At 70.2% G+C, this 110,897-nt stretch carries 111 protein-coding genes and 2 pseudogenes (1 of these 113 running past the window's edge); 69 read left to right on the forward strand and 44 right to left on the reverse strand.

Translation table 11 applies throughout. The features are described from left to right. Positions 1 to 308: 308 nt before the first annotated feature. Positions 309 to 740 carry a VOC family protein gene (locus ACYVD1_RS05390; RefSeq protein ID WP_460746707.1) on the reverse strand — a complete coding sequence of 144 codons (432 nt, stop codon included), beginning with the start codon at positions 738 to 740 and terminating at the stop codon, positions 309 to 311. A 74-nt stretch (positions 741 to 814) separates the two neighbouring features. Between ACYVD1_RS05390 and ACYVD1_RS05395 the strand changes: the two genes are divergently transcribed. From ACYVD1_RS05395 to ACYVD1_RS05420, 6 genes are all read left to right on the forward strand, one after another. Then, entirely contained in the window at positions 815 to 1,507 is a 693-nt protein-coding gene (locus tag ACYVD1_RS05395; RefSeq protein ID WP_460768596.1) for a GntR family transcriptional regulator, read from the forward strand. Between the two features lie 43 nt (positions 1,508 to 1,550). Then, on the forward strand, positions 1,551 to 2,090 hold the full coding sequence (locus ACYVD1_RS05400; RefSeq protein WP_460768598.1) for a hypothetical protein: 540 nt from the start codon (positions 1,551 to 1,553) through the stop codon (positions 2,088 to 2,090). Positions 2,091 to 2,245: 155 nt separating this feature from the next. Continuing rightward, complete coding sequence (locus tag ACYVD1_RS05405) at positions 2,246 to 2,824, forward strand: hypothetical protein (protein WP_460768600.1); 579 nt, start codon at positions 2,246 to 2,248, stop codon at positions 2,822 to 2,824. After that, complete coding sequence (cbiM, locus tag ACYVD1_RS05410; protein ID WP_460768604.1) at positions 2,824 to 3,513, forward strand: cobalt transporter CbiM; 690 nt, start codon at positions 2,824 to 2,826, stop codon at positions 3,511 to 3,513. Before ACYVD1_RS05405 ends, cbiM begins: the two co-directional genes overlap by 1 nt. Beyond that, complete coding sequence (gene cbiQ, locus ACYVD1_RS05415) at positions 3,510 to 4,268, forward strand: cobalt ECF transporter T component CbiQ (RefSeq protein ID WP_460768608.1); 759 nt, start codon at positions 3,510 to 3,512, stop codon at positions 4,266 to 4,268. Before cbiM ends, cbiQ begins: the two co-directional genes overlap by 4 nt. Next, complete coding sequence (locus ACYVD1_RS05420; protein WP_460768611.1) at positions 4,265 to 5,059, forward strand: energy-coupling factor ABC transporter ATP-binding protein; 795 nt, start codon at positions 4,265 to 4,267, stop codon at positions 5,057 to 5,059. Before cbiQ ends, ACYVD1_RS05420 begins: the two co-directional genes overlap by 4 nt. Here the strand turns inward: ACYVD1_RS05420 and ACYVD1_RS05425 are convergent. Continuing rightward, a complete protein-coding gene (locus tag ACYVD1_RS05425) occupies positions 5,019 to 5,375 on the reverse strand; it encodes an ArsR/SmtB family transcription factor (RefSeq protein WP_460768614.1) in 357 nt (118 codons plus the stop codon). The genes ACYVD1_RS05420 and ACYVD1_RS05425 overlap by 41 nt on opposite strands. 281 nt (positions 5,376 to 5,656) lie before the next feature. On the opposite strand from ACYVD1_RS05425, the gene ACYVD1_RS05430 reads away from it, so the two are divergent. The 15 genes from ACYVD1_RS05430 (at position 5,657) to hypB (ending at position 18,350) form a co-directional block, all read left to right on the forward strand. Next, positions 5,657 to 5,953 carry a HypC/HybG/HupF family hydrogenase formation chaperone gene (locus tag ACYVD1_RS05430; RefSeq protein WP_460768618.1) on the forward strand — a complete coding sequence of 99 codons (297 nt, stop codon included), beginning with the start codon at positions 5,657 to 5,659 and terminating at the stop codon, positions 5,951 to 5,953. Further along, the gene (gene hypD / locus ACYVD1_RS05435; protein WP_460768621.1) at positions 5,950 to 7,062 is read left to right on the forward strand and encodes a hydrogenase formation protein HypD; all 1,113 of its coding nucleotides are present in this window, start codon (positions 5,950 to 5,952) and stop codon (positions 7,060 to 7,062) included. Before ACYVD1_RS05430 ends, hypD begins: the two co-directional genes overlap by 4 nt. Beyond that, positions 7,059 to 8,189 carry a hydrogenase expression/formation protein HypE gene (hypE, locus tag ACYVD1_RS05440; protein WP_460768625.1) on the forward strand — a complete coding sequence of 377 codons (1,131 nt, stop codon included), beginning with the start codon at positions 7,059 to 7,061 and terminating at the stop codon, positions 8,187 to 8,189. The genes hypD and hypE overlap by 4 nt, the downstream gene beginning before the upstream one ends. Before the next feature lie 30 nt (positions 8,190 to 8,219). Continuing rightward, entirely contained in the window at positions 8,220 to 9,035 is an 816-nt protein-coding gene (locus ACYVD1_RS05445) for a DUF6390 family protein (protein WP_460768627.1), read from the forward strand. Positions 9,036 to 9,169: 134 nt separating this feature from the next. Continuing rightward, entirely contained in the window at positions 9,170 to 10,249 is a 1,080-nt protein-coding gene (locus tag ACYVD1_RS05450; RefSeq protein ID WP_460768630.1) for an NADH-quinone oxidoreductase subunit B family protein, read from the forward strand. 86 nt (positions 10,250 to 10,335) lie between these two features. Next, positions 10,336 to 12,132: a nickel-dependent hydrogenase large subunit gene (locus ACYVD1_RS05455; protein ID WP_460768632.1), complete on the forward strand. Its 1,797-nt coding sequence runs from the start codon at positions 10,336 to 10,338 to the stop codon at positions 12,130 to 12,132. Next, positions 12,129 to 13,145: a NifU family protein gene (locus ACYVD1_RS05460; RefSeq protein ID WP_460768635.1), complete on the forward strand. Its 1,017-nt coding sequence runs from the start codon at positions 12,129 to 12,131 to the stop codon at positions 13,143 to 13,145. The genes ACYVD1_RS05455 and ACYVD1_RS05460 overlap by 4 nt, the downstream gene beginning before the upstream one ends. Next, positions 13,142 to 13,939, forward strand: coding sequence for a DUF5947 family protein (locus tag ACYVD1_RS05465; RefSeq protein ID WP_460768638.1), 798 nt, complete (start codon positions 13,142 to 13,144; stop codon positions 13,937 to 13,939). Before ACYVD1_RS05460 ends, ACYVD1_RS05465 begins: the two co-directional genes overlap by 4 nt. Continuing rightward, complete coding sequence (locus ACYVD1_RS05470; RefSeq protein ID WP_460768640.1) at positions 13,936 to 14,622, forward strand: DUF6084 family protein; 687 nt, start codon at positions 13,936 to 13,938, stop codon at positions 14,620 to 14,622. Before ACYVD1_RS05465 ends, ACYVD1_RS05470 begins: the two co-directional genes overlap by 4 nt. After that, on the forward strand, positions 14,619 to 16,169 hold the full coding sequence (locus tag ACYVD1_RS05475) for a hypothetical protein (protein WP_460768642.1): 1,551 nt from the start codon (positions 14,619 to 14,621) through the stop codon (positions 16,167 to 16,169). Before ACYVD1_RS05470 ends, ACYVD1_RS05475 begins: the two co-directional genes overlap by 4 nt. Next, positions 16,166 to 16,666 carry a hydrogenase maturation protease gene (locus ACYVD1_RS05480; RefSeq protein WP_460768644.1) on the forward strand — a complete coding sequence of 167 codons (501 nt, stop codon included), beginning with the start codon at positions 16,166 to 16,168 and terminating at the stop codon, positions 16,664 to 16,666. The genes ACYVD1_RS05475 and ACYVD1_RS05480 overlap by 4 nt, the downstream gene beginning before the upstream one ends. After that, positions 16,667 to 16,786 carry a DUF6893 family small protein gene (locus ACYVD1_RS05485; RefSeq protein ID WP_460768646.1) on the forward strand — a complete coding sequence of 40 codons (120 nt, stop codon included), beginning with the start codon at positions 16,667 to 16,669 and terminating at the stop codon, positions 16,784 to 16,786. It abuts the gene before it with no gap. A gap of 39 nt (positions 16,787 to 16,825) precedes the next feature. After that, positions 16,826 to 17,149: a HypC/HybG/HupF family hydrogenase formation chaperone gene (locus ACYVD1_RS05490; protein WP_460768649.1), complete on the forward strand. Its 324-nt coding sequence runs from the start codon at positions 16,826 to 16,828 to the stop codon at positions 17,147 to 17,149. A 3-nt stretch (positions 17,150 to 17,152) separates the two neighbouring features. Then, positions 17,153 to 17,482: a hydrogenase maturation nickel metallochaperone HypA/HybF gene (locus tag ACYVD1_RS05495; RefSeq protein WP_460768651.1), complete on the forward strand. Its 330-nt coding sequence runs from the start codon at positions 17,153 to 17,155 to the stop codon at positions 17,480 to 17,482. A gap of 1 nt (position 17,483) precedes the next feature. Next, positions 17,484 to 18,350, forward strand: a complete 867-nt coding sequence (hypB, locus tag ACYVD1_RS05500; protein WP_460768653.1) for a hydrogenase nickel incorporation protein HypB — start codon at positions 17,484 to 17,486, stop codon at positions 18,348 to 18,350. 6 nt (positions 18,351 to 18,356) lie between these two features. Here the strand turns inward: hypB and hypF are convergent, their stop codons facing one another. Then, complete coding sequence (gene hypF, locus ACYVD1_RS05505; RefSeq protein WP_460768655.1) at positions 18,357 to 20,636, reverse strand: carbamoyltransferase HypF; 2,280 nt, start codon at positions 20,634 to 20,636, stop codon at positions 18,357 to 18,359. Between the two features lie 59 nt (positions 20,637 to 20,695). Between hypF and ACYVD1_RS05510 the strand changes: the two genes are divergently transcribed. Further along, positions 20,696 to 21,112, forward strand: a complete 417-nt coding sequence (locus ACYVD1_RS05510; protein WP_460768657.1) for a haloacid dehalogenase-like hydrolase — start codon at positions 20,696 to 20,698, stop codon at positions 21,110 to 21,112. 40 nt (positions 21,113 to 21,152) lie between these two features. Further along, positions 21,153 to 21,980: an NAD(P)-binding domain-containing protein gene (locus ACYVD1_RS05515; RefSeq protein ID WP_460768660.1), complete on the forward strand. Its 828-nt coding sequence runs from the start codon at positions 21,153 to 21,155 to the stop codon at positions 21,978 to 21,980. A gap of 37 nt (positions 21,981 to 22,017) precedes the next feature. Here the strand turns inward: ACYVD1_RS05515 and ACYVD1_RS05520 are convergent, their stop codons facing one another. Together ACYVD1_RS05520 and ACYVD1_RS05525 are read right to left on the reverse strand one after the other, a co-directional pair. Beyond that, positions 22,018 to 23,565: an alpha/beta fold hydrolase gene (locus ACYVD1_RS05520; RefSeq protein WP_460768662.1), complete on the reverse strand. Its 1,548-nt coding sequence runs from the start codon at positions 23,563 to 23,565 to the stop codon at positions 22,018 to 22,020. Positions 23,566 to 23,662: 97 nt separating this feature from the next. After that, complete coding sequence (locus ACYVD1_RS05525) at positions 23,663 to 24,568, reverse strand: LysR family transcriptional regulator (protein ID WP_460768664.1); 906 nt, start codon at positions 24,566 to 24,568, stop codon at positions 23,663 to 23,665. Positions 24,569 to 24,639: 71 nt separating this feature from the next. On the opposite strand from ACYVD1_RS05525, the gene hisD (ACYVD1_RS05530) reads away from it, so the two are divergent. The 3 genes from hisD (ACYVD1_RS05530) (at position 24,640) to ACYVD1_RS05540 (ending at position 28,100) form a co-directional block, all read left to right on the forward strand. Further along, complete coding sequence (hisD, locus tag ACYVD1_RS05530) at positions 24,640 to 25,959, forward strand: histidinol dehydrogenase (RefSeq protein WP_460768667.1); 1,320 nt, start codon at positions 24,640 to 24,642, stop codon at positions 25,957 to 25,959. A 69-nt stretch (positions 25,960 to 26,028) separates the two neighbouring features. Next, complete coding sequence (locus tag ACYVD1_RS05535; RefSeq protein ID WP_460768670.1) at positions 26,029 to 27,246, forward strand: ester cyclase; 1,218 nt, start codon at positions 26,029 to 26,031, stop codon at positions 27,244 to 27,246. Between the two features lie 26 nt (positions 27,247 to 27,272). After that, positions 27,273 to 28,100, forward strand: a complete 828-nt coding sequence (locus ACYVD1_RS05540) for a nitrilase-related carbon-nitrogen hydrolase (protein ID WP_460768671.1) — start codon at positions 27,273 to 27,275, stop codon at positions 28,098 to 28,100. A 41-nt stretch (positions 28,101 to 28,141) separates the two neighbouring features. Here ACYVD1_RS05540 and ACYVD1_RS05545 read toward each other — a convergent pair whose 3' ends face one another. From ACYVD1_RS05545 to ACYVD1_RS05565, 5 genes are read right to left on the reverse strand one after another with little or no spacing between them, the layout of a single operon-like run. After that, positions 28,142 to 28,912 carry an HpcH/HpaI aldolase family protein gene (locus ACYVD1_RS05545; protein WP_460768672.1) on the reverse strand — a complete coding sequence of 257 codons (771 nt, stop codon included), beginning with the start codon at positions 28,910 to 28,912 and terminating at the stop codon, positions 28,142 to 28,144. After that, positions 28,909 to 29,676, reverse strand: coding sequence for an SDR family NAD(P)-dependent oxidoreductase (locus ACYVD1_RS05550; RefSeq protein WP_460768673.1), 768 nt, complete (start codon positions 29,674 to 29,676; stop codon positions 28,909 to 28,911). The genes ACYVD1_RS05545 and ACYVD1_RS05550 overlap by 4 nt, the downstream gene beginning before the upstream one ends. Beyond that, positions 29,673 to 31,016: a histidinol dehydrogenase gene (hisD, locus tag ACYVD1_RS05555; protein WP_460768676.1), complete on the reverse strand. Its 1,344-nt coding sequence runs from the start codon at positions 31,014 to 31,016 to the stop codon at positions 29,673 to 29,675. Before hisD (ACYVD1_RS05555) ends, ACYVD1_RS05550 begins: the two co-directional genes overlap by 4 nt. Then, positions 31,013 to 31,774: an alpha/beta fold hydrolase gene (locus ACYVD1_RS05560; protein ID WP_460768681.1), complete on the reverse strand. Its 762-nt coding sequence runs from the start codon at positions 31,772 to 31,774 to the stop codon at positions 31,013 to 31,015. Before ACYVD1_RS05560 ends, hisD (ACYVD1_RS05555) begins: the two co-directional genes overlap by 4 nt. Continuing rightward, the gene (locus ACYVD1_RS05565; protein WP_460768683.1) at positions 31,771 to 32,907 is read right to left on the reverse strand and encodes a cupin domain-containing protein; all 1,137 of its coding nucleotides are present in this window, start codon (positions 32,905 to 32,907) and stop codon (positions 31,771 to 31,773) included. Before ACYVD1_RS05565 ends, ACYVD1_RS05560 begins: the two co-directional genes overlap by 4 nt. 237 nt (positions 32,908 to 33,144) lie before the next feature. On the opposite strand from ACYVD1_RS05565, the gene ACYVD1_RS05570 reads away from it, so the two are divergent. From ACYVD1_RS05570 to ACYVD1_RS05590, 5 genes are all read left to right on the forward strand, one after another. Next, positions 33,145 to 34,173 (forward strand): LacI family DNA-binding transcriptional regulator, encoded by a 1,029-nt coding sequence (locus ACYVD1_RS05570; RefSeq protein ID WP_460768687.1) that lies wholly within the window; start codon positions 33,145 to 33,147, stop codon positions 34,171 to 34,173. Positions 34,174 to 34,562: 389 nt separating this feature from the next. Then, positions 34,563 to 35,480 carry a carbohydrate ABC transporter permease gene (locus ACYVD1_RS05575; protein WP_460768689.1) on the forward strand — a complete coding sequence of 306 codons (918 nt, stop codon included), beginning with the start codon at positions 34,563 to 34,565 and terminating at the stop codon, positions 35,478 to 35,480. Next, positions 35,477 to 36,370 carry a carbohydrate ABC transporter permease gene (locus tag ACYVD1_RS05580; RefSeq protein WP_460768691.1) on the forward strand — a complete coding sequence of 298 codons (894 nt, stop codon included), beginning with the start codon at positions 35,477 to 35,479 and terminating at the stop codon, positions 36,368 to 36,370. Before ACYVD1_RS05575 ends, ACYVD1_RS05580 begins: the two co-directional genes overlap by 4 nt. Continuing rightward, positions 36,367 to 37,731 (forward strand): ABC transporter substrate-binding protein, encoded by a 1,365-nt coding sequence (locus tag ACYVD1_RS05585; protein WP_460768693.1) that lies wholly within the window; start codon positions 36,367 to 36,369, stop codon positions 37,729 to 37,731. Before ACYVD1_RS05580 ends, ACYVD1_RS05585 begins: the two co-directional genes overlap by 4 nt. Before the next feature lie 42 nt (positions 37,732 to 37,773). Further along, positions 37,774 to 38,775, forward strand: a complete 1,002-nt coding sequence (locus tag ACYVD1_RS05590; protein WP_460768696.1) for a nuclear transport factor 2 family protein — start codon at positions 37,774 to 37,776, stop codon at positions 38,773 to 38,775. An 82-nt stretch (positions 38,776 to 38,857) separates the two neighbouring features. On the opposite strand, the gene ACYVD1_RS05595 is transcribed toward ACYVD1_RS05590, so the two are convergent. Then, positions 38,858 to 39,325, reverse strand: coding sequence for a DUF6069 family protein (locus ACYVD1_RS05595; RefSeq protein WP_460768699.1), 468 nt, complete (start codon positions 39,323 to 39,325; stop codon positions 38,858 to 38,860). Between the two features lie 181 nt (positions 39,326 to 39,506). Between ACYVD1_RS05595 and ACYVD1_RS05600 the strand changes: the two genes are divergently transcribed. After that, positions 39,507 to 41,438, forward strand: a complete 1,932-nt coding sequence (locus ACYVD1_RS05600) for an FAD-binding monooxygenase (RefSeq protein WP_460768701.1) — start codon at positions 39,507 to 39,509, stop codon at positions 41,436 to 41,438. Between the two features lie 23 nt (positions 41,439 to 41,461). Here ACYVD1_RS05600 and ACYVD1_RS05605 read toward each other — a convergent pair whose 3' ends face one another. After that, complete coding sequence (locus ACYVD1_RS05605) at positions 41,462 to 42,046, reverse strand: IclR family transcriptional regulator (RefSeq protein WP_460768704.1); 585 nt, start codon at positions 42,044 to 42,046, stop codon at positions 41,462 to 41,464. Positions 42,047 to 42,120: 74 nt separating this feature from the next. Then, complete coding sequence (locus ACYVD1_RS05610; protein ID WP_460768706.1) at positions 42,121 to 43,443, reverse strand: RNA-guided endonuclease InsQ/TnpB family protein; 1,323 nt, start codon at positions 43,441 to 43,443, stop codon at positions 42,121 to 42,123. Between the two features lie 23 nt (positions 43,444 to 43,466). Between ACYVD1_RS05610 and tnpA the strand changes: the two genes are divergently transcribed. After that, a complete protein-coding gene (tnpA, locus tag ACYVD1_RS05615) occupies positions 43,467 to 43,895 on the forward strand; it encodes an IS200/IS605 family transposase (protein ID WP_460768708.1) in 429 nt (142 codons plus the stop codon). Between the two features lie 26 nt (positions 43,896 to 43,921). Here tnpA and ACYVD1_RS05620 read toward each other — a convergent pair whose 3' ends face one another. From ACYVD1_RS05620 to uidA, 3 genes are all read right to left on the reverse strand, one after another. Then, positions 43,922 to 44,140 carry a helix-turn-helix domain-containing protein gene (locus ACYVD1_RS05620; RefSeq protein ID WP_460768711.1) on the reverse strand — a complete coding sequence of 73 codons (219 nt, stop codon included), beginning with the start codon at positions 44,138 to 44,140 and terminating at the stop codon, positions 43,922 to 43,924. A 128-nt stretch (positions 44,141 to 44,268) separates the two neighbouring features. Then, complete coding sequence (locus tag ACYVD1_RS05625) at positions 44,269 to 45,624, reverse strand: glycoside-pentoside-hexuronide (GPH):cation symporter (RefSeq protein WP_460768714.1); 1,356 nt, start codon at positions 45,622 to 45,624, stop codon at positions 44,269 to 44,271. Between the two features lie 98 nt (positions 45,625 to 45,722). After that, positions 45,723 to 47,504: a beta-glucuronidase gene (uidA, locus tag ACYVD1_RS05630; RefSeq protein ID WP_460768716.1), complete on the reverse strand. Its 1,782-nt coding sequence runs from the start codon at positions 47,502 to 47,504 to the stop codon at positions 45,723 to 45,725. A gap of 256 nt (positions 47,505 to 47,760) precedes the next feature. Here uidA and ACYVD1_RS05635 point away from each other — a divergent pair, with 256 nt between their 5' ends. From ACYVD1_RS05635 to ACYVD1_RS05660, 6 genes are read left to right on the forward strand one after another with little or no spacing between them, the layout of a single operon-like run. After that, the gene (locus ACYVD1_RS05635) at positions 47,761 to 48,849 is read left to right on the forward strand and encodes a LacI family DNA-binding transcriptional regulator (RefSeq protein WP_460768720.1); all 1,089 of its coding nucleotides are present in this window, start codon (positions 47,761 to 47,763) and stop codon (positions 48,847 to 48,849) included. 53 nt (positions 48,850 to 48,902) lie between these two features. Then, complete coding sequence (uxaC, locus tag ACYVD1_RS05640; RefSeq protein WP_460768722.1) at positions 48,903 to 50,324, forward strand: glucuronate isomerase; 1,422 nt, start codon at positions 48,903 to 48,905, stop codon at positions 50,322 to 50,324. Then, positions 50,321 to 51,733, forward strand: a complete 1,413-nt coding sequence (locus tag ACYVD1_RS05645; protein ID WP_460768727.1) for a mannitol dehydrogenase family protein — start codon at positions 50,321 to 50,323, stop codon at positions 51,731 to 51,733. Before uxaC ends, ACYVD1_RS05645 begins: the two co-directional genes overlap by 4 nt. A 56-nt stretch (positions 51,734 to 51,789) precedes the next feature. Then, positions 51,790 to 53,004: a D-mannonate dehydratase ManD gene (manD, locus tag ACYVD1_RS05650; protein ID WP_460768729.1), complete on the forward strand. Its 1,215-nt coding sequence runs from the start codon at positions 51,790 to 51,792 to the stop codon at positions 53,002 to 53,004. 11 nt (positions 53,005 to 53,015) lie between these two features. Beyond that, positions 53,016 to 53,681 carry a bifunctional 4-hydroxy-2-oxoglutarate aldolase/2-dehydro-3-deoxy-phosphogluconate aldolase gene (locus tag ACYVD1_RS05655; protein WP_460768731.1) on the forward strand — a complete coding sequence of 222 codons (666 nt, stop codon included), beginning with the start codon at positions 53,016 to 53,018 and terminating at the stop codon, positions 53,679 to 53,681. Beyond that, positions 53,678 to 54,610: a sugar kinase gene (locus ACYVD1_RS05660; RefSeq protein WP_460768733.1), complete on the forward strand. Its 933-nt coding sequence runs from the start codon at positions 53,678 to 53,680 to the stop codon at positions 54,608 to 54,610. Before ACYVD1_RS05655 ends, ACYVD1_RS05660 begins: the two co-directional genes overlap by 4 nt. Positions 54,611 to 54,650: 40 nt before the next feature. Here the strand turns inward: ACYVD1_RS05660 and ACYVD1_RS05665 are convergent, their stop codons facing one another. The 5 genes from ACYVD1_RS05665 to ACYVD1_RS05685 all read right to left on the reverse strand — a co-directional run bounded on the left by ACYVD1_RS05665 (position 54,651) and on the right by ACYVD1_RS05685 (position 58,310). After that, positions 54,651 to 54,848, reverse strand: a complete 198-nt coding sequence (locus ACYVD1_RS05665; RefSeq protein ID WP_460768736.1) for a ferredoxin — start codon at positions 54,846 to 54,848, stop codon at positions 54,651 to 54,653. 146 nt (positions 54,849 to 54,994) lie between these two features. Continuing rightward, positions 54,995 to 55,138, reverse strand: a complete 144-nt coding sequence (locus tag ACYVD1_RS05670; RefSeq protein WP_460768739.1) for a hypothetical protein — start codon at positions 55,136 to 55,138, stop codon at positions 54,995 to 54,997. 97 nt (positions 55,139 to 55,235) lie between these two features. Then, a complete protein-coding gene (locus ACYVD1_RS05675) occupies positions 55,236 to 56,060 on the reverse strand; it encodes a carbohydrate ABC transporter permease (RefSeq protein WP_460768744.1) in 825 nt (274 codons plus the stop codon). Next, positions 56,057 to 56,986: a carbohydrate ABC transporter permease gene (locus tag ACYVD1_RS05680; RefSeq protein ID WP_460768747.1), complete on the reverse strand. Its 930-nt coding sequence runs from the start codon at positions 56,984 to 56,986 to the stop codon at positions 56,057 to 56,059. Before ACYVD1_RS05680 ends, ACYVD1_RS05675 begins: the two co-directional genes overlap by 4 nt. Next, complete coding sequence (locus ACYVD1_RS05685; protein WP_460768749.1) at positions 56,979 to 58,310, reverse strand: ABC transporter substrate-binding protein; 1,332 nt, start codon at positions 58,308 to 58,310, stop codon at positions 56,979 to 56,981. Before ACYVD1_RS05685 ends, ACYVD1_RS05680 begins: the two co-directional genes overlap by 8 nt. Before the next feature lie 248 nt (positions 58,311 to 58,558). On the opposite strand from ACYVD1_RS05685, the gene ACYVD1_RS05690 reads away from it, so the two are divergent. The 3 genes from ACYVD1_RS05690 to ACYVD1_RS05700 all read left to right on the forward strand — a co-directional run bounded on the left by ACYVD1_RS05690 (position 58,559) and on the right by ACYVD1_RS05700 (position 61,317). Next, positions 58,559 to 59,455 (forward strand): N-acetylmuramic acid 6-phosphate etherase, encoded by an 897-nt coding sequence (locus tag ACYVD1_RS05690; RefSeq protein WP_460768753.1) that lies wholly within the window; start codon positions 58,559 to 58,561, stop codon positions 59,453 to 59,455. Continuing rightward, positions 59,452 to 60,402 (forward strand): N-acetylglucosamine kinase, encoded by a 951-nt coding sequence (locus tag ACYVD1_RS05695; protein ID WP_460768755.1) that lies wholly within the window; start codon positions 59,452 to 59,454, stop codon positions 60,400 to 60,402. The genes ACYVD1_RS05690 and ACYVD1_RS05695 overlap by 4 nt, the downstream gene beginning before the upstream one ends. A gap of 93 nt (positions 60,403 to 60,495) precedes the next feature. Then, positions 60,496 to 61,317, forward strand: a complete 822-nt coding sequence (locus ACYVD1_RS05700; protein ID WP_460768758.1) for a phytanoyl-CoA dioxygenase family protein — start codon at positions 60,496 to 60,498, stop codon at positions 61,315 to 61,317. A gap of 52 nt (positions 61,318 to 61,369) precedes the next feature. Here the strand turns inward: ACYVD1_RS05700 and ACYVD1_RS05705 are convergent, their stop codons facing one another. The 4 genes from ACYVD1_RS05705 to ACYVD1_RS05720 all read right to left on the reverse strand — a co-directional run bounded on the left by ACYVD1_RS05705 (position 61,370) and on the right by ACYVD1_RS05720 (position 65,684). Next, positions 61,370 to 63,334, reverse strand: coding sequence for a TRAP transporter permease (locus ACYVD1_RS05705; protein WP_460768761.1), 1,965 nt, complete (start codon positions 63,332 to 63,334; stop codon positions 61,370 to 61,372). A 115-nt stretch (positions 63,335 to 63,449) separates the two neighbouring features. Then, a complete protein-coding gene (locus ACYVD1_RS05710; protein WP_460768764.1) occupies positions 63,450 to 64,571 on the reverse strand; it encodes a TAXI family TRAP transporter solute-binding subunit in 1,122 nt (373 codons plus the stop codon). A gap of 193 nt (positions 64,572 to 64,764) precedes the next feature. Further along, positions 64,765 to 65,235 carry a LysR family substrate-binding domain-containing protein gene (locus ACYVD1_RS05715; protein WP_460768767.1) on the reverse strand — a complete coding sequence of 157 codons (471 nt, stop codon included), beginning with the start codon at positions 65,233 to 65,235 and terminating at the stop codon, positions 64,765 to 64,767. Next, on the reverse strand, positions 65,220 to 65,684 hold the full coding sequence (locus ACYVD1_RS05720) for a LysR family transcriptional regulator (RefSeq protein WP_460768769.1): 465 nt from the start codon (positions 65,682 to 65,684) through the stop codon (positions 65,220 to 65,222). Before ACYVD1_RS05720 ends, ACYVD1_RS05715 begins: the two co-directional genes overlap by 16 nt. A 161-nt stretch (positions 65,685 to 65,845) precedes the next feature. Between ACYVD1_RS05720 and ACYVD1_RS05725 the strand changes: the two genes are divergently transcribed. The 3 genes and pseudogenes from ACYVD1_RS05725 to ACYVD1_RS05735 all read left to right on the forward strand — a co-directional run. Then, the gene (locus ACYVD1_RS05725; protein WP_460768772.1) at positions 65,846 to 66,781 is read left to right on the forward strand and encodes a CoA transferase subunit A; all 936 of its coding nucleotides are present in this window, start codon (positions 65,846 to 65,848) and stop codon (positions 66,779 to 66,781) included. Further along, positions 66,778 to 67,566, forward strand: a complete 789-nt coding sequence (locus ACYVD1_RS05730) for a CoA-transferase subunit beta (RefSeq protein WP_460768774.1) — start codon at positions 66,778 to 66,780, stop codon at positions 67,564 to 67,566. Before ACYVD1_RS05725 ends, ACYVD1_RS05730 begins: the two co-directional genes overlap by 4 nt. A 55-nt stretch (positions 67,567 to 67,621) precedes the next feature. Then, positions 67,622 to 68,041: pseudogene (locus tag ACYVD1_RS05735) on the forward strand (urea carboxylase-associated family protein); the annotation flags it as partial. A 66-nt stretch (positions 68,042 to 68,107) separates the two neighbouring features. Here ACYVD1_RS05735 and ACYVD1_RS05740 read toward each other — a convergent pair. Continuing rightward, a complete protein-coding gene (locus ACYVD1_RS05740; RefSeq protein WP_460768777.1) occupies positions 68,108 to 69,181 on the reverse strand; it encodes an RNA-guided endonuclease TnpB family protein in 1,074 nt (357 codons plus the stop codon). 225 nt (positions 69,182 to 69,406) lie between these two features. Here ACYVD1_RS05740 and ACYVD1_RS05745 point away from each other — a divergent pair. After that, a pseudogene (locus tag ACYVD1_RS05745) lies at positions 69,407 to 69,825 on the forward strand (DUF1989 domain-containing protein); the annotation flags it as partial. Here ACYVD1_RS05745 and ACYVD1_RS05750 read toward each other — a convergent pair. Next, positions 69,795 to 70,469, reverse strand: coding sequence for a response regulator (locus ACYVD1_RS05750; RefSeq protein ID WP_460768780.1), 675 nt, complete (start codon positions 70,467 to 70,469; stop codon positions 69,795 to 69,797). The pseudogene ACYVD1_RS05745 and the gene ACYVD1_RS05750 overlap by 31 nt on opposite strands. Continuing rightward, positions 70,466 to 71,329 (reverse strand): sensor histidine kinase, encoded by an 864-nt coding sequence (locus tag ACYVD1_RS05755; RefSeq protein ID WP_460768783.1) that lies wholly within the window; start codon positions 71,327 to 71,329, stop codon positions 70,466 to 70,468. Before ACYVD1_RS05755 ends, ACYVD1_RS05750 begins: the two co-directional genes overlap by 4 nt. Before the next feature lie 133 nt (positions 71,330 to 71,462). Between ACYVD1_RS05755 and ACYVD1_RS05760 the strand changes: the two genes are divergently transcribed. From ACYVD1_RS05760 to ACYVD1_RS05800, 9 genes are all read left to right on the forward strand, one after another. Then, a complete protein-coding gene (locus ACYVD1_RS05760; protein ID WP_460768953.1) occupies positions 71,463 to 72,167 on the forward strand; it encodes an ABC transporter ATP-binding protein in 705 nt (234 codons plus the stop codon). Beyond that, positions 72,164 to 72,967: an ABC transporter permease gene (locus ACYVD1_RS05765; protein WP_460768785.1), complete on the forward strand. Its 804-nt coding sequence runs from the start codon at positions 72,164 to 72,166 to the stop codon at positions 72,965 to 72,967. Before ACYVD1_RS05760 ends, ACYVD1_RS05765 begins: the two co-directional genes overlap by 4 nt. Beyond that, entirely contained in the window at positions 72,964 to 73,680 is a 717-nt protein-coding gene (locus ACYVD1_RS05770) for an ABC transporter permease (protein ID WP_460768789.1), read from the forward strand. The genes ACYVD1_RS05765 and ACYVD1_RS05770 overlap by 4 nt, the downstream gene beginning before the upstream one ends. A 67-nt stretch (positions 73,681 to 73,747) precedes the next feature. Further along, positions 73,748 to 74,542, forward strand: coding sequence for a class I SAM-dependent methyltransferase (locus ACYVD1_RS05775; protein WP_460768792.1), 795 nt, complete (start codon positions 73,748 to 73,750; stop codon positions 74,540 to 74,542). 43 nt (positions 74,543 to 74,585) lie between these two features. Continuing rightward, complete coding sequence (locus tag ACYVD1_RS05780; protein ID WP_460768797.1) at positions 74,586 to 75,653, forward strand: Rv2578c family radical SAM protein; 1,068 nt, start codon at positions 74,586 to 74,588, stop codon at positions 75,651 to 75,653. 177 nt (positions 75,654 to 75,830) lie between these two features. Continuing rightward, complete coding sequence (locus tag ACYVD1_RS05785) at positions 75,831 to 76,325, forward strand: universal stress protein (protein ID WP_460768799.1); 495 nt, start codon at positions 75,831 to 75,833, stop codon at positions 76,323 to 76,325. 9 nt (positions 76,326 to 76,334) lie between these two features. Next, a complete protein-coding gene (locus ACYVD1_RS05790) occupies positions 76,335 to 77,924 on the forward strand; it encodes a sodium:solute symporter family transporter (RefSeq protein ID WP_460768802.1) in 1,590 nt (529 codons plus the stop codon). A gap of 37 nt (positions 77,925 to 77,961) precedes the next feature. After that, entirely contained in the window at positions 77,962 to 80,952 is a 2,991-nt protein-coding gene (locus ACYVD1_RS05795; RefSeq protein WP_460768804.1) for an AfsR/SARP family transcriptional regulator, read from the forward strand. Between the two features lie 87 nt (positions 80,953 to 81,039). Further along, positions 81,040 to 81,834: a class I SAM-dependent methyltransferase gene (locus tag ACYVD1_RS05800; protein ID WP_460768807.1), complete on the forward strand. Its 795-nt coding sequence runs from the start codon at positions 81,040 to 81,042 to the stop codon at positions 81,832 to 81,834. Positions 81,835 to 81,874: 40 nt separating this feature from the next. Here ACYVD1_RS05800 and ACYVD1_RS05805 read toward each other — a convergent pair whose 3' ends face one another. After that, positions 81,875 to 83,227 (reverse strand): carboxylesterase family protein, encoded by a 1,353-nt coding sequence (locus tag ACYVD1_RS05805; RefSeq protein ID WP_460768811.1) that lies wholly within the window; start codon positions 83,225 to 83,227, stop codon positions 81,875 to 81,877. Positions 83,228 to 83,604: 377 nt separating this feature from the next. Here ACYVD1_RS05805 and ACYVD1_RS05810 point away from each other — a divergent pair, with 377 nt between their 5' ends. After that, a complete protein-coding gene (locus ACYVD1_RS05810; RefSeq protein ID WP_460768813.1) occupies positions 83,605 to 85,236 on the forward strand; it encodes a BCCT family transporter in 1,632 nt (543 codons plus the stop codon). Positions 85,237 to 85,356: 120 nt separating this feature from the next. Here the strand turns inward: ACYVD1_RS05810 and ACYVD1_RS05815 are convergent, their stop codons facing one another. Beyond that, on the reverse strand, positions 85,357 to 85,923 hold the full coding sequence (locus tag ACYVD1_RS05815; protein WP_460768819.1) for a TIGR03086 family metal-binding protein: 567 nt from the start codon (positions 85,921 to 85,923) through the stop codon (positions 85,357 to 85,359). A gap of 131 nt (positions 85,924 to 86,054) precedes the next feature. Between ACYVD1_RS05815 and ACYVD1_RS05820 the strand changes: the two genes are divergently transcribed. Genes ACYVD1_RS05820 through ACYVD1_RS05835 form a run of 4 tightly spaced genes read left to right on the forward strand, consistent with a single transcriptional unit; the run spans position 86,055 to position 89,693 of the window. Beyond that, a complete protein-coding gene (locus ACYVD1_RS05820; protein WP_460768823.1) occupies positions 86,055 to 87,233 on the forward strand; it encodes a saccharopine dehydrogenase family protein in 1,179 nt (392 codons plus the stop codon). Between the two features lie 24 nt (positions 87,234 to 87,257). Then, a complete protein-coding gene (locus ACYVD1_RS05825) occupies positions 87,258 to 88,127 on the forward strand; it encodes a patatin-like phospholipase family protein (RefSeq protein WP_460768825.1) in 870 nt (289 codons plus the stop codon). After that, positions 88,124 to 89,173: a 1-acyl-sn-glycerol-3-phosphate acyltransferase gene (locus ACYVD1_RS05830; protein WP_460768828.1), complete on the forward strand. Its 1,050-nt coding sequence runs from the start codon at positions 88,124 to 88,126 to the stop codon at positions 89,171 to 89,173. Before ACYVD1_RS05825 ends, ACYVD1_RS05830 begins: the two co-directional genes overlap by 4 nt. 16 nt (positions 89,174 to 89,189) lie before the next feature. Beyond that, positions 89,190 to 89,693, forward strand: a complete 504-nt coding sequence (locus tag ACYVD1_RS05835) for an HXXEE domain-containing protein (protein ID WP_460768831.1) — start codon at positions 89,190 to 89,192, stop codon at positions 89,691 to 89,693. Position 89,694: 1 nt separating this feature from the next. Here the strand turns inward: ACYVD1_RS05835 and ACYVD1_RS05840 are convergent, their stop codons facing one another. Continuing rightward, positions 89,695 to 90,696, reverse strand: coding sequence for a hypothetical protein (locus ACYVD1_RS05840; protein ID WP_460768834.1), 1,002 nt, complete (start codon positions 90,694 to 90,696; stop codon positions 89,695 to 89,697). Between the two features lie 279 nt (positions 90,697 to 90,975). Between ACYVD1_RS05840 and ACYVD1_RS05845 the strand changes: the two genes are divergently transcribed. After that, positions 90,976 to 91,401, forward strand: a complete 426-nt coding sequence (locus tag ACYVD1_RS05845) for a GNAT family N-acetyltransferase (RefSeq protein ID WP_460768839.1) — start codon at positions 90,976 to 90,978, stop codon at positions 91,399 to 91,401. A gap of 12 nt (positions 91,402 to 91,413) precedes the next feature. Here the strand turns inward: ACYVD1_RS05845 and ACYVD1_RS05850 are convergent, their stop codons facing one another. The 4 genes from ACYVD1_RS05850 to ACYVD1_RS05865 all read right to left on the reverse strand — a co-directional run bounded on the left by ACYVD1_RS05850 (position 91,414) and on the right by ACYVD1_RS05865 (position 95,376). After that, the gene (locus tag ACYVD1_RS05850) at positions 91,414 to 92,652 is read right to left on the reverse strand and encodes an RNA polymerase sigma factor (protein WP_460768841.1); all 1,239 of its coding nucleotides are present in this window, start codon (positions 92,650 to 92,652) and stop codon (positions 91,414 to 91,416) included. Then, on the reverse strand, positions 92,643 to 93,011 hold the full coding sequence (locus ACYVD1_RS05855; protein ID WP_460768844.1) for a YciI family protein: 369 nt from the start codon (positions 93,009 to 93,011) through the stop codon (positions 92,643 to 92,645). Before ACYVD1_RS05855 ends, ACYVD1_RS05850 begins: the two co-directional genes overlap by 10 nt. Positions 93,012 to 93,193: 182 nt before the next feature. Then, positions 93,194 to 94,684: an aminopeptidase P family protein gene (locus tag ACYVD1_RS05860; protein ID WP_460768846.1), complete on the reverse strand. Its 1,491-nt coding sequence runs from the start codon at positions 94,682 to 94,684 to the stop codon at positions 93,194 to 93,196. A 155-nt stretch (positions 94,685 to 94,839) separates the two neighbouring features. Continuing rightward, positions 94,840 to 95,376, reverse strand: a complete 537-nt coding sequence (locus ACYVD1_RS05865; RefSeq protein ID WP_460768848.1) for a GNAT family N-acetyltransferase — start codon at positions 95,374 to 95,376, stop codon at positions 94,840 to 94,842. Between the two features lie 121 nt (positions 95,377 to 95,497). Here ACYVD1_RS05865 and ACYVD1_RS05870 point away from each other — a divergent pair, with 121 nt between their 5' ends. Further along, complete coding sequence (locus ACYVD1_RS05870; protein ID WP_460768851.1) at positions 95,498 to 96,595, forward strand: pyridoxal-phosphate-dependent aminotransferase family protein; 1,098 nt, start codon at positions 95,498 to 95,500, stop codon at positions 96,593 to 96,595. A 145-nt stretch (positions 96,596 to 96,740) separates the two neighbouring features. Here ACYVD1_RS05870 and ACYVD1_RS05875 read toward each other — a convergent pair whose 3' ends face one another. Further along, positions 96,741 to 97,964 (reverse strand): oxygenase MpaB family protein, encoded by a 1,224-nt coding sequence (locus tag ACYVD1_RS05875; RefSeq protein ID WP_460768854.1) that lies wholly within the window; start codon positions 97,962 to 97,964, stop codon positions 96,741 to 96,743. 98 nt (positions 97,965 to 98,062) lie between these two features. On the opposite strand from ACYVD1_RS05875, the gene ACYVD1_RS05880 reads away from it, so the two are divergent. Beyond that, positions 98,063 to 98,740 (forward strand): TetR/AcrR family transcriptional regulator, encoded by a 678-nt coding sequence (locus tag ACYVD1_RS05880; protein ID WP_460768858.1) that lies wholly within the window; start codon positions 98,063 to 98,065, stop codon positions 98,738 to 98,740. Between the two features lie 13 nt (positions 98,741 to 98,753). Here ACYVD1_RS05880 and ACYVD1_RS05885 read toward each other — a convergent pair whose 3' ends face one another. Together ACYVD1_RS05885 and ACYVD1_RS05890 are read right to left on the reverse strand one after the other, a co-directional pair. Then, positions 98,754 to 98,972 (reverse strand): hypothetical protein, encoded by a 219-nt coding sequence (locus ACYVD1_RS05885; RefSeq protein WP_460768861.1) that lies wholly within the window; start codon positions 98,970 to 98,972, stop codon positions 98,754 to 98,756. 81 nt (positions 98,973 to 99,053) lie between these two features. Next, positions 99,054 to 99,983 (reverse strand): oxygenase MpaB family protein, encoded by a 930-nt coding sequence (locus ACYVD1_RS05890; protein ID WP_460768864.1) that lies wholly within the window; start codon positions 99,981 to 99,983, stop codon positions 99,054 to 99,056. Between the two features lie 256 nt (positions 99,984 to 100,239). On the opposite strand from ACYVD1_RS05890, the gene ACYVD1_RS05895 reads away from it, so the two are divergent. Next, positions 100,240 to 100,947, forward strand: coding sequence for a nuclear transport factor 2 family protein (locus ACYVD1_RS05895; RefSeq protein WP_460768868.1), 708 nt, complete (start codon positions 100,240 to 100,242; stop codon positions 100,945 to 100,947). 88 nt (positions 100,948 to 101,035) lie between these two features. Here ACYVD1_RS05895 and ACYVD1_RS05900 read toward each other — a convergent pair whose 3' ends face one another. Continuing rightward, positions 101,036 to 101,725 (reverse strand): response regulator, encoded by a 690-nt coding sequence (locus ACYVD1_RS05900; protein WP_460768872.1) that lies wholly within the window; start codon positions 101,723 to 101,725, stop codon positions 101,036 to 101,038. Further along, on the reverse strand, positions 101,692 to 103,068 hold the full coding sequence (locus tag ACYVD1_RS05905) for a sensor histidine kinase (RefSeq protein WP_460768874.1): 1,377 nt from the start codon (positions 103,066 to 103,068) through the stop codon (positions 101,692 to 101,694). Before ACYVD1_RS05905 ends, ACYVD1_RS05900 begins: the two co-directional genes overlap by 34 nt. Positions 103,069 to 103,251: 183 nt before the next feature. On the opposite strand from ACYVD1_RS05905, the gene purB reads away from it, so the two are divergent. Both purB and ACYVD1_RS05915 read left to right on the forward strand, forming a co-directional pair. Beyond that, complete coding sequence (gene purB / locus ACYVD1_RS05910) at positions 103,252 to 104,682, forward strand: adenylosuccinate lyase (protein WP_460768877.1); 1,431 nt, start codon at positions 103,252 to 103,254, stop codon at positions 104,680 to 104,682. Between the two features lie 199 nt (positions 104,683 to 104,881). Beyond that, on the forward strand, positions 104,882 to 105,178 hold the full coding sequence (locus tag ACYVD1_RS05915; RefSeq protein WP_460768881.1) for a hypothetical protein: 297 nt from the start codon (positions 104,882 to 104,884) through the stop codon (positions 105,176 to 105,178). 98 nt (positions 105,179 to 105,276) lie between these two features. On the opposite strand, the gene ACYVD1_RS05920 is transcribed toward ACYVD1_RS05915, so the two are convergent. Next, positions 105,277 to 105,903: an FMN-dependent NADH-azoreductase gene (locus tag ACYVD1_RS05920; protein WP_460768883.1), complete on the reverse strand. Its 627-nt coding sequence runs from the start codon at positions 105,901 to 105,903 to the stop codon at positions 105,277 to 105,279. A 57-nt stretch (positions 105,904 to 105,960) separates the two neighbouring features. Here ACYVD1_RS05920 and ACYVD1_RS05925 point away from each other — a divergent pair, with 57 nt between their 5' ends. Then, a complete protein-coding gene (locus ACYVD1_RS05925; RefSeq protein ID WP_460768886.1) occupies positions 105,961 to 106,611 on the forward strand; it encodes a TetR/AcrR family transcriptional regulator in 651 nt (216 codons plus the stop codon). Between the two features lie 132 nt (positions 106,612 to 106,743). Further along, positions 106,744 to 107,625, forward strand: coding sequence for a serine/threonine kinase (locus ACYVD1_RS05930; protein ID WP_460768888.1), 882 nt, complete (start codon positions 106,744 to 106,746; stop codon positions 107,623 to 107,625). 7 nt (positions 107,626 to 107,632) lie between these two features. On the opposite strand, the gene ACYVD1_RS05935 is transcribed toward ACYVD1_RS05930, so the two are convergent. Genes ACYVD1_RS05935 through ACYVD1_RS05945 form a run of 3 tightly spaced genes read right to left on the reverse strand, consistent with a single transcriptional unit; the run spans position 107,633 to position 110,309 of the window. Continuing rightward, on the reverse strand, positions 107,633 to 108,142 hold the full coding sequence (locus ACYVD1_RS05935; RefSeq protein ID WP_460768892.1) for a flavin reductase family protein: 510 nt from the start codon (positions 108,140 to 108,142) through the stop codon (positions 107,633 to 107,635). Then, positions 108,139 to 109,320, reverse strand: coding sequence for an acyl-CoA dehydrogenase family protein (locus ACYVD1_RS05940; RefSeq protein ID WP_460768895.1), 1,182 nt, complete (start codon positions 109,318 to 109,320; stop codon positions 108,139 to 108,141). Before ACYVD1_RS05940 ends, ACYVD1_RS05935 begins: the two co-directional genes overlap by 4 nt. 2 nt (positions 109,321 to 109,322) lie before the next feature. Beyond that, positions 109,323 to 110,309 carry an alpha/beta fold hydrolase gene (locus ACYVD1_RS05945; RefSeq protein ID WP_460768898.1) on the reverse strand — a complete coding sequence of 329 codons (987 nt, stop codon included), beginning with the start codon at positions 110,307 to 110,309 and terminating at the stop codon, positions 109,323 to 109,325. 376 nt (positions 110,310 to 110,685) lie between these two features. Here ACYVD1_RS05945 and ACYVD1_RS05950 point away from each other — a divergent pair, with 376 nt between their 5' ends. Beyond that, on the forward strand, positions 110,686 to 110,897 hold the 5' portion of the coding sequence (locus ACYVD1_RS05950) for an AraC-like ligand-binding domain-containing protein (protein WP_460768901.1). 778 nt of this gene lie beyond the right edge of the window; the window shows 212 of its 990 coding nt (coding positions 1-212); its start codon is at positions 110,686 to 110,688; the stop codon falls past the right edge of the window.

Below are 110,897 nucleotides of genomic sequence, written 5' to 3' on the forward strand. Positions count from 1 at the left end.
ACTCAAGGTGACGGCCTTCGTTGTGTTCACGTGTGTTCGTGGTTGAAGCACATGATCACGCGAAGGCCGTTGTGCTGTCCGGGAAACGATGAAGCCCGTGACCAGGACGGTATCCGGTCACGGGCTCAAGGTTAAACGACAAGCTAGGGCATGTTCGGCGGACACATACCCTGCTGCGCGTCGCCCCAGCGGCACTGTCACGGCGTTCTCATCAGTCGACAGCCAAACCCGGGCTGACTCCTTCTTCGGCCTTGTGCCAGCACCACTGGATGCGCCGCTCGCGAAGGGCAGCATCCACCGAACACGCCCTAGGTGGCGAAGACCTGGGAGTCGTCGGCGAAGGCCTTGAACTCCAGGGCGTTGCCCGCCGGGTCGAGCAGGAACATGGTCCACTGCTCCCCGGGCTCACCCTCGAAGCGCACGTAGGGCTCGATGACGAACTCGGTGCCGGCCGTGCGCAGGCGCTCGGCCAGCTTCTGGAACCGCTCCACCGTGAGGATGAGGCCGAAGTGCGGGACCGGCACGTCGTGGCCGTCGACGGGGTTGTGCACGCGGCGCTGGCGCTCGGGGGCCAGGTGGGTCACGAACTGGTGCCCCTCGAGGTTCCAGTCGATCCAGCTGTCGGAGCTGCGCCCTTGGGACAGGCCGAGCACGTCGCCGTAGAAGCCGCGGGCTGCCGCCAGGTCGTCGACCGGGACGGCCAGGTGGAAGCGCGGGATGGGAGAGTCCAGAACGGTCATCGCGCACCCTTTCAGAGAGGAGGTCGGACACTTGTCGTAATGTTAACATTAGGACGTTCAAAGGAGAGGTGTCCATGAGCCGCGATCATCCCAAGGTCGCCCCCGCCCGCCGCCGCGGTCTGGCCGACGAGGTGGCCGACCGCATCCGCGAGGCGGTCTTCGACGGGACCTACCCGCCCGGAGGCCAGCTGCGCGAGTCCGAGCTCTCACGGGCGCTGGAGGTGAGCCGCGGACCGGTTCGCGAAGCGCTCCTGCGACTGGAGGTCGAAGGCCTGGTCAGCAGCGCCTGGCACCGCGGCGCCACCGTCACCGAACTGACCGCCGACGACATCGCCGAACTCGACAGCCTGCGCGGCGCCCTGGAACAGCTGGCGGTACGGGAGGCCGTCGCCACGGCCGACGAAACGGTGCTCGCGGAGATCGAGCGGACCGCCGAGAACATGGAGCGAGCCGCGGACGCCCACACGCTGGTCTCCCTGGACATCGCCTTCCACGACGCCGTGTACGCCGCCAGCGGCCACCGGCGCCTCTTGGAGGCCTGGCAGGCGATCCGCTGCCAAGTGTGGCTCTTCCTGGTCAACCGGGTCCGGGTCAGTTCCCAGGACTACGTAGCCCATATCCCCGGCGAGCACCGTGAACTCGCGCGGGCTCTGCGCTCCGGCGACACCGATTCAGCGCTGTCCCTGTTCGCCGCCCACCGCCAGCACGCCCTGGACATCCTCACCGGGGACGGGAACGGGAGCAGTATGGAGCCCGGAGATGAGTAGCCGCACTCACGCGTGACCGGTCTCGGGCCGCCAGCATGGAGGCATGGACACATTGACCGCACGGGCTCCCCGTTCCCCGAAACCCTCCTCGGGCTCGTCCTCGGGCCTCTCGTACGGTACCCCCCCGGGTCTCCGCTCCGGCCTCGTCTCCGCGGTGCAGGCGGGCGCTCTCCTGGCCGCTTCGGCGATCGCGACCTGGTGGGTGACCCGTACCCCGCCGGAGGAGGAGGCCGCCGCCGAGGGCTTCCGCCTCAGCGAGGCCGAGTATGCGATCGAGCCGGTCGCCCTGCCTCACTGGGGCGAGGCCGTGATGGGCGTCGGCGCGCTCGTCCTGGTCCCGTTGCTGGCGGTGCTGCTGATCCGCGGCGTGGCCGCCGGACACATCCCGCCGCGCTGGGGCGGCGTGGTCCTGATTCTGGTGCCGGTCGCGGTGATGGCGGGCCTGTGGTGGATGATCGGTACCGCGCCGGTCATCGGCGCCAATATCCTCCTCGACCTGGCCCGACCCGTGTTCGGCCCCGCGAGCCTGCTCCTGCTCGTCTTCGCCGCGGCCACCGCGGTCTCCGCCCTGCGCCGGAGATGATGCTCCCCGTCCCCTGACGCCCCGCGCTCCGGAATCGCACCTGTACTCCGCGGCCCGATCGATTTAGTCTTGTCTGATCAGATCATGAGGTGAGAGGCGTCCGCCCCCGCCCCCGCGTTCTCTCCATCGCGCCGACGCGCACCGGAGGTTGCGACATGAGACGGGACAGGACGCGGCGGACACACGCGGCCCTCGCCGGAGGCGCGGCCCTCCTCCTGCTCGGCTGGCCCGCGCAGGCCCTCGCACACGGGGTGGTGCTCGACGAGGAGCAGACCGACGCAGTGCGGATCGACGCCCACTACGACACCGGTGAACCGATGACGGACGCCCAGGTGAGCGTGTACTCCCCCGAGGATGACTCGGATCCGTGGATGACCGGGAGCGTCGACGCCGAGGGGGTCTTCCTGTTCGAGCCCGACGAGACGGGTATCTGGGAGGTGGAGGTCCGCCAGGCCGGGCACGGTGACACCGTGCGCGTCGAAGTGGCGGAGGACGCCCCGCCCGAGGAGGTGGAGCTCGCCGAGCCCGACGAGCTGCCGACGCCCGGGCCCGATGAACAACCGGCACCTGTGCCCGAGCCCGAAGCCGCTCCGGGCGACCCGGGCGGTGGTGACACCGCCTCCGGGGCCGGTCCCCTCGAAGCCAGCCCCTTGCAGATGGCCGTCATGGGTGCGCTGGCCGTCTGGGCCCTGGTGATGACGGCGCTGTACTTCGCCCGCCGGAAGCGTGCCTGATGCACATCCCGGACGGGATCCTGCCGCCGAGCGTACTCATCGGCGGTTTCGGGATCACCGCAGCCGCCACCTGGTACTCGCTGCGCCGGATCCGGCGGCGCGGCGATCCGACCGCCTACCTGCCCAAGGCGGCGATGTTCACCGCGGCCTTCCTCGTCCTGGGCTGGATCCACGTGCCGGTACCACCGGTCAGCGTGCACCTGATCCTCAACGGGCTCCTGGGGGTCGTGCTGGGCTGGTTCGCCTTCCCCGCGATCCTGGTCGGACTGTTCTTCCAGGCGGTCCTGTTCGGGCACGGAGGGCTGACCAGCCTGGGCGTCAACGCGGCGATGATGGGTCTGCCCGCGCTGCTGGCCTTCGGCCTCTTCCGCCTGCGCGACCGGCTCCCCGGCGCACGGCGACCGCTGTGGACGGGATTGTTCGGGTTCCTGGGCGGGTTCACGGGGCTGGTGGCCGCGGCCGCGGTCCTCTTCGCCCTGCTCGTCACCACGGTGCCGACCAGCATCGACGCCGCCACCGAGCGTGCGGCCATCGTGGGGCTGGTCCTCGCGCACGTCCCGCTCGGGGCAGTCGAGGGCGCCGTCACCGCGGTGGTGGTGCTCTTCCTGCTGCGGGTGCGGCCGTCGCTGCTCGAACCGGAGCCGCGGGTCCAGCCTTCCGGACCCCGCCCCTCGGGGTGGTCGGGATGAACCACGCCATCGACCGCTACGCGGACCTCGACTCGCCGGTGCACCGCTGGGACCCGCGGCTAAAGCTGGTGGGGCTCGGTTCCCTGGTCCTCGCGTGCGCCTTCGTCACCGATCCCCGGCTCGTTCCCGTCCTTGTAGCGGTCGCCGCCGGGCTGGTGGTCCTGGCCCGGTTGCCGCTGGGTTTCGTGGTCCGGCGCCTGCGCTACCCGGGGCTGCTGATCCTCGTGGTGGTGCTCGTCCTGCCGTTCGTCTCCGGAGAGACGGTCCTGGCACGGTGGGGCCCGTTCGCCGTGCGTACGGAGGGGGTCCTCGACGCCCTGCTGGTCGCGGGCCGGTTCACCGCCATAGTCATGGTCGGGCTGGTGGTGTTCGCGACGGCGCCGATGCTCCGGACCGTCACCGCGCTGCGCGCCCTGCGCCTGTCCAGCGTCCTCACCGACATGATGCTGTTGACCTACCGGTACCTGTACGAGCTGGGCGGTGATCTGGGCCGGATGCGCACGGCGACCCGGCTGCGCGGATTCCGGCCGATCCGCCCCGACCGGCACACCCTGGCCACGGTCGGTTCGCTCACCGGGAGCCTGCTGGTGCGCGGCCACGACCAGTCGGCCCGGGTCCACAGGGCCATGATCCTGCGCGGCCACGGCGCGGCCCCGCGCCACCGGCACGGTTTCCGCGCCGGGCCGTGGGACGTCGCCGCCCTGGCGGTGGCGCTGCTCCTCGCCGCCGTACTGATCCTCTGGGAGGTGCTTTGAACACGACCGGCCCGCACCGGAACAGCGGAGTCCCTGAAACCCCCGCGGCGCTCGACGCGTGCGGGCTGCGGTTCACCTACCCGGACGGCCCCGAGGTGCTGCGGGGCACGGACCTGCGCGTGGCACCGGGAGAGCGGGTCGGACTGATCGGACCCAACGGTGCCGGGAAGACGACCTTCTTCCTCGCCTCGTGCGGTCTTCTGGCGCCGGACGCCGGGACCGTGCGGGTCTTCGGCGCTCCGGTGCTCCCCGGCGGCTTCCACCCCGACATCGGCGTGGTCTTCCAGAACCCGGACGACCAGCTCTTCTCCCCGTCCGTGTGGCACGATGTCGCCTTCGGCCCGCGCAACCAGGGCCTGTCGGCTGAGGAGGTGCGCGCCCGGGTCACCGAAGTGCTCACGCTCACCGGGACCCTGGAGCTCGCCGACCGTGCCCCGCACCACCTGTCCGGCGGGGAGAAGCGGATGGTCTCCATCGCGGGGGTGCTGGCGCTGCGCCCGCGCGTGGTCGTCTACGACGAACCCACCGCGAGCCTGGACCTGCGTTCGCGCAGGCGGCTGATCCGGTTCCTCGGCACCGCCGAGCAGGCGCTGCTGATCGCGTCACACGACCTGCACTTCCTCCTCGAGGTGTGCGACCGGGTGGCGGTCGTCTACGACGGCCGCGTCACGGCGAGCGGGGCTCCGCACGAGGTCATGGGTGACGGGGAGCTGATGGCCGCCCACGGTCTCGAGACCCCCCACGGTCTGGCTACTCCGGCACCTCCGAGTGCGGCCGCACCAGATGGATGAGGTCGTGCACCGTCTCGTCGGCCAGCCGGTAGCGCACGAGCTTGCCCGCGCGCCTGGTCTCCACCAGGCCGTGCGCGCGCAGGTGGCGCAGCGCCTGGGAGGTGGCCGTATCGCTCATTCCCACCGCCACCGCAAGGTCGGAGACGCAGATCTCCCGCGCGTAGTGGACGGCCACGAGCAGGGCGAGGCGGGAGGGGTCGGCCAGCACCGCGTAGCGCTGTGCCCACTCCCGGACGGCCGCGTGGTCGCCCAGGCCGCCCAAGGCGGACCGGACGCGCTCGGGTTCGATCACGGATCGTTCGCGCTCGACGGTCATACGGCCGATCATCCCATGCGGGGGAAGCCCGCGCGCGCGGGCTTTCCCAAGAATTGACCCTGCCCGGCCGGGTCGCGCACGAGGCGGTATCGGGCCCTACGCGAAGCCCGTGTGCGCGGCGATACGGACCGTTTCAGGCGGGCCCCGCCGACCGCCCGCACCGGATTCGTGCGGCTCTGACCTGCGCTTGGGGCGGACGCCCGCCGATTGACGCCCAAGGCGCGGGGAAGGAGACTCGGAAGAGGTTGTTGTGACCCAGAACACAACCCGAGGAGGCGCTCATGTGCCTCGCCGTACCCGGCAAGGTCATCCGACTCCGCGAAGAGGACGGCACACCCATGGCCGAGGTCGACTTCGGAGGAGCGCTGAAGGACGTCTGCCTTCAGTACATCCCCGATGTGTCCCTCGGCGAATACGTCATCGTGCACGTCGGATTCGCGATCCAACGACTCGACGAAGCCTCCGCACTGGAGACCATGGCGAACTTCGAAGGACTCGGACTGCTCGAGGAGGAGTTCGGGGACCAGCTCGCCCAGGCCGCCCGCCAGGCCGGAGTCGAGGTTCCGAGGCAACGATGAAGTACCTGGACGAGTTCTCCGACCCGGACCTGGCGCACAAGCTCTTCGCCGAGATCCGAGGCGTCACCACCCGTCCGTGGGCGATGATGGAGGTGTGCGGGGGGCAGACGCACTCCATCATCCGCCACGGGATCGACCAGCTCCTCCCGGACGAGATCGAGATGATCCACGGCCCCGGCTGCCCCGTGTGCGTCACCCCGCTGGAGATCATCGACAAGGCGTTGGAGATCGCGGCACGGGAGGACGTGATCTTCTGTTCCTTCGGTGACATGCTGCGCGTGCCCGGCAGCGAACGCGACCTCTTCCGCATCAAGAGCGAGGGCGGCGACGTCCGCCTCGTCTACTCGCCGCTGGACGCACTGAAGATCGCCAAGCAGAACCCCGACCGCCAGGTCGTCTTCTTCGGCATCGGCTTCGAGACCACGGCGCCCGCCAACGCGATGACGGTCTACCAGGCCCACCGGCTGGGCATCCCGAACTTCTCCCTGCTGGTCTCGCACGTGCTCGTACCGCCCGCCGTCGCGGCGATCATGGAGTCGCCCACCTGCCGGGTCCAGGGATTCCTGGCCGCCGGGCACGTGTGCAGCGTGATGGGCACCAGGGAGTACCCGCCGCTGGCGGAGCGGTACCGGGTGCCGATCGTGGTCACCGGGTTCGAGCCGCTGGACATCCTGGACGGGATCCGCAAGACCGTCATCCAACTGGAGTCCGGCAGGTACGAGGTGGAGAACGCCTACCAGCGCGCCGTGCACGAGGACGGCAACCCGGCGGCGCGGGAGATGCTGGAGGACGTCTTCGAGGTCACCGACCGCACCTGGCGCGGTATCGGGATGATCCCCCGGAGCGGCTGGCGCCTGGCGGAGAAGTACCGCCCCTTCGACGCCGAGTACCGCTTCGAGGTCGAGGGGATGCACACCGAGGAGTCCACCGTCTGCCGCTCCGGCGAGGTCCTCCAGGGGCTCATCAAACCGCACGAGTGCGAGGCCTTCGGCAAGGAGTGCACGCCCCGCAACCCGCTGGGCGCGACCATGGTCTCCTCGGAGGGCGCCTGCGCCGCGTACTACCAGTACCGCAGGCTCGACGTCATGGAAGCGGGGGCGGCGCGATGAGCGAGGACGTGTTGGCGGGTCTCGACGGATCCGCCCGGCAGAACTCCGCGCTCGGCGCCGAGCGCGACGAGGAGCGGGCCGCGACGATCGACGGCTGGGTGTGCCCGGCACCGCTGCGCGACGCTCCGCACATCACCATGGGGCACGGCGCGGGCGGCGCGCTCTCCGGGGAGCTCGTGCGCCACCTGTTCCTGCCCGGTTACGGCGAGGCCGCCGCGGACGGCCTCGGCGACTCGGCGGTCCTGCCCGTCGCCGACCAGCGGGTGGCGTTCTCGACCGACTCGTTCGTGGTCAGGCCGATGTTCTTCCCCGGGGGCAACATCGGGGACCTGGCCGTCAACGGCACCGTGAACGACCTGGCCATGTCCGGGGCGCGCCCGCTGTTCCTGTCCACGGCGTTCATCCTCGAGGAGGGCACGCCCCTGGAGGACCTGCACCGGGTCGCCAGCACGATGGGCGAGGCCGCCCGCCGGGCCGGGGTCCAGCTGGTCACCGGTGACACCAAGGTCGTCGAGTCCGGGCACGGTGACGGGATCTTCGTGAACACGGCGGGGGTCGGGGTCGTCGACCCCGGGGTGGACATCCGTCCGGACCGGGCCGGGCCCGGGGACGTCGTCCTGCTCAGCGGGGAGATCGGGGTGCACGGCATCGCGGTCATGAGCGTGCGCGAGGGCATCGAGTTCGGCACCGCACTGGAGAGCGACACCGCCGCGCTGAACGGCATGGTCGCCGACATGATCGCGACCGGCGCGGACATCAGGGTGATGCGCGACCCGACCCGGGGAGGCCTGGCCGCGTCCGTCAACGAGATCGCGGTCTCCTCCGAGGTCGGTATCGAGATCACCGAGGACGCGCTGCCGATCCCGGACGCGGTGGCCAACGCCTGCGGGCTGCTGGGGCTGGACCCGATGTTCGTGGCCAACGAGGGCAAGCTGATGGCGATCGTGTCGGCCGAGGACGCCGACCAGGTGCTGGAATCCATGCGCCGACACGAGTTGGGGCGCCGGGCGGCGGTGATCGGCACGTGTGTGGCCGAGCACCCCGGCGTGATGGTGAGCCGTACCGGCCTGGGCGCCACGAGGGTGGTGGACCTGCCGGTGGGGGAGCAACTCCCCCGAATCTGCTGACAGCCGCCGGCCGCGGAGGAAGGGGGCCCGGTGCACGCGAAGGAGAGCGGCGCGGCGATGTTCGCGCGCTACGCCTACCCGCCGAACGAGCTGGGCTACTGCGGCCCAGCCGACCCCGACCCCCTGTTGGCGGCGACCCGGCACGCCGCCGAGGACAGCACCGCGGACGGCCTGAGGAGTCTGGCCGAACGGTTCGACGGCGCCTGGTGCTACCTGGAGACGCTCGCCCGGGGAACGGGGGTCGCGGACCCGTTGGACCACCGCGTGGTGGAGGCCTACTGGCTGGGCAACCCGCTGCTGGAACGGTTGGGCGGTGCGGAGTTCGCGCGGGCGGTGACCGAGCGGTTCGGCGACCAGTACGGTGCCCGCCTCTCCGGCCTCACCCCGGAGTACCCGTCCGCGGGCTCCGGCGGCCCCTCCGGGTCGGACGCAGCAGCGGGGGCGGCCCGCGCCCACCACGGCTACCACGTGTTCGAGGTCTACCCGTGGACCGGGCTGCTCGGGGCCGGTGACGGCCAGCCCGCCCTGTCCGTCCTCGACCGGTGCCGGATCCGGTGGGGCACCGTCGTGGCCGTGGACGGTGACCACGCACTCGTGCGGTCGCGACCGCTCACCTGGGACGGCACCCGGCTGGGCCTGGGCCCGTCGCGCACCGAAGTCCCCCGCTGGGCCAGCGGAGGCCGATCCCTGCTCCCCCGCGTCCGCGTAGGCGACCGGGTCGCCCTGCACTGGGACTGGATCTGCGACGCGCTCTCCCCCCGACAACTCATCCAGCTGCGGCGGCGGACCGCCCGGCAGCTGGAACTGACCAACGGCGGCCTCGCGGTCGCCCACGCCCAGGCCTGATGGGCCGCAGCCGCTGGAGGTTTTGCCATCGCGACGACACCCACTGACCGGCCCCACGCGGCCGGCACAGCCAGAACAGTGAGTCGCCCCGTCCGGGCCCGCCCCGGGCGGCAACCCACGGAGGTGGTGGCGCCATGCCAGCGGACACCAAGGCCGCGGCCGCGCGCGAGACCAGGAAGAAGGCCGAGGACACCACGATCCACGTGCTGTGGATCAATGCGGGACTGAGCTGCGACGGCGACTCCGTCGCGCTGACCGCCGCGACCCAGCCCAGTGTCGAGGAGATCGCGCTCGGCGCCCTGCCGGGGCTGCCCAACGTCGCGATGCACTGGCCGCTGATCGACTTCGAGTGCGGCCCCGAGGGCGGCGCCGACGACTTCCTCGAGTGGTTCCGCAAGGCGGACCGCGGCGAGCTCGAACCGTTCGTGCTCGTGGTGGAGGGCTCGATCCCGAACGAGGCGGTCAGCGGTGACGGCTACTGGTCCGGGTTCGGCAACGACCCGGCCACCGGGCAGCCCATCACCACCAACGAGTGGATCGACCGACTGTCGCCCAAGGCGCTCGGCATCGTCGCGGTCGGCACCTGCGCCACCTACGGCGGGATCCACGCCATGGAGGGGAACCCGACCGGCGCCATGGGCGTGCCCGACTACCTCGGCTGGGACTGGAAGTCCAAGGCGGGGCTGCCGATCGTCTGCGTCCCTGGGTGCCCGATCCAGCCCGACAACCTCTCCGAGACGCTCACCTACCTGCTGTACCAGGCCACCGGTCAGGCGCCGATGATCCCGCTGGACGACGCGCTGCGGCCGACGTGGCTGTTCGGCCGGACCGTGCACGAGGGGTGCGACCGCGCGGGCTACTACGAGGAGGGTGACTTCGCCGAGGAGTACGGATCGGAGAAGTGCATCGTCAAGCTCGGCTGCTGGGGGCCGGTCGTCAAGTGCAACGTGCCCAAGCGCGGCTGGATGAACGGTATCGGCGGCTGCCCCAACGTCGGCGGCATCTGCATCGGCTGCACTATGCCGGGCTTCCCGGACAAGTTCATGCCGTTCATGGACGAGCCGCCCGGCGGCAAGCTGTCCACCACAGTGGTCAAGGGGTACGGCGCGACGATGCGCTCTCTGCGCCGTCTGACGAGCAGCACCCTCGACAAGGAACCGAAGTGGCGCAGGCGCGGCAGCCAGCTCACCACCGGTTACAGGGGGTCTCGCTGACAGCGGTGGCGGGCACGCCCTGAGCGACTTCGGGGCCGGGCCCGCCGAGGACCCCGCACCGACCCGACACATCGGAGGGCCGCCCCATGGCCACCAGACAACGTCAGAAGGCAGAGACCGAGAGCCGAGAGCAGCCGAACCTGGTCGACATGAACTGGGATCCGATCACCCGGATCGTCGGCAGCCTGGGGATCTACACCAAGGTGGACTTCGCCAACCGGACCGTCGCCGAGTGCAAGAGCACGTCTTCGATCTTCCGCGGCTACAGCATCTTCATGAAGGGCAAGGACCCGCGGGACGCGCACTTCATCACAAGCCGGATCTGCGGCATCTGCGGCGACAACCACGCCACCTGTTCCTGTTACGCGCAGAACATGACCTACGGGGTGAAGCCGCCGCACCTGGGCGAGTGGATCGTCAACCTGGGCGAGGCCGCCGAGTACATGTTCGACCACAACATCTTCCAGGAGAACCTGGTCGGCGTCGACTACTGCGAGAAGATGGTCTCCGAGACCAACCCGGGTGTGCTCGCCCAGGCGGAGAACACCCCGGCACCGAACGCCGCCGCGCACGGCTACCGCTCCATCGCGGACATCATGCGCGCGCTGAACCCGTTCTCCGGCGACTTCTACCGGGAGGCGCTGCAGGTCAGCAGGTCCACCCGCGAGATGTTCTGCCTGATGGAGGGGCGCCACGTCCACCCGTCGACGCTGTACCCCGGGGGTGTGGGCACAGTCGCCACCATCCAGCTGATGACCGACTACATGACCCGCCTGATGCGCTACATCGAGTTCATGAAGAAGTCGGTGCCGCTGCACGACGACCTGTTCGACTTCTTCTACGAGGCACTGCCCGGGTACGAGCAGGTCGGCAACCGCAGGATCCTGCTCGGTTGCTGGGGCTCCTTCCAGGACCCCGAGATCTGCAACTTCTCCTACGGCGACATGACCGACTGGGGCCGCAGGATGTTCGTGACCCCGGGCGTGGTCGTGGACGGCGAGCTCGTGACCACGGACCTGGTGGACATCAACCTGGGCATCCGGATCCTGCTCGGCAGCTCCTACTACGACGATTGGAAGGGACAGGAGAAGTTCGTCGAGCGCGACCCGCTCGGCAACCCGGTCGACTCCCGGCACCCGTGGAACCAGCACACGAACCCGCACCCGCAGCGCCGCGACCTGGAGGACAAGTACAGCTGGGTGATGTCGCCGCGCTGGTTCGACGGCAAGGACCACCTGCCGCTGGACACCGGCGGCGGCGCTCTGGCCCGGCTGTGGGCGACCGCGCTGGCCGGGCTGGTGGAGACCGAGCACCTCAAGGCCACCGGGAACAGCGTGCGGATGCAGCTGCCGAGGACCGGGCTGAAGCCACCCGTGGAGTTGGAGTGGAAGGTGCCCCAGTGGAGCAACACCCTGGAGCGCAACCGGGCACGGACCTACTTCCAGGCCTACGCGGCGGTGTGCGCGCTGCACTTCGCCGAGAAGGCCACCGCGGAGATCCAGGCGGGGCGGACCAAGACCTGGGAGCCCTTCGAAGTGCCCGACGAGGGCATCGGCTGCGGGTTCACCGAGGCGGTGCGCGGGGTGCTGTCCCACCACATGGTGGTGCGGGACGGCAAGATCGCGAACTACCACCCGTACCCGCCCACCCCGTGGAACGCGAGTCCGCGTGACAGCTTCGGCACGCCGGGTCCGTACGAGGACGCGGTGCAGGAACAGCCCCTGTTCGAGGAGAACGACCGGGAGGACTTCAAGGGCATCGACATCATGCGCACGGTGCGCAGCTTCGATCCCTGCCTGCCCTGCGGTGTGCACATGTACCTCGGGAAGGGCAAGTCCCTGGACCGCCTCCACTCGCCGAGCGGGGGTCGACCGGAGGAATGAGCACCGCACACACTGACGCACGGCAGGGCGGGCCGGTCGACCAGCGCGGCGGGCCACACGACGAACAGGGCGCTGACCAGCCCGGTGACCAGTCCGGCGAACCGGGCGGTGAGCGCATCGAGCAGCTCATGGCCTCGTTCGCCGCCAGCGGCCCCCTGGCACAGCAGCGGGCCGAGGAACTAGTGCGGCTGGTGGTCGAGTGGCACGGCTCCGGCCTGAACCGCGTCCTGGAGATCGCCGACGACGCCGGGGCCCTCACCGACCAGCTGCTCGACCGGCTCGCCGACGACGACCTGGTGTCGGGGCTGTTGCTGCTGCACGGCATCCACCCGTACGACGTGCACACCCGGATCGAGCGCGCACTGGACCGGGTGCGCCCCTACATGGGCTCGCACGGCGGTGACGTCCGACTGCTGGAAGTAACCGACGACGGGGTGGCCCGCCTCCGGATGCTCGGCAACTGCCAGGGGTGCCCGTCGTCCGCGGTGACCCTGAAGCTGGCCGTGGAGGGCGCCGTCGAGGCGGCGGCACCGGAGGTCGAGCGCATCGAGTGCGACGACTCCCCGGAGGACGCCGACGCGCCGTCGCTCATCCCGCTGGGCTCGCTGTTCCAACGGGTCCACGCGCAGGACGGCCCGCCCGGGTCCGGCCACGAGGGCGCCCAAGGGGCGGTGTGGGAGACCGTCGCCCTGCCCGACCTGGCCTCCGGCCAGACCCGTGCGATCACCGTGGCCGACACGGACGTGGTGCTGTGCCGGGTCGGCCCGGACCACTACGCCTACCGGGACCGGTGCGCATCCTGCGGCGGCGGCCTGGGCGGCGCGAGCCTGCAGCGCGTCGCCGGTTCCGCGGCGGGGTCGGCCGCCCTGGTCTGCCCGCGCTGCCGGGCGCACTTCGACGTGCGCGAGGCCGGGGTGGAGCTGCGGGACGCGAACCTGCACCTGGAACCGCTGCCCCTGCTGGTCAGTGAGGGCTCGGTCGAGATCGCGCTGCCGAAGGGGGTGCCCGCGTGACGGAGCGGCGGTGGACCTCGAACGGCCGCGCGGTCCGGACCCTGCGCCGGGCGGTGCTCGGCGCCGACCGGGACCCCGGCCTGCCGGAGGAGCGCTGCGAGATGTGCGCGCGACCGGTGCCCGGCGACCACTCCCACGTGGTCGACCTGGACTCGCGCGAACTGCTGTGCGCCTGCCGCCCGTGCGCGCTCCTGTTCATGCCCGAGGGGGCGGCCGCGGGCCGGTACCAGACCGTCCCGGAGCGCTACCTGTCCTTCGACGGGTTCACGCTCGACCAGGCGCGCTGGGACGCGCTGAGCATCCCGGTGGGCATGGCGTTCTTCTTCCGGAACTCCCGGCTGGAGCGCACGGCCGCGTTCTATCCCAGCCCGGCGGGGGCCACCGAGTCCGAACTGCCCATCGAGGCGTGGGACGACATCCTGGACGCCAACCCGGAGCTGCGCCAGGCCGTCCCGAACGTGGAGGCGATCCTGGTCGCGGGGCCCGACGCCGAGCGGCTCACCCCGCCCGGCGCTGGCGAAGACGGCCGGTTCGAGTGCTTTCTGGTGCCCGTCGACGCCTGCTACGAGCTGGTGGGGCACCTGCGCGTGTCCTGGCGGGGGTTCGACGGCGGCCAGGAGGTCCGGGAGCGTCTGGCGGCGTTCTTCGCCGACCTGCGCCGGCGCTGCCGCCCCGCCGGGGGTCCGCGGCCGACCGCCGACGCCTGGGGTGCGGTCGGCGCTTCGGGTACCGCGGATGCCTGGGGAGGCGCCGACGGTGCCGGACCCGTCCCGAGACCGAGGGGGTCGGCATGAGCGAACTCGACTTCGAGGTGCTGGACATTCGGCCTGAACCGTACGCGGCCGCCCCGGCCCTGGAGGTGCGTCTGGGCATCGGCGAGTCCACGGGTGAGCGGGTGCACGCCATCGCGCTGCGCGCCCAGGTGCGCATCGACGCACAGCGCAGGCGGTACGACGACGCCGAGCGCGCCGGGCTCGCCGACCTCTTCGGCGACCCGTCGCGGTGGGGCCGCACGCTCAAACCGTTCCTGTGGACCCAGTGCGCCACGATGGTGCAGGGCTTCCGGGAGCACACGGAGGCGGACCTGCCCATGCCGGTCAGCTACGACTTCGAGGTGGCCGCCTCCAAGTACCTGCACGCCCTGGGTTCGGGCGAGGTCCCGCTGTCGCTGAGCTTCACCGGGACCGTGTTCACCCGCGGCGGCACCGGGTTCGCCGTGGAACGGGTCCCCTGGCACCACGACATCGACTACCGGATGCCCGTAGGCGTCTGGCACGAGCTGGTGCAACAGCACTTCCCCGGCCTCGGATGGGTGCGGCTGGACCACGGGACCATCGCCGCGCTCCAGCGGTTCAAGAACGAGCGGGGGCTGCACGGTCTCGACCAGGCCTGCGCCCGGTTGCTCCACGAGGCGGGGGCCGAGGCGGCGGGGACCGAGCAGGCGGAGGCAGGTCGGGCGGGGGTGCGTGCGCCATGAGCGCGGATCATGCCAGAGGGTCGGCGGACGGGCTCCTGGGAGAGGCCCGGGCGGTGGCCGACGCCGTGCTGTACGAGGGTTACCTCCTGTACCCGTACCGGGCCTCGTCGGCTAAGAACCGGGTCCGGTGGCAGTTCGGGGTCCTCGGCCCCGAGGGCGCCGACAGCTCGGGCGCGGGCGAGGGATCGGCGATGGCCACCGACTGTCTGCTTCAGGGCGCCGACGACGCCGAAGTGGGGGTGCGGGCGCGGTTCCTCCAACTGCAGGCGCGCACCGTCGAGCGGTACCTCGGCGACGGCCGGTACTCCCCCGTGTCCGTGTTGGACGGTGCCGGCGGTCCTTGGCTGAGCTGGGACGAGGCGGTCGACCGCGAGGTCGACCTGGGCCGGATCGGGGTCGGCGCGCTGCGTGCGGGCGCCGCGGAACTCGAGGTCGGCGTGCCCGGCGGGGTGGACGTACAGGAGCTGTACGACGGCGAGGGAGCACTGGTGGGGCGGGTGGTGCGCCGCCGCTGGCCGCTGAGCGCATCGCTCCGGTTGAGCGGGGTGCGGCACGAGCGTTCGGGGAACGAGGGTTCGCTGCACACGGTGCGGCTGGAGCTGACCAACACCCGCACTTGGCCGCTCCAGGAAGACCCCGCCGAGGCGGACCGCCAGCACGCCGACGAACGCTCCCGCGCGCTCCGGTACTCGCTCATCAGCGCCCACCTCACCCTCCAGGCGTTCGGGGGGAGGTTCGTGTCCGTGATCGACCCGCCCGAGGCGGCCCAGGCCGCCGCGCGGGAGTGCCGGAGCCACCGGCTCTGGCCGGTGCTCATCGGCGGCGAGGAGGACAACGACGTCGTCCTGGCCGCGCCGATCATCCTCTACGACCGGCCGCGAATCGCGGCGAACAGCACCGGGGACCTGTTCGACTCCACCGAGATCGACGAACTGCTGTCGCTGCGCGTCATGACGCTGACCGACGGGGAGAAGCGGGAGGCCCGCGCGACCGACCCCCGCGCGGCGGAGATCGTGGACCGCTGCGACGGCATGTCCGCCGCGGACCTGGAGGGGATGCACGCCTCCGCGGCGGAGCGGCTCCCCCGGCAGTCCCCCTCCCCCGAGGCGGGGCCCGGAGACGCGATCCCCGTGTGGGCCACCCCCGGGGCCCCGGCGGAGCCGGAAGGGCCGGATACCGGGGGGACGGACTCCGGTGGAGGCAAGCCGTGGTGGGACCCCGGCGTAGACGCCAGCGTGGACCCGGCGACCGACACCGTGGAGGTGGGCGGTGTGCCGGTCGCCCGTGACAGTACCGTGCGCCTGCGCCCGGGCTCCGGGGCGGACGCCCAGGACCTGTTCTTCGCCGGTCAGGTCGCCACCGTGACCGGTGTCCACCACGACGTGGACGGCCAGACCCACATCGCCGTCGTGCTGCGCGACGACCCCGCCAGCGACCTGCACCAGTGGTACGGGCGCTACCTCTACTTCCGGCCCGACGAGGTCGAACCGCTCGGCACTCAGGACAGCGGACCGCACGGCACCGGACGCCCGGAGGCTGCGCCATGAGCACGGGCATCCTGGTCGCGGGCATCGGCAACATCTTCCTCGGTGATGACGGGTTCGGCTGCGAGGCGGCCCGGGCCCTGGCGCGTGAGCCCCTGCCCGGCCACGTCCGAGTGGTGGACTACGGCGTCCGCGGCCTGCACCTCGCCTACGACCTGCTGGACGGCTACGAAGCGCTCGTCCTCATCGACGCGCTCCCCGGCCGCCAAGGGCCGGGGGCCGTCCGGGTGGTCGAGGTGGGCGGGGAAGACCTGGAACCGGTGGACGGCGCAGGGGTGGACGCGCACGCCATGCACCCCGCCACGGTGCTGGCGACCGTGGAGGCTCTGGGCGGGAGCCTGCCGCGCACCTTCGTGGTCGGCTGCGAACCGGAGAGCACTGAGGAGTCCATCGGCCTGTCCGATGCGGTCGGCCGCGCACTGGGCCCGGCCACGGCCGCGGTGCGTTCACTGCTGGAACACGAGTTACGCGAGTTACTGGAGCACGAGAAGGAGAGTTAGATGCGCAAGTTGGGAGTACTCACCACGATCCTCCTCATCGTCGCCACCTGCGGGCTGGTGGCGCTGATCATCCACTCCGTGCCGGACATCAAGCGGTACATGCGGATCCGGAACATGTGACCGGCGGGGACACAGCGGACACGAAGGGGTTGGTGCCTGATGTGCCTGGGGATCCCGGGACAGGTGGTGGAGCTGGTGGCCGACAACGACCAGCTCGCGATCGTCGACGTCGCCGGCACGCACCGCCGGGTGAACCTGGGCCTGCTGGACCCCGGAACGGTGGGCCCGAACGACTGGGTGCTGATCCACATGGGGTTCGCCATGGAGAAGGTCGACCAGCGCAAGGCCGAACGGGCGATGGCCGGGCTGGAGACGATGGGCCGCCCCGATGAGGGGATCAGCAGCCGCGTCACCGGTGGGCCCTCGGGGGAGGCCGCGTCCTCGGACGGGCCCGCAGCCCCGGCCCGGGAAGGGGGTCCGTGAGCGGTGCACGAACTGGCGATCACCGAGAACATCGTGGGCGGCGTCGTCGAACGGATGGGCGAGACGCGTATCCGCAGCTTGCAGCTCGAGGTGGGGACCCTCTCCGGGGTCGTCCCGGAGGCAGTCCGGTTCTGCTTCGACCTGGTGGCCAAGGGCACCACGCTGGAGGGCGCCCGGCTGGACATCGACGAACCGGAGGGGCGGGCGCTCTGCGCGTCGTGCGGCGCGGAGTTCACGCCGGAGGGCTGGACGGTCCTCTGCGCTTGCGGCAGCTCGGACGTGGAACTCCTGAGCGGAACGCGGTTACGGATCAGATCAGTGGAGGTGGCGTGACATGTGCGCGACATGCGGCTGTTCGGACGAGGCCGGAACGAGGATCGACGGGGTCGCTGTGCCCCGACAAGCAGACCATGAACACGGGCACGACCAGGAACATGCCCACGAGCACGGGCACCACCACGGGCACGACCACCACGATCACGGCCACGGGCATGGTGACGGGCACGGCCACGGGGTGAGCCGGACGGTCCAGCTCGAACAGGACGTGCTCGCCAAGAACGACGCCCTCGCGGCACGCAACCGGGCCCGGCTGGATGCCCGAGGGATCACCGCGGTCAACCTGATGAGCTCACCGGGTTCGGGCAAGACGACTCTGCTGGAACGCACGATCGGCGCCGTCGGGGAGCTCTCCGTCTCCGTGATCGAGGGTGACCAGGAGACGCTGTTCGACGCCGAACGCGTCCGCGCCACCGGTTGCCGCGTCGTCCAGATCAACACCGGGGCCGGATGCCACCTGGACGCCGAGATGCTCGCGGGCGGGCTCGAACGGCTCGACCCGCCGGAGCGGTCGATCGTGCTGATCGAGAACGTCGGCAACCTGGTGTGCCCCGCCCTCTTCGACCTCGGCGAACACACCCGGGTGGTGATCATGTCCGCGCCCGAGGGCGAGGACAAACCGCTGAAGTACCCGCACATGTTCCGGGGCGCGGACCTGGTCCTGCTGAACAAGACGGACCTGCTACCGCACCTCGCCTTCGACACCGAACGCTTCACCGAGCACCTGCACGCCGTCAACCCGGGCGTCGACGTTCTCCCGGTGTCGGCAACGCGCGGCGACGGGATGGCCGACTGGTACGGATGGCTGCGCACGCACGGGGTCCGGGACCAGCTCGAACAGGCGGCTCCGACCGGCACGGCCTGAGCAGCCCTACCCGACCAGCCCGGCGCGGTCGCGGGCACCCGCGACCGCCGCCTGCCCCAGGCTGATCCCGCCGTCGTTGCAGGGCACCCGGGCGTGGGTCAGGACCCGGAAGCCCTGTTCCCGCAAGCCTTCGACCGTGCGCGCCTGCAGGAGCAGGTTGGCGAACACCCCGCCCGACAGCGCGACCGCCGTGCGCCCGCTCCGTTCCCTCAGCAGCACGCAGGCGCGCACGGTCGCGTCGGCCAGTCCGTTGTGGAACCTGGCGGAGACCAGGGCGGAATCGACCCCGGCCCGCAGGTCCCCGACGACCGCGCGCACCAGCTCCCCGGTTTCCACTCCCAGCGGTTCCCCGTCGCGCACGGTCACCGGGTAGGCGCGCCGTTCCCCGGGGTCCGCGGCCTGCTCCAGCTCGATCGCGGCCTGGCCCTCGTAGTTGGCCGAGTCCCGCACGCCCGCGATCGCGGCGACGGCGTCGAACAGGCGACCGGCGCTGGAGGTGGTCGGGGCGTGGAGGCCCTTCCTGGCGATGGTGACCACGGTGTCCCACTCGCGCTCGTTGCGCCGCCGCACGTCCACGTCCTCCGGCGGGGCACCGCCGAACGCATGATCCAAGTGGGCGGCGGCCATCCGCCAGGGGTACCTGATCGCCGCGGCACCGCCCGGCATGGGAACCGGGTCGAGGAACCCCGCACGCTCGGAGTCCACGAGGTCCGCGAGCAGGAACTCCCCGCCCCAGATCGTGCCGTCGGTTCCGAAACCGGTGCCGTCGAAGGCGACCCCGATCACCGGCTCACCGGTCCGGTTGTCAGCCAGGCAGGCGGCGATATGCGCGTGGTGGTGCTGGACCCCGACCCGGGGGCCGTCCAACGAGCGCGCGTGTTTGGTGGACAGGTAGTCCGGGTGCAGGTCGTGCGCGACCACCGCCGGGGCGATCTCGAACAGCGCCTTGAAGTGGTCGATCCCCTCGGTGTAGGAGCGCAGAGTTTCCAGGTTCTCCAGGTCACCGATGTGGTGCGACAGGAACGCGCGCTCGCCCTTGGCCAGGCAGAAGGTGTTCTTCTGTTCCGCGCCGCAGGCCAGGACCGCCCGAGGCCACGTCCACGGCACGGCGACGGGTTCGGGGACGTACCCCCGCGATCGCCGGATCAGCTCCTCCGTTCCCGCCCCCGGCCGCACCACCGAGTCGTCCGTGCGAACGTGAATCGGCCGGTCGTGCGTGAGAACCGCGTCCACGATCGGGGCCAGCCGCTCGAAGGCGTCCCCGTCTTCGAAAGCGATGGGCTCATCGGAAACGTTCCCGCTGGTCAACACCAATGGACGGCCCACCGCGCGCAGCAGGAGTTCGTGCACGGGGGTGTAGGGCAGCATGAGCCCGAGTTCCCGGTTCCCCGGCGCGACCGCCTCCGCGACCCGCGCCCCGTGGCGTCGCGGCACCAACACGATCGGGCGACGCCTACCCGTCAGAACCCGCTCCGCCGCCCCGTCGACCTCACACAACCGCCGGGCGGCGCCCAAGTCCGGGACCATCACCGCGAAGGGTTTGTCCTCCCGGTGCTTACGCGTCCGGAGTTCCGCGCAGGCCCGCCCGTCGGTGGCGTCCGCGGCCAGGTGGTAGCCGCCCAGCCCCTTGACCGCCAGGATCCGCCCCTCCCCCAACAACTGGGCGCCCTGAACGATCGGATCACCCGGAATCCCGCCGCCGCTCTTGCCCACCAGCCTCAGCTGGGGCCCGCACTCGGGGCAGCACACCGGCTGCGCGTGGAACCGCCGGTCAGCCGGGTCCTCGTACTCTTCAGCGCACCGCTCACACATCACGAACCCGGCCATCGTGGTGAACGGCCGGTCGTAGGGGATCCCCGTGACGATGGTGAACCGAGGCCCGCAGTTGGTGCAGTTCACAAAGGCGTAGCCGTGCCGCCGGTCACCCGGGTCGCTGAGTTCCAGCAAACAGTCCCCGCAGGTGGCGCTGTCAGCGGCGATCAACGTGCTCCGCGAACCGCCCGCTGCGCTCTCCCGAATGACGAAGCCGGACTCACCGGTCGCCGGGATTTCGTCACTCGTGACACTCTCCACCGCGGCCAACGGAGGGGCCTCGCCCCGCAACGCCAGCAAAAAGACGTCGACCCGCGCCTCAACGCCCTCCACCTCGATGAAGACCCCTTCAGCGTCGTTCCCGACGAAACCAGCCAATCCGAGCCGCTCCGCCAGTGAGTGCACGAACGGCCGGAACCCGACCCCCTGCACCACACCGGTCACCCGTACCCGCACCCGCATCGGTTCGACCATCGTCCCAGGATGGCACCTGGCCCGGGCCCCTTCCGTTCTTGACGCGGCCGGGCCCCTAATTGCACCGCCTCAACGTCAACGACCGGATCAGGCCGGGCGGTGCGGACGCCTTGGCGCGGCACTTCCGAGCGCACGACAACGTCGCGGTCGCGACCGCCTGTGCGGACGTGTTTGCGCAACCACTGTGCCGGGAGATCGATCCCCGGGTCCATGTGGTCGCCTCCACCCTCAGAAGGCGTGTGGGAGGCCTGTTCGCGGACCGGCACTGTCACGGTGACCGGAAGGTCGAGATGCTCATTGAGTCGGGTGTGGAGGGCGAGATCGCCGCCGGTTACGGTAACAGCGCCGCCGATGGCCCCATGCTCGACCTGGCACGCACGGCCTTCCTGGTCAACCTTTCGGAACGCACCGCGAACGAGCTGCGCAGACAGCTCACGGGGCCGGACCGCGTACACTCCGCCCACTGGCCGCCCTGACTCGTGCACCCCGCTGGCGCATACCCATCGGAGGAGATCCGTGCCGGAACAGACCACCCCGAGCTCAGCCGAACCGCAGCCGTTCCCAGCGAACGCAGCCCTGCCCTACGGGTTCATCGGCGCCGGGGAGATCACCGCCGCCATCGTCGAGGGCCTCAGCTCCGAGGCGGCCGAACCACCGCCCGTCTTCCTGTCGCCTCGCGGCCGTGAAGTGGGACGTGACCTGGCGATCCGGTTCCCCAACGTGCGGGTCTGTGGGAGCAACCAGGAGGTGCTCGAGAACGCGGCCACCATCCTGATCGCGGTCCGGCCCCAACTGGCCCACGACGCCCTGGCGGAGCTGTCGTTCCGGGACGAGCACGTGGTGTTGAGCGCGGTGGCCGGGATCCCCCTGCGTCAGCTCTCCGCGTGGGCGGCGCCTGCCCGCGCGGTCGTCAGGACGATCCCGCTCCCCCAGGCCTCCCACCGGCAGAGCCTGACCGTGGTGTATCCGGACCACGATGCGGCCCGAGCGCTGTTCACCCCCGTGGGCGGGGTCCTGGTCCCGGGTGACGAATCGGCATTGGAGGTGTTCAGCGCCGCGACGGCGACCTTCGCCGCGCACCTCGACTACCTGGCGACCACCGCGGCCTGGATGGCTGACCAGGGCGTGGACGCCGACGACGCGGCCGCCTACACCGCGCACGTCTTCGGTCAGGTCGGACGGTCCCTGACCCGCTCGGACGACGCGATCGCGGAGCTGTCCGAGCGGCACGGGACCCCCGGCGGGATCAACGAACAGCTCAGGGACGAACTCCGCGGACAGGGTGTTCCCGACGCCGTTCGGCAGGCCCTCGACGGGATCCTGGTCCGCGTGCGCGGAACCTGACCCCCGGACGTTCACCGGCGCCGGGAACACCGGGCCACTAGTCGAGCTCGCAGTAGCTGCCCTCACCAGGCAGGGTGCCGTCCACGAAGTACCGGTTGACGTGCTCGATCAGGCAGCTGTTGGGGGCGTGGAAGTACAGGCCGTGGCCCGTTCCCTCGACCTTCACCGTCGCCGAACCGGGGACGTCCGCCACGGCCGGTGCGCTGTTGGCGTACTCCAGCTCGGAGGCTGCGAGTAGGAACGGCGGTAGTTCCTCGGCGTCGATCGGGCCGGGCGGGTTGACGCCCTCGTGCGGCCACGACGCGCAGTTCAGTTGCTTGATGCCCTGACCGTGGCCGAAGTTGTCGGAGAGACCGACCGCGCTCTCGGTGGCCTCCTGGTAACCCTCGAAGTCGTCGTACGGCACCCAGTCCCCGCAGCGGTCCGCGTGGACCAGGCTGGGGGTCAGCGGCAGGCTCCCGCCGGCGAGGTCAAGGAACGGGGTCGCGTCCCCGTCCTCCAACGTGGTGCCGATCGCCTCCGCGAAAGCCTCCCACATCTCTTCGGCCTTGAGGACGGACGCACCGGTCAGGGACAGCTGGGCCCGGTCGAGACTCACCTCTCCAGCGGGGACCGGCTCCTCGTGGGCCTCGGCCAGCAGCGTCTGCCACCGCTCCTCGACGTCCTCGCCTCGCAGTGCACACTCCTCGAACTCGGCGCACCACTGACCGAAGTCCTCGAACCGGGATTCCAATTCGTCGGCCAGGGTCGATTCCGTGTGCTCGCGGTCGGAGACCCAGTTGACGATGCTGTCGAGGAACACCGACGACAGTCGTTCGGGGTGCAGTTCCGCGTAGGCGGTGGCGCGCACCCCGCCGTGCGAGTGGGCGTACAGGTTCAGCTGTTCCTCTCCGAGTCCCGCCCGGATGGCCTCCATGTCCCCCACGTGCTGCAGGGTGTTCATGGCGTCGAACAGCTCTGGGTCGTGGCCACGGCACTCGTCCGCAACCGCCTCGTGCTCGGCGACCACCTCGTCGAACTCCTCTTCGGTCTGGGCGCTGACGAACTCCGGCCCGAGATCGCCGCACACCTCGTGGGGCAGGAACTCGGCGGTCTCACCCATAGTGCCGCGAGCGTTCCACGTCACCACATCGAAGTCCTCCCTCAGTTCGGCGGCGACCTCGCTGTTCACTGCAAGGGTGGGGATTCCGGGGGAGCCTGGTCCTCCGTCCACGTACAGGACCGCGCCCCTGCTCTCGCCATCCCCGGTGTGCGGCAGCTTGGCCACCTGGAGTGCGGTGGTGCGCCCGCCGGGGTGGTTGTGGTCCACGGCCACCCCGACCTCTACGCACCGCAGGTCCTCGGGGATCTCAACGTCGGGCGGGTCCTCGGCCCCGTCCGGGGCCGCCGGGGAGAGTTCCTCCTCGGTGCACTCGCGCCAGTCGAGTTCGGGCGCCATGTCGGCCTCACCGTGGGCGACCGGGTCGGCATTGTTCCCGTCCGCCCCGCCAAGGGCACCGGCACAGCCGACCACCAACACAGCCCCGAGCGTCATCGACACGAGGGAGGTCAGTCGTCTCTTTCGGTTGGTCACAGCATGCAGCACGGCGGCACCTCCGGGTCGGCGATCGAGGAACCGCCAACCTAGGACGCCGTCACCCGCCCACACGTCTGCCGAAACGCATATTTCAGCCCCCAACCGCTCAGGGTGCGTCCACACGCGTTCGCAGCTTCTCCCGAGCCAGACGCGCGAGTTCGTCGGCCGCGGGAGAGAGCAGAGCACCCCGGCGTTTCACCAAAGCGATCGTGTCGTAGAGGGGGTCGGCGAAACCGACACTGCCTAGCACGTCGGGGAACCAGTGGCTCCGGGCCACGGCGGAGGAGACGATGGTGTCACCGACGCCGTCGGCGACCAGGGTCAGGGCGGCCTCCACATGCTCGACCTCGATCCACGGCCCGATCTTCACGCCCGCGAGTTGCGCCCGCTCCGAGATCTGACGCCGTGTCGGATCACGCCATCCGAAGTGCGCGTCGTAGAGCACAAGGCGCCGCTGGGACAGGACCTCGACTTCCGTCGGTTCCCTGAGGTGCGAGGGTTCGGCGCTGACATAGCGCACCTCGTCGCGCAACAGCGGGGTGATGCCGAGGCCCTCGTCGTCGATCGGCAATACCGCGAGGCCAGCCTCCATTTCTCCGGCTCTGACCGCGTCGACCACCTCAGCGGAGTTCAGCCCCACCAGCCTGAGCCGCACACCGGGGTATCTGCGGTGGAAGTCCCGCGCCAGATCCGAGAGCAGGTAGTACGGGGCGTTGCGCAGTAGACCGAAGGTCACCACTCCGCTCTCCAGGGAGCGGAAGGAGCGCAGGGCCTCCGCGCCCGCCTCAGCCGCGTTCGTTGACTGCTCCGCGTAGGGCATGAGCTCCTCGCCCGCCCCCGTGAGCGTCAACCTCCGGGATCCGCGCGTGAACAGCGGCACCCCGTGCTCGGTCTCCAGATTGCGGATGAGTTCGGAGACCGAAGCCTGCGCCATGCCCAACCGATCGGCCGCGGCCGTGAAGGAGCCGGTCCGTGCGGCGAGAACAAACACTCTCAACTGCTTCAGCGTCATAGGGAAACCCTATACTTCTCACAAGAAATGTGACCCTTGTCCTATACCGTGTCGACTTTTACCGTGGCTGCATGCACTTCACACCGAAGCTCCTCGCCTCGTGCGAGGGAGCGTTCCGTCTGGTCAAGACCCCCGCGGCCGGTCCCGCTCCGGCGCAGCGCGACCCCCGGGTCGCTGAACGCGTCTCCGAGATGCTCTCCAGAATCGAGAAGGAGGGCATGGACGCGGTTCTGGCCTACGCGGAGGAGCTCGACGGTTTCCGGGGCACCAGGGTTGAACTCGACCCGTCCGAGCTCCGCCGTAGCGGCGACGCCCTCAGCCCGGAACTACGCGACGCGCTTCAACTGGGACGGGAGAGGACCGACGCCTTCGCCCGGTCCCAGCGTTCGCACCTGACCGATTTCGAGGTGGAACTCGCCCCCGGTCTGTTCGCCGGACAGCGCCACGTGCCGATCTCACGGGTGGGCGCCTATCTGCCGGCTGGACGCTTCCCCCTGCTGGCGGGGGCCTTCATGACGGTGGGTGTGGCCAAGGCGGCCGGTGTTCCGTCCGTGACCGCTTGCACTCCCCCGCGCCCCGACGGCACCCCCGACCCGGCCGTCCTCTACTCGGTACACATCTCCGGCGCGGACCGAGTCTGCGTCCTGGGCGGCGTCCAAGCTCTCGCCGCCATGGCTTTCGGACTTATCGACGAGGCCCCGGTGGACCTGCTGGCGGGCCCGGGCAACGCCTACGTCACCGAGGCCAAGCGCCAGCTCTTCGGGAGGACCGCTATCGACCTCCTCGCGGGCCCCTCCGAAGTCGCCGTCCTCGCCGACGACACGGCCGACTCCGCCACGGTCGCCGCAGACCTGCTGGGACAGGCCGAGCACGGCACCAACTCGCCCGCGGCCTTGGTCACGACCTCCGAGCGGCTGGCGTCGGAGGTCCAGGACGAGGTCGACTCCCAGCTGGCGAGGCTGGCCACCTCAGACATCGCCGGACCCGCCTGGCGCGACCACGGGTCCGTGACCTGGGCCCGCGACCCGGAGACGGCGGCACGGCTGATGGACGACCTCGCACCCGAACACCTCGAGGTGCACACCGCCGACGACGCCTGGTACCACGACCGGCTGCTCAACTACGGTTCGCTCTTCCTCGGCGCTTGGAGCACGGTGGCCTACTCCGACAAGGGCATGGCCGGAACCAACCACGTCCTGCCGACGGCCGGCGGCGCCCGGCACAGCGCGGGCCTGTCCGTCTCTCGCTACCTGAAGCCGCTGACCTTTCAGCGGGTCGATCAGGCAGCGACCCCCTCACTGGCGCGAGCGGTCGAGACCATCTCCGCCTATGAGGGCATGGACGCGCACAAGGAGACCGCCACACGGCGGCTCAAAGCCTTTCACGGCTGACTGGGCCGCAACCGAGTCGGAGACAGCCCCACACTCACGGGCACCAACAGCTACAGGGAGACGAGAGCGATGAACACCGGCGACGGCTCAGCCATCGAAGTGAGACAGGCGACGAACGGCCAGGCCGCCGGGGACGGGACCCCAGCCCTGGGAAACACCGGGATCCAGGCCATGAGCGGCCTGCACGGACAGCGCACGATGCCCGAGGACTTCCGCATCGCGCTGCGCCCCGGCAACGGTGCCGACACCCACGCCCCCTCACACGGCGAGCGCAGGCACTCCATGCGGGGCTTCGAGGCGGAGTACGTCGACATCGTCGACTACATCGTCCGGATCACGCACCGCATCTGGGAGGACCAGGACGTCGGCTACATCTACGACACCTATGCTCCGGGGTGCCGTCTGCACGATGACAGCGGTCTCAAGGTGGGCGTCGAATCCCTGGTCACGGGCACCATGCAGAACATCCACTCCTTCCCGGACACCCGGCACTACGCTGACGAGGTCATCTGGGCGGGCGATGACGAGCAGGGGTTCGTCACCTCCCACAGGGCGGTCAACATCGGGCACCACACGGGGCCTTGGCGGTGGGGACCGCCCACGGGGGCGCCCTTTCAGACCTGGGTCATGGCCAACTGCGTGGTCCGGGAGAACGAGATCCACGAGGAGTGGGTGCTGTACAACACCGGAGCCAAACTGGCCCAACTGGGCATCGATGTCCGTGAGGCCGCGCGCACCGCTGGCAACGAGGGCCTGGCCGGGGTGCCTGAACAGCACCAGCCCATCGAGGTCGACCGCCTCCAGGGCGGCCGCAAGCCGCTGCCCTACCCGGAGCGGACCGGGTCCGGCTTCGACGTCGATCACTTCGTCCGGGCCTTCTACCACGACACGTACAACCGCCGGGACCTGAGGGCGGTCGAGCGCGCCTATGCGCCCCAGGTCCGTTGGCAGGGTACGGGCAACCGCACCGGCTACGGCAGGGCCGACGTGCGCAACGCGGCCCGTGCGCTCATCGTCACCTTCCCCGACCTCGGTGTTCAGGTGGACGAGGTGTACTGGATGGGCAACGACCGGGACGGCTACCGCGTCTCCGTGCGCTGGAGCGGGGTGGGAACCCACCGCGGCCACGGCCTCTACGGCAGACCGACCGGTCGCAGGGCACACTTGTGGGGAATGGCCCAGCTGTACATTCAGGGTGGCCGGATCGTCGCCGAGTGGAACCTGTTCAACGAATTCGACGTCCTCGCGCAACTGCTGCGGGACGACCCGCCGGCCTCGCTCGGCTGACCCGCGCGGAGAACGGAAGCACGACCTTGGCCGTCATCCACTGCCGACCGGTTGCCCCCAGGATCGAGGACCCTGGGAGCAACCGGACTCTCTGTACCAGATCCGTCCGCGAGGCGGTGGACGACGGCGCCGATGTCGTCGTACTCCCCGAACTGGCCACCTCCGGCTACGTCTTCGCCTCTTTCGAGGAAGCCGCAGCGGCGGCCGTAACGCCGGACCACGCGGTCTTCCGCGACTGGGCCGCCGAGGCCGCCCGAGGCCGAGCCACCGTCATCGGCGGCTTCTGCGAACTCGGAACGGACGGGCTTCTGTACAACGCCGCCGCCGTCGTGGACGGCAGCGGCGTGCGCGCCGTCTACCGCAAGACCCACCTGTGGGACACAGAGAAGCGGATCTTCACCCCCGGATCGGCGCCTCCACCGGTACTCGACACTCCGGTGGGCCGACTCGGGGTACTGATCTGCTACGACCTCGAGTTCCCTGAGATGACCAGACTGCTCGCGCTCGCCGGGGCCCAACTCGTCGCGGTCCCCACCAACTGGCCCTCGGGACCGCGCATCGACGGCCGTCCACCGGAAACGATCGTGGCCATGGCCGCGGCACGGGTGAACCGGATGGCCGTCGCCTGCTGCGACCGCTTCGGCGCGGAACGGGGGGTGGAGTGGATGGAGGGCACAGCCGTCATAGCCGAAACGGGCCATGTGCTCGCCGAGCGCCGCAGCGGGGCTGTGCGTGTCGAGCGGGACTTGGACCTGGCACTCGGCAAGCGGCTGGCGCCCCAAGCGGACGCCTTCGGCGACCGTCGCCCGGACCTCTACGGTTCATCGGACCGGGTGACGTTTGACGGCCCCTGACGCGAGCGCGAGTTTCTCGTGTCAGGGGCCGCCTGGCCGTGTCAGACCTTCCGCGAACCTGAACGCATCCGGCCGAACAACTCCATCAGTGCGTGCGTGAGGTTGATGACGACGAGGTCCGCCCCGGAACCGTAGGCGGCCTCGGCCGCCTTCCCGCTTCCGACGATGTCCATCCTCATCCGATCCGATCCCGACGCCGCACGGTGGACACGCTCAATGACCGGACGCACCAGGTCTCCGCCCTGCTCACCCGGCAACCCCATCGACACGGCCAGGTCGGCCGGACCGACCAGGGCTCCGTCCACTCCTGGCACGGCGAGAATCTCCTCCGAACGGTCACACCCCGTCTCGGACTCCAGCATCACGATGAGCAGGGTGTCGGCCTCACTCCGGCGGAGGTGTTCGGCCGCCGGCACCGTGCCGTAACCACCGGCCCTGCCGTAGGTGGCGAACCCCCGCTCGCCCAGGGGCGGATAGTGAACGCCCCGCACAGCCCGGACGGCGTCGTCGGGCCCGTCCACGTGGGGCACGATGATCCCGCACGCGCCGTGGTCCAACGCGCGCAGCACGAGTGCGGGCTCGCCCTCACCCACCCGGACCAGGACCGCCATACCGTGCACCTGCGCGGCCGCGATGTGCCTGCGCAGATCCGCGACATCAGCGGGACCGTGTTCGCAGTCGATGACGACGAAGTCGAAACCGGCGGTACCGAGCATCTCGACGAGCTCCTCACCGGGCATCCGCAGCAGCGCACCCAGCGGCCGAGCCCCCGAAGCGATACGTGATCTCAGCGAAGTCGCGGCGGCGCTCATCGTGCCACCATCCCCGCCGACAGATCGACGTCGGCGGCGCACAGGCCCGGCATCCTGAGCATCGCCGCGGCCGCGGCGCCCACCTCCTCCTCGGTGACCATCCTGCCCAGAGCCGACCGGGAGACGAAGGCCTCTTCCGCCTCCGCCGGTTCGACACCGGTGCGCTCGGCTTCCAGCTGGAAGTTGCGACGCATCCGCTCGCCCCGGACCGGACCGGGTGACAGGGTGTTGACGGACACACCCATCGGTCCGACCTCCGACGCCAGGGTGGTGCTCAACCCGATGACCGCCATTTTGGAGGCACAGTAGGGGGTGCGGCCGACCAGCGGACGCTTGCCGCTGACCGAGGCCACGTTCACGACATCGCCGTGACCCGCAGCGGCCATGGCGGGCACGAAGGCGCGGCACATCAGGTACACGCCCCGCACGTTGGCCGCGAACACGTCCTCCCACTCGTGCGGAACCACGTCGACGAGCGGAGCCACCGGCCCGGCCACACCGGCGTTGTTGACGAGGACCGACACGTTCTCGTCGGCGAGTTCGTCCCTGAGCCGGGCCACCGATTTCGGGTCGGTCACATCGCACACGGCCGCCCTTCCGCGGCCCGGAGGGAGCTCGTCGACCACGGTGTCCAGGGGTTCCTTCGCACGGCCGGTCACCACCACGCGCGCTCCCTCACCGGCGAGGGCACGGGCGATCGCTCGCCCCAGGCCCCTGCCGCCCCCCGTGACCAGAGCGGTCCTACCGACGATCCGGTCGCTCATGATCCCGCACCTTCACGACGCGCGTAAGCATCGCCCTGTTCCCGGGCCCAAGGCAGCGGATCGCCCTCGTACTTGCCCGCACGCACGTCCCCGGAACGGGCGTGGCCCTCGAAGAGCTCCACCCGGGCGGCCCGTCCGCACAGCCGCCCGAGTTCCGCGCTCGCGGCGGGGTCCCGCACTTCCTGGTACGTCACCGTCTTCAGGTACTTGCCCACCCAGAGTCCGCCGGTGTAGCGAGCGGCGCCTCGGGTGGGAAGCACGTGGTTGGTGCCGATTACCTTGTCCCCGTAGGAGACGCAGGTCCCCTCGCCGAGGAACAGTGCGCCGTAGTCGTTCATGGCATTCAGTGCCCGCCGGGGCTCCTCGGTGAGGATCTGGACGTGTTCGGAGGCGAAGGAGTCCGCCACCCGGTAGGCCTCTTCCACGTCGTCCACGACGATGACCTGGCCGTGGTCGCGCCACGCGGGCTCGGCGAAGTCGCGCGTGGGCATGTCCGGCAGCAACCGGTCGATGTGTTCCACAGCGGCACGGGCAACGCCTTCGTCCGCGCTGATCAGTACCGCCGGCGAGTCCGGTCCGTGCTCCGCCTGACTGAGGAGGTCCACGGCGACCACGAACGGGTCGGCCGTCGCGTCGGCGACCACAAGCGTCTCGGTGGGACCGGCGAACAGGTCGATGCCCACCTCGCCGAAGAGCTGGCGCTTGGCCTCGGCCACGTAGGCGTTGCCCGGCCCGGCGATCATGTCGACGCGCTCCATGGTGTCCGTTCCCAGGGCCATCGCCGCGATGGCCTGGACCCCGCCCAGGACGTGGATCTCGTCGGCGCCCGCCAAGTGCGCGGCGGCCACCGTCGCGGCCGGGATCTCACCCCGGATCGGCGGGGTGCACACCACGACGCGTTGCACACCGGCCGCCTTGGCCGTCACGACGGTCATGTGGGCGGACGCGGTGAGCGGATAGCGGCCCCCTGGCACGTAAGCGCCGACGGCCCGTACGGGGATGTGCCGCTGGCCGAGGAAGACCCCGGGCAGTGTCTCCTCCTCAATGCCGCGGAGCGAGGTCCGCTGGAGTTCAGCGAACCGGCGTACATTGTCCTGTACTGCCTTGATGTCGTCGACGATGTCCGAGGCAACGCTGCCGACGATCTCTTCGATTCGGGCGCCGGAGAGCCGGAACGACTCCGGGGCCCAGTCATCGAAATGCCCGGAGTGGTCCCGGACCGCAGCGTCGCCCCGAACCCGTACGTCGTCGATGATCCGGGCCGCCGCGTCCGCGGCAGCGCTGGAGTCCGCTGCCGTCGCCCGGCGTCCATGAGCGGGACTCTTCAGGATTGTGGTCATGGGGTGCCCCTTTGCTGGTGGAGTCGTGTAAGGCGAGAGGTCCGGGGTGGAGGCGCGTCCTCGGTGCGGTCGACAATCGACGTGAGGTCGTTGAGCAGGTCCGCCACCTGGCGACCCTGCTCAAGGGTGCACAGGTGGCCGGCGCCCGCGAGGATGCGGAAGACCGACCCCGGCACGGAGTCAGCGACGGCGCGGTTGACGCGCGGTGGGCAGAGGGCGTCCTCGGAGCCGCAGACGACCAAGGTGGGACAGCGCACCCTGCCCAGCACGGTGTGTGCGTCGGTGCGGGTGGCCTGTGCCGCCAGCTGCCGGAGGAACGATTCGGGGCCGACCTCGTGCGCCATGGCGGTGAACGTCCGCGCCAGTTCAGGCCCGGGCTCGGTGTCGGCGAACATGGCGGGCAGGAGATCGTCCCGAACGACCCCGTCGAAACCCCCTGCCTCGGTCCGCTCGGACATGGTCCGCCATAAGGAGTGCTGGTCCGGGCGCGGGGCGGAGGCGTTGGTCGAAATGGCGCAGAAACCGGCCACTCGGTCGGGGGCGCGCCGCAGCACCTCAAAACCGACGATTGCTCCGAGGCTCAGCCCGCCGAGCACGAACCGGTCCGGAGCGGAGGCGAGCACCCCCTCCGCCATCCGCGCGATGTCAGGGGCGTCGATGGCCACATCGACCGTGGGTGCGTGCAGCCGATCGCGCACGTCCGTCCACAGGGTTGGGCCGCACAGCATTCCCGGAACGAGAACGACGGGGGTGCTCATCGTGTCGGCGCCCCGGGAACCAGGTCCGAGGGGGCGAGGTAACCGTTGTGGTCGAGGGCGAGACCGGAATCCGCCGCGGCCTTCGCCACCTCCGCGTCCCATTCGAGCGTGACACGGCCGTCGCCGCCGTTGATCATGACCAGATGTGCGACCTCGCCGGAGACCGCACGCACCGAACGCCAGGAACCGGGCGGAACAGACAGCATGTCCCACGGCTCCAGACGGACACTGAGCGATTCGTCCCGGTTGAGCGTCACCTCCCATTCGCCGCCCTCGACCATCAGCACCTGTGTCGCGCTGTGCCTGTGGGTGAGCACGCCGGCACCGGCCCGGGCACGCAGCCGGGTGATGGAGAAGCCGTGCGGATCGTGGACGACGGGTTCCTGGGTCCGGTCCTCGGTGATCCCGTAGCCGATGACAGAAGCGATTTCGGCCCCTCCACCTGGCAGTCGGCTGTCCAGGAGCGCGCGGTCCGACCAGTTCAGGTCAGCGGCCGTCGCGACCCGCTGACGCATCTCCTCGACACTGTGGCCGCGCAGTGCGGCGATCTGCTCCCGGCTCATCGGTTCCACGAGACGGATCCCCTCAGTGGAGTCTCCGGCGAGAGTGTCGATCAATGTGCCGTCCGCGGACAGGTACAGACCGTGTCGGGACGCTTCTTCCAGGACCGAAGGCCCCCAGATGATGCCGCCGGTGTCGTCCCGGCCGAGCGCGGTGAAGAGGATCCCGTCATCCGGACCGATGTTGGTGAATCCGCGGAACACCCACGTGGGGATCGAGGCGATCTCCCCTTCCCTGAGTACGAGCTCGCCCTCGTCCCCGTCGGCGCCCCAGCGCAGAAGGTACTCACCGCGGAAACAGAGGAAGACCTCGGCGGTGAAGTGCAGGTGCAGGTTGTTCGTGACTCCGCGCGGCATCGCCGCGGCGCCTATGTTGAATCCGTGCGGCTCTTGGAGGTTGATGAACTGGTCAGAGCTCTGCGAGACGCCCCTCCCGATCATCGAGTAGTTCTCCTTCTGGTCGGAACCCGGGGTTCGGCAGTCGATGAACGCCTGGTTGCACGAGACGAAATCACCGCGGCGGATCGTGCGCCGATCGAGCTCCTGACGAGTCACCGGGGCAGAGTCGGACATGTGCACTCCTTGATCTGAATCCTGAAAAGAATACGTATGCAAAAGTAAAGAAGGGCCTCGCGGCTGTCAATAGCGCCCGTGCCGCGGCACAGCTGAGCAACCGTCACGCACGGAGCCCCGGCGCGCAGGAATCTCCACCACACACGGGTATCCGCGGCCGCGCCCCCGTGCGAGCAGCACCGGAGATCGCGTATACATGATTCGTATTCAGATCCAGTTCGGAGAGGGGGAGGCATCGTGGCCATCACCAGCCACGACGTGGCCAGGCTGGCCGGTGTGTCGCAGGCGACGGTGTCCCGGGCGCTCCGCGGAGACACACTCGTCGCCGCTGCGACCAAGGCCAAGGTGTTGAACGCCGCCGAAGCGCTCGGTTACGTGCCCAGCGCGGCCGGCCGCAACCTCGCCACACGCCGGACCGGCCGAATCGGCGTAGTCATCACCGATCTGGCCAACCCCTTCTATCCGCACCTCGTGAGCCCGCTCCACGAGGAGATGGACCAGCGCGGCTACCGCATGGTGGTCTTCGCCGAGCACTCCGAGGGCGATATCGCCGCCGAGCAGCTCCTGGACGGTTCGATCGACGGGGTCGTGCTGATCACCGCCAAGGTCGACTCAGTACTTCCGAGCGACCTCACCCGCCGCGGACTTCCCTTCGTCTTCCTCAACCGGGAAAGCCTGCTCGACCTCGGCGACGCGTCTGTGGTCGACAACGCCGAAGGCGGACGCTCCGCGGCGGAGCTCCTCGTGGGACTGGGCCATCGGCAGATCGCCGCCGTCTTCGGTCCGGAGAACACCTCGACCGGGCGCGACCGAGAGGCGGGGTTCCGGCGCGCGCTCTCGGAAGCCGGAGTGGGGCTGGGCTCCTCCTCAGTACGGCACGGACCGTTCGAGTTCGACACCGGATACCGGGGCCTGCTCGAGATCCTCGAAGGCGACACACGGCCAACCGCCTTGTTCTGCGGCAACGACGTCATCGCCATAGGCGCCCTCAACGCCGCGATGCGTGCGGGGGTGTCGGTACCTGAAGATCTGAGCGTCGTCGGTTTCGACGACATACCGATGGCTTCGTGGGAGGCGTTCCGGCTCACCACGATCGGCCACAACGTGGCGGAGATGGCGGCGACCGCCGCCCGGCTGGTGATCGAACGGATCGAGGCGAGCCCGAAGCCGCTCGCGCCGCGCCGCCTGGTCGTACCGACCCGGGTCGTGAACCGTGACACGCACGCCGGTCCGCGCACGGCTCCCAACGGTGACGGATCAAATTAAGAATACGTATGCGTCCGTGATCCCCGCGTAGGACCGAGGACCGCACCGCCAACCCGGGTCCGATATACGCCGCCAGCACACCACCGCCAGATCTTGGCATAAACCCAGCTCACAGGCGTTCTCACGATGCGCCTATCCGGCCCGAGGCCCGCCGGCAGCGGGATCCCAGAACCGGCATCCCCCTCGTGGCTTCAGGGACACCGCAGCACCCTCCACCCCACCTCCCCACGCCTTTCTCCTCACAGGGGGCTTGTGAGAGGAAATGCATACGAATACACTGACCGCACTTTCCAGCCCTCCATGACTCCCCGGGAGGTTCCCGTGCGACCAACCACTGGACCACCGTCCGCCCTCAGCCGTTTCACGAGGCGGATCACGGGCCGGACCCCATGAGCGGCTCGGTGGAGACCGTCGCGAGCCGCGCCGCGCGGCGACGGAGGACGCGCCGCGCCTACACGCACATCGCACCCGCGCTGTTCGTCGTCGCACTGACGACCTTTTACCCCCTCGCGTCCGCGCTCGGGACGAGCTTTCGCGAGTGGAGGATCAACGAGACCCGGTCCCCTCAGGGGTTCGTCGGTGCCGACCAGTACACGAAAGCCCTCACAGACGAGACCTTGCACAACAGTGCCTGGGTGACCGCCCAGTTCACCGTGCTCTCCGTGGTCCTGTCCGTGGTCCTGGGCCTGGTGATGGCCCTCATCCTCAATCATCCAACGAAGCTGAACACCCTCGCCAAGACGCTGCTGATCCTCCCCTTCGCCGTCGCTCCGGCCCTCAAGGGCTACTCGTGGCGCTTCATGCTCGACCCCGACTACGGCGTGTACGACGCGATGATCGGGACGGTCCTCCCCTTCATGGACGGATACGACTGGCTCGGCTCACCCTTCGGCGCACTCATGGTCATCGTTCTCACCGAGGTGTGGGGGTGGGCACCGCTCATCGCGCTGATGCTGCTGGGCGGACTCGCGTCGATCCCGCCGGAGATCCGCTCAGCTGCCCAGATGGACGGCGCCAACGCCTGGCAGGAGTTCTGGCGGGTGACGTTCCCGCTGCTGCGCCCCCTGTTGGTGATCATCATCTTCCTCAAGGCCGTCTTCTCGGTGAAGATGTTCGACCAGGTCGTCACCGTGACTGACGGCGGCCCGGGGCGTGCCACCGAGACCCTCAACTACTTCGTCTACTCCCAGGGCTTCAACTTCCTGGACATCGGCTACGCGTCGGCGGTCTCGTGGATCCTCGTGGTCGTGCTCGGCGCACTCGCCGCGGCCTACCTCGTCGCCATGGCGCGGATGGAGGCACGATGAGCGCAACCACCACACGCCCCGAGCGCACCGCGCGCGCCGGAACGGTTCCGCCGGTCAGGGCACGCCGGAGGTCGACCCGGGTCCTGATCGGACCGGTCCTTCGGACACTGGGCACCCTCGCGATCCTGTTCTTCGTGCTCTTCCCGATTCTGTGGCTCGCGATCACGGCGTTCAAACCAACAGACGACGTCTTCTCCACGACAGTGGTCTTCAGCCCTTCCCTCGAGAACTTCGAGACGGTGCTGACCGGGGAGCACTCGATGGTGCGCGCCCTGGTGAACAGCGTGGTCATCGCGGTGGCCACAACGCTCGTCTCGGTACCCCTGGCGCTTCTCGCGGCCTACGGCTTCTCGCGCTACCGGTTCCGCGGTTCCGCTTCTCTGATGCTGACGATGATCCTCACGCAGTTCATCCCCGGTGTGGCCATCGCGATCCCGTTTCTGACCGTCTTTCGCGACCTCGGTTTGTTGGACACGCACGCGGCACTGGTGGTCGTCAACCTCAGCATGACCGTTCCCTACAACATCTGGCTGTTGAAGGGATTCGTCGACGGCCTGCCGGTTGCCGTCGAGGAGGCGGCGCACCTCGACGGGTGCGGCCAGGCGGCGTTGCTGTGGCGGATCATCACCCCGCTGGCAGCCCCCGGGATCTTCGTGGCGGCCGTGTTCTCCTTCCTCCTCTCGTGGAACGAGTTCCTGTTCCCCACATTTCTGGCCAGGGAGGAGGCCACGACGCTTCCGGTCGCCCTGATGACTCTGGACCGGCCTGAGGGCGTCGATTGGGGTCCCATGGCCGCGACAGGCCTGCTGGTGATGGTTCCGATGCTGATCATGGCCACGTTCGTGCGCCGCCACTTCGCTCAGGGAATGACGATGGGAGCAGTGAAATGACCTCGTCCTCGCGCTGCCGCCGCTGGGCCGCGCTCCTCGCGGCCGGAATCTGCCTCGCACCCGCGGCCTGCACCACCCCGCCCGAGCCCATCGACTTGATGTCCTCGATCGATGACGGCCCCGTCGACGAGCTCGGCCTGCTCGAGGGCAAGCCCTACGACGGCGCCCACATCCGTTTCCTGAACTGCTGCGACACCACGCCGCAGTTCGCCGCCCTGCGTGAGCGCACTGACGCGGAGTTCACCGAACGCACGGGAATTACCGTCGAGTGGGCGAATATCCCCTACAACGCCTACTTGCAGAAGATCGTCGCGGAAAGCGCCATCGGCGGAGGGACCTACGACGTCATCGCCTGGCCCGATGCCTTCGGCCCGATGCTCCGCATCGGGGTCCAACCGCTGGATGAGGCCATGGCCGATACCGACGTCACCATGGACGCCTTCCCCGAAGCGTTCCAGCAGGCGTCGCGCCTGGGTACCGACGAAACCTACGGCATCCCCTTCCGCGGGTTCTCCTACAACCTCTTCTACCGAACCGACACGTACCGGGAATTCGGTTTCGAACCGCCCGAGACGTGGCCGGAGTACGTCGAACAGCTGGAGTCCCTACAGGAAGAGGGCGACCGGTACCCCATGGCCGGGCAATACGGCCGCGGCGGCGGACAGAACCTGTACACGTGGTTGTCGATGCTCTGGAGCAACGGGGCCGACGTCTTCGACGAGAACGGAGACCCGGCCTTCACCAGTCCGGCGGGCCTCGAGGCCACGGAACAGTACATCGACCTGCTCCGTACCGGTCTCACCCCTCAGCAGTCATCGTCCTGGGGTGAGTTGGAGTCCTCCAACGCCATGCTCCACAACAACGCCGACACAACTCTCACGTGGTCCTGGCACCAGGAAGACTTCGACAACCCCGACAAGGCCGACCCCGAGGCCCTCGGTGACATCGGTGTCGCCTCCGTACCCGGGTTCGAAGGACAGGAGAGCACCACCTACGCCTACACCTGGTTGGTCGGCGTCCTCAACAGCTCTGAGCAGCAGGGTCCGGCCTGGGAGTACGTCAAGTGGATGACGAACGAGCAGACCGAACAGGAGATCGCGCTCGACAAGTCCGACCCCGCGACCTCGACGGGGATCACGGTTCACCTGGCGAACATGCGCGACGAAAGGGTGAATGAGGTCAACGGCGGCCTCCCCGAGATCCAGGAGCAGAGCCTGGAGAACGCCCGCACCGTCCCGCAGACAGACCAGTGGCCCCGCGTGATGGACATCCTCGAGGTTGCCGTGAACGAGATGGCCCACGGCGCACCGGTGGGCCCCCGCCTGGAAGAGGCTGCCGACGAGGTCCGTGCACTCGACTGACCCTCCCCGGAACCACAGCAAACACGACAGGATCAAGGAACCATGGCACTGGAAGAAAAGGCATACGCACCCTACAGCGACCCGGAGGAGTTCATCCGGGAGTGGACCGACCGGATCTGGGTGCAGCGCGGTATCGGACTCATCCGGGACAACTACGCCCCCGACTCGATCGTCCACGGCGCCTACGGGACGAGCGTCGGGGTAGAGCCGGTCATCCAAGGCACGCTCCAAAAGATCAGTGCCTTCCCCGACCGGGTGGGTCAGGCGGAGGACGTGGTGTGGGAGGCCAGGGGTGACGACGCCTTCATCAGTTCCCACCTGGTTCTCAGCAAGGCGTCGCACAGCCGTACCTCCGACTACGGGCCGGCCACCGCCAACCCCTTCACCTCACGCGCGATCGCCACCTGCCTCTACCGGGAAGGCGTCATGGAGGAGGAGTGGGTCATCCGTGACGAGTACGCGATCCTGCGGGACCTCGGTTTCGACCCCGAGCCCGTCGCGAGAGCGAAAACCGTGGAGGAGGGGCTGGGCCTCGGTGCGGTTCCCCGGGACCCCCTCTCGGAAGGTGTCTCCGGGCCCCGCCCCGACCACTATCGGACGGAGTGCGAGCAGGTCCTCGGCCTGGTCGAGGAGGTATGGAACGGACGCAGGCTTGACCTGGTCAGCCGTTACATCGACCGCGACGTCATCTGCCGGACCACCCGGCACAGCGAGCTCACCCGGCCGGAGGGCTACCAGACGGCCCTCCTCGATCTGCTCGCACCGTTCCCCGACTGCCGCGTCGAGGTGCTCGATATCGCCGCCAACCACGCCGAACGACACGGTGGTCTACGCATCGGGGTGGTGTGGCTACTCAAGGGCACCTATCAGGGCGTGCCCCGGTACGGCCGTCCCACCGGTACGCCCGTGGAGATCCTGGGAGCTTCACAGTTCCGTTTCCACCAGGGCAGGATCGTTGAGGAAACCAGGATCTACGACGAGCTCGCGGTACTCGCCCAGATCGTTCGGGGCGCCCCCGCGGACGCCCACGGCGGTGACACGTGACGGGTCCGCGGTTCAGCACCGGATCACGGCAGTGATCGGGCGCCGTCCCCACAGGGTGACGGCGCCCGACTACCGCAGCCACCTAGCGCGCCCGACGGCTGTCCAGGACACGTCGCCGCAGGCCTTCCAGTGCGAGCACGACCACCGCGCCCGACACCAGGTGCATCGCGGTGAGTGCGACGGTGGTCCCGACGTCGATGCTGTAGGCGAACACACCCCCCAGGGTGCCCACCGCGAGCAGGGCACCGGCGACCTGGGCAAGACGGATCACCCCGGTCCACCAATGGGCGATCACCGCTGCCAGGACGATGCCCAACACCATGGGCACGGCCGAGGAGAACACCACGGACCCGACCTCGATGGGGTAGTTCCCACCGTCGTCCCACAGGGCGAGTGCCGCGCCCCCGAGCGCCGCGACCCCCCATACCGCGAGGTTGATGACGGTGGCGGTGACAGCGCCGAAAAGGCTGGCCTGCCACCAGTTCAGCCCTGGGCGGCGGATGCTCCCGGAAACGGACTGGTCGACGCGGGAGGAATCGATGGCGGACATGAGGTTCTCCTGACTGTGTCTCTCAACCGGACACGACCAGAATCAGACCTCAAGCTTTGTTCATGTCAAGTCCGTTCGCGCAGATTGTTCGTTGTTCTGCCCAACAGAAGGGCCGGGTGTCCTGGGCCACAGATCCGTATCGTGAGCACATCCCGTTACGCGATCCACACAGGAGCACACCGTGCAGTTCTACCTCGACGGCTACCGGCCGGGGGACCCGGAGAACCGCCCCGCCGCACCGGGCCGTCCCCATCCCGGTTCCGTGCCGACCGAGGTCGACGTCCTCGTGGTGGGAACCGGTCCGGCCGGTGTGGTGCTGTCGGCACAGCTGGCCGAGTTCCCGGACATCTCCACCCTCGTCGTCGAGCGCCGCGACGGCCCGCTGGAGCTGGGGCAGGCCGACGGTGTCGCCTGCCGCACCGTGGAGATGTTCAACGCGTTCGGTCTGGCGGAGCGCCTGGTGCGCGAGGCCTACTGGGTCAACGAGACCGTGTTCTGGAAACCGGATGAGAAGGACCCCGGCACCATCGTGCGCAGCGGCCGCGTCCAGGACGTCGCGGACGGCCTGTCCGAGTACCCCCACGTGATCGTCAACCAGGCCCGCATGCAGGAGTACCTGCTCGAGTACATGCGCCAATCCCCCAGCAGGCTAGAGCCGGCCTACGGTCTGGAACTGGTGGACCTGGACGTCGCCGAGGACGGGGACCACCCGGTGACGGCGACGCTGCGCCGCACCTCGGACGACGGGGCCGGGGCGGAGTTCACCGTCCGGGCCAGGTACGCGGTCGGCTGCGACGGCGCGCGCTCGTCCGTGCGCGGCGCCATCGGCGTGGACCTGCGGGGCGATGCCCGCAACCACGCCTGGGGCGTCATGGACGTCCTCGCCGTCACGGACTTCCCCGACGTGCGCTTCAAGGCGGCCGTGCAGTCCACGGCCGGCAGCCTGCTCGTCATCCCCCGCGAGGGCGGCTACCTGGTCCGCTACTACGTGGACCTGGGCGAACTGGATCCGCAGGAGGGCGGCACGCGGAAGCGGTTCACGCTGGAGAACATCATCGAGACCGCCCAGTCCGTCCTGCGCCCCTACGCACTGGACGTCAAGGACGTCGCCTGGTGGAGCGTGTACGAGGTGGGCCAGCGCATCGCGGACCGGTTCGACGACCTGCCCTCGGCCGCGCGCGGCACCTGCTCCCCGCGCGTGTTCATTGCCGGGGACGCCTGCCACACGCACAGCGCCAAGGCCGGCCAGGGGATGAACGTGTCCATGCAGGACGGGTTCAACCTGGGCTGGAAGCTCGCGAACGTGCTGCGCGGACACAGTCCCGCCTCCCTGTTGGACACCTACTCGTCCGAACGCCGGGCGGTCGCACAGGAACTCATCGACTTCGACCTGCTGTGGTCCTCCGCGATGGGTGCCAAACCCAAGAGCGACGACAACCCCGACGGCATGGACCCCGCCGAGATGCAGCGGATCTTCACCGAAGGCGGCCGATTCACCGCCGGGTTCGGCACCAAGTACACGCCGTCGATGATCACCGGCGCGGACACGCACCAGGGCCTGGCCACCGGTTTCCCGATCGGCGAGCGCTTCCACTCCGCACCGGTGGTTCGGCTGGCCGACGCGAAACCCCTGGGCCTTGGGCACGTGGCCCGTGCCGACGGGCGCTGGCGGCTCTACGCCTTCGCCGACGCCGCGCACCCGGGCGACCCGGACTCCCGACTCGCGGAGCTGTGCCGGTTCCTGGCCGGGTCCGCCCGGTCCCCGCTCCTGCGGTTCACACCGTCCGGGGCCGACCCGGACGCGGTGTTCGACGTCCGCGCCGTCATCCAGCGGGGGCACCGGGAGGTGTCCGTGGAGTCGGTGCCCGGTTTGCTCCTTCCACGCAAGGGTCCCTTCGGCCTGGTGGACTACGAGAAGGTCTTCACGCCGGACCTGAAGGACGGCCCGCACATCTACGACGAGCGCGGGATCGATCGCCGGCACGGGTGCGTCGTCGTGGTCCGCCCGGACCAGTACATCGCGCACGTGCTGCCGTTGGACGCCCACGGGGAACTGGCCGCGTTCTTCGACGGAGTCATGGTGCCTCAGGCGGCCGAGCCCGTCCTGGGGTGAAGACCCGTGGCCTCACTGCGGCCTTAACGGGCACCCGCCTCGAAGCCGACCAGGTCGGCTTCGAGGCGGTCCTTCGCCCGCAGGACACGACGCACCAACCCCTCCTCGAACACCTGGCGGAAGCGCGCCGGAGGAACCGCGACAGTCAGGCCGCAGTCCACGTCACCGGCCCCGTCGCGCACCGCGACCCCGAGGGCACTGATGCCCTTTTCCGTGTCCTCGAAGTTGGCCGCGAACCCGCGCCGCCGGATCGTGGCGAGCTCCGCCAGCAGGGAGCGGAGCCACCGCTCGTCGACCTCGGTGCCGTCGAGGTCCGCCTGGCGCCGGTAGAGCTGCTCCACCCGGGCATCGGCCATCGAGGCGAGGATCGCCTTGCCTGCCGACGCCCGGCTGGCCGGCATGACCACGCCCGTCCGGTCGCCTACGACCAGCGGGCGCGTCCCTTGGACCGTCGCCAGGAAGCGGACCCCGGTTCCGGCTCTGACCATGAGGTTCACCGACTCGTCGATCTCTTCGGCGAGCTCGTCCAGGTGCGGCTGGGCGCGGCGGCGCAGCTCGGCCGTCCACGGGACGCCGACCGGCGGGATGCCCAGGGCGGGGCCCGGCACGTAGCGCCGGTCCGAGTCCTGTTCCGCGTATCCCCGTTGAAGTGCTCTCCTGGCTGTAGCCGGGAGATTCCTACCTACCTCGCGGTGGCGGGCTTGACGCGTCCAGCGCGCCTGCCGACTGCCCTCCCGGCAGCCGGGTCGAGCGCGTGGCCCGACCTGAACAGGTGAAGAACGGTGCGCGCAGCATTGTGGTCGGCATTGCCCGACCAGCCGCACGCGGGGTTCTTGCACACGAACACGGCCTGGCACTCCCGGCTGCCCGCAGTGGTGAACCTGCACATCGAACACCGTTGCGAGGTCCCCTGTGCCGGGACCTTGTGCAAGGCGCCGCCGCGATGATCGAGCTTGTAGCCCAGGAGGGTGACGGTGCGTCCCCACGCTTCCTGACCGATGGCCCGGTTCAACCCCGCCTTCCGAGCGACGTTCTTGCCAGGCTGTTCGATGGTTCCGCGCGCGGAGCGGACCATGTTGGTGACATCCAACGCCTCCACCACGACGGTGCCGTAGCGGGTGGCGATGTCGGTGGTGGTTTTGTGCTGCCAGTCCAGGTGCCTGCGCGTGGCTTTTGCGCGCAGCGCCCGGATCTGGTCGTAGGTGCGCGCCAGGCGCCGGGAGGTCCTCTCCCCGCGTGCGCGCAAGCTCTGGCGATGGGCCGCCCGTCGTTCCAGGCGCGCCAGCTTCTGTTTCTCGACGGGGTTGAGCCACTTGTCCCGGTCCGCACCACCATCGTCGACGGTACGCGGGCGACGGTGATCGTAGGTGGTGCCGTTGGACAGGGCGAGGGGGACGACGATCCCGGCGTCGATACCGACCTCATCACCGGGGTGGGGTTCGGGGCACTGTTCCAGGGTTTGGACACGGAAGCTGATGTGCCACCCGAGGGCGTCCTTGACCAGTCGCGCCCCGGTGATCCGGTTCTGCGCGTCGGCGCGTTTGCCGACGGGCAGGTCCTTGGTCCAGCGGAAGCGGACCCGCCCCAGTTTGGGGATGTTCACCATTCCCCACCGGCGGTGCACCCGCTGGATGTGCAGGTCCCGGCCCTGGGGGATGTCCACCGACATCTGCGACCGGCTGCGGGCCTTGAAGGTGGGTTCTGCAGCCTGGCCGTCCCAGCAGTTGCGCCACGCCTGGAAGTAGGTCTTGAGTACGGCCTGAGCTGCTTGGGCGGGAAGAGCCTTGAGGAAGTCGATCTCGGTACGGGCCTGCTTGATGGCGGCGTCGGCGTCCTTGAGCGAGACCCGCTGGTTCTCGCTCACCATGGTCCACCACGCGTGCAGCAGATTCCACACGGTGCGGGCGGCGTGCGCCTGGTTGTCGAGCACCGATACCTGCTCACGCGAGAGCGCGAGTCGAGCACGGTGCCCGGCGTGCCGCGTGAGGGTGGTGTCTGTGCTCATGCCCATCATCGTAGCATTGGTTTATGTCACCACGCTGGGAACCAAACCCCGATGTGCGCGCTGGAAGGCGCGTCGTATACAACCTTCATGTCCATTTGGTGTTCGTCACGAAGTATCGGCGTGGCGTCCTCACTGGTGCCGTGCTCAACCGGTGCGAGGAGATCATGCGCCAGGTGTGCAGCGACTTCGCGGCTGAGCTGCGCGAGTTCAACGGCGAGGACGACCACGTTCACCTGCTCGTGCACTACCCGCCCAAGGTGCAGCTGTCCAAGCTGGTCAACAGTCTCAAGGGGGTGTCCTCCCGGCTGCTGCGCAAGGAGTACGGGGCGCACGTGAACAAGTACCTGTGGGGCGGCCGGTTGTGGTCGGGGTCCTACTTCGCCGGATCTGTCGGGGGCGAGCCGGTCAGCGTGCTGTGCGCTTATATCGAGGACCAGAAACGCCCGTCCTAACGGGCGAGCGCAGGTTCGAATCCGATTCACCTCTGGCGTGAACGCCGGAGCACTCTCGGACCAGACAGGTAGACCAGCATCGCCATGAGCCGGTGGACCGTCGACGGCGAGACGCCCAGGTCCCGCGCGGCGGAACTCAGCTGGACCGAGCCGAAGTCCCGCAGCATCTCCAGCAGCGCGAGGACGTTGTCCACGGCCTCGATGGGGTAGGCCGGGGCCTTCCGGTAGACACGTCGGTTCGACACAACAGAATCCTACGATCCTTCCCGGAAGTCCCCCGGCGACGGTCCGGCCCCACAAACCCGCTAGTTCAAGAGCCCCAGGAAGGTGGGCAGCCACAGGGAGAGCTGCGGTACGAACACCGGGCACGGGGTCAGCGTGCCCGAATGTCGTCGACCATGTCCCGGAATTCGGCTTCCGTCAGCGTGTACCGGCTCATGACCGCGATCCCGATGCCGAGGAAGATCATGGGTACCAGTCCGGCGGCGGCGCGAATACTCCACTGGACGGCCTCTGACTGGACGGCCTCGCCTGCGGCGTACCCGGCCAGCCCGAGGGTGTAGGCCGCCGCGGCGCCGCCCAGGGCCTGGCCCAACTTGCGCACGAACGAGAACACCGCGTAGTTGACTCCCTCAGTGCGCACGCCGCTCTTCCACTCGCCGTACTCGACGGTGTCTGACTCCAACGCCCACATCAAGGTGTTGACCGCCCCGAGGCCCAACCCCATGACACCGAAGGCGACGAAGGCGAACAGCGGCTGCGAGGCGGGAGCGAGCATCACACCGGCGGCTCCGACCATTCCCAGGGCGCCGCCGAGGATGTACGCACGCTTCTTGCCGATGGCCGACACGATCCTGGGCACGAGCGGCGCGATGATGAAGGTCGTCCCCATGGTCAGCAACGTGAGAACGATGAAGTAGTTGGCGTTACCCAGCACGTCCCGCGCGTAGTAGATGTTGATCGTCTGCAGGGAGAAGAGCGCAACGAGCACGGAGAGCGCGCTCAAGCACAGCACGATGAGCGGCCTGTTGCCCTTCAGCGCCACCAGGCTCTCCCTGAGCCCTACCCGGGTGACGTCGCGTTCGACATTCTCCCGAGTACTCAGGAAGGTCCACACGTACAGTGCGAAACCGACCGCGACGAAAACCAGGGTGGTCGCCGTGAGAGAGCTCTGGAGATCGTCCGAGTTCTCGATCTGGGGCGAGACCGCGAAAGAGAGCAGAAGAATGATGCTCACCGATCCCAGGGTGCGCGCCGTGGCGAGCTTGGCGCGCTCCTGCGGATCCTGGGTGATAGCCGGCGCCAGCGAACCGTAGGGGATGTTGACCAGGCTGTACACCATGGCGAGCGCCCCGTAGGAGAGGTAGGCGTAGGCGAGTGTCCATCCCGGGCTCAGGTCCGGGACCGTGAAGACGGCGACGCTGAGCAGCAACAGCGGGAGGGAGGCGAACACCAGCCAGGGACGGAACTTGCCCCAGCGCGAGCTTCCGCGGTCGATCAGCCGACCGGCGATGAGGTCGCCAATCGCGTCCCAGACCCTGATAACCAGGAAGATCGTTCCCGCCGCCGCGGCGGAGATGCCGACCACGTCCGTGTAGTAGAGCAGCAGGAACATCGACGCCATCGAGAACGCGAGGTTGTTGGCCGCGTCGCCCGCGCCGTAGCCCAGGTAGTGATGGAACCGGAGGCTGCCCTTCACTGGGGCACTGGTCCGGACGGTTTGAGACATGACGCTCCTCGGAGAGGGCTTTACGGGGGGTGCAGAAGGGGGCCGTGGAGCCACGGCGCGCGGCGGCCGGGTCAACCCGGCCGCCGGGCGAATGAGCGTCAGCGGTCACCACCGCGCCAGCGGCGGCGCAGGGCGAAAGCAGCGGACTTGGGCTGGCGGTCCCGGGTGAAGACACCCTTCTTGTTGCCTCCCACTCGCATGATCCCCGAGGTGGTCTGGAAGTCGGCGAAGTTCCAGACGTGCTCGCCGATGACGGCGTCGATCCGGTCGAAAACCCGGTGGTTCATGTCCAGGTACTCGACCTGGTACTCCTCGGTCCACGGACCCGGGTTGACCGCGTGGAGTCCGCTGATGGTGTCAGCGCCGTACTCGGTGATGATGATGGGTTTTCCCTCGCTGGCCCACGCACGCAGCTCCTCTTCCAGGCCGATCTCCGCGGAGGCGAGGTCGCCGGTATTGACGTACCAGCCGTAGTAGCGGTTGAGCATGAGGACGTCTCCCAGTTCGGCGAGCTGGCAGGCGCCGTGCGGGGAGAGCATCACGTTGACGAAACCGACGGGCCGGGTGCTGTCGAGTTCACGTGTGAGATCAAACAAGGGTTTGAAGTAGGCGAACGCGCTGTCGGTGTCCGACTCGGGCTCGTTGGCGATGCTCCAGAGCACGACGCTGGGATGGTTTCGGTCGCGGTGCACCAGCTCGCGGATGGCCTGGGCGTGTGTCTCACGGCTAGCGTCGTTGAGCGTGTCCTCGGAGAACGTCGTGTAGTTCTGCGCGCCGAAGATGCCGCCGGCGATCCCCATGTTCTGGCCCACCGCGGCGACCTCGTCGATCACCACGATCCCGTGCCGGTCGGCAAAGTCGTAGACCTCCTCCGCGTAGGGGTAGTGGGAGGTACGGAACGAGTTGGCTCCGACCCAGTCGAGCAGCTCGAAGTCGTGCACGAGGACCGTGTCGTCGTGCCCCTTGCCCCGGAACGGACTGTCCTCGTGCTTGCCGAAACCGGTGAAGTGGAACGGTTCGCCGTTGATCAGGAACTGGTTGCCGCGCACCTCGACGGTACGGATTCCGACGGGCATGACGTAGGTGTCCAGGGCGCGGCCGTCAGCCACCAGTTCCGTCTCGAGTTCGTACAGATAGCCTTCTCCGGGCTTCCACAGGTGGGCTCCGGGCACGCGCAGCGTGCCGACGGCTCCGGCGGTAGTGGCGACCTCAACGCCCTCCACGTCCCGGAGCGTGGCGCGTACCCCCACATCAGCGCCTCCTTCGACCTCGGCCCCGTAGGCGACGACCCCGGTCGGCCCCTCGATGGTAGTCTCCACGGCCAGGTCACCGACGAAGGTCCGCGGGGTGCTGTACAGCCAGACCGAGCGGTGGATGCCGGCGTAGTTGAAGAAGTCGTGGAAGTATCGCTGGCGCTTGCCAGCGGGGCTGTCCTCGATCACGCCGGGCGGGATGGACTGCCAGGTCAGGACGTTGTTCACCACCACGGTGATCCGGACGGCGTCTCCGGCGCGGACGTAGTCGGTCAGGTCGGCTTCGAACGGCGTGTATCCGCCCTCGTGCTGGGCCACCTGATCGTCGCCGACCCAGACGACCGCTCGGTGGGTGGCCGAGTCGAACCGCAGGACGATCCGTTCACCCGCCCACCCCCGGGGGATCCGGGCTGTGGTCTGGTACCAGACGTCTCCGATGTGGTCGCGGAGCGCCGGGTCCGTGGTGATGTCGTTGTAGCTGGCCGGGACCGGCATTTCCCTGGTGTTCTCGAGATCTCCCCGCCACCACTGCTGGTTCCTACCGACACCGTCGGGATCCGCGACGAAATCCCACAGACCGTTCAAGGATTTGCGTTCGCGGCTGGGGTTGTCCTGGGGACGAAGCATGGTGGTTCTCCTGTCGCGCCGGTTAAGCGGAAGTGAAATCGAGCTCACAGGCTCGAATGATGTGAACTGTCGCATAGGGGTCCCGGCGCGTTCCAAGGAGTTGCCACGAGTTGTCGTGGGCCCGATCCTGCTCGAGCACTCCCGGCGGCTACTTCGCTCCGGTCCTGCTCAACGCGATACCGGAGACGCACCGAGCGAATTGCCACCTACATCGGCGGGCCCTACGGTTTGAACACTGAGTGGGAGGTTGGTGCACATGGCCGGGGGCGGCTCCGAAGAGGGTGACCCGGGTGAGCCGCGCCCGCCCACGATCTACGACGTCGCGAAGGCCGCGGGCGTCGCACCCTCGACGGTCTCCCGGGCCTTCTCCCGGCCGGGCCGGGTCAACGCCGAGACCGCGGAACGCATCCGGCACATCGCGCACGAGCTCGGCTACCGGGTCAACCCGCTGGCGAAGGCGGTGCCGGTGGGGCGCACGTCCATGCTGGCCCTGGTGGTCGCCGACGCGACCAACCCGTTCCACTTCGACATCATCCGCGGCGCCCAGGACGCCGCGGCCAAGGCCGGGTACACCGTGCTGCTCACCGACACACGGGAATCGGACCTCCTGGAACGCCAAGCCCTCGAACGCACCCTGCCCGTAGTCGAGGGGATGGTCCTCGCGAGCTCGCGCATGTCCGACTCGACCATCCGGGTGACCGCCAAACAACGGCCGATGGTCGTGCTCAACCGGGTGGTGACCGGGGTACCGAGCGTGGTCACCGACATCAGCCGCGGGGCCAGGCGGGCCATCGACCACCTGCGCGAGCTCGGGCACGAGCGATTCACCTACGTCGCGGGCCCGGAGGCGTCCTGGACCGACGGGATGCGGTGGCGGGAACTACGCGAGGCCACGCGGGGCCAGGGACCCAGGATCCGCCGGATCGGTCCGTTTCCCCCGACCCTCGAGGGCGGAGCCGAGGCGGGCCAGACGCTCCTGACCGAACCGGCCGGTGCCGTGGTCGCCTATAACGACCTCATCGCCATCGGGTTGATGGGTGAGCTGGTCAAGCACGGCCAACGTGTACCGGACGACCTGAGCGTCATCGGTTTCGACGACATCTTCGGCGCGCAGCTGGTCACCCCGGGGCTGACCACCGTCGCCGCTCCGCTGTACCAGGTGGGTTCCACAGCGGTGGGCCACCTGCTCGCGGTGCTCAACGGTGCACGCCCCCAGACGGAGGCTCCCCTCGTGGTTCCCACGTCCCTGGTCCGCCGCCGGTCCACGGGCCGCCCCCACCGGCCGGACCACGCTGAGCGGCGCCGTCCGGAACACGCAGAGGCGCACCGGCCGCCGGGTCCGTGACAACTCGCGGCAACCCGTTGCCCGCCGTGTGACCGGGACCCGAGCATGTTGCCATGACAGGTTCTACCGCGGCCCTCGCACCGCACCCGGATCGCCTCCTGCCCGTTGAACCGTCGGTCCGGGCGATCGCACGGCGCCTCTACGAGCACGTGCGCGGACTGCCGGTCCTCTCCCCGCACGGGCACGTCGATCCCCAGCTGTTCGTCGACGACGCGCCCTTCCCCGACCCGTCCACACTGCTGGTCGCCAAGGACCACTACGTGACCCGGCTGCTGCACGCCGACGGGCTCTCCCTCGACGAACTCGGCGTCGGACAGGGCAACCTCTCTGAGGCGAGGTCACGGTCGGTCTGGCGCGCCCTGTGCTCGCGTTGGGACGTCTTCAGGGGCACTCCCTCCCGGTACTGGCTGGAGTCCGAGCTGGCGGAGATCTTCGGCGTCACGCAGCGGCCCTCCGAGCACACGGCCGACGCGATCTACGACAGGATCGCCTCCTGCCTGGAACAGGACGCGTTCCGGCCGAGGGCCCTCTTCGAGAGCTTTGGCTTGGAAGTTCTCGCCACGACCGACGATCCGGCGGACGACCTGGACGCACACCGGTCACTGCACGCCGACCCCGCATGGAACGGGCGCGTCATCCCCACCTTCCGTCCGGACCGCTACCTGGAGCCGGGCGCGGCCGGGTGGGCCGAGGCCGTGGACCGCCTGGGCGCGGTCGCGGGAATCGACACGGGTGACTACAAGGGCTACGTGTACGCCCTCGAGGATCGGCGCCGCCACTTCGTCGAGCACGGGGCGACCTCCGCGGACCACAGCCATGCCGACGTGCGCACCGACCCGCTCAGCCAGGACGAGGCCGGACGCATCTACCGGGCCGCCCGTGCGGGCACCGCCACTCCGCGGGAGACCAGGGCGTTCCGGCGCCACATGCTGTTCGAGATGGCCCGGATGTCCACCGAGGACGGCCTGGTGATGACCCTCCACCCGGGGGTCCTGCGCAACCACCACGCTCCCACCTTCCAGGCCTTCGGCGGCGACACCGGACACGACATCCCGATGCGCGCGGAGTTCACCGAGGCGCTCCGGCCGATGCTGGCCCGGTTCGGAACCCACCCGAACTTCCATCTGGTCCTGTTCACACTGGACGAGACCACGTTCTCCCGAGAGATCGCCCCTCTCGTCGGCTTCTACCCATCCGTGTACGCCGGTGCCCCCTGGTGGTTCCTGGACGCGCCGGAAGCCGTGCGCCGCTTCCGCAGCGCCGTGACCGAGACGGCGGGCTTCACCCGAACGTCCGGTTTCATCGACGACACCAGGGCATTCTGCTCGATCCCGGCCCGGCACGACATGTCCCGCCGCCTGGACAGCGGATACCTCGCCGGGCTCGTCGCCGAACACCGCCTGGACGAGGACGAGGCCGCCGACGTCGCGGTCGACCTGTGCACGACCAATCCCCGGGAGGTGTTCAAGCTGTGAGCGCCCGTCCGGCAGACGAAGCGAACACCCTCACTCGTGCGGGCTCCCCAGAGCTGGAACCCTCGCCGGTCCGGATCGTGCACCTGGGCCTCGGCAACTTCTTCCGTGCCCACGCGGCCTGGTACACCCACCACGCCCCGGGCCGCTGGGGCATCGCGGCCTTCACCGGACGCAGTGACGGCGCGGCACGGGCACTGCGCCCGCAGGAAGGGTTGTACACGCTCATCACCAGGCACGGTGACCGAGACCGGTGCGAGGTCGTCGGCAGCGTCACGGCGGTGCACCCTGCCGCCGACCACGCCTCATGGCTGGACTACTTCCGCTCACCCGACCTGGCCGTGGTCACCCTGACAGTGACCGAGGCCGGCTACCGCCACCTCTCCGGCGGAGGGCTCGACACCGGCGACCACCAGGTGCGTGCCGACGCCGAACGGCTGCGCCGCGACCCGGTGGCGCCGGCGGCCTCGGTACCGGCCCGGCTCCTGACCGGACTGGTGGCCCGCGAGCGTGCCGGGCTGGGGCCGGTCACGGTCGTGCCGTGCGACAACCTGCCCCACAACGGTTCGACCGTGCGCGCGGTCGTGCGCGACATGGCGGCGCTCGTCGACCCAGAACTGGTCCCCGTGGTGGACCGTGCCGCCCGTTACGCCACGACCATGGTCGACCGGATCACCCCCGACGCCACCGTGGAGGAGCGGGAGAGGGTCCTGGCCCGTACCGGGGTGTTGGACGCCTCCCCCGTGGTGACCGAACCGTTCACCCAGTGGGTGATCAGCGGCGACTTCCCGGCGGGCCGGCCTGAGTGGGAATCCGTCGGAGCGGTCGTCACGGACGACGTAGCCCCCTACGAGCAGTGCAAGCTCAGCTTGCTCAACGGCGGTCACTCCCTGCTCGCCTATGCCGGGAGCACGCGCGGGCACACCACGGTCGCGGACGCGGTGGGCGACGAGACCTGTCTCGGTTGGCTGCGGGAGTGGTGGGGCGAAGCCCGTAGCCACCTGGTCCTGCCCGAACACGAGGTCGACTCCTACCTCACGGCGCTGTTGGAGCGCTGGTCCAACCCGAGGATGCGGCACCGGCTCGAGCAGATCGCGGCGGACGGTTCCCTGAAGCTGCCGGTGCGGATCCTGCCGACGCTGCGCCCGGAGCGGGCGCTCGGGCGCCTGCCGCAGGGTGCGGCGCGGACTCTGGCCTCGTGGGTGTGCCACCTGCGCGGCCTGGGCGCACCCGTCTCGGACCCCCGTTCCCAGGAAGCACGGGAGGCGGCGTCCGGCCCGCTAGCCGAGGCCGTCCCCCGGGTCCTGGCCCTCCTGGACACTCCCTTGGCGCACGATGCCGCTCTGGTCGACGCGGTCGCCCACCACGTCCACGAGCTCTCCGCGTCCCCGCACGCGAACTCCCCCGTCTAACGGGCCCTCGCGTCCCCGTCCCGCACCGCCCCACAGAACCGAACGAGGAACCGACCATGAAGATCACCTCCGCGGACGTCATCGTGACGAGCCCGGGCCGCAACTACGTCACCCTGAAGATCACAACCGAGGACGGGGTCGCCGGCATCGGTGACGCGACCCTGAACGGTCGAGAGCTCTCGGTGGTCTCCTACCTGCGCGACCACGTGTGCCCGCTGCTCATCGGCCGTGAGGCGGGCAGGATCAACGACATCTGGCAGTACCTGTACCGAGGCGCCTACTGGCGGCGCGGCCCGGTGACCATGACCGCCATCGCCGCAGTGGACTGCGCCCTGTGGGACATCCTCGGCAAGGTGACGGGGCAGCCCGTCCACCAGCTGCTCGGCGGCGCGGCGCGCGAAGGCGTGATGATCTACGGGCATGCCAGCGGCCAGGACACCGACGAACTCCTCGACGACGTGGCCCGGTACCTCGACCGCGGTTACCGGGCCGTGCGGGTCCAAGCCGCCGTCCCAGGCCTGGACAGCACCTACGGCCTGCACCACCCCGGCACCGGCAACACCTACGAACCGGCGGACTCGTCGATACCGACCGACAACGTCTGGCACACACCCGCCTACCTGGACTTCGCCCCAAAGATGATGAAGGCGGTCCGGGACCGGTTCGGGTACGGCTTCCACCTGCTGCACGACGTGCACCACCGGCTCTCTCCGCTGGAAGCGGCCCAGCTGGGCAAGACCCTGGAGCCCTACCGGATGTTCTGGATCGAGGACGCGACACCCGCCGAGGACCAGGAGGCCTTCCGCACCATCCGCCAGCACACCACCACACCGCTGGCCGTGGGTGAGGTCTTCAACTCCATCTGGGACTGCCAGTACCTAATCTCCCAGCGGCTCATCGACTACATCAGGACGTCGGTGTCGCACACGGGCGGTATCACGCACCTGCGCAAGATCTTCGACCTGGCGGACCTGCACGGCGTGCGTACCGGGTCGCACGGCGCGGGGGACCTGTCCCCCGTGTCGTTCGCCGCCGCACTCCACCTCGACCTGACCGTTCCCAACTTCGGCATCCAGGAGTACATGGGGCACCTGGAGCCAGCGAGCGAGGTATTCAAGACCTCCTACACGTTCAAGGACGGTTACATGCACCCGGGCAACGCACCCGGCCTCGGGGTGGAAATCGACGAGGAAGCCGCCGCACGGTACCCCTACGAGCCCAGGTACCTGCCGGTGAACCGCCGCCTGGACGGCTCGATGCACGACTGGTGAGGGGGCCGGAGATGACGAGCTCACATACGAGTCCACACACGAGCCCGCACATCAGTTCGCGCACACGCGGACCCGACGAGGTACTCAGCGCGTTGGGTGCGGCCGGGATCCTCCCCGTACTCCGCACCCCCGACGCGTCGGCGGTCAGGGACCAGGTCCACCGACTGCGGGAGTCCGGTGCGCGGGTGGTGGAACTGACGACGTCCATCCCCGTTTGGGACGGCCTGCTGGCGGGGCTCACCGCCGACCTGCCGGACATGGTGACCGGGATGGGCACGGTCACAGAGTCGACGGTGGCCGACCGCGCGCTGGACAGCGGTGCGTCCTTCCTGGTCAGCCCCTACCCGGTACCCGATGTCAGGCGCACGGCGGAGCGCTCCGCGGCGCTGCTCGTCGAAGGCGGCATGACCCCGGGCGAGTTGGCCGCCGCGAGCGCCTCGGGGATCGCCAAAGTGTTCCCCGCGCACGTGGGCGGTACCCGCTACCTCCGGTCGCTCGCCCCCGTGCTGCCGGGCTGCCGACTCGTGCCCTCCGGCGGGATCGCGCTGAGCGAGGTACCGGACTGGCTCGCGGCGGGCGCGTTCGCGGTCTCCGTGGGATCCGAACTCTTCGCCGCCGACGACCTCGCCGGGCACTTCGCCGCCGCACGGGAGCGCCGGTCGGGGGTCCCCCGGTGATCCGCTTCCTGGCCATCGGCGAATGCATGGTGGAGCTCACCCACCGGACCGAGCGCGACCTGAGCCTGAACGTCGCCGGCGACACCTATAACACGGCCCTGTACCTGGCCCGCAGTACGAAGCCGGAAAAGGTGGGTGTCGACTACCTGACCCTGCTGGGCGACGACCACTACAGCGATCTGGTGCTGGACGCCATGCGCGGAGAGGGGATGGGAACCCGGCTCGTGGGCCGCGTTCCGGACGCACAGCCGGGGTTGTACCTGGTGCGCACCGACGGGGCGGGAGAGCGTTCCTTCACCTACTACCGGTCGCAATCCCCGGCACGGCGGCTCTTCGGTGAGGAGCACACCGCCACCGACGAGGACCTGTCCCCATACGACGTGCTCTACCTGTCCGCAGTGACCCTGCAGCTCCTGACGACGGAGGCGCGGGAACACCTGTGGGGGCTCCTCCGCGGTGCCCGCGCTTCGGGCGCGCGGGTCGTGTTCGACAGCAACTACCGGCCCAGCGGGTGGCCGAGCCGAGAGGCGGCGCGCGACGCCGTGCGCACGGCCTACGGTCTGGCGAGCACAGCGCTGTCGACCTTCGACGACGAGCACGCACTGTTCGGCGACGGCTCCCCCGCCGCCGCGGCCCGGCGCCTGCGGGACCAAGGGCCGGAGGAGATCGTCGTCAAGGACGGGGCGCACGGGTGCCACGTCTGGCACGAAGGCGGACCGGTGCGCGTACCGGCTGAAAGGGTGGGGCGGGTCGTCGACTCGACCGCGGCGGGTGACTCGTTCAACGCCGGGTTCCTCGCGGCGCGTCTGGGCGGAGCGGACGCCGTCGAAGCGGCACGCCGCGCCAACGCCCTGGCCGCCAAGGTGATCACCGTCCCCGGCGCGGTGATCGACGACCCGTCCCTGCCGCCGCGCGGGGCGGCGGCCTGAGCGGGCCATCCGGATGGGCGGTCCCTGTTGTCGGCGCGCTTCAGGGCCCGGTCACCCGGATGGCGCCGGACGGGCAGGCGGCCTCCGCCGTCCGGGCGGGCTCGTGTTGCCCCTCGGGCGGTTCGGGCTCCAGAAGCAGGACCAGGCCCTGGTCCTCGTCCTGGTCGAACAGCGCCGGTGCCGCCAGGACGCACATGCCCGCACCAATGCAGACCTGCCGGTCGGCCTCTATCCGCACGGTCACTCCTCCGTCTCCGTCGATTGCGCTCTCACCAGGTCACCGGGAGACGATGAACCCCGTAGATCAACTGGAACATGCCCGGCAGGGTCGCCGCCGACTGCTCTTCGGCGACGGGGCGTTTGATCGGGCGGCGGCGTAGCCGGTCACCAGCCAACCGACGTGTCCGTCCGGGAACCGCAACGGCCTGAGTGGGGGCCGCGCCCCAGGGCCAGGAGCTCCTCCGGGGGGTCGAAGGGGTTGTCGCGCGTCGTGGGCAGTTCGATGGCATCCGGCGCGTGCTTGGTCATCATCGGCTCCACGGCAAGTGGACGGCGCTTCTACCAGCACGCAACCACGGGCCGTCGGACACGGCAACCGGTGTCCCCGGCTCGGCACTCTCGGCCGCTATCCCTTGATGGCCCCCTGGGTGATGCCGTTGACGAAGCTGCGCTGGAACACCAGGTAGACCACGACGATCGGGGCGATGACGATCAGGCTCGCGGCCGCGAGCAGCGGGATGTCGGTCCCGTACTGGCCCACGAAGAGCCCCAGGCCCGTGGGGGCGGTGCGCATCGCGGGGTCCTGCATCATCACGAGCACCAGCAGGAACTGGTTCCACGACCACATGAACACCAGGACCGTGAGGGTGGTGATGGCGGGCCAGGAGATCGGCAGCAGGACCCGCACCAGCACGGTGCTGTTCCGGGCTCCGTCCATCCGCGCGGCCTCCACCAGCTCCTTGGGCACACCCGCGAAGTGCGACTGCATCCAGTAGACGCCGAAGGGCAGGAACAAGGCGATCTCGGCGAGGATGACACCGAGGTAGTCGTTGGTCAGGCCGACCTCGCGCAGGTTGAAGTAGAGCGCGATGACCAGCAGCTCGACCGGCAGGGTCAGGCCCAGGACGAACCCGATCGACAGCACGCGGCCGCCCCACACCCGTAGGATCGACAGCGCGAAACCCGCCATCGTGGCGAAGGCGACGGTCAGCGGCACCACGCCCACGCTGATGATGAGGCTGGACCGCATCAGGTCGGTGAAGTTGCCCGCCTCCCACGCCAGCAGGAAGTTCTCCCAGGACCACACGTCCGGCAGGCTGACGCCGCTGACCTGGCTGTTGGAGGGGTGCAGCGCGGCCAGGACGATCCCGACGAACGGCAGGAGGATGAGGACGGCGAGGAGGCTGAGGAGCCCGTAGCGCAGGACGGTGCCCGGCGTGCTCTGGTTCAACTGTCCTCCCTCGCGAAATACCGGATCGTGCTGACGAGCGCGATGACGAGCAGGGTCAGGACCACCGCGAGCGCGCTCGCCGCCCCGATCTGGCCCTCGTTGAAGGCCAGCCGGTACACCAGGAGCGCGGGGACGTTGGTCGCGCCTGCCGGGCCGCCGTTGGTCGTGACGAACACCAGGTCGAAGCTGGCCAGCGCGGCGATGACGGTGATGACGCTGGCGATGCTGACCTCTTTGCGCAGCCCGGGCAGGGTGACGCTGAGGAACCGCCGGAAGGCTCCGGCCCCGTCGATGGCGGCGGCCTCGTAGAGGGAGGAGTCGATCTTCTGCGCGCCGCTCATGAAGAGCATCATGCACAGCCCGCTCATGCACCAGGTGCCGATGAACCCCAGGGCGATGAGCGCGAAGTTCTGGTCGCCCAGCCACACGCGGGTCACGTGGTCCAGGCCGATCGACCGGAGGAACTCGTTGATCATCCCGTGCTCGCTGTACATCCAGCGCCAGGTCGTACCCACCGCCACCAGCGGAAGTACCTGGGGGAGGAAGAAGACCACCCGGTAGAAGGTCATCCCCCTGCGCATCCGCCCGAGCATCAGCGCGGTCATCAGCAGGCCGACCACGAGGGGGATGAACGTGAAGAAGACGATGAGCAGGAGCCCGTTGATGATCGCCCGCCCGAGGAGGGGATCGGTCAGCACCCGCAGGTAGTTCCCGAGCCCCTCCCCGGTCGGCGGTGACACTCCGTCCCAGTTCAGAAAGGAGAACTGCAGGGTGCTCACCGCCGGGTAGATGGCGAACCCCGCGTAGACGAGCACCGCCGGCATGAGGTAGAGCCAGGCGCTCAACCCTCCGCCTTGGCCCCGGCCGCGCCCGCGCCGCTTGCGGCCGCGGTGCTGGGCCGGGTCCGCCACGGCGCCCTCACTCATGGTGCGTGTCCCACTCCCCTTGGAGCGTGCCGAGGAACTCCTCGTCGCCGGTGGTCCCGGAGAGGACCCCTTGGACGCCCGGGACCAGTTGGTCGCCCATGGCCGGTGTGGCGAAGTCGGGGAACGGGACGAGGGCTTCGTTGTCGATGACCTCCGAGAAGCCGTCGTTGATCTCCCCCATCACGCCGTCGCCCTCGGCGGGGGCGTCGGGGTCCACGGGCATGAACCCGGTCTCCAGCTGGATCTGCGCGGCCTCGGGTGAGCGCAGGTAGTCCAGGAAGGCGGCCGCCTCGTCGTAGTGCTCGGTCTGGGAGGAGACGGCGAAGGAGACGCTGGCGCCGGAGGCCACCGGCGGGGCGCCGGCGTCGGTGCCGGGCATGAGGAAGAACCCGGCGTCGTCACCCATCTCTTCGGCGATCTGGGACGCGGCCCAGTTGCCGGTCACGTGGAAGGCGCTCCCGCCGTTGGCGAAGTCGGCCAGCGCGTCGTCGTCGGAGGTGGCGTTGGCGCCCTCGGAGGAGTAGTCCTCCTCAGCCCAGCGGCCCAGGGTCTCGGTGGCTGTTTCGGCCGCGTCGGTCTCGATGGTGGAGTCCGGTGCCCCGTACACCCAGTCGCGGTACTCGTCCTCGTCCCCGAGCCCGTTGAGCAGTGCGTTCCACAGGTGGACCCCGCCCACCTCCAGGGCGCCGAGGCTCAGCGGCGTCGTTCCGTCGTCGCGCACGAGTCCCATCGCCTCTTCGAACTCGTCCAGGGTTTCGGGCGGCTCCTCGACCCCGGCCTCGTCCAGGAGTTCCTGGTTGTAGAACACCCCGAGGATGGAGAGTGCGCCGGGGACGGCGTAGAGGCTGCCGGTGTTGTACTCCGTGGCGCTCTCGTTCGTGCGCAGGGATTCCAGGCTGGTCTCCGGGAAGGCCCCGTCCCATCCGTAGGCCTCGCCGTGGTCGTCCAGGTTGAGGATTTCGCCGGCCGGGATCAGCGACCGCATGGCACCCGGGTTGTACTGGGCGATGTCGGGCGGGTCGTCGGAGGACATCGAGAGGGTGATGGTCCGGACGTAGTCCGTGAACTGCGTGTGCTGGGTCTCGACGGTGACGTTGGGGTGCTGTTCGGTGAAGCCGTCCACCAGTGCCTCGCTGGGCGGCTCGTCCGTGTAGGCGAGTGTGAGGGTGACCGGCTCGTCGGTGATGGTGGTGGAGACGTCGTCCGGTGCGTCCTCAGCACCGTCGTTCGTGGACAAGACGGCGCACGAGGTGAGGACGAGTACCGCGGCCGCCCCTCCGGCGGCAACGGTGACCGGGCTCCACCCGCAACTCCTGATGGACATGCTCTCTCCCTGCGGTCTCGAGCCCGGAGGAACCGGGCGGGGGGACTTCGCAGCCTCTCGGCGCGTCTTCCGCTCATGAGAAGAGTGCCGTTCCCGGGGAAGCCAAGGTAACCGGCCGGAGTCGCGGACAGGGCATCCCCGCACTGGGCCGTACTTCCGTTGGGCTTGCCCGCTTCCGAATTATTTATGTACTGTACGGAACTAATTGCGCCGACGGCAAGGGAACGCCAGGACGGAAAGACGGGGCCATGGAGCACCAGCCGCCACCGACCGAGACCCGCAATCCGCTGACGTCCGACATCGACACGCTGAGCACCAAGGGCGTCCTCGGACTGCTCCACGCGGAGGACGGGCGGGGGGTCCGCGCCGCGGAGGCCGCGTCCGACCAGCTGGCCGAAGCAGTGGACGCCGCACACGAGCGGCTGCGCGACGGCGGCCGCGTGCACTACTTCGGCGCCGGCGCGTCGGGCCGCCTCGCCGTCCTCGACGCCACCGAGATCACCCCGACCTTCGGTGCCGAACCGGACCTGTTCACCGCCCACTTCCCCGGTGGATCCCCCGCGCTGACCGACCCCGGCCTGGACTTCGAGGACTCCGAAGCCATGGGCGGGGGGGACGCCAAAGGCCTGCGGGCGGCGGACGTGGCCGTGGGTATCACGGCTTCGGGGTCGACGTCCTACGTGGCCGGGGCCCTGCGGTCCGCACGACGCTGCGGCGCCCTGTGCGTCCTCCTCACCTGCAACCCGTCGAGCCCCCTGCTCGACCTGTGCGACCTGCCCGTCGTGGCCGACACCGGGCCGGAGGCCCTGACCGGGTCGACTCGCCTCAAGGCGGGCACGGCCACCAAGGTCGTCCTCAACTCCTTCTCCACCGCCCTCATGGTCCGGGGCGGCCGGACCTACTCCAACCTGATGGTGGGCCTCGTGGCGACCAACGCGAAACTCCGTGCCCGCTCGGTGGACCTGCTCGCCGAGGCGTCCGCGGAGCCCCGCCCCCGGTGCGAGGCGGTGCTGGAGGACTCGGGGGGCGAGGTGCCCCCAGCACTGGTCACCCTGCTCACCGGGGCCCCGGTCGTCCGCGCGCGCGAGCTGCTGTCCGCGCACGGCAGCGTGCGCGGGGCGGTCGCGGCCCTGGCGGAGCGATGACCGGCGCGGCCCTGGTCGGTGTCGACGTGGGCGGGGGCGGCATCCGTGGCGTCGCGGAGCTCGGAGAGCGCTCCGCCCACGTCCTGGACGACACTCCCCTGCCGCGGGCACGCGGCGGTATCGACGTCCCCAGGCTCGTGCCGCGGCTGAACGCGCTGCTGCGGGGCGCGGGCGACCGGCTCGGTGCGCACCGGTTCGCCCGGGTGGCGATCGGCCTGACCGGTCTGCCGGACCTGATCGGGCACCCCGACGAACTCGTCCGCCTCCTCCGGAACGGATCGCGGATCGGCAGCGTGCTCGTCGCCGCGGACGCGCTGACCACACACGTCGGGGCATTGGGCGGCCGCTCCGGCGTCGTCGTCGCCGCGGGCACGGGATCGGTCGCGCTGGGAACCGACTTCCGACAGCTCTGGCAACGGGGCGACGGCTGGGGGTACCTCCTCGGCGACGACGGCAGCGGCGCCTGGGTCGGACAGCGGGGCCTGCGGTGCGCGCTCCGGTCCCGCGACGGACGCCCCGGCGGTTCCCCGGAGCTGCTCACCCGGCTCGAAGGCCGCTTCGGCGACGCTGCCGAGCTCGAGTCCCGCGTCTACACGGGCACGGTCCCACCCGCGGCTCTGCTGGCCTCCTTCGCCCCGGACGTGGCGGCCGCGGCCCGCGCGGGCGACGAGGTCGCCCTCCGCATCTGGGACGAGGCCGGAACACGCCTGGGCGAGACGGCGGTCGCCGCGTCGCCGCCCGGCCTGGCCCGCCGCTTCTCCTGGGGCGGGAGGCTCTTCGACGTCGGCGCGCTGCTGCAGGATCCGTTCCGGGCCGAGGTGCTGCGCCAGGTACCGGACGCCGATTTCACCGCGCCCTTGGGCTCCTCAGCGGCCGGGGCCCTCACGCTGGCCCGGGCCGGGGCCGACACCGTGCCCCGGCAGCCCTACCTGTACCTGTACGACTGACATCCCTCCCGCCTCGAAGCCTGCTGGCTCGACGACTGACACCACTCCACCCATCCCGTACGGAGCACCACCACGAAAGCAAGGTGAACCGGCATGCAGCCGACGCGCTCAGCCGATCTGCACACCGCCTACGACCTGCCGCCGACGGCCGCCGCGGACTTCCAGCGCGACGGCTTCATCCGGCTCCCCCGTGTCCTGGAGCCCGCCACTCTGGAACACCTGGAACCCGACATCACCGACAAGGTCCACGCGTTCAACACCACCTCGGACGTGCCACTCGAAGAGCGGTCGACCCTGCAGAAGGCGTTCTTGCAGGTCGGCAATTTGTGGCGCGGAAGCCAGGCAGCACGCGACATCGTCTTCTCGCAGCGGCTGGCGCGCATCGCGGCCGAGCTGCTCGGCACCGACGGCGTGCGGCTGTTCGCGGACCAGGCCCTGTACAAGGAACCCTCGGGTGAGATCACACCCTGGCACGCCGACCAGTACTACTGGCCTCTGGACAGCGACCGGGTGTGCACCGTGTGGATCCCGCTGCAGGAGACGCCGCTCGAGATGGGTCCGCTGGCCTTCGCCCGCGGCAGCCACCGCTTCGCGTTCGGCCGGGACCTGCCCATCAGCGAGGAGTCGGAGCGGCTCCTGCAGGAGGAACTGGGACGGCAGCGGTTCGAGACCGTCCAGGAGCCCTTCGCGCTCGGCGACGTGAGCTTCCACCTGGGATGGACGTTCCACCGCGCGGGCCGGAACGAGAGCGACACCGCCCGGCGCGTGATGACGGTGATCTACCTGGACTCCGCCACCCGCGTGACCCCGAAGGTCGGCGAGGACCAACAGCCCCAGCTGGACATCCTCATGCCGGGCACCAAGCCGGGCGGTGTCCCGGACGGGCCCGCCAACCCGGTGCTGTACCCGCTCTGATACGCGCGGCCGGGCGGACCGCACAAGGGATCACGTCCCCCAGGAGGCGGGCCTAAGAACCCTGGGGGCGCGTGCCACCAGCCGGTGTGTCGTCGGGGTCGGCGACACCCGCAGCAGCCGCCACGGTGTCGGGGTCCTCAGGGGTGGTGCTCCCGGCAGCTACCCCTGAGGGCTCCTCCGGCGTGGTGGACAGCCAGGTCAGGGCGATGACCGCGGCGGCCGCGGCGAGGGCGACCAGGCTGACGGTGACGCCGGGTGCCAGCATGGCAGCCCCGGCCGCGAGTGCGACCGCGCGGGCGGTCCAGGGCATGCGGCGGTTGAGCCCGATCATCCAGCCCTCGAACGCGCAGCCCATGAGCACGACACCGGCGACGGCGAAGGCGAAGGCGAGCGCGACCTCGCCCGGGCCCGCCTGGGCGACCAGCGCGGGGTTGAGGGCGAAGCAGAACGGGATGACGTACTTGACCATGCCGAGCCGCATCGCGGTCAGGCTGGTCTGCATGGGTCTGGTCCCGGCGATCCCCGCAGCCGCGAACGAGGCCAGCGCGACCGGTGGGGTGATGTAGGAGACCGTGGCCCAGTAGATGACGAACAGGTGCGCCGCGATCGGGTCGACCCCCAGCTCGACCAGTGCCGGCGCCATCACGATCGCCAACAGGATGTACACCGACGAGATGGTCATCCCCATGCCGAGGACGAAGGAGGTGACGGCGCCCGCGATCAGGATCAGGGCAAGGCTGCCGCCGACCAGGACGACGAGTTCGCGGGCCAGTGACAGGGACACGCCGGTCATGGCCAAGCCACCGACGATGAGCCCGACCCCGGCGATGATGCCGAGGATCTCCGCGATGGTCCGGCCCGCCGCGAAGAGCAGGTCCCCGAACTTGCGGAGGGTCATGCGGTCCGTCGGCTTGAGTGCGGCGATCAGCAGCAGCGCCGCGATGACGAAGTACGGCGCCTGCTGTTCGTTCCTGTGGAACACCAGGAGCAGGACCAGTGCGACCAGCGCCAGCACGTAGGGCCAGCCCTCGAGCAGCACCCTGCCCAGGCGGGGGAGGTCGGCTCTGGGCCGGCCGCGGAGCCCCGCCTTCGCGGCGTAGGCGTCGACCTGCGTGAAGATCCCCAGGAAGTACAGGAACGCGGGGATCGCCGCTGCCAGGGCGATCTGGCCGTAGGGGACCCCGACGAACGACACCATGAGGAAGGCGGCCGACCCCATGATCGGCGGGGTCACCGACCCGCCGGAGGAAGCGGTCGCCTCCACACCCGCCGCGTAGCGCCCGCTGAAGCCCCCGCGGCGCATCGCGGGGATGGTCATGGGGCCAGTGGTCAGGACATTGGACACCGCGCTGCCGCTCATCATCCCCAGCGCACCGGAGCTGACCGCAGAGACCTTGGCCGAACCGCCGCGCGAACCCCCGAACACGGCCTGGGCGAGCTGGTAGAAGAAGGTGGCGCCGCCGGTGTGCTGCAGCACCACCCCGAACAGCAGGAACCCGATCAGGATCGACCCTGCGGTCTGCAGGGGGAGCCCCAGGATGCTCTCCGTGCCCATGGCGTGCATCCGCACGGCGCCGGGCAGGTCGTAGTCCACTCCCCGGAGGAGGCCGACCGGGGCCACACCGGCGAAAACGGGGTAGACCGAGAACACGAAGGCGATCGCGGTGATGACCCACCCCGCGCAGCGCCGCAGCGACTCGAGGGCCAGCAGCCAGAGTGCGTAGCTGAAGAGCTCGGCCACGGGCGGCGCCGAGTAGTCCCATCCGAAGGTGAGCATCTGCTCGGTGTTGAGGCCGAAGTAGCCGGTGACGGCGATCGCGGCTCCGAACAGGACGGCGTCGTACCAGGGAACCCGCTCCTTGTCCCCGGCGTACGCGGGGAACAGGAGGAACACCAGGGGGAGGAAGAGCATCAGGACGAAGTACAGGTACTGGTGACGCATCAGGGACATCCCGAACGGGTTCAGGAAGAACACCTGGTTCACCGTGAGGAGCACCCCCAGGACGGTGAAGGCCATCACCACGGTTCTCCAGGGGCCTGTGCAGCGGCCGTTCATACCTGTCGTCCCACTTTCCGTCGAAGCGCGTTCTCGTCCCCGCGGCGCTGCCTCCCGCGCACCACGCCGGTCGCCCCTACTCGGGGATGTTCTCGTCCTTCCAGGCGGTCCACTCACGGGCGACCTCGAAGGTGTCGCGCCCGGCCGCCTCGTCGGCGAACTCCTCCCAGCCGTCCTGCAACCGCTCTTCGCGTTCGAGCAGCTCCTGGTTGCGGGCCTCGTCCTCGGCGGACCACTCGCCCTGTTCCTCGAGGAAGCGCACGGCGCCCGGGTGGAAGGGCACCGCCTTGGGTTCGGAGTCGATGGCCGTCAACTCCCAGTAGTGGGTGTTGGAAGTGGAGTTCTCATAGGCACCGAAGTTGTCGTGGATGGCGCTCGCCGTGTCGTACACGAGGTCCTCGTCGGTGTCGGCGTAGGTGGCGAACGGCAGCGCGTACACGAGGCTGGTGTCGCTCTGCCCCTCCGCCTGGCCGGGGCCTCCGGTGAAGTCACCGATCTCAACGGTCGGGGCGACCTCCTCCAGGGCCGCGATCTGTTCGTCGGCGCCCTCGTCCAGGCTCAGCCACCGCACGTCGAAAACGCTCTCCAACTGGTACAGGTTGGGCCCGTACACCTGGTGGAAGAGGACGTCGATCATGCCGGTCTCCAGTGCCTCTGCCTGCTGCCCGTAGTCGACCTCGACCTCGTTCACGTCGTCCCGGGTGAGGCCCCCGTAGGCCAGGAAGGCGTCCAGCTTGTTGTTGACCGAGGGATTGGCCGTGATCCGGGGGAAGTCGGTTCCCTCCAGGTCCGCGAAGTCGTCGATGCCCGAGTCGTCGCGGACGAGCAGCCCGTGCGGGGCTACGGCCCCCCAGACCACCCGCATCTCCTGTGGACCCCACTCCTGCCCGGCGAACTCGTAGTCGCCCTCGAAGGCGTAGATGTACTCGTCGCCCAAGCGCCCCATCTGCGCCTGGCCTTCACGGAGGGGGGCGACGCGGCCGATGGCGGTGTCGGAGGTGACCACCCGGATGTCGGGGCCGCCCGCGGTGGTGACTGCCTCTGCGACCGCTGCGACATCGGCGTAGGTGGAGGTGCCGGTCCCGTACGTGGTCCAGACCAGCATGCCCTGGGTTCCCTGGCCGCTGCCGGTCCCACAGGCGGCGAGGGTCAGCACAGCGACGGCGGCGCTGCTGGTCGCGGACAGTCGCTTGAGCATGCTCTTTCCTCGGCGCTGGTCGATCCGTGGCGGTGCGGGCGGAACCCGCTCGATCAGAACCGCGCCCCGCGGGCCGCGAAACGCGTCCGGTCAACATGACCTGCATCACATTCTCTGATTCCGCTACACGGTGCCAGCCCGGGCCTGAGAGCGTCCAATACCGAGTTCTTACCTCAGTGAGACGGACGGGATATCAGTCGCGCCCGTGCCGGGGCTCCAAGCCGCGCACCTCAGTGCTCGACGGCGTGGGGAGCGCCTTCTCGGCGACGCGCAGGACCGTGGCCAGCGCGGGCGAGGCGTTGTCCTCCCGCCAGGCCAGCGCGGAGGCAATGGCCGGAACGTCGCCGCGCAGCTCCCGGTAGACCATGCCGGCGAAACGGATGTGCTGAACCGACGACACCGTGATCGTGACACCGACACCGGCCGCCACCAGGTCGAGGATGGTGTTGGAGTCCGGGGCCTCCTGCACGATGCGGGGCGTGAAACCCGCGTCGAGGGCGATGCGCACCATGTTCTCCCGGACACTCGACCCTGCCGTGCCGGGAAAGGCCACGAAGGGTTCCTCCGCCAGGTCGGCGACATCCACCGTGTCCTCACCGGCGAGGGGATGGTCCGAGGGCAGCGCCGCGACCAGTCGCTCGTACTGGATCACACGCGTCTGCACGCCCTCCCACCGGACCGGGACCGCACGAAACCGATGTCCAGTTCGCGCTCGGCAACCTGGGTGAGGGCCACCCCGGCGTAGGTCTGCCCCCGCAGCCGCAGCTCGATACCGGGGCACTGCGCGCGCACGGCCTTGGTCAGGATGGGGATCGCCTCGTGGCTGCTGGCGCCCGCGAAACCGATGCTCACCCGGCCGACCTCACCGCTCGCCCCGGCGACGGCGGCCCGGCGGGCCAGGTCAGTCTGGGCGAGGAGTTGGCGTGCGTGGGGCAGGAACCGCTCCCCCGCGGGCGTCAACCGCACCGAGCGCGTGTTCCGGTCGAACAGGCGCACCCCGAGATCCTTCTCCAGCCGACGGATCTGCTGGCTCAACGGCGGCTGGGCCATGTTCAGGCGGACCGCGGCCCGCCCGAAGTGCAGTTCCTCCGCGACCGCGACGAACCCGTTCACGTGCCGGAATTCCATGGCGGTCCGTTCATACGTTTTCGGTCTCAGTGCTCGGCGAATTCAGTATTGGACCATATTCAGTGGCCTGTGTCACCGTTACCTCGGAGTACGGAACCGCGAGGCAGATCGCGGGCCTGGGAGGCCCGGAAGGAGAAGTGGGGCCGGTGGCGGAATCGAAGCTGACCTCGATGCGCGAGGCCGTGTCCGCGCTCGTCCGGGACGGCGACACGGTGGCGCTGGAGGGCTTCACCCACCTGATCCCGGTCGCTGCGGGCCACGAGCTGATCCGCCAGCGGCGCCGCGGCCTGACCCTCGTGCGGATGACACCCGACATCGTCTTCGACCAATTGGTCGCCGCGGGCACAGCCGACGCGATGGTCTTCGGGTTCACCGGGAACAGCTCCGTCGGGTCGCTGCACGCCATCCGGCGGCGCGTGGAACACCACGACCCCGAACCCCTGGCGATCGAGGAGTACAGCCACTACGGCCTCCTGGGCCGCTACATCGCCGGCGCGTCAAACCTGCCCTTCCATCCCCTGAGCTCCTACGCCGGCGGTGACCTGCCCGTCCACAACCCGGGCATCCGCACGGTGACCTCGCCCTTCCCCGCAGCCGACGGCGGGACCGAGGAGATCTACGCGGTGCCGCCCCTGCGGCCGGACGTCACGATCGTGCACGCCCAGCGCGCCGACCGCTCCGGCAACACTCAAGCCTGGGGCATCCTCGGCCCCCAGCAGGAGGCCGCCTTCGCCGCGGACCGGACGATCGTGGTGGTCGAGGAGGTCGTGGACGCGTCCGTGGTGCGCTCCGACCCCAACCGCACCCTGATCCCCGCACTCGCGGTCGACGCCGTGGTCGAGTGCCCGCGCGGCGCGTACCCGTCGTTCGTGCAGGGCCACTACGACCGCGACAACGCCTTCTACCGGTCCTGGCCGTCCATCAGCCGCGACCCCGAACGGCTCGCGGCATGGCTGCGGGAGTGGGTGTACGACCTCCCCGACCACGCCGCCTACGTGGACAAGCTCGGACCGGGCTTCTTCGACCCACTGACCCCGGAGCCCGCGATGTCGGCTCCGGTCAACTACGGGAGCACCCTGTGACGGCGACCGAGGAGACCACACACGTCGAGCACACCCCCAGCGAACTCATCACCGTGCTCAGCGCCCGCTGCCTGCGCGGCCGGCGGCGCGTATTCGCCGGAATCGGCCTGCCCACACTCGCCGTGGCCCTGGCGCAGGCCACCACCGACCCCGGGCTGGAGCAGGTGTACGAGTCGGGGGTATGCGGCGCACACCCTCCCCGGCTTCCGCAGACCGTCGGCGACGCACCCCTCGCCACGGGAGCCGAGTGCATCCTGGACATGAAGAGCCTCTTCGGCTACGTGCTGCAGGGCGGCCGCATCGACGTGGGGTTCCTCGGGGCCGCGCAGATGGACCGCTGGGGCAGTCTCAACACCTCGGTGATCGGCGACTACGCGAGACCCGACGTACGCCTGCCCGGCCCGGGCGGCGCCGCGGAGGTCATGGCCAACGCCCGGGAGGTGTTCGTGGTCGTGCGCGGCCACAACCCCTCATCCCTGGTCGGGGAGCTCGACTTCTGCACCAGCCCCTCCCCCGCCCGCGCCCGCCGAGCGGCCCCCCGAGTGCGTACTCAGGGCGGCGGTGTGACCACGGTGGTCACCGAACTCGGGCTGCTCACCGCGGCCGAAGACGGGGAACTCCAGCTGAGCGCGGTACACCCGGGGATCCGGGTGGCCGACGTCGTGGCCGCCACCGGTTGGCCGCTCAGGGTCGCCGAGGAGGTCGCGGTGACCGAGCCGCCCAGCCGCGCGGAACTGGGCCTGCTCAGGGACACGATCGACCCCACTCGGGTATACCTTCGCTGACCGCGGCGCCAGAGCCCCGAGTTGCGCTGTACCCCGACGTAAAGCGAGGAGACCCTTGGGTTCACCCGAGGCCGCATACCAAACAGGTGAGGGCAGTGCCCTCAGGATCGACACGGCCTTCTACGACCGGTTGGCCGAGCACACCGAAGGCCGTGAGCTCGTGGAGCGCTCCGTACTACCGATCCGGTCCGGCCGGGCCTGGGAGGTGCCCGCCGGACACCTGTGCCGCATCTCCACCCCCGAGGGCGCCCAGGTGGGAGACCTCAACCTCTGGAACCGACACAACCCGCGCGAGCGCCTGTGGGCGGCGCGCACACGCCAGCTGCAGAGCGCGCACTTGACCCGCCACGACCGCCTGTGGTCGACCCTGCCGTACCTGCGTCCCCTGGTGACTATCTCCAACGACACCCTGGACTGGTACGGCGAGGACGCCGAGGGCGGCCGCGTGCACGACCTACTCGGGTCCCGCTGCGACCGTTGCTGATGTCTTAAGCGAACATCAGCATCCCGTGCATGTGTGCACGAAAGGTCCGTGACGGTGTCACCACAACCGGGGTTGGGTGTCCTGACGACGGTGTCCCGATTCCTTCCGCCTTCGCGGTCTTGCGCCACCGGCCCGCCCCGCACCCGCCCTGCGGCGGGTGCGGGTAGTGCGGGTCCTACGGTCGGCTCCACGGGCCTTTGGAGCCCTCGCTCCCCGGTCTCCGGCCACTCCGGTACCGGTACTGCTCACCTGCGCCGCCAAGGCGGCGAGGTTGCGCGCTGCGTTGACGTCCCGGTCCAACACCAGGGGACATTCGTCGCAGTCGAACACCCGAACGTGCAGCGGCAACTTGGCTTTCGTCGCCCCGCACCCCGAGCAGGTCTTACTACTGGCGAACCACCGGTCGGCCACCACCAGGCGGCCACCGCCCCAGGCGGTCTTGGTGTCCAGCTGGCGGCGGATCTGCCCGAACCCCGCATCAGCGATACGCCGGGCCAGACGCCGGTTCTTCACCATCCCGGCCACGTTCAGATCCTCCACCACCAGAGTGCCGTACTCGCCCGCCAACGCAGTGGTCAGGTGGTGCAGCGCGTCGGTGCGCAGGTTGGCCACCCGGTGGTGCACCCTGTTGCGGTTCCGGTTGGCCTTGACCCACCGCTTCGACGGGGGGCGCCCGGTGCGCCGGTCCGGGCCCTGGCGCCGCGACACCCTCCGGCAGGCCCGGCGCAGGTCGGTCAGTGCCCCCTCCAAATGGCTGGGGTTGGCCACGTGCCGCGCCCCGCCGTCGTTGTCGGCGACCACCGCCAGGGACGTCAGGCCCAGGTCCACCCCGGCCACCCCCTGCGGGCGGGCCGGAGTGGTGGGGGTGCGCTCGGACTCAGCAACCCCGTAGGAGGCCTCGGCTGCGCGCTGGTCCCAGGTGGCCAGGACGTGGTTGCGGGCCCAGTTGAAGGCCGTCCGGGCCCCTCCGCAGTGCGAGCGCAACCGCTGCTCGGCCTCGACCCCCGGGTCCAGAGCGAAGGTGAAGGCCTGGACCACATGCCCGGGGCGGGGTTGAAACCCCCGCTTCTTCTTGCGCTTCTTCTTGCCTTCTGCTTGTTGCTCGGCCTGCTGTAGAGCGGTCTCGGCCACGGGTCCCACCCCCTCCCGGCGTCTCGTGCACACGTTCGAGAAAGACGTTAGCGAAACAGGTGGGCCCGTGTGGGGAGAATCCGCGAACTCCCCCTGAATCTTTTCTCCGGCGCGAACCGATCCGAGCGCCTGGCTCTTCAACGGCAGCCTGCGGCCGTCGTGCTGTGTGTTGACAAGAGTGGATGGTTGCTGAGGGAACCCCGAACAGCTCACAACCCCTACGTCGACGTGCACTGCCACTCCAACCTCACCCGCGCGGTGCTGCCCTACGGGCTGACCGAGTTCGACGTGCACGACGTGCTCAACGTCTTCCAGTGCACCGGCCTCAACGCCGACGACCAGTACTTCATGAAGGCCTCACCCGCACGGCCGGGCGACTTCTTCGAGTTCTTCGCCGAGCAGGACCTGCTGTGCGCCCTGTCGACCTGCCCGGCGGGGACCTCTCGGTCCCGTTGTGGGGGCCGGACGCCCGCGACCCGATCGAGGTGTGCCGTCCCCTGGCCGTGGAGGTGCACCGCCCGGCACCGGAACTGACCGAGGGGTGGACGGTGCCGCCGACCGCCGCCTACGGGGGAAGGCACGGCCTCACCGGCCCGGACCGACCGGCTCCGGATCAGGGCGGGGTGACCAGGCCGCTGTCGTAGGCGGCGATGACCAGCTGGGCGCGGTCGCGGGCGGCGAGTTTGGCGAGCAGGTTGCCGACGTGGGTCTTGACCGTCTTGACGGAGATGGTGAGCGCGTCGGCGATCTCGGTGTTGGACAGGCCGCGGGCGACCAGGGCGAGGACTTCGGTTTCCCGTCCGGTGAGCCCGTCGAGCCCCTGTACGGGGGCGTTCGCGGGGCGGTGGAGGAAGTGCGCGACCACACGGGTCAGGATGCTGGGGGCCAGCAGGGACTCGCCGGTGTGGGTGCGGCGGATGGCGTCGACCAGGTGGTCGGGGTGGGCGTCTTTGAGGAGGAAGCCGCTGGCACCGGCGCGCAGGGCGGCGTGGACGTACTCGTCCAGCTCGAACATGCTCAGGACGAGCACGCGGGTGCGGTGCAGACGCGGGTCGGCGGTGATGGACCGGGTCGCCTCGATCCCGTCGCCGCCGGGCATGCGGATGTCCATGAGTACGACGTCGGGGGCGAGTTCCCGGCTGAGGGCGACGGCCTCACGGCCGGTGCCCGCTTGGCCGACCACGGCGGTTCCGGGGGCGGCGTCGATGAGCAGGGTCAGGCTGTGCCGCAGCAGGGACTGGTCGTCGGCCACGAGGACGCGCACGCCGGGGTCTTCGGTGGCCGTCATGCCCCCTCCCGGTCCGGGATCCGTGCGGTGAGCCGGAACCCGGGGTCCGTGGCGGCGGTGTCGAGGGTTCCGCCGAGGGCGCGGACGCGTTCGCCCAGTCCGACCAGCCCGTAACCGGCGCCCGGTCGGGGCTCCCAGCCGTCGGTCGGACCGCCGTCGTCCACTGTGGCCCGGATGGACCGGTCCTCTCGGTGCAGGCGTACGCGGACGGGTACGGGTCCGGCGTGGCGTGCGGTGTTGTCCAGGCCCTCGCGGACGACGGCGCAGAGCGCGAGCTGCACGCCGGGTGACACCTCGCCCAGGTCGGGCAGGTCGAGGGTCACCGTGAGGCCCCGGTCCTGTGCGGCCCGGGTGATCCCGGGGAGGGAATCCAGTGTCTCCGCGGGGCGGACCGGGGGCGCCTCGGGGTCGGGTGACCGCAGCAGGGTGAGCATGCGCCGCAGCTCCGTGGTGGTCCTGCGGCTGACGTCTTCGATGTCGGCGAGTGCGTGGGTCCGCTCGTCCGCGCTCTCTGGGCCGGTCGCCCTGGACGCGGCGGCGGCGCGCACGGTGACGGTCCCGAGTCCGTGTGAGACGAGGTCGTGCAGGTCACGGGCGATCCGGAGCCGTTCGGCGTGTACGGCCCGTTCTCCCGCCCAGGCGGCCAGCCGCCCTTCGTAGTCCTCGCGCTGGCGCCGTGCGCGCAGCACCGTCCAGACGGTGAGCGCGGTGGCGGCGGCCGCGACCACTGCTGCCGCTGCCAGGGTGATCCCGCTGTCCGGGTCGGTGCCGGTGGTTCCGGACAGCACCGCGAAGGCGCCCAGCACCAGGACCGGGATGAGCCACAGGCGCGTGCTCCGGGTGGGTCTGCGGGTCTCCATCGTCCCCATGCTAGAGATCTGGCGCGCCGTCGGCATCGGACCCGGGTCCGAGAGCCCCCGGTCGCAGGCCGACGGACAGGTCCGGTCCTCGGGCCGATCCCCGGCAGGGGTCGGCACTGTTTGCATGGCGGGCATGCTGTCGATCGAACACCTGGTCAAACGGCGCGGTTCGCGCGCCGTCCTCTCCGATGTGAGCTTCCGGGCCGAGCCCGGGCGGGTCACCGGCTTCCTGGGACCCAACGGTGCCGGGAAGTCTTCAACGCTGCGGGTCCTGCTGGGTCTGGACCGCGCCACCAGTGGCAGGGCGCTGGTCGGTGGCCGCCCCTACCGGAGTCTGCGCTCGCCCCTGCGCGTGGTGGGGTCGATGCTCGACGGGTCGGGCGCGCACCGTTCCCGCACCGCGCGCGACCACCTGTCCTGGGTGGCCCGCACCAACGGCATCCCGCGCGGGAGGGTCGGTGAGGTGCTCGAACTGGTCGGGCTGGCCGACGCGGGCCGGACCCGGGTGGGCCGGTTCTCCCTGGGTATGGGACAGCGACTCGGCCTGGCCGCCGCGCTGCTCGGCGAGCCGGACGCGCTGGTGCTGGACGAGCCGGTGAACGGGTTGGACCCCGAGGGCATCCGGTGGATCCGCGACCTGTTGCGCGCCCACGCCGGGGCCGGGGGGACGGTGCTGCTGTCGAGTCACCTGATGGGCGAGGTCGCCGAGATCGCCGACGACCTCGTGGTGATCTCCGGTGGCCGGATCGTCGCCTCGGGGCCGCTGTCGGACGTGACCTCGGGTTACCCGAGCCTGGAGCACGCTTTTTTCGACCTGACCGGTGGGGGCCGACGATGAGCCTCGTCCGTTTGGTCGCCGCGGAGACGTACAAGGCCGCCACGCTGCCCGCCGTGTGGGTCGGGTTGGCCGTCGCCGTGCTCGGCGCGCCCGCGATCACCCTGCTGAACGCGATCAACGTCCGCAACGCAGTGGACTCGGGCCGCCTCGAACTGATCGCGCACACCTCTCCGGTGGAGGCGGCGTTCGCGGCCGTTCCCTTGGGCACGGTGGGGGCGGTGGTCCTCGGTGTGGTCGTGGTCAGCAGCGAGTACACCGCCAACCGTGACGACGCGGGCGGGGGTCGACAGATCACCGCGACCCTCACGGCCGCCCCGGGCCGTCTGCGTGTGCTCTGGGCCAAGGCCCTGGTCACCGTCCTGCTGGTCACGGTCTCCACCGCGGTGACGCTCCCGGCCAGCCTGGCCCTGGCGCGGACGGTCATCGGTAACGCGGGGACGGAGACCAACACGCCCGGAGACGTCGTGGGCCGCGCCCTTGGCGCCCTGCTCTTCTGGACGCTGACCGCGCTCATCGCCATGGCCCTGACCGTCCTGACCCGCAGCGGGATCATCCCGATCATCGTGCTGGTCACCAACAGTTCGCTCGTGTCGTTCTCCATGCTCCTCAGCAACGTCACGTCCGCGGCCCGGTACCTGCCCGACCTCGCCGGGACCGCCCTCTTCCTGGGAGACGATCCGGACTCATTCGCCGCCTTCGACCTGGTGCTCGGTCCACTGGCCGGTGGGCTGGTCATGGCGGCGTGGGCCGTCGGCCTCCTGGCCGTGGCCGTCCTCGTCCTGCAGCGGAGGGACGCATGAGCGGCCGCCTGACGGACACTGTCAGCGCCGAGGTGCTCAAGCTCCGGACCCTGCCGGCGGTCCGCGCCGCCGTCCTGGGCACCGTCGCCGCTGCGGCGGGCCTGACCGCCCTGCTGGCCACCGCGCAGAACGCCCCGACTGACGCCGAGTCCGCCGTCGTCCAGGCGATGCCGTACCTCCAGGTCGGCGCCGCCCTTCTGGGGATTCTGGGCACGGCCAGCGAGTACGCGGGCGGCCAGGTCCGCACGACCCTGACCGCCGCCCCGCGGCGGGGGCGCCTGTTGACGGCCAAGACCGCCGCCTGCCTTCTGGCCTCGGCCGTCATGGGTGCGGGCGCCGTGGCCGCGGGCTTGGTCGGCGCATCGCTCGCCCTGAGCGGAGCGGAGGTCCTCTCCGGGGCCTCCGCGTGGCCGCTGGCGGGGATGGCGGCCTACCTGGCACTGCTCGCCCTCTTGGCCCACCTGCTCACCGTGGTGGCGCGCTCGCCGCTGCCCCCGCTGGTGTCCTTGCTGGGCCTGCTCCTCATCGTCTCGCCGCTGCTGGCGGGGATGACCGAGCACGCGCGCTGGCTCCCCGACCGCGCCGGCCGGCTGCTCTACCTGCCCGGTGCCGACCCCGTGCTCACTCCCTGGACCGGCGGCCTGGTCCTCCTCGCGTGGGTCGTGGCGGCCGGAGGGTCGGCCGCCCTGGTCTTCCACCGGCGCGACGCCTGATGAAAGGCGGATGCAAGTTCGGACGCGCACGATGGCGCCTACGACGAAGGGACCGAAGGGACCGACCATGGCCACCGAATACGCATTCGACTCCGGCACCGATCTCGGCGCGCGCCAGCTCCACTATCTGCAGGAGCTGTTCGACCGCTCGACGCGCGGGTTCGTCGGCGACGTGACCGTCGGCGAGGGCCAGCGCTGTCTCGACCTCGGAACGGGAAGCGGGTCTGTCGCGCGCTGGTTCGCCGAGCGCACCGGACCGAGCGGCGAGGTGCACGCCTCAGACATCGACACCACCCACGTCGACGTTCCCCCAGGTGTGCGGGTCCACCGCCACGACCTCAACGACGGCCTGCCCGCGGAAGGGCCGTTCGACGTCATCCACACCCGGTTCCTCCTGATGCACCTCAAGCGCCGCAAGGAGATCCTCGCCGATCTCGCCGACGCGCTCGCCCCGGGCGGTTGGCTCGTCGTGGGGGAGATCAGCCAGCCGCGCACCGAAGCCGTCGCGGCGCCGTCTCACGCCGACGCGGAGCTGTTCCGGAAGGTCATCGATACCGGCAGTGAGAAGGTCATCCGCCCCGCCGGACAGAGTTTCGAGTGGGGGCCGGAGGTCGATGCCGAGATGACCGCACTCGGACTGACCGGGATCGACACCATGGAGTTCGCTCATACCACCTACGGCGGCACGACCGGCTGCCTGCTGCTCAGCAACTACGTGCGGCAGATGGATGCCCGGATGCGCGCGGTCGGCATGACCACCGGTGAACTGGAGCGCTTCCACGAACTCATGCTCGATCCCCGGATGCGTGCCTGGTTCTTCCCGATGGTGTACACCCGGGGCCGCAAACCGGTCTCCGGGTGATCCGCACTGGACAACTCATCGAAAACATGTTCGAATACTAGCCATGCGCTGGGAGAACCTGAGAGAGGACCGGGACGGGGACACGCTGTTCGACATCGCCCGGCTGGCACCCCAGCCTGACCGGGGCACCGGCCGGGCAGGACTGGCAGCGCCCGGGACCGGACCGGTCGAGGCAGGGGATGACGGGGACGCGGTCGCCGTGGAGATCCGGGCCCGCTCGATCATCAACCGGGTCGGCGGGGACGACCCCATGTTCCGCTGGACCCTGAATCCCTACCGGGGGTGCGGGCACGCCTGCGTGTACTGCTTCGCGCGCCGTACCCACGAGTACCTGGACCTGGATTCCGGCCACGACTTCGACACCAAGATCATGGTGAAGACCAACGCCGGGGAGCTGCTGCGGGCCGAGCTCGCCCGGCCGGGCTGGCGGGGCGAGCCCGTCGCCATGGGTACCAACACCGATCCCTACCAGCGGGCCGAGGGCCGGTACCGGCTGATGCGCGAGATCATCGCCGCGTTCCGGGACGCGGCCAATCCCTTCTCCATCCTCACCAAGGGACGGCTGATCCTGCGCGACACCGACCTCATCGAGCAGGCCGCCCGGGTGACCGACGTGGGCCTGGCGGTGTCGGTCGGCTCCGTCGACGAGCGGGTCTGGCGCTCCGTGGAACCGGGCACCCCGCGGCCGCGGAGCCGCCTGGACGTGGTCCGCGCCTTCGCAGACCGAGGGCTGGACTGCACGGTCCTGATGGCGCCGATCCTGCCGGGGCTCACAGACTCCGCAGAGCAGATCGACGCCACCGCGGGCGCGATCGCCGCCGCAGGTGCGCGCCGCCTCACCCCGATCGTGCTGCACCTGCGCCCCGGCGCACGGGAGTGGTACCGGGCCTGGCTGACCAGGGAGTACCCGCACCTGCTGCCGCTGTACCGGGATCTGTACGGGAACGGCTCCTACGCGCCCGCTACCTACCGGAAGCGCATCGGCGCCCTGGTGCGCGAGGCCGCCGGGCGGCACGGGCTGAACAGGCCCGGGAGCCACCGGAACGAGGGCGAGAGCGCGCCCGAACCCGCCAAAGAGCCCGAGCCCGCACAGCTCAGCCTGCCCTGGTAGCCAACCCTCACCGGTTACGGGACCAGCGAGGACACACCGCCCGTTCAACGGAAATTTGCGTTATTGCGTGCCGGGCACGGGGCAGTGGATGAGGCACCCGCCTGCGCCGGTCCCGGGGCGTCGACCGGCACAGGCGGGCCGCCCGGATACCGCACGTCGAAGGCCGGAGGTCCCTCGATGTTGTCGTTACCCACCAGCATCCTCGTCGCGGACGACGGCTCGACCGAGGCCGACATGGCCCTCGGCACAGCGGTGGCGGGGGCGCGCGCCACCGCGTCCACCCTGAGCCTGGTCCACGTCAAGTCGCTGGAGCCGATCGTGGCCGGCACCACCGTGACACCAGCCCAAGTGGACCGGCTGCGCGAACAGGGGGAAGCGCTCGTCGAGCGGCGGGGTTCGGAGACCTCGACCCAGGGTGTCGAACTCGACCATGCCGTGGTCCGCCTAGCTCGGCGGATCGAGGCGACGGTGATCCGCACCGCCGCGGAGCTCGGCACAGGACTGTTGGTGGTCGGGGCCCGAGGGGGGACGCCCGGCTCCCGCCGGGCCTTGGGGGACCTGTCCCTCCGGCTCGCGCGTGACGCGCACTGTTCGGTCCTGGTCGTCCGCGCCCAGGCGACCGAAGGAGCACAGCGGAGCGGCCCGGAGGACCAGCGCGAGGAGCACCGTTAGGAGGCAGCCGTGCCGGATTTCGAGCTCGCTCCGCTGGACCTGGTGGTCGTTTTCGCCTTCGTGGCCGCGATCCTGGGCATCGCCCTCTGGGTCGGACGCAAACAGGAGGGAACCGAGAGCTACTTCCTCGCCGGACGCACGATGATCTGGCCGGTGGTCGGATTCTCCCTCTTCGCGACCCAGTTCGGCGGGACGCAGTACCTCGGCCTGGCCGGTGCCGGATTCGAGACGGGCATCTCCGTGTGGAACTTCGAGTGGATGGCCACGGTGGTCCTGCTCGTCTTCGCCCTGCTGATCCTGCCCTTCTACCTGCAGTCCAAGATCACCACGGTGCCGGAGTTCCTCGAACGGCGCTACGACCGCCGGGCACGCTACGCCTTCTCCGGGTTCACCGTCGTTACGGCCATGCTGCTCGACAGTGCGGGCGCGATGTTCGCGGGATCGCTGGTCCTCTCGCTGCTGTTCCCCGAAGTTCCGCTTGGTGTGCACATCGCGACCATCGCGCTGCTCGGCGGCGGGTACGTGCTGGTCGGCGGGTTGAAGTCGGTGATGATCACCGACACCATCCAGGGCGTGGTGCTCTTCGCCGCCGGTGCCGCGCTCTTCGTCCTCGTCTTCGCCGAGTTCGACTTCAACTGGTCGGCGCTGCCCGAGCTGGCGCCCGAGGACGGGTTCACCGTGGCCCCGCCGCCCGGTGACGACTTCCTTCCCTGGCCGGGCATCTTCACGGGGGCGCTCTGGCTCTCCTTCTACGTGTGGGTGACCAACCACATCGTGGTCCAAAGGGTCCTGGCGGCCAAGAACATCGACCACGGGCGGTGGGGTGCCCTCTTCGCCGGGGCCCTCCAGCTCCCGGTGCTGATCTTCCTCATCTTCCCCGGTGTCCTCGGCCGGGGCATCTACGACTCCGACCAGCTGCCCGACAGCGACATGGTGTGGCCAGCGCTGGTGTTCGAGTACGTCCCGATCGGTATCCGAGGGGTGATCGTGGCCGCGCTCGTCTTCGCGCTGATGTCCACACTCGACTCGGTGCTCAACGGTGCGGCCAGCCTGGTGGTCAACGACTTCGTCAAGACCCGGCAGCGGCAGTTCACCGAGCGGCAGCTGCTCACCATCGGTCGGCTGCTGGTCGGCGTGTTCATGCTGACGGCCGCCTTGTGGGCGCCGGTGATCACCACCTTCTCGGGCATCGTGGCCTACTTCCAATCGTTCCTCGGGTACGTGACGATGCCGCTGGTGGTGGTACTCCTCGGTGGCCTGTTCTGGCGGCGCGCTTCGACGCCGGCGGGGGTGTGGACCCTGGCGGTCGTCCCGTTCGGTCTGCTCGCGTTCTTCCTCGGTGAGGTCTTCGAAGTCTTCGACATCCAGTTCCTGTACGCGACCGGGATCATGTTCCTGCTGAGCCTGGTCGTCTTCGTCGTGATCTCACTGTCGACCGAGGCACCGGATCCGGCCAAGGTCGCCGACATCACTTGGAGCAGGGCGACCTGGCGGAAGGACTCCGAGGAACTGGCGGGAACACCGTGGTACCGGAACTACCGCGTGCTGGCCTTGGTTCTCGGTGCGGTGACCGTCTGTTCAGTTGTGCCCTTCATCTAGGCTCGAACTGGGCATACTGGCTCTGAGGTGGAACCGCATGGAGTTCGAGGTCTTCGGCCGGATGAGGATCCGGCACGACGGTCACGAGGTGACGATGGCGGGGCGTCTCCAGCGCGTGCTCTGCGGTGTGCTGCTGGCACACGCCAACACGCCGGTCCCCGCGGAAGTGCTGTCCGAGGCGATGTGGGGCGGGGCGCGCGACGAACGCGCGGCCTCCCGACTGCACCTGCACGTGCACCGTTTGCGGCGGCTGCTGTCGGAGCCGGAGCGGTTGCGGTCCGAACCCGGCGGCTACCGCCTCGTCGTGTACCCCGGCGAGCTGGACGCGGAGCGCTTCGAGTCGCTGCTCGACGAGGGAGCTGCCGTGCGCGCGACGGACCCCCGACGCGCTGCCGAACGGATCCGCGCGGGCCTTGACCTGTGGCAGGGGCGCCCGTTCGAGGGCACGGACACCGCCCTGTTGGAGAACCGGGCCCACAGCCTCGAGGAACGGCGCGTGGCAGGGATCGACGAGCTCTACTCGGCGGAGCTGGCCCTCGGGCGGCACAGCGCGGTGCTCGGGGAGCTCGTGGAACAGGTACGCCAGAACCCGCTGCACGAACACCTGCACGGGTTGCTGATGGTCGCCTTCCACCGCTCCGGACAGCCGGGCCGAGCGCTCGCCGTCTACCACACCGTGCGGCGCGCGCTCGTGGACGAGCTCGGCCAGGAACCCGGCCCGGAGCTGCGCCACATCGAACAGTGTGTCCTCACCGGCCAGGCCGTGGACGCCGAGCACACGCGTCCGGGCGCGATGCCACCGGCCCAGCTCCCGCACGACGCACACGGGTTCACCGGCAGGGAGGGGGAGCTGGCCTTCTTGGACGGCGTTCTGGACCAGGACCCGACCGCGCCGGTGTCGGTGATCTCCGGCAGCGGAGGCGTGGGCAAGACCGCGTTGGCGCTGCGCTGGGCGCACCGGGTGCGCGACCGCTTCCCCGACGGGCAGCTGTACGTCGACCTGCGTGGCTTCGGGCCGCAGGCGCCCATGGATCCGGAGTACGCGCTGGCCGGGTTCCTTCGGGAGCTGGGTGTCGACGGCGCGGCGATCCCCAGCGGGATCGACGCGCGCGCGGCCCGGTTCCGCACCCTCGTCGCGGGGCGGCGGATCCTGCTCCTGCTGGACAACGCGCGCACGGCCGAGCAGGTCCGGTCGCTGCTTCCGGGAAGCCCGTCCGTCCTGGTCCTGGTCACCAGCCGTGACGCGCTCACCGGGCTGGTGGCCCGCGAGGGCGCACGGCGGATCCCCCTCGACCGCCTCCCGTCCGCCGAGGCGGTGGACCTGCTGCGCGGACTGATCGGGGCGCGGGTGCACCAGGAGCCCCGTGCTGTGGCCGAAATGGTCGAACGGTGCGCCCGGCTACCGCTGGCGCTGCGCGTGGCCGCTGAGCTGGTCAACGCGAGCCCGCGACACGGGATCGGCGAACTGGCCGCCGAACTCGCCGACGAGCAACACGCCTTGGACGTCCTCGACGCCGGAGGCGACCCGACCGCTTCGGTGCGTTCGGTCCTCTCCTGGTCCTACCAACAGCTCTCCCCCGGCTCCGCCCGCGTCTTCCGCCTGCTCGGATCGTTCCCGGGCTACGACATCGACGTGGCGGCGGCCGCGGCGCTGACCGGGGAGGACACCGCCACGACCAGGGCGGTACTGCGCGCGCTGTCGCGCGCCCACCTGATCGAAGAGGGTGCCGGGGGCCGCTACCTGATGCACGACCTGCTGCGCGCCCACGCCTGCGACCTGGGCCGGGCCCAGGACACGGAGGCCGACCGGGACTCCGCCGTGAACGGACTGTTCGAGCACTATCTGAGTACCGTGCCGGTCGCGACGGAGGCGGCGCACGGCCGGGCCGCCCCGCCGGTCGGCGTACCGCTCCCGCGGGCCGGGGACTCGACCCGGTTCTCCAGCGGCAGGGACGCCGCGCAGTGGTTGGAGGCGGAACGGGCCAACCTGGTGCGGGCGACCGAGCAGGCCGCACGGATCGGCGACTGGCGCACCGTGACCGGCCTGGCCTCCGCGCTGCGCCGCCACCTCAGCCTCCGGGGCCACCACGACGAGGCGCTCACGGTGTACGGCATCGGCCTCGATGCGGCGTACCGCTTGGGCGACCCCGCCATCGAGGCCACGGGGAACCGCTGCGTGGGTTCGGTGTACCGGCGCCTCGGGAGGCTCGACGAAGCCATGGAGTACATGCGCCGCGCCCACGACAGCTTCCAGCGGGCGGGCCTGGAGCGGGAACAGCGCCTGCAGCAGATCCAGCTCGGTGTCATGTGCGCCTACTTGGGACGCTTCCGCGAGGCGTACGACCACCTGCACCAGGTACTGGTCAGCTCCGCCGGGCTCGGGGAGGAGGGCAGGGCCTCGCTCGTACCCGCGCACGCCTACCTGGGTCACCTCCTCCACTTGCTCGGCAAGAACGAGGCCGCGCTGGAACACCTCACCGAGGCGCTCGACCTCGCCCGGGACGATGCCCCGGGGCGGCGCATCGATGCCGAGGCGATCATCGGTTGGGTGTACAGGGCTCTCGACCTGCCCGAGCGCGCGCTGCACCATCTCGAGTTCGCGCGCTCCACGGCCCAGGACACCGGAAACCGGTTCATCGAGGCGTGGGTGCACCCGCTGGCCCACGTCTACTGGCAGCTCGGTCGGCGCGAGGAGGCCTTCGCCTGTGCCGAGCACTGCGTCACCGTCGCGGCCAGCACCAACGAGCGCCTCATCTCACCGAGCGCGTACAACACCCTCGGTGAGCTGTACCGGCTCGACGGCTCACCCGACGAGGCGCTCGCCCACCACCACAACGCCCTGGCCGAGGCCGAGAGCGGCGGCATCCAGTACTGCAACGCCAACGCCCACACGGGTATCGGCGACGTGCACCACGACCTCGGGGACCGCGTCAGGGCCCGTTCGCACTGGCGCCGCGCGGTGGACATCCTCGAGCGCATCGGTGTGCCCGCGGCGGACGACGTGCGGGCCCGCCTCCTCACGCCCTGAGGCCTCACCCCGCCACGAAAGCCGCATGCAAGCCCCGGCACGCACGATGGTCCCGACACCGAACCGGACCACCAACGGGGGAAACCGATGGCCACCGAATACCTGCTCGACTCCGGCACCGACCTCGGAGAGAAGCAGCTCACCCACCTCTCGGCACTGCTCGACGGCCTGAGCGGGGGATTCATCGAGACCGTGGCCGCGCGTGAGGGCCAGCGCTGCCTCGACCTCGGTTCGGGCAACGGATCCATGGCGCGCTGGATCGCCGAGCGCACCGGCCCCAGCGGCGAGGTGCACGCCGTCGACATCGACCTCACACACCTGCACGCACCCGACCCGGTGCGGGTACACCGGCACGACGTCAACGAGGGCCTGCCGGAGAGCGGCCCCTTCGACGTCATCCACACCCGCCTGCTGCTGATGCACCTCAAGCGCCGCCGCGACATCCTCGCGGAGCTCGTCGACGCGCTCGCCCCCGGCGGCTGGCTCGTCGTCGGCGACTTCACCCGGCCGCCGACGGACCCGGTCTCGGCCCCCTCACCCACCGACGCGGAACTGTTCCACCGGGTCGTCTCGACCGGTATCGACCAGGTCGCGCGACCGGCCGGGCAGGACTACGCCTGGGGACACCGTGTCGACTCCGAGATGATCGCGGCCGGGCTCACCAACGTCGACACCATGGGCTACACGAGTACCGCCTACGGAGGCTCGACCGGGTGCCTGCTATACAGCGTCTACCTCAGCCAGATCGACGCACCGCTGCGCGCCAAGGGTCTCACCGGCGACGAACTGAGGCGCTTCCACGAGCTCATGCTCGACCCCCGGATGCGCATCTGGTTCTTCCCGTTCCTGTGCACCCGCGGCCAGAAACCGCCGAACCCATGAACCAGCTACCACCGTGCCAAGGGCGGCCCGGGCCGCGCCCTCAGGAGCGGTGCACGGTCACGCTGTCGGACGCCGCACCGGCCACTTCCGGGGCCACGGAGCCGGTCCGGGCGAAGTCCGCCCACAGGCGGCGCACCGCGCGGCCGCGCCGGTCGATGTCCTCCCAGGTACTCCGGCCGACGATCTTGGTGTGTTCCCAGGCGCCCCGGTTTCCGAGCAGGAGCGGGATGTCGATGATGTGCGCGGCCCCGAAGGGACTGCCCTCAGGTTTCCAAGTAACCGTGTACCGGGTGGCCCTGCCCCCGCCCTGCCGGTAACCCCGAACGAACCGCTTCGCGGGGCCGGTGTAGATGCGGTAGGTGGTGGCCCACACCAGGAACCGGCGGAGCGCGGGGCCCACGAGCGGGAGCCCGGAGATCTTCTGGACCGGCGAGAGGAACTCGGCGAAGAGACCGGTCTCCTCGCTGGTCGCGCCGATGAGCACGTCGACCTTCGGAGCCACGCCGCGCCAGGCCCGTTCACGGTGGACTTCGGGCGGCAGCGGCGCGTGCCCGTACTGGGTACCGAACGGCATCGCGCTGCGCAGCCCGAACGGTTTGGCGGCCTCGCTCGCCCGGCGTTGCAGGGCGACGATCTCTTTGGCGGGGGCGGCGGGGTCCGGCCTTCCCACGGCACGGCCCATCGCCTCGGACATACGGGCGCGCCGGGTCACGATGCCCAGCGGCGCGCTCTGGATGATCGCGCGCCGGATGAGGCCCTCGGTACCCCGGCTGATCAACAGGTGCGCGACCGCGTCGCCGCCCGCCGATTGGCCGAAGAGGGTGACCTGTTCGGGGTCTCCCCCGAAGGCGTCGATGTTGGCGCGCACCCAACGCAGCGCCGCGACCTGGTCCAACAGGCCAAGGTTGGCCGGAACGGTCTCGCCGACACGGAGGTAGCCGAGCACACCCAGCCGGTAGGTGACCGAGACGACGATGACGCGCTGTTCCGTGACGAGCCGGGTCGGGTCGAAGATCTCCATGTCACCGGCGCCCGTGACATAGGAGCCGCCGTGGATCCACACCATGACCGGGAGCCGCTCGTCCTCGGCCATGTCCGCCGGCAGGGTCACCGAGAGCCGCTGGCAGTCCTCGTCGTGGACTCCGACGGAGACGCCGTCCACGGCGGCGGACACCACATGCGAGGTCAGCTGCGGCGAGGCCGGGGCGGGCCGGGTGGCATGGAACGGTTCCGTGAACGGCGGCACGGGCTCGGGCGGGGCGAAGCGCTCCGCCGTGGCGTACGGGACACCGAGCACCCGCACGACCCCGTCCTGGACCTTGCCGACGACCGGCCCGGCGGGGGTCTCGACGTGTCGGAGCTGCTCGGGTGAGACGGAGGTCGGGTCAGTCATGGTTCCCATCCGTGAGCGGGCGGACCGTGGCCGTAAAAGTCCGTGCCGAGGCGGCCCGACCATCAGTCTGAATTCCACCGCAGAGGATAGTCGATGCGATCTCGGCTCCCGGTGGGCGACGGAGCGTGCGGACACATCCCTGGGTGGTGAGACACACGCTCGCGGACCCGCCCCAGCCAGGAAAAGCGCACGTAGACTCTTTCGGTCGCCCCGCGTTCGACGGGGCTTCCCCGACGGACCGCCCGCAGCTCCGGCATAGGCGCGGTGGCCGTCGCCCGCATCTGTCTCCGAACCGCCTTCCGGCGCGCCGCGCAGCACGCCGACCGGACGTTCCCTTCCCGGTCGGCGATTCCCGATCGAGGAGAGTCCTCTTCTTCATGTCTTCCACCGCGCGCACACGCGTGCCCGCAACCGGCCGCCGCCCCGACCCTTGGGTGGTCGGGGTCTCCTGCGGCCTCCTGGTCGCGTTCGTCCTGGCAGCACTGATGGCCCCGCAGTGGGTCGGTGAGACCGTCGACTCCGCGTTCGCATGGTCCGCCAACTGGTTCGGCGCCTTCTGGCAGATCCTGCTCCTGGCCACCGTGGTCATCGCCACCATCCTTGCCTTCTCTCGGTACGGCCGAGTCCGCATGGGCGGCGACGAGGTCCCCGGGTTCAGCTGGTTCCGGTGGGTCGCCATGGTCCTGACGACCCTGCTCGCCGCTGGCGGTGTCTTCTGGGCGGCCGCTGAACCCATCGCGCACTACGTGGACCCGCCGCCGCAGTACGGTGACCTCTCGGGCGGCATGGAGGGAGCCTCGTACGCGCTCGCGCAGAGCTTCGTCCACTGGGGTTTCCCGGCCTGGGCGATCGGCGGCTCGCTGGCCACCCTGGTGATGATGCGCGGTGTGGAGAAGGGCATGCCACTGCGGCCCCGCACCCTGCTGTGGCCGGTCATGGGCGAACGGGTCCGGACCCACTGGATCGGTACCGTCGCCGACATCAGCTGTGTGGTCGCGGTGGTAGCCGGGACCGTCGGGCCGATCGGCTTCCTCGGCCTGCAGGTGTCCTACATCGGCAGTGAGATGTTCGGGATGGGGTCCGGCTTCGGCACCCAGGTCGCGGTCATCGTGGGCCTGACCGCCGTGGCGACGATCTCGGTGCTCAGCGGACTCAACCGCGGCATCCAGCTGCTCAGCCGGATCAACGTCTGGGCCGCGCTAGTGCTGATCGTGAGCATCGTCGGCCTGTCCTCGCTGCCCTACGTCGTGGACCTGTTCCTGCAGTCCAGCGCGGTACACGTGCGTGAGTTCGTGCCCATGACGCTGTTCCGCGGCGATGAGGAGTGGCTGGGCTACTGGACGGTCTTCTTCTTCGGCTGGTTCATCGGCTACGCGCCCATCATGGCCATCTTCATCGCGCGCATCTCCAAGGGGCGCACGGTCCGGCAGATCTACGTGGGCGCGACCGTACTGCCCGCCGTCGTCACCGGCGTCTGGTTCACCGCCCTGGGCGGCAGCGGCCTGTGGCTGGAACAGCGCGACCCGGGTGCGATCTCCGGGCCCTACGCCGAACACGGCCTTCCCGCCGCAGCGCTGTCGATCGTCCAAGCCCTGCCGCTGAGCACTGTGCTGGCGCTGATCATGGTGGTCGTGACGCTGGTCTTCTTCGCGGCCACGATGGACGCGATGTCGTACTCGATCTCGTCCTCCAGCATGCACTCGGGCGAGCCGTTCTGGTGGGTGCGGGCGTTCTGGTGCGTGGGCATGGGTTCCGCCGCCGTAGTGCTTCTGACCGTGGGTGACAACGGGGTCGAGGCCCTGCAGTCCTTCATCGTGGTGACCGCGGTTCCGGTGGGTCTGATCCTGGCGCCGACGCTGTGGAGCGCGCCCCGCCTGCTCCGTGAGATGGCCGTCGAACAGGGCATCGTCACCGCTCACGCGCCGCGCTCCGCGGTCGGGGCCCCCGAGGCCGATCCTGACGACGGGCCGGTCGGCGCCGCTTCCGGTGAGGGCCACCTCTCCCGCTAGGGCGACGCCATCATGCGGACGGGCCGTGCGTGCCTCCCCTTCTCGGGGCGGGGCCGCACGGCCCGTTTTCGTTGTCGGGGGATACGACCCTGAGGACCGTTCCCTGCGACCATCCTTCCTCTAGGCTTTCCGCCCGGTCAGAGCCAGCAACTTGGTCTGGGTGTCCGCGTCGTTCCCCACCGGCACGGGCTCGGCGAACAGACCGCTGCCCGCCAGCTCTTTCTCGTTCGGCTTGACCCAGGTGTAGAGCTCCTCGACGAGGGCGGCGTCGAGGCGCTCGTCGGCGCCGGTGGCGCGGGCCAGGTCCCAGGCGTGGACCGCCAGGTCGAAGGTCATCTGCCACAGGTACTCGCGGCCAGGGACGTCACCGAAGGACAGGTGCACCGTCTGTTCCAGGGCGGAGGGGGCGAGCCAGGCAGTGCGGGACTCTCGGGAGGCGACCGTCCAGGTGGCGGCCGGCTCCTCGCCCAGGTTGTCGCCGTCGAACCGGTCCCCGACCTCCTCGATCCGGCTCCCGGCCAGCAGGTGCGGCACCCACAGCTGCTCAGCGGTCAGGTGGTTGACCAGGTCGTGCACGTCCCATTCGGCGCAAGGGGTGGGAAGCGCCCAGTCGGTCAGGGTCACCCCGGCGACCCTCCGGTCGAACTCCTCCATCGCCGTGCCGTGCAGGTCGACCAGCTCAGTCATGTTTTGTCCCTCGGATTCGGATTCCGTTCCGAGGCCCCTTACCCGGGGACACCCGGTGGCCAAACGGGACACCGTGCGCACCTGCCAGACTGTGGCACGGCGCACGGATAACACAGAGAGGCTGGACCATCTTGGAACGCGGGCACGACATCGTCCTGTTCGGCGCGACCGGGTACACCGGCGCGCTGACCGCCGAGTACCTGGCGACGAACGCACCGCGCGAACTGCGCTGGGCCCTGGCCGGGCGCAACCGGGAAAAGCTGGAAGCGGTGCGTGCCGAGCTGGCCGACATAGACCCGGACCGGCCGCTGCCGGACCTGCTACTGGCCGACACGGACGATCCTGCTTCGATCCGGAACCTGGCAGCGTCCGCGCGGGTGGTCGCCACCACCGTGGGCCCCTACAGCGAGTACGGCGAGGCCGTGGTGGCGGCCTGCGCGGCCGTGGGAACCGACTACGTGGACCTGTGCGGCGAGCCCGCCTTCGTGGACCGGATGTACGTCCAGCACCACGCGACCGCCCTGCGCACCGGGGCGCGGATCGTGCACGCCTGCGGGTTCGACTCCGTCCCCCACGACCTCGGGGTGCTGTTCACCGTCGGCCAGCTGCCCGAGGGGGTGCCGCTGCACGTCGAGGGTTTCGTCCGGGCCAAGGCCAACGCGTCCGGGGGCACCCTGCACTCGGCGCTGGGTGCCTTCGCCGATCCCGGCGGCATGCTGGCCGCCGCACGGGAGCGGCGCGCCCTGGAGGGGGTCCCCGAGGGGCGCCGGATCCGGATCGACCGCTCAGGTCGCCCCCGCACCCGGCTGGCCCGCGGGTGGACCGCGCCGCTGCCCACGCTGGACCCGCAGGTGGTCGTCCGCTCCGCGGCCGCGCTGGGGCGGTACGGGCCCGACTTCAGGTACGGGCACTACGCCGCCTTCCTGCGGCTGGCCAGCGCGGTGGGCGCGGTCGGCGGTGCGGCCGGTCTCATGGCGGCGGCCCAGGTGCCGCCGCTGCGCGAACGGCTGCGCTCGCTGCGTGCCCCGGGTGAGGGGCCCAGCGAGGAGGAGCTCGCGGAGGGCTGGTTCACCGTGCACTTCTCGGGTTCTGGTGGCGGCCGCCGCGTGTACACCCTGGTCTCCGGCGGCGAGCCGGGCTACGCGGCGACCGCGGGGATGCTCGCGGAGTCGGCGCTGTGCCTGATGCAGGACGACCTGCCGCCGACCTCGGGTCAGGTGACGACCGCGGTTGCCATGGGCGAGGCGCTCATCCGGCGCCTGCCCAGAGCGGGTGTGGAGTTCCGTGTCCTGGACACCGTCGAGGACTGAGCCGGGCGTTCCTAGAATGGAACGGTGACGGACTACTCGGAGGGCCCGGCCAACGGGCACCGTGACGCGGGCCCGGTGGCCTTCGTCCTCGGCGGCGGCGGTATGCGCGGCGCCGTCGAGGTCGGCATGATCCGGGCGCTCCTGGAAGCGGGGATCACCCCGGACCTGGTGGTGGGCGCCTCGGTCGGCGCGATCAACGGCGCGGTGCTGGCGGCCGACCCGACACCTGCGTCGGTGGAACGGCTCACCCGGACGTGGACCTCGGAAGACGCGACCTCGGTGTACGGGGATCCGGCCGGCCGCCAGCTCCTGCGCCTGGTGACCACCCGGACCCATCTGCACTCTCCTGAACGGCTGCGCCGCCTGCTCGTAGCGGCGCTGGGGCCGAGCACGCACTTCGAGGACCTGGCGGTGCCGCTGAGGGTGGTCGCGGCCAACATCGAACGCGCCGCTGAGCACTGGTTCAGCACCGGCCCCCTGGTCGAGGCGGTCATGGCCTCAACCTCGGTGCCCGGGCTGCTTCCGCCCACTCCGATCGACGGCGAGCACTTCCTGGACGGCGGAATCGTCAACTCCATCCCGATCGAGGGTGCCCTTCACGCAGGGGCGCGCACCGTGTACGTGTTGCAGGTGGGACGGGTGGAGGAGCCGGTCCCGGTGCCGACCAACGCCGTGGAGACGGCGAGGGCGGCCTTCGAGATCGCCCGCCGCCACCGCTACGCGCGGGACCTGGCGACGCTGCCGGAGGGCGTTCGACTGCACGTGCTGCCCACCGGGAGTTCACTGGCGAAGAAGAAGGGGCCGCCCTCGTATCGGCGGATGGGCCCGGTCCAGAAGCGGATCGACCGGGCCTACCGCGCCTCCTGCGACTACCTGTCGAATGTCCGGTCGTGATCCCCCTGCCGCCGCGCTGGCTCCGGCGGGTGCTCTTGGCTCCGACCGTGGTGGTGTTCGGCTTCCTGATGCTCTCCACCATGCCGCTGTGGCTCCTGATCGCGCTGGCGCTGGCCTCCATGGTGCCGGGGCGGTTGCGCATCCCCCGCGTGCTGTGGATGTTCATCTTCTACCTGCTGTGGGACGCGGCGGCGCTGGTGTCGCTGTTCGTGCTGTGGTTGGCCTCCGGGTTCGGCTGGCGGATCCGCACCCCCGGTTTCCAGCGCGCGCACTACGCGCTGACCGGCTTCTTCCTGCGGGTGCTGTTCCGGCAGGCCCGCTGGGTGCTGCGGCTGCGGATCCGGGGTGTGGGGGACGGGCCGGAGACCGACGTCTTCGGGGAGCCGGTCGCGCCCGGCCGCCCGCTGATCGTGGCCTGTCGGCACGCCGGCGCGGGCGACTCGTTCATCCTCATCCACACGCTGATCAACCGTGCTCAGCGGGAGACCCGGATCGCCCTGAAAGACACTCTGCAGTGGGACCCGGCGATCGACGTGCTGCTGAACCGGCTGCCGAACCGGTTCATCGCTCCCGCGCCGTTCACGAAGGCGGGCGGCCCCCGGCAGGAGGGGCTTCGGGAGCAGGTCGGCCAGCTGGCCGCGGGGTTGGACGGCGACGACGCGTTCGTGATCTTCCCCGAGGGCGGCAATTTCACCCCGGAGCGCAGGCGCAAGCGGATCGACCGGCTCCGGGAGGACGGCTCCTCGGCGCTGGCCCGGCGGGCCAGCGGGATGCGCAACGTCATGGCGCCGCAGTCCGGCGGGCTGTTCGCCGCCCTGGACGCCGCACCGGACGCGGACGTGGTGTTCGTGGGCCACACGGGCCTGGACCGGATGGTGACCGTGGGCGACGTGTGGCGCGAGCTGCCGATGGACAAGCAGATCGTCATGCACGGGTGGCACGTGCCCGCGGAGCGCATCCCCCGGGAGTACCGAGAGCGCGAGCAGTGGCTGTACGACTGGTTCGAGACCATCGACGAATGGATCGAGGAGAACCGCCCCGCGTAGGGCGGGAAAGGACACCATGCCCGCACCGGAACAACCCGCGGTCCCGCAGCGGCCCCTGGCCGGTCTGTGGTGGCTCACCGTCGCGGTGTTCGCCCTGCACAACGCCGAGGAGTACCTGCGCGACCTGCCGGCTTGGGCCGACGCGCACGCGCCCGCCTGGATCGCGTCGGTGCACGGCGACCAGGTCGGCAACGGGATTGCGGTGGCCGTACTGACCGGTGCCGCGCTGATTCTGGCCGTGGTGGCGCTGTCGGCCCGGCCCGCGTGGAGTTCGGAGGTCCTGGTCTGCTTCGCCTTCGTGCTCATCGTCAACGCCGTGAGCCACCTGGCGATGAGCGCCCTGTCCCGCACCCTCATGCCGGGCGTGGTGACCGCTCCCCTGTTACTGCTTCTGGGCGTGTACCTGGTGTGGCGGCTGCCGACGATTCGTGCCACCTGGCCGACGGTGCTGGTGACCGCGGCCGTCGCGGTGGCGGCAGTAGTGGGTGCCCTGCTGCTCGGCGGGTGGCTGACCGCCTGACTCAGGCATCCGCGTGCAGGGCGTGGACGCCCTCGGTGGTGGCCAGCACGATCACCCCGTCGGGGGCGGCCACCAGGTCCTCCAGCTCGCCCGGCCAGGTGCCGCGGACCTCCGTCACGGGCTGCCCGGGCCGGTCCAGTCGGCACACCCGCAGCCGGTCCAGGTACCAGCCGCCCAGACCGTCGGGGCGGGCGTCCTCCTGCTGGTAGACCGCGACCGCCTCGCCGTCCCACTCGGCCAGGGAGGTGAGGGTGCGCGGCCCCCCGAGCTCGGCGACCAGGTCCAGGTCGGGCAGCGAGTGGATACGCCCGGCCACCGCGAGCAGGGGACGGCCCCCGACCACAGCCGCCACGGTCTCGGAGTCAGCATGGCTCTCTACCTCGCCCAGGTACTCGCCGTCGTCCAGTCGGTACACCCGCTCTCGGGGGTGTTCGTAGTCGGCGAGGATCACCGGATCGAACCCCGGGTCCCGGCCGGGAGCGACCAGGTACTCCCCCGCGAAAGACAGGCGCTCGCCCCCCGGCTCGTGCCCGTCACTGGAGACCGCCACGTCGGGCACGGTCGCACCGGTGTGCGGGTCCACCGCCCACCAGCGGGTACCGCCGACGCCGTCCTCGCCGAACAGGAAGACGACCGCTTCCTTGTCCAGCACCCGCAGGGCCACGTCGTCGGGCCACCGCTCACCGGGGTTCGCGAGATCGGTCTCCAGGACGGGGCTCCCCGTACGCGGGTCGCGCACACTGACCGAACGCCGTGAGGCCTGCACCAGGACGGTGCTCGGCCAGTCCTCGACCTCCGGCGACCGGGCCAGGTTCACCGGACCCTGCGCTTCGAAGGCCGTGCCCAGGGGCCGCAGCGACCTGGTGTCGAAGGCCCGGGCCTCATAGCGCGATTTCCTCGGGTCCGGGCTCGGGTCGACGTCGCCGTGCACCAGGACGGTCCGGTCCGCCAGGAAGAGGCGGGGAAACCGCAAGCTCCTGCGCCACAGCCGTTCCGCGCGCACGAGTAGCCCTCCCCCGTTCTCCCTGGGTCCTTCTACGCCACCCCGACGTTATCGGGTGACCAGACAAGCCGTCTCCCCGATGGACAAGCCGGGGGCGCGGCACGCGCGCGTGGATCGGCTGCTCAGAACCGTATCCGAGACCGCCAAGGCAACCAGGGAGCGAGGTGCCTCCACTCGTAGGTGGAAATACCGGAGAAACCCTAGTGCCGGGGGTGAACGGGCTACGCGTGTACCTGGCAGACTCCGGACTGTCGGAGGCGAGCGGAAGGAGGAGCGGGCGTGGAGCATGTGCAGGTGTCGGTGAGCACAGCTGGGGAACTGGGTCAGGCGGAGGTGGTGGAGCTGTACGGCTCGGTCGGGTGGACCGCCTACACCGAGGCGCCCGAGGTGTTGATGCGTTCGTTGGCCGGTTCGCACCGGATGGTGGCCGCGCGCCGGGACGGACGGCTGGTGGGGCTGGCCCGGTCGATCTCGGACGGCGCGACCGTCGTCTACCTCCAGGACGTGCTGGTCCATCCCCGAGAGCAGCGGGGAGGTCTGGGCGGACGGCTGTTGACGGAGCTCTTCGCGGCTTACGGGGCGGTGCGCCAGCGGGTGGTCCTCACCGATGGCGACACCCGGCAGCGGGCCTTCTACGAGAGCCTCGGGTTCGTGGAGGCGCACGACCACGAACCCCCGCTGCGGTCCTTCGTACGTTTCCGGTGACGCGGTGTCCGGTTACCGCAGTTCCGATAGCTCTGCTGCCAGGTGGGCGCGGGCGGCCGGGTCGGTGGTCAGGGAGATCGCCCGCTCGTAGGCGGTGCGCGCCTCTTCCGGGTGTCCCAGCCTGCACAGCAGGTGGGCACGGACCGCCCAGGCGGGGGCGAAGCGCGCCGCGCGGTCGGCTTCCCGTGGTGCGAGCTCGTCGAGCACGGCCAGCCCTGCGGCGGGGCCGTCGGTCTCGGCGGTCACGGCCGCCAGCGCGGTCACCGCCCCCAGGGTCGGGGCCAGGCGGTGCAGGTGCCGGTAGAGCTCGCGCAAACGGTCCCAGGCGACGGTGCCGGTGTCGGCGCGGGCGCAGTGCACCGCGTGGGCAGCGGCTTCCAGTTGGAAGCGGCCCACGGTGCCGAGGCTGTGTGCGGAGCGCAAGTGGGCGCGGCCGCGTTCGATGAGTGCCCGGTCCCACCGTGAGGTGTCCTGTTCGTACAGCGGCACCAGACGGCCCTCCCTGTCGAGCCGCGCCGGTGCGCGGGCAGAAGACAGGGCGATCAGGGCGGCCAGGCCGTGGGTCTCGGCGTGGCCGGGTGCCAGCCGGGCGAGGATCTCGGCCAGGTCGAGGGCCTCGGCGGCAAGTCCGGTGCGCGGTTCGGTGCCCCCGATCTCCCAGTCGACGGCGTGGGCTCCGTAGACGGCTTCCAGAACGTGGTCGATGCGGGGTGGCAGTGCGTCGCGTTCGGGGATGCGAAAGGGGATGCCGGCGGTCCTGATGCGCTTCTTGGCGCGGACCAAGCGGGCGGCCAGGGTGGGGGTGGGCAGGGCGAAAGCGGTAGCGATGCGCGCGGCGGTCAGGCCCAGGACGGTGTTGAGCATCAGCGGGGTGCGCACGGTGTGGTCGATAGCTGGGTGGGCGCACGCCAGCATGAGTTCGAGGCGCCGGTCGCCGACAGCGTCGATGTCGGGGGTCTCCAGGATGGCGGGCGCGTGGAGTTCGGGGTCCAGAGGCACGCCGGTGCGTACGGCCGCGGACTTCCAGTGGTCGCGCATCCGGTTGCGGGCCACCGTGAGCAGCCAGGCATCAGGGTTGGCGGGGACTCCGCCGCGCGGCCAAGCGAGCAGGGCCCGCTCGTAGGCGTCGGCGAGGGCGTCCTCAGCGGTGGGGATGTCACCGGTGGGTGCAGCCAGCAGGGCGAGCAGGCGCCCGTGCGAGGTGCGGGCCGCGTGGGCGGCCCGCACACCGGGGTCGTCGCTCAGGTCCATGCGCCGTCGACGAAGGAGGTGGCCACCGGGCGGATCTCCACGACCCCGTACTGGGTGCCGGGGTTCTTCTCGGCCCAAGCCAGGGCGGCGTCGAGGTCGGGAACGTCGATGACGAACACCCCGGCCAGGGCCTCCTTGGTGTCGGCGAACGGACCGTCCTGGATGCGCGGCCCTCCGTCGCGGCGGGTGAAGGTCGTGGTGGTCCGCGGTGAGGTCAGCACCTCGGCGGCGACCAGCACACCGGCGGACGCCAGGGCCTTCCCGTAGGCATCGAAGGTAGCCTGCATGGCCTTGAAGTCCTCCTCCGAGACCTCCCCTTCGGCGGGTTCGGCGTTGTGCAGCAGAAGCGTGTAACGCATGACGGCTCCTCGTTCCGGTTGTTCCACGTGACCACTGCGGAGAGTGGTTCGCAAGGATGACGATCCGCGGGCAACGAAATCGACAGCTGGGCGAAAAGGCTCCGGGAACCCGGGGAGAACAGAGGCGGGCCGCCACCCACCTCGGGGGGGGAAGACGGCCCGCCTCAGAACAGGGGTGGCGGTTAACGCGGAAGGCGCTCGGCCAGCCAGGCCTCGATGTCGTCGGACGAGCGCGGCAGACCGGCCGACATCACGGTGCGGCCCTCCTCGGTGACCAGGACGTCGTCCTCGATGCGCACGCCGATGCCGCGCAGCTCCTCGGGGACGGTCAGGTCGTCGGGCTGGAAGTACAGTCCGGGCTCGACGGTGAGCACCATGCCCGGCTTCAGGTCGCCGTACAGGTGCTCCTCCTGACGGGCGACCGCGCAGTCGTGCACGTCCAGGCCGAGCATGTGGCCGGTGCCGTGCAGGGTGTAGCGGCGCTGCAGTCCGAGCTCCAGCACGCGGTCGACCGGGCCCTCCAGAAGACCCCACTCGATCAGGCCTTCGGCGAGTACCCGCTGGGAGGCCTGGTGGAAGGCGCGGAAGGGCTGGCCCGGGGCCACGGCGGCGATCCCGGCCTCCTGGGCCTTGTACACCAGGTCGTAGACCTTGCGCTGCAGGTCCGTGAAGGTACCGGAGATCGGCATGGTGCGGGTGATGTCGGCAGTGTAGAGGCTGTTGGTCTCCACGCCGGCGTCCAGCAGCAGCAGGTCGCCCTCGCGGACCGGACCGTCGTTGCGGGTCCAGTGCAGGGTGGTGGCGTTGGCGCCGGAGGCGGCGATGGTGCCGTAGCCGACGTCGTTGCCCTCCACACGGGCGCGCAGGAAGAACGTGCCCTCGACGAACCGCTCGGAGGTGTCCTGGGCCTGCGGCAGGGCCTTGGCGACGTCGCCGAAGCCGCGCACGGTGGCGTCGACGGCCAGCTGCAGCTGCGCGACCTCCCACTCGTCCTTGACCAGGCGGTGGTCGGCCAGGGTGACGCCCAGGTCCTGGTCCAGCTGGGCGGACTTGGCGCGGGCCTCGTCGTCGGTATCCGCGCGCAGCTCGTCGACCAGGGCGTCGAGTTCGGCGTCGTGGCCGCGCACGATACGGGTCTGGACGGCGTCCGCGCGCAGGGCCTCCTGAAGGCCGCGGACGTCGGCGGTGGGCACGCCCAGCAGGTCGGCGGCCTCGCCAAGGCTGTTGCGGCGGCCGGTCCACAGCTCGCCGTAGCTGCCGAGCCAGAACTCGCCGTTGTCGCGGCTGGAGCGCGGCTTGAGGTAAAGGACCACGTCGTGGCCGCCGCCGGCCCTCGGGGTGAACACCAGGCAGTTGCCGTCGGTGGTGTCACCGGTGAGGTACGCGTAATTGGTGGCGGCGCGGAAAGGGTACTCGGTGTCGTTGGACCGGGTCACGAGCTGGCCGGCGGGGACCACCAGGCGGTCGCCGGGGAAGGCGCCGCTGAGCGCCGCGCGGCGGCGGGCGGTGTGCTGGGCCTGCTCGATGGGCTCCAGGTCGCGCAGTTCGGTGTCGGCCCACCCGGTGCGCATCCACGCGGCGAGCTCGTCGGAGACCGACTGCGACTGACCGTTCTTACGTGGACTGAACACGGGGGCGTTCGTCTCGGCCTCTGGGCGCCGCTGCTCGCTCACGTCGTGACTCTCCTCATCGAGTTCGTCGAAAGGTGGGTTGTACCGGTGACCGCTGGTGGCGGCCGGTGTGTTCCATCGTACGGGGCGGTGCATGTCCTCGCCCGTGCCAGGGATATAGCGGTCCGCATAACGCCCGTTCAGCCCCCAGCGCCCGTTCAGTCCCGCAGATCGTGCGCGAAGGGGATCGCCTTCGGGTAGGGCAGGTCCTCGACGGTGGCCGGATCAACCCAGCGGTAGCCGATCCGCTCGTACAGGGCGACCGCCTCGGGCTGGGAGGGTCCGGTGAACAGGATGACCCTGCCGTATCCGAGGTCACGAGCGGCACCCTCCAGGGCGGTCATGATCAGGCGTCCCAACCCCCGGCGCCGGTGCCGCGCGGAGGTCCAGATCCGCTTGAACTCGACGGTGTCCGGCTCCTGGGCGCGGTCCGCGCGGTAGGGGCGCAGGGCACCCCCGGCGACGACCTCGCCCGCCAGCTCGGCCAGCACCAGGCACCCGTGCGGGGCGACGAACTCGGTGACCGGGTAGCGGCTGAGCTCGTGCGCGGCGCCCTCGGCCCCGTAGCGTTCCGTGTACTCCTCCAGGAGCCCGGCGAGCAGCCCCGCCACACGGGGGTCGTCGTGCTCCACCCGCAGCATCCGTACGCCGCCGGTGTCCGCACCGACGTGCACTCCGGTGTTCGTCTCGGTCAACAGTGGTTCCTCTCCACACGCACACGGGTCCGCCGGAATACTACGCACGCCGCCTCGATTCCCGTCGTTCCAAGGCGCCCCGGCTTCACCTCCGGCACCGCCCCCGGGCTAGTGTGTGGCCATGTCTGTCACCGAACGCACCCTGTTGGGTCCGGGGCCCAGCAACCCCTACCCGGAGGCGACTCTGGGGTTGGCGGCGCCCCTGCTTGGTCACCTGGACCCCGAGTTCATCGCCTTGCTGGAACGCGTCTGCGGGCGCCTGCGTTCCCTGTGGGGCACCGAGAACCCGCTCACACTCCCGCTCTCCGGCACCGGATCCCTGGGCATGGAGACGGCCTTCGCCAACACCGTGCGCAACGGTGACACCGTCGTCGTCGCGGTCAACGGGCTGTTCGGCGAGCGCATGTGCGAGGTCGCCGGACGCTACGGCGCCGAGGTGGTCCGGGTCGACCACGAGTGGGGCCAGCCCGTGGACGTCCAGCGGGTCCTGGACGCCCACCCCTCCCCCACCCTGGTGGCCGCCGTACACGCCGAGACGTCCACCGGCGCGGTCAGCGACATCGGTGCCCTGGGCCGCGCCCTGCGCGAGCGCTCCGACGACACCCTGCTCATCGCCGACTGCGTCACCTCGTTGGGCGGCATGCCCATGGAGCTGGACGCGTGGCAGGTGGACATCGCCTACTCCGGTACCCAGAAGTGCCTGGGTGTCGCGCCCGGCCTGGCACCCTTCACTTTCTCCGAACGCGCTTGGGAGCGGCGGGTGCAGGCCCCTCCCGTGTGGTACATCGACCTCGGCCTGTTGGGCGCCTACGTGCGCGGCGGCCCGGGCGGCCGCGCCTACCACCACACCGCACCGACCTCGATGGTCGCTTCCCTGGACGCGGCGCTGGCCCGCATCGAAGAGGAGGGCGCGGACGAGGTGGCGGCCCGGCACGAGGCCGCCGGCACCCGGCTGCGCGAGGGCCTGCAGGAGATGGGTCTGGAGCTGTTCGCCGCCGAGGGGCACCGGTTGCCGCAGCTGACGTCGGTGCGCGTCCCCGACGGTGTGGACTCGGGCAAGGTCCGCGAGCGGCTGCTGCGCGACTACGGCCTGGAGATCGGCGCCGGGGTGGGGCGCTATGCCGCTTCGGTGTGGCGGATCGGCCTCATGGGCCACAACGCCCGCCTGGACCGGGCCGAACTGGTTCTGGCCGCCCTGCGCCGCGTCCTGGAACGCTAGGCGCTCCTCCAACCCCACACGTTCGTACGACGTCTCGGGCCCGTGCCGGGGCAACCCCTCGGCGCGGGCCCGTTTCCGCTGTCGCGGCCGCGCGCTGTGGCGGTCACACGGGTGGTCGTGGCCACCCGGGCAAGCCGCCGGAGTCTCAGCCCTTGCGCGAGTGTTCTCGGGGTACCGGGCGGTCGGGGTCGGCCCCCTCCGCATGGCTCGCGGGCCGACTTGCGGCCGCCAGGTCGGCACGGACCTTGGCGATGGCGCTGGCCCGCCGTTCTTGGAGGGCTCCGGGGTTCCGGCGCAGCCGCGCGTGCCGGGACCTGATCGCGGCGATGCCCGAGGGGAGAACGGCGTCGGCGACCGCCGAGCGCTTCAGCCCCAGTGCGTCGCCCCGCCGGTCGCCGTGGAAGCGGCGGGACAGCGCGTGCAGCGCCGGGACGCCCAGCACCTCGGGCACACGGACGAGTTGCCTCAGGGTGGCGGCGATGGACCCCAGCGTGGCGTGGGCCAGTTGTCCGGCCTCGGGGACAAGGGGCCCGGTGACGGCTTGCAGCAGGTCGTCCCTGCTCCGGGCCCGCTCCGGTCCTTGGACCCCCTCGACCAGACGCGGGTCGATGCCGAGCAGGTGGGCCAGGTACCACCAGTACCTGTACTGGTCGGCGCGGTCTGCCTCGGCGGCTTCGTAGCCCATCACGTCGAGGGCGTGGTGCGAGGTCAGTGTAAAGTCCATCCAGGTGCGCGCCAGGTCGACCTGGTTGACGGGTACGCCCAAGTCCGCCTCGTCATAGCCCCGCCGCCTGGCCATGACACGCATGTGGGCGTGCATCATCCGCACCTGGAGGGTGGCGGCGTATCCGGGGGCGCCGGGGCGCAGTGCCCCCGGGAGCATGGCGGTGAGCACCCAGCGCCCGGTGTCCTCGATCCGCCGGGGCACGGCGTCGATGAGCCGCCCGCTCATGGCGAGGACCTCGGCGATGGACGGTGACTCGTAGACCCGGACCAGGGATCCCGCGGACAGCGCGATGAGCTGGGCTTCAGGGGGCGCGTCGAAGTAGGAGGCCGAGGCGCGGTCGAGAAGGGCGTCGTCGACGTATTCGGGGCGGGTCTCGGTGTGGGTCAGGAGGGCGGCGACCGCTTCGGGCGGGTTGTCCAGCGACGACAGGCCGTGTTGGATGCCCTGTTGGAGTGCCGCGCGTACCGGCCTGCCTCCGGCCCGTACCTCTTCGGCCGCCGCGTCGGCGAGCGGGTCCCCCGTGGTGAGGGCCCGGGCCGCCAGTTCGGCGTCGGCGGTCCCGAACCGCTTCGCCACCGCCTCGCGGGTTCCGCGCCCGCTCGGCCAGTTCGCCACCGTGTCCCGCTCCGCGTGGTCTGTCATGGGTGTTCGCTCCACTGCCGCTCCGCCTCATCCTGACACCTGTCAGATTAGGTAATATCTGACAGGTGTCAAGGCCGATTTTCCAGGAAGGCGGAGTCATGGCGGAGCCGAGGTCGGGCAGGCGTCCGGGGCGCCCGGGACCCGACGGGCCCTCCGCCCCCGACGAGGAGACCGTTCTCGAGCGCGGGCTGATGGCCTTCGCGGAACTGGGCTACAACGGGGCCTCGGCCCGGGAGCTGGCCCGCCGACTCGGTGTCAGCCACAACTTCATCCACGACCGCTTCGGGTCCAAGGCCGCTTTCTGGCGCGCAGCCGTGGACCGGGTGCTGGAACGCCAGGAGCGCGAACGCGCCGCCGTCATGGCCCGGCACGAGGGAGATGACGCTGCCCTGCTCCGCGCCGTGGCCAGACACTTCTACCGGGCGATGGTGGAGACACCGTTCCTCGGACGTGCGCTGACCGACGAGTTCCACCAGGAGTCCGAGCGCGTCGACTACCTGTACGGCTCCTATATCGAACCCACCCTGGCGGCGGTGTCCCCCAGCGTCGACCGGCTGGTCGCGGCGGGCCGGATGCGTCACCTACCGGTGGAGCTGATGTACTTCACCGTCATCGGCCCGGCAGCGGGGTCCACCCAACGCCCCCTCGTCGACCGGCTCAGCGGACGGCCCGAACGCTCCTTGGAGGAGCGCCTCGCGGATGCCGAGCGACTGGCCGACGTGGTCGTTGACGGCCTCATCGCCCCACCGGCGGCGGAGTCGGAGAGCTCCGGCTGAGCTCACCGGTGCCCTATTCGGCGTTGGGTCCGTACCTGTTGTCGCGGTCGCGCGGGTCGGCCGGGTCGGCGATGCTGCCCACCGTCATGGCGACCAGCGGGAGGACCGACGCGACCACGCACATCGCCACCGCCCATCCGGTACCGAACAGGTGGTAGACGGGCAGGGCGCCTGCGAACAGCAGCACACACGCCCCCATGAACAGCCCGTACCTGAGCTTCCTGCGCTTCAATGCAACCTCCCACCGCCACGCTATCCGCGCCGTACACGCGGGCCACCACACACGGTCCGGGAACGGGCACGGAGAGAACGGTCAGGCCTCGGAGAGCGCCCTGGAATCGGCCCCGGCGGGGGAACGGAACACCGTGCGGCCGCGCAGAGCGCGGAACCCGTTCTCCACCTCGTACCCGGCGTCCAGAAGGCGCGCCTTCGCCTCGTCCGCGCTGCGCACCGTGGCCTCGTCGAAGATCAGGTTGTAGTAGCGCTCGGGCACTCGGTTGAGCCCCGAACGCAGCACCCGCAGGCCGGCGGTGGCCGCCGCGTCGCCACCGGGGAACTCCGGCAACGCCCCGTAGGCCCGGCGCGCCCAGACCGGGAGGGTCGCGTAAGACAGGGCACCCACCGGGAACCAGAGCGGTTTGAGCGGGGCCAGCCAGGAAAGCCGCTCGGGGACTTTGGGCCACAGCAGGAAGCGCACGGCCTGGCGGGCTTCTGGGGTGACGCGCAGTTCGGGCCGGACGGCGGACAGGTAGCGGCGCATGTCTGCGGCGTTGCGGGGCACGTCGTCGGGGGCCAGCCCCACGTACGTGGCGGTGTGCGCCTGCTCGTCGAGATAGCGGTCCAGGTCCGAGGTACTGAGCTGCAGCCCGGCCCGGTGGCAGGTCTCCAGGTAGGACGTGACCTCGGCGCAGTGCACCCACACGAGCAGGTCGTGCTGGTCGACCCGGTGCAGGCGCCCGGTGTCCGGGGCGGTGAAGCTCAGGGACCGGTGGACGCGGCGGATGTGCTCGCCCAGCGTGTCGGCCTCGGCCTGGCTGCCGTAGGTGGTGACCGCGATGAAGTGGGCGGTGCGCAGTAGGCGGCCGGTGGGGTCCGTGCGGAAGTCGGAGCGCTGCCAGACCCCCTGCATCGCGATCGGGTGCAGGGCCTGGAGCATCAGGGCCCGCACCCCCGCAACCCACATCGAACGGTCGAGGTGGACTCTCCAGGTGACGCTCTCGGGGGCCGCGACCGTCGGCTGCATCCTGTCTCCTCCGGGGTTGCGCGGGGGCTCGCACCGCGTGGCAGGGCTCAACCCACGATACGCCCCGCCTTGGGCCGTCTCCGGACCCGCCCCGCATCCCTGTGCACAGGCCCCATGGCCCGGCCCTGGCGCCCGCCGCCCCACTACCGACCAACTCATGACCAGATCTTGAGCGACTCGAGACCTGGAACGGGAGGACGCTGGTCATCGGGCCCCTTCCGCCAGGACGAGGGCCCGGTGTGAAAGGAGACCTGCCATGTCCTCTCCCAGCGCACGCTTCGACCTCACCGCATTCAGGAGGGCCCTCGAAGAGGGCGACCCCGACGCCCTCACCCAGCTGTTCACCGAAGACGCCGAGATGGAGATGATCGACCGGCGGACCCCGCCCAGCGCACCCTCCGTCCTGCACGGCAGGAAGGCCATCGAGGACCTCATGCGCCAGGTCTACGAGGTGGACATGACGCACGAAGTGCTCCAGTGCGTCGTCGACGGCGACCACGCTGCCTACACCGAGAGGTCCGTGTACCCCGACGGCAACGCGGTCATCAGCATGACCATGCTGGACCTGGTCGACGACCGGATCGCCCACCAGTCCACCGTCCAGGCCTGGGACGAGGAGACTCCCGAAGTCCCGGAGTCCGACGACTTCTCCGCACCCCTCCGCACGGCGAACTTCGGACGCGGCCGCGCCGATTTCATCACCATCGGCGGCCGCGACGTCGTCCGCATGGTCCTCCAACCGGGGTGGCACTGGTCCGTGCACAACGGTGCGCTCCTGGGCGTGGACCTGTGCCTGCTGCAGCACAGCGGATACATGGTCAGCGGAAGGCTTCGCTGCCGGATGGACGACGGCACGGAGCGGGAGTTCAGCGAAGGACAGGTGGTGTACATCCCGCCGGGGCACGACGCGTGGGTCATGGGCGACGAGACCGTGGAGTACATCGACTGGCGCATGTGCGACTGACCAGGCGCTCGGTTCGGCGGGGCGCACCGCACAGACGCGGTGCGCCCCGCGTCTGTGCGGTGCAAGCGAGGTCGGCGCGGTGCGCGCCTCAGCCCGACTGGGCGCGCAGGTGGGCGAGGACGGCCTGGACCCGGCGGTGGACGCCGTCGTCCGGGGGCAGGTCCAGTTTGGCCAGGATGTTGCCCACGTGCTTGCCCACCGCGGCGTCGCTGACCACCAACCTGCGGGCGATCGCCCCGTTGGAGTGGCCCTCGGCCATGAGTTCGAGCACCTGGCGCTCACGGGTGGTCAGCCGCTCCAGCGGGTCGGAGCTGCGGCGCAACAGCTGCCGGACGACCTCGGGGTCGACGAAGGTCGCGCCCTCCACGACCCGGCGCAGTACCGAAGCGAACTCCCGCACGTCCCCCACCCGTTGTTTGAGCAGGTAACCCACGCCCTTGCCGTCCCCGGAGTCGAGCAGGTCCGTGGCGTAGCTCAGTTCCACGTACTGGCTCAGTGCCACCACGGCCAGCCCGGGGTGCTCCCTGCGCACCCGCACGGCGGCGCGCAGGCCCTCGTCGGTGAAGTCCGGAGGCATGCGGATGTCGGTGACCACCAGCTCGGGGCGGTGCTCGTCGACCGCCCCGACCAAGGCGTCGCCGTCCTCCACCGCGGCCACCACGGGGAATCCGAAGCGCTCCAGCACACCCACCAGCCCCTCGCGCAGCAGCACGCCGTCCTCGGCGAGCACGGTCGGTATCGGGGTCACGGCGTCGGGTTCTGGGGCATCGGTCCGCACGGCAGCTCCACTCGAATCCGGGTCGGCCCGCCTTCGGGGCTCGAGAGTCCCATTGTGCCGCCCATCACGGCGACCCGGTCGCCGAGGCCGGTGAGGCCCGTACCCCGTCCGGGGTCGGCTCCCCCGGCGCCGTCGTCGGTGACCTCGACCGCGAGCGTGCCGACGGCGGCGGGGGCGGCCGGAGCGAGGTGCGCGCGCACGGTGACGGCGGTGGCGTCGGCGTGCTTGTAGACGTTGGTCAGGGCCTCGGCCACCACGAAGTAGGCGGTGCCCTCCACGTACGCGGGCAGCCGGTGCGGGACCGCGGTCTCAACGGAGACGGGGACGGGGCAGTGGTCGGCCAGCTCCTGGAGGGCGTCGTGCAGGCCTCGGTCGGTGAGCACCCGCGGGTGGATGCCGCGCACCAGTTCCCGGAGTTCGTCGATGAGCTCGTCCGCCTTGCATTGGGCCGCGGCTACCCGGCTGTCGGCCGGTGAACCCTCCTCGAGGTCGACGCGGGCCATACCCAGGTCCATGCTGAGCGCCACGAGTCGCTGCTGGGCACCGTCGTGCAGGTCGCGTTCGATCCTCCTGCGCTCGTACTCGAAGGCGTTGACCAGGCGTGCCCGGGACTCGGTGACCTGGTCGAGCTCGGCCCGCAGCTCCTCCTTGGGCGGGCCGACCAGGAGGGCGCGGGCGATGGCGCCGTGGCCGTAGGACATCAGTCCGCAGGCGTAGAGGAGCAGTGCGGCCAGGATCGGGGAAGCCAGGGCGTGGGGCACGGCCTCTGCCGGGGTGGTAAGGGTGACCCAGGCCACGGAGATCGCGGATTCGTTCTCGTTGAGCAGCAGGAACGGGCTGAGCGCGAGAACGAGCGTGAGGGAGGCCAGGGCCCCCAGCAGGAGGAAGACGAGACCGAAGATGGGGAACATGGCCGCCGCATAGACCACCTCCCGCCAGGTGGCGGCCTCGGAGTAGCGGGTGTGGATCCAGCCCCACAGTCCGGCTGGCGGGGCACGGTGCCCGCTGCGGTTCTCGTCCGGCATGACGAGGTGGAGGCGGCGCCGTTCCAAAACGCCCAGGGGGATGGCGACGAGCGGGGCGAAGCAGAGCACCGTGAACAGGCCGAAGAAGAACCAGAACACCAGCGGACCGCTCGAGGCGCCGCCCCCCAGCATCCCGGCGAAGAGCGCCCAGGGCACGTACACGGGCAGCGCCACGGAGAACAGGACGACCCCGACCACCAGGGTGGTCAGTGTGTAGGCCAGGGACCGCCAGGGCCAGGACGTGAGCAGGTACCTGGGGCTGGCGAGGGCCTGGAGCAGGGTACTCGGCGCCCTTCCCGGGACGTTCCGCGTGATCATGGACCCAACGCTAGGGCGCCGGCCCCGGGCGGGGACATCCGCCGGACCCACCGGTTCACGGTAGGGACCGCCCTACCCGCACGTTGGGGGCGTGCCTCCCGGGCCAGCGTGCCGGGCCGCCCTTGGAACCGTGGGTGGGCCGCCGCGCGCCCACCCCAGCTCAGGGCGATAGAGTGACACGACGTGAGCGCGAAACCTGTGATCCCCGATGTCCTTGCCGCCCGCTACGCTTCCGCGGAGCTGACCCGGCTGTGGTCCCCCGAGTACAAGGTGGTCGCCGAGCGGCGGCTGTGGCTGGCTGTCCTGCGCGCCCAGGCGCGCCTGGGTGTGGACGTCCCGGCCGGCGTGGTGGAGGACTACGAGAAAGTCCTCGAACAGGTCGACCTGGCCTCCATCGCCGAACGCGAGCGCGTCACCCGGCACGACGTGAAGGCGCGGATCGAGGAGTTCAACGCCCTCGCCGGGCACGAGCACGTCCACAAGGGCATGACCTCGCGTGACCTCACCGAGAACGTCGAGCAGCTCCAGACCCGCGACAGCCTGGTCCTGATGCGGGACCGCGTGGTGGCGCTGCTCGCCCGGTTGGGGAAGCTGTCGGCCGAGTACGGCGAGACCGTCATGGCGGGCCGGTCCCACAACGTTGCCGCGCAGGCGACCACCCTCGGCAAGCGCTTCGCTTCGATCGCCGACGAGGTGCTGGTGGCCCACGGCCGCCTGGAGGAGCTGATCGACCGGTACCCGCTGCGCGGTATCAAGGGCCCGGTCGGTACCGCCCAGGACATGCTGGATCTGCTCGGCGGCGACCGCGAGGCGCTGGCCACCCTGGAAGGCGAAGTAGCCGCGTACCTCGGCTTCGAGCACCGCTTCACCAGCGTGGGCCAGGTCTACCCGCGTTCCCTGGACTTCGAGGTTCTGACGGCGCTGGTCCAGCTGGCCGCCGGCCCGTCCTCCCTGGCCAAGACCATCCGCCTGATGGCCGGGCAGGAACTGGTGACCGAGGGTTTCGCCGAGGGCCAGGTCGGTTCGTCGGCGATGCCGCACAAGATGAACACGCGCTCCTGCGAGCGGGTCAACGGCCTCACCGTGATCCTGCGCGGTTACGCGTCGATGGCCGGTGAGCTGGCGGGTGACCAGTGGAACGAGGGCGACGTGTCGTGCTCGGTGGTGCGCAGGGTCGCGCTGCCGGACGCGTTCTTCGCCTTCGACGGCCTGGTCGAGACCATGCTGACGGTGCTGGACGAGTTCGGTGCCTTCCCCGCGGTGGTCTCCGCCGAGCTGGACCGCTACCTGCCGTTCCTGGCCACCACCAAGATGCTGATGGCGGCGGTGCGCGCCGGTGTGGGCCGGGAGACCGCGCACGAGCTCATCAAGGAGCACGCGGTGGCCTCCGCACTGGCGATGCGCCAGGAGGGTGTGGGGAACCAGCTCTTGGACCGGCTCGCCGGTGACGAGCGCTTCCCGCTGGACCGCACCGAACTGGACACCCTGTTGGCCGACCGGATCACCTTCACCGGTGCCGCCGCCGACCAGGTGGCGGCCGTGGTGGCCCGGGTCGACGAGATCGTGGCCGCCCGTCCGGAGGCCGCGGCCTACACTCCCGGCTCGATCCTCTAGGGCGCGCTCTTGGCCCACGGAGGGTCCCGATCACGCTGCCCCTGGGTGCGGCGTGTTCGGGGCCCTCCGTCGTGTGCGGGTCGTCGTGTGCGGGCACCGCATCATGGGTATGACGCAGTTCACTTGAGCTAACACTAGGTTTGAAAGTTAACGCCTATTACGGTTGTGCGTGTCGGCACCCCTCACCCACGGAGTCACCATGATCGACCCCACCTCGTTCGGCGCCGCCCTGACCACGCTGCTGGTTGTTGCCGCGATGGTCATCGCCTTCGGCCTGGCGATCCTGTCCGACATGGCCATGCGCCGCCGCGAGGACCGCGCCGACGACCGGGCCGGGACGACGGACAGCGCGGCCGGGGACGACACCCCCACAGCGGAGCTGGCCGGGACCTCCGGCCCCGAAGCGAACGGCGCCTCCGACGGGATCCCCGAAACCAAGGAACTGGTGGCCAGCGCCCCGACCGGCACCACCGCCGCCAACGGCACCTCCAGCTGACCGCGCACGAGTACGCCGAACCGGCCCCGCGAACCTCCTGAGCCGACCGCGCGGCTGGAGGCCTGCCGCCTGGCCCTTCGACTGCCGTCGGCGGCCGGTCAGAACGTGGTGGCGGCCTTGCGCGCGGACTCGCGCGCCTTCTCTCGGGCGTCAGCGGCATCCGCGGTGACGAGGTTGGGCTGGAAGCGCACGGTGGTGACGTCCTCGACCCCGGCCCAACGCAACCAGCCCTCGAAGAACGGCTGCTGGAAGTCGCTGCCGAACTCGGGCCCCAGCCCCGGACCCCACACGGCACCCGTGTAGATCACCGCGGCCTTCTTACCGTCCAGGAGGCCCTCGTAGCCGGTCTCGGGGTCGAAGCCGAACAGTAACCCCGGCTGGGAGACCACGTCGATGAACTGCTTGAGGACGTAGGGCACCCCGGAGTTCCACATGGGGACGCTGAACAGGTAGTGGTCGGCGGCGTCGAACCGCGCGAAGGTCGCCTTGACGGCCTCCCAGGCCTCGGCCTGCTCACCCGCGGGTTCCTCGCCGGCGAACACCGCCATCTTCGCCCCCGTGGCCGCAGGACCGAACTCGGGCAGCGTGCTGTCCCACAGGTCGAAGTGGTCGACGTCGCCGCCGGGGTGGACCTGTCGGTAGGTACTCAGGAAGGCGTCGGCCAACCACAGGGACTCGGAGGCGCCGCCTCTGGGTGAAGAGCTGATGTGCAAGAGTCGGGACATGGTGGCTCCTCGAGTGTCGAGTGGACAAGCACTGGAAAACGGAATAGGTTCCGCTTCATGAGCGAAAGTAGCGGAACACATTCCGCTTCGTCAAGCAGACCTCCCCTGCCCGTGGTCGAGCAGGGGCGCGACGGTGCGCGCGGACGGCCGCGCGCGGACGCCGTCCGCAACCAGGCCAAGGTGCTCGGCGCGGCCGAGCGGCTGTTCGCGCGCGAGGGCGTAGAACGCGTCACCATGCAGGCCGTCGCCAAGGAGGCCGGGGTGGGCGTGGGAACGCTCTACCGCGGCTTCCGCGACAAGGCGGGGCTTGCCATGGCCCTGCTGGACGAGCGGGAGCGCGGTTTCCAGGAGCTCATGCTGTCGGGGCCGCCGCCGCTGGGTCCTGACGCCGATCCAGAGGAACGGCTGGTCGCCTTCGTCGTCGGCTACGCCGAGCTGGTGGCCGAACAGCTCGAACTGGTGCTGCTGTCCGAGACCAGCGCGCCCGGCGCCCGCTTCCGCAGCGGCGCGCACGCGCTGTGGCGCACGCACTGCCGCCACCTGTTGGAGCAGGCTGGCGCCCCGGCGGCGGAGGTCCGGGCGCAGGCGCTGTTGGCGGCGCTCTCCGGCGAGATGGTGGCGCACTGGATCCGGGAGGAGCGCCGCGACCTCGCCGCGCTCACCGGGGAGCTGGCGGACATGGCACGGACGCTCGCCCGACCGGACTGAGTACGCCCTACTATGCGGATCCGGCCCACAATTCAGGTCATATGCCGCTAATGTCGACGCCACCGCGGCACCCCCGCGGATCGTTCGACCGGCGCCTGCTCCGCCGCTCTCTGCCTCAGAGACGGAGCCGCCATGTCCGGTCCACATTCCGCGCACCCCTCCGTGGTGCGACCACCACGGCCTCTGCCCCCGTCGGCCAAGGTCGGCCTGGGCTGCTGCGGCTGTGCAGGCCTGGGCTTATCGGGGTTGATCTCCCTCGTCGTTCTCGCCTCGCTCCTGCCCTCCTCTGAGGAGGAACCCCCGGCGGCTTCGGTCGCCGAGTCACCCTCGCCCACCCAGGAGCCGCCCCTCGAACTGGTGGGCCTCCACCTTCCCGAGGCCGAGGAGGTCCTCGACGAGGCCGAACTGGACCTCGCTGATCTGGTACTGGCCGCGTCCGGTGAGGACGCGGAGTGGATCCGCTCGGCAATGGTCGTGTGCGACCAAGAGGTCGGCGAGGAGGAAGTCGACCTGGTGGTGGCCCCCGAAGGGCTGGACTGCGCGGAGGGGGAAACGGCCGAGGAGTGGCCCGAGCTTCCGGAGTTCACCGGGGACACCGCGGACGAGGCCCGCTCCTGGGGTGAGGCCGCGGGGCTGACCGTGGTGGTGGAGAGCGCTTTCGGGGACGTGGACACCCCTACCGAAGCCGCTGTCCACACGGTGTGCGGGCAGGAGCCCGAGCAGGCGACCGCGCCGTTCGACGACGTGCTCGAGGTGGCGCTGTTCGTGGTCTCCGACGGCCAGGACTGTCCGGCGGAGATCGGTGACCCGAGCCCGGAGCCAGAGCCCACCCCGGCCCCGGAACCTGAACCGGCGCCCGAGCCCGAACCGGAACCCGAGCCCGGGCCGGTCGAGGGTGTGCACCCTGGGGCATTCTGTTCGGAGCACTGGCAGTACGGCCACACGGGCAACGGGACGCTGATGCAGTGCACGACGACGGACGAGGACACGCGTTTCCGCTGGAGGGCCGCCTGAACGTCGGTTACGCCACTTCCGCCGTCTCGTCCAACGCGTACCAGGACCGGTCGCGGTAGACCAGCGGCGGATCGGAGAGGCTGCCCGGTTCCGCTTGCAGGACGTCGACCACGCTGAGGGTCGCGTCGGCTACCGCGCACCGGCGCACGATTCTGCCCCGCAACCAGCTGTCCACACCGAGCAGGAGCGGCTCCCCCGTGGCCAGTCGGCGCCAGCTGGCCGGGGCGGCGAACCGGTCGACGCCGCTGACGGAGAACCGCTTGGCCAGCTCCACCTGCCCGGCGGAGAGCAGATGGACGACCACCGTGTCCACCCGGGCGATCCGGGCTGCGGTCCTCGACCGCCCCGACAGCGAGAACGCGAGCAGCGCCGGATCGGCGCTCACCGAGATGACCGAGGTGGCGGTCAGCCCTAACGGCCCGTCCCCGTCCTCGGCGGTGATGATCGCGACCCGGGCCGCGTGGTTGCGGAACGCGATCCGGAACAGCTCGGTCAGCTCTCCGCCGGATTCCGTCACCGCTGTTCCTCCACCAGGTCCAGGAAGACCCAGCGGCCTTCGGGCGCCAGACCGCTCAGCCACTTGCCGCACTTCTGCAGCACCACCGGGCTGGAGGTGATGTGCTGGGTGCCCGCGTGCAGGTCGCGGAAGTACCGCTGGAGGTCGCCCCGGCGCAGCGCGGCCGTTCCCGCCCACTTGTACACGGTCTCGCCCACCTCGTGGACCGACCAGGTGGCGTTGTTGAGCATGAGCCTGGTGAGGGTCTCCTGTTCGGTGGACAGGTGCTCGCCGCGGCCCAGAGTCTCCTCGTTGGCCGCCCACACCTGGTCGGAGAAGGCCTGCGCCGCCCGCAGCTTGGCTTCGGCCGTCGCGTACTCGGCGTGGAACTGCTGGGTGTCCACGGAGGCGCCGGGCGTGCCCGTCTTCTGCCCGACGAGCAGGCGCATCTCGTCCAGCATGCGCCGACCCACTCCGAACGCCCACCCGGTGTGGCAGACGCCGGCCATGTTCGCCAACCCCATGCGGTAGACCGCGCCGCCGATGCGAACGTCCATGGTGGACGCCTCGTAGACGTGCGTGTCCGGCACGAACACGTCGTCGCACAGGTAGTCGATGCTGGCGGTCGCGCACAGGCCCATCACGTCCCAGTTGTCGACCGGTTCGGCCTGTTCGACGGGCAGCGTGAAGACCAGTGCCTGGCCGGTCTCCTCGCACCAGGCGGCGGTGTGCACGTGGGAGGCCATGGTGATACCGGAGGCGAAGTGCCAGTGCCCGCTGATCCGGTATCCGCCGTCGACCTTGACCGCCTTGCCCAGCTTGGTGCCCTGCCCGGCGATCAGGGCGTACGCGCCGGCGGCCGGGTCCGGGTAGAGGTCCCGTGCGGCCTCGGGCCCGAGGTAGGCGGCGGTCGTCCCGGTGACCATCTGCACGGCCATGTAGGCCCACCCGGCCGAAGCGTCGGCGTAGGTGATCCGGGCGATGGTGTCGATGACCTGGCGCGGTGAGAACTCGTAGCCGCCCAGTTCGTGCGGAAGGCTGGCCAGAAAGGCCCCGCTGTCGCGTAAGGCCCGCACCGCCGGGTCGGTGAGGCGGCGGAGCTCCTCACCCTTGTCCGCCTCCTCCCTCAGGACCGGGTCGGTCTCGGCCAGGCGGTCCATGAGGGCGTCGAACTCGTCGCTCACGTGCAGTTGGCTCATGCTCATTGCTCCCTTTCCAAGGTGCGAATCCAGTCGATGACGGGGACGACGGTCTCGTCGGAGTTGGCTTCGAAGGCCAGGCCGTGGCCGTTGCCGTCGATGCCGTGGTCGGGCAGGTGGAGGGATTCGGCCTCGGCTCCGGATCGGCGTAGGAAGTCGATGACGTCCGGGGCGAACGCGGCGAAGGCGGAGGCGCCGCCGGTGACCACGCTGACCGGGGTCCCCGCCAGGCCGGGCACGGGTCGGTCCAAAACCTCGGAGGGGTGTTCGGCCGGCGGGTCGGTGGGGATCTGCGCACTGGTCAGACCCCAGGTAAGGGTGCCCAGCCCGGGGAACTCGGCGAACGGCGGGCCGACGGGTTCGATCGCCACGATCCCCGCGACGGCGCCCGGCCGTGCGGCCGCGGTCAGCCACCCCACCGGCCCACCCGCCGAATGTGTGATCAGCACCGCGGGGCCGGTCAGGTCGAGGAGCCGGGCCAGCCGGTCGGTGTCCATCCGTTGGGATTCGGCGAGGTCGGCCGGGAGGGGTCCCATCGGGCTGACCAGCCGGTCCAAGTCGGGGGAGCCGATGTCACGGCCGAGCCGCCATTGGGTCTGGGTGTCGCGTGCGTCCTCGGGCAGGAAGAGCGCGGCCGCGGCCTCGTAGGGGAACTGCGCGCCCATGGGTCCGACCACGTCGGGGTGGTAGGGAGAGCGTCCGTGCCCGCAACGGTCGACCACGTACACCGCGAAACCTGCCGCGACCAGGTGGGAGAGCCACCCGGGCCGCCCGTCGGGGGTACCCGTCCAGTCGGTGCCCTGGCCGCCGCCCCCGTGGACGAGCACGAGCGGAAGCGGGCGTGCACCGGTGGCCGGAGCCTCCCAGTGCACGAACATCGGCGCCCGTTGCGCCGTTCCGACCTCGGTGCGAACCCGTTCGCCGGGGATCCATATCCGTCCCCGGCGGACCGTGACCACTTCTCCCCCGGCCTTGTGCGGTGCCGGCATACCGGTCCTCCTCAGGCGTCGGATCGAGCGCGCGGAGGAGCTGACCGCCCCGCTGCTCGTACCACTCGGACTGCTCGTGCGGTGGGGAGCGGGGGCCGGGCTCGTGTGGTGACTCGTGCATGGGCTGGCCGGAGCACCCTGCCCTCGCGGTGAGGCCGGGGTACCGACGGGGTAAGCAAGGTCTGGCCCCCGGATGCCCCGGTAACCGGACCGTGCCCTGGACACTAGAAAGCGCCTGGTGGGGAGGCATACGGCGACAGCGCACAGCCCTGTCGCCCGCGTGCAGTGTGGATCGTCGGCCTTTCCCCTCGGCGGTGCCGTGGGCCACACTCGGTCCCGTTCCCCCAGCGCACCCCCGTGAGCCGTGGAGAAGGCGATGACAAAGCTGTTGGCGCACGCCGACGACCTGCTGGAGAGGCCGGGCACGGACAGGGTGCACTTCGGATCCTGGGCGGTGGCAGTTCGGGAGAGCGTGATGCGGTTCCGGTTCGACTGCGCCCGTCCCGGTGACTTCAGCGGCGCGATCCGCAACCGGGCGCTCAGCGACGTCAACTTCGTGGACATGGCCTGTGGGAAACACGCCGCGTA

Source organism: Nocardiopsis nanhaiensis, from assembly GCF_054778635.1.

What these genes read in the sequence shown, in the direction of transcription:
- ACYVD1_RS05525 (WP_460768664.1), bottom strand. Translation starts at nt 24,568, where the DNA reads ATGACGCTGAAGCAGTTGAGAGTGTTTGTTCTCGCCGCACGGACCGGC.
- ACYVD1_RS05595 (WP_460768699.1), bottom strand. Translation starts at nt 39,325, where the DNA reads ATGTCCGCCATCGATTCCTCCCGCGTCGACCAGTCCGTTTCCGGGAGC.
- ACYVD1_RS05770 (WP_460768789.1), top strand. Translation starts at nt 72,964, where the DNA reads ATGAGCGGCCGCCTGACGGACACTGTCAGCGCCGAGGTGCTCAAGCTC.
- ACYVD1_RS05690 (WP_460768753.1), top strand. Translation starts at nt 58,559, where the DNA reads ATGGAGCACCAGCCGCCACCGACCGAGACCCGCAATCCGCTGACGTCC.
- ACYVD1_RS05680 (WP_460768747.1), bottom strand. Translation starts at nt 56,986, where the DNA reads ATGAGTGAGGGCGCCGTGGCGGACCCGGCCCAGCACCGCGGCCGCAAG.
- ACYVD1_RS05560 (WP_460768681.1), bottom strand. Translation starts at nt 31,774, where the DNA reads ATGAGCACCCCCGTCGTTCTCGTTCCGGGAATGCTGTGCGGCCCAACC.
- ACYVD1_RS05395 (WP_460768596.1), top strand. Translation starts at nt 815, where the DNA reads ATGAGCCGCGATCATCCCAAGGTCGCCCCCGCCCGCCGCCGCGGTCTG.
- ACYVD1_RS05705 (WP_460768761.1), bottom strand. Translation starts at nt 63,334, where the DNA reads ATGGCCTTCACCGTCCTGGGGGTGCTCCTCACGGTGAACCAGGTGTTC.
- hypF (WP_460768655.1), bottom strand. Translation starts at nt 20,636, where the DNA reads ATGGTCGAACCGATGCGGGTGCGGGTACGGGTGACCGGTGTGGTGCAG.
- ACYVD1_RS05700 (WP_460768758.1), top strand. Translation starts at nt 60,496, where the DNA reads ATGCAGCCGACGCGCTCAGCCGATCTGCACACCGCCTACGACCTGCCG.
- ACYVD1_RS05430 (WP_460768618.1), top strand. Translation starts at nt 5,657, where the DNA reads ATGTGCCTCGCCGTACCCGGCAAGGTCATCCGACTCCGCGAAGAGGAC.
- ACYVD1_RS05490 (WP_460768649.1), top strand. Translation starts at nt 16,826, where the DNA reads ATGTGCCTGGGGATCCCGGGACAGGTGGTGGAGCTGGTGGCCGACAAC.
- ACYVD1_RS05920 (WP_460768883.1), bottom strand. Translation starts at nt 105,903, where the DNA reads ATGTCCCGACTCTTGCACATCAGCTCTTCACCCAGAGGCGGCGCCTCC.
- ACYVD1_RS05930 (WP_460768888.1), top strand. Translation starts at nt 106,744, where the DNA reads ATGTCCGGTCCACATTCCGCGCACCCCTCCGTGGTGCGACCACCACGG.
- ACYVD1_RS05750 (WP_460768780.1), bottom strand. Translation starts at nt 70,469, where the DNA reads ATGACGGCCACCGAAGACCCCGGCGTGCGCGTCCTCGTGGCCGACGAC.
- cbiM (WP_460768604.1), top strand. Translation starts at nt 2,824, where the DNA reads ATGCACATCCCGGACGGGATCCTGCCGCCGAGCGTACTCATCGGCGGT.
- ACYVD1_RS05810 (WP_460768813.1), top strand. Translation starts at nt 83,605, where the DNA reads ATGTCTTCCACCGCGCGCACACGCGTGCCCGCAACCGGCCGCCGCCCC.
- ACYVD1_RS05455 (WP_460768632.1), top strand. Translation starts at nt 10,336, where the DNA reads ATGGCCACCAGACAACGTCAGAAGGCAGAGACCGAGAGCCGAGAGCAG.
- hypB (WP_460768653.1), top strand. Translation starts at nt 17,484, where the DNA reads ATGTGCGCGACATGCGGCTGTTCGGACGAGGCCGGAACGAGGATCGAC.
- ACYVD1_RS05485 (WP_460768646.1), top strand. Translation starts at nt 16,667, where the DNA reads ATGCGCAAGTTGGGAGTACTCACCACGATCCTCCTCATCGTCGCCACC.
- ACYVD1_RS05835 (WP_460768831.1), top strand. Translation starts at nt 89,190, where the DNA reads ATGCCCGCACCGGAACAACCCGCGGTCCCGCAGCGGCCCCTGGCCGGT.
- uidA (WP_460768716.1), bottom strand. Translation starts at nt 47,504, where the DNA reads ATGCTTCGTCCCCAGGACAACCCCAGCCGCGAACGCAAATCCTTGAAC.
- hisD (WP_460768667.1), top strand. Translation starts at nt 24,640, where the DNA reads ATGCACTTCACACCGAAGCTCCTCGCCTCGTGCGAGGGAGCGTTCCGT.
- ACYVD1_RS05625 (WP_460768714.1), bottom strand. Translation starts at nt 45,624, where the DNA reads ATGTCTCAAACCGTCCGGACCAGTGCCCCAGTGAAGGGCAGCCTCCGG.
- ACYVD1_RS05535 (WP_460768670.1), top strand. Translation starts at nt 26,029, where the DNA reads ATGAACACCGGCGACGGCTCAGCCATCGAAGTGAGACAGGCGACGAAC.
- ACYVD1_RS05585 (WP_460768693.1), top strand. Translation starts at nt 36,367, where the DNA reads ATGACCTCGTCCTCGCGCTGCCGCCGCTGGGCCGCGCTCCTCGCGGCC.
- ACYVD1_RS05755 (WP_460768783.1), bottom strand. Translation starts at nt 71,329, where the DNA reads ATGGAGACCCGCAGACCCACCCGGAGCACGCGCCTGTGGCTCATCCCG.
- ACYVD1_RS05590 (WP_460768696.1), top strand. Translation starts at nt 37,774, where the DNA reads ATGGCACTGGAAGAAAAGGCATACGCACCCTACAGCGACCCGGAGGAG.
- ACYVD1_RS05875 (WP_460768854.1), bottom strand. Translation starts at nt 97,964, where the DNA reads ATGACAGACCACGCGGAGCGGGACACGGTGGCGAACTGGCCGAGCGGG.
- ACYVD1_RS05450 (WP_460768630.1), top strand. Translation starts at nt 9,170, where the DNA reads ATGCCAGCGGACACCAAGGCCGCGGCCGCGCGCGAGACCAGGAAGAAG.
- cbiQ (WP_460768608.1), top strand. Translation starts at nt 3,510, where the DNA reads ATGAACCACGCCATCGACCGCTACGCGGACCTCGACTCGCCGGTGCAC.
- hisD (WP_460768676.1), bottom strand. Translation starts at nt 31,016, where the DNA reads ATGACCACAATCCTGAAGAGTCCCGCTCATGGACGCCGGGCGACGGCA.
- ACYVD1_RS05565 (WP_460768683.1), bottom strand. Translation starts at nt 32,907, where the DNA reads ATGTCCGACTCTGCCCCGGTGACTCGTCAGGAGCTCGATCGGCGCACG.
- ACYVD1_RS05780 (WP_460768797.1), top strand. Translation starts at nt 74,586, where the DNA reads ATGCGCTGGGAGAACCTGAGAGAGGACCGGGACGGGGACACGCTGTTC.
- ACYVD1_RS05470 (WP_460768640.1), top strand. Translation starts at nt 13,936, where the DNA reads ATGAGCGAACTCGACTTCGAGGTGCTGGACATTCGGCCTGAACCGTAC.
- ACYVD1_RS05480 (WP_460768644.1), top strand. Translation starts at nt 16,166, where the DNA reads ATGAGCACGGGCATCCTGGTCGCGGGCATCGGCAACATCTTCCTCGGT.
- ACYVD1_RS05655 (WP_460768731.1), top strand. Translation starts at nt 53,016, where the DNA reads ATGACGAGCTCACATACGAGTCCACACACGAGCCCGCACATCAGTTCG.
- tnpA (WP_460768708.1), top strand. Translation starts at nt 43,467, where the DNA reads ATGTCACCACGCTGGGAACCAAACCCCGATGTGCGCGCTGGAAGGCGC.
- ACYVD1_RS05635 (WP_460768720.1), top strand. Translation starts at nt 47,761, where the DNA reads ATGGCCGGGGGCGGCTCCGAAGAGGGTGACCCGGGTGAGCCGCGCCCG.
- uxaC (WP_460768722.1), top strand. Translation starts at nt 48,903, where the DNA reads ATGACAGGTTCTACCGCGGCCCTCGCACCGCACCCGGATCGCCTCCTG.
- ACYVD1_RS05870 (WP_460768851.1), top strand. Translation starts at nt 95,498, where the DNA reads ATGTCTGTCACCGAACGCACCCTGTTGGGTCCGGGGCCCAGCAACCCC.
- ACYVD1_RS05760 (WP_460768953.1), top strand. Translation starts at nt 71,463, where the DNA reads ATGCTGTCGATCGAACACCTGGTCAAACGGCGCGGTTCGCGCGCCGTC.
- manD (WP_460768729.1), top strand. Translation starts at nt 51,790, where the DNA reads ATGAAGATCACCTCCGCGGACGTCATCGTGACGAGCCCGGGCCGCAAC.
- ACYVD1_RS05945 (WP_460768898.1), bottom strand. Translation starts at nt 110,309, where the DNA reads ATGCCGGCACCGCACAAGGCCGGGGGAGAAGTGGTCACGGTCCGCCGG.
- ACYVD1_RS05940 (WP_460768895.1), bottom strand. Translation starts at nt 109,320, where the DNA reads ATGAGCCAACTGCACGTGAGCGACGAGTTCGACGCCCTCATGGACCGC.
- ACYVD1_RS05805 (WP_460768811.1), bottom strand. Translation starts at nt 83,227, where the DNA reads ATGACTGACCCGACCTCCGTCTCACCCGAGCAGCTCCGACACGTCGAG.
- ACYVD1_RS05695 (WP_460768755.1), top strand. Translation starts at nt 59,452, where the DNA reads ATGACCGGCGCGGCCCTGGTCGGTGTCGACGTGGGCGGGGGCGGCATC.
- ACYVD1_RS05460 (WP_460768635.1), top strand. Translation starts at nt 12,129, where the DNA reads ATGAGCACCGCACACACTGACGCACGGCAGGGCGGGCCGGTCGACCAG.
- ACYVD1_RS05390 (WP_460746707.1), bottom strand. Translation starts at nt 740, where the DNA reads ATGACCGTTCTGGACTCTCCCATCCCGCGCTTCCACCTGGCCGTCCCG.
- ACYVD1_RS05895 (WP_460768868.1), top strand. Translation starts at nt 100,240, where the DNA reads ATGTCCTCTCCCAGCGCACGCTTCGACCTCACCGCATTCAGGAGGGCC.
- ACYVD1_RS05775 (WP_460768792.1), top strand. Translation starts at nt 73,748, where the DNA reads ATGGCCACCGAATACGCATTCGACTCCGGCACCGATCTCGGCGCGCGC.
- ACYVD1_RS05880 (WP_460768858.1), top strand. Translation starts at nt 98,063, where the DNA reads ATGGCGGAGCCGAGGTCGGGCAGGCGTCCGGGGCGCCCGGGACCCGAC.
- ACYVD1_RS05905 (WP_460768874.1), bottom strand. Translation starts at nt 103,068, where the DNA reads ATGATCACGCGGAACGTCCCGGGAAGGGCGCCGAGTACCCTGCTCCAG.
- ACYVD1_RS05685 (WP_460768749.1), bottom strand. Translation starts at nt 58,310, where the DNA reads ATGTCCATCAGGAGTTGCGGGTGGAGCCCGGTCACCGTTGCCGCCGGA.
- ACYVD1_RS05400 (WP_460768598.1), top strand. Translation starts at nt 1,551, where the DNA reads ATGGACACATTGACCGCACGGGCTCCCCGTTCCCCGAAACCCTCCTCG.
- ACYVD1_RS05890 (WP_460768864.1), bottom strand. Translation starts at nt 99,983, where the DNA reads ATGCAGCCGACGGTCGCGGCCCCCGAGAGCGTCACCTGGAGAGTCCAC.
- ACYVD1_RS05800 (WP_460768807.1), top strand. Translation starts at nt 81,040, where the DNA reads ATGGCCACCGAATACCTGCTCGACTCCGGCACCGACCTCGGAGAGAAG.
- ACYVD1_RS05765 (WP_460768785.1), top strand. Translation starts at nt 72,164, where the DNA reads ATGAGCCTCGTCCGTTTGGTCGCCGCGGAGACGTACAAGGCCGCCACG.
- ACYVD1_RS05670 (WP_460768739.1), bottom strand. Translation starts at nt 55,138, where the DNA reads ATGACCAAGCACGCGCCGGATGCCATCGAACTGCCCACGACGCGCGAC.
- ACYVD1_RS05815 (WP_460768819.1), bottom strand. Translation starts at nt 85,923, where the DNA reads ATGACTGAGCTGGTCGACCTGCACGGCACGGCGATGGAGGAGTTCGAC.
- hypE (WP_460768625.1), top strand. Translation starts at nt 7,059, where the DNA reads ATGAGCGAGGACGTGTTGGCGGGTCTCGACGGATCCGCCCGGCAGAAC.
- ACYVD1_RS05855 (WP_460768844.1), bottom strand. Translation starts at nt 93,011, where the DNA reads ATGCGTTACACGCTTCTGCTGCACAACGCCGAACCCGCCGAAGGGGAG.
- ACYVD1_RS05925 (WP_460768886.1), top strand. Translation starts at nt 105,961, where the DNA reads ATGAGCGAAAGTAGCGGAACACATTCCGCTTCGTCAAGCAGACCTCCC.
- ACYVD1_RS05850 (WP_460768841.1), bottom strand. Translation starts at nt 92,652, where the DNA reads ATGGACCTGAGCGACGACCCCGGTGTGCGGGCCGCCCACGCGGCCCGC.
- ACYVD1_RS05610 (WP_460768706.1), bottom strand. Translation starts at nt 43,443, where the DNA reads ATGAGCACAGACACCACCCTCACGCGGCACGCCGGGCACCGTGCTCGA.
- ACYVD1_RS05405 (WP_460768600.1), top strand. Translation starts at nt 2,246, where the DNA reads ATGAGACGGGACAGGACGCGGCGGACACACGCGGCCCTCGCCGGAGGC.
- ACYVD1_RS05545 (WP_460768672.1), bottom strand. Translation starts at nt 28,912, where the DNA reads ATGAGCGCCGCCGCGACTTCGCTGAGATCACGTATCGCTTCGGGGGCT.
- ACYVD1_RS05785 (WP_460768799.1), top strand. Translation starts at nt 75,831, where the DNA reads ATGTTGTCGTTACCCACCAGCATCCTCGTCGCGGACGACGGCTCGACC.
- ACYVD1_RS05915 (WP_460768881.1), top strand. Translation starts at nt 104,882, where the DNA reads ATGATCGACCCCACCTCGTTCGGCGCCGCCCTGACCACGCTGCTGGTT.
- ACYVD1_RS05710 (WP_460768764.1), bottom strand. Translation starts at nt 64,571, where the DNA reads ATGCTCAAGCGACTGTCCGCGACCAGCAGCGCCGCCGTCGCTGTGCTG.
- ACYVD1_RS05425 (WP_460768614.1), bottom strand. Translation starts at nt 5,375, where the DNA reads ATGACCGTCGAGCGCGAACGATCCGTGATCGAACCCGAGCGCGTCCGG.
- hypD (WP_460768621.1), top strand. Translation starts at nt 5,950, where the DNA reads ATGAAGTACCTGGACGAGTTCTCCGACCCGGACCTGGCGCACAAGCTC.
- ACYVD1_RS05795 (WP_460768804.1), top strand. Translation starts at nt 77,962, where the DNA reads ATGGAGTTCGAGGTCTTCGGCCGGATGAGGATCCGGCACGACGGTCAC.
- ACYVD1_RS05550 (WP_460768673.1), bottom strand. Translation starts at nt 29,676, where the DNA reads ATGAGCGACCGGATCGTCGGTAGGACCGCTCTGGTCACGGGGGGCGGC.
- ACYVD1_RS05575 (WP_460768689.1), top strand. Translation starts at nt 34,563, where the DNA reads ATGAGCGGCTCGGTGGAGACCGTCGCGAGCCGCGCCGCGCGGCGACGG.
- ACYVD1_RS05580 (WP_460768691.1), top strand. Translation starts at nt 35,477, where the DNA reads ATGAGCGCAACCACCACACGCCCCGAGCGCACCGCGCGCGCCGGAACG.
- ACYVD1_RS05475 (WP_460768642.1), top strand. Translation starts at nt 14,619, where the DNA reads ATGAGCGCGGATCATGCCAGAGGGTCGGCGGACGGGCTCCTGGGAGAG.